General features: G+C 60.0%; 99 protein-coding genes, 8 tRNA genes, 3 rRNA genes, 1 pseudogene and 1 riboswitch (2 of these 112 cut by a window edge). Of the genes and pseudogenes, 57 read left to right on the forward strand and 54 right to left on the reverse strand.

Annotated features, from left to right (window positions below; genetic code table 11):
- From FAZ30_RS11265 to FAZ30_RS11280, 4 genes are all read left to right on the forward strand, one after another.
- Window positions 1-48, forward strand: partial view of a 6-phosphofructokinase gene (locus FAZ30_RS11265; RefSeq protein ID WP_124641165.1) — the 3' end only. The gene continues 1170 nt to the left of window position 1, outside the view; only the last 48 of its 1218 coding nucleotides appear in the window; its start codon lies beyond the left edge, outside the window; it ends in the stop codon at window positions 46-48.
- A gap of 154 nt (window positions 49-202) precedes the next feature.
- Entirely contained in the window at window positions 203-1576 is a 1374-nt protein-coding gene (gene cysS, locus FAZ30_RS11270) for a cysteine--tRNA ligase (protein WP_124641167.1), read from the forward strand.
- 201 nt (window positions 1577-1777) lie between these two features.
- Window positions 1778-1993: a 50S ribosomal protein L31 gene (gene rpmE / locus FAZ30_RS11275; RefSeq protein WP_124641169.1), complete on the forward strand. Its 216-nt coding sequence runs from the start codon at window positions 1778-1780 to the stop codon at window positions 1991-1993.
- A 110-nt stretch (window positions 1994-2103) separates the two neighbouring features.
- Window positions 2104-3759 carry an ArnT family glycosyltransferase gene (locus FAZ30_RS11280; RefSeq protein WP_137009436.1) on the forward strand — a complete coding sequence of 552 codons (1656 nt, stop codon included), beginning with the start codon at window positions 2104-2106 and terminating at the stop codon, window positions 3757-3759.
- Between the two features lie 50 nt (window positions 3760-3809).
- On the opposite strand, the gene FAZ30_RS11285 is transcribed toward FAZ30_RS11280, so the two are convergent.
- The 9 genes from FAZ30_RS11285 to FAZ30_RS11320 all read right to left on the reverse strand — a co-directional run bounded on the left by FAZ30_RS11285 (window position 3810) and on the right by FAZ30_RS11320 (window position 13646).
- Window positions 3810-4223: a hemerythrin domain-containing protein gene (locus tag FAZ30_RS11285; protein ID WP_124641173.1), complete on the reverse strand. Its 414-nt coding sequence runs from the start codon at window positions 4221-4223 to the stop codon at window positions 3810-3812.
- A 131-nt stretch (window positions 4224-4354) separates the two neighbouring features.
- Window positions 4355-6316: an acetoacetate--CoA ligase gene (locus FAZ30_RS11290; RefSeq protein WP_137009437.1), complete on the reverse strand. Its 1962-nt coding sequence runs from the start codon at window positions 6314-6316 to the stop codon at window positions 4355-4357.
- 51 nt (window positions 6317-6367) lie between these two features.
- Window positions 6368-7261: a hydroxymethylglutaryl-CoA lyase gene (locus FAZ30_RS11295; RefSeq protein WP_124641177.1), complete on the reverse strand. Its 894-nt coding sequence runs from the start codon at window positions 7259-7261 to the stop codon at window positions 6368-6370.
- A 19-nt stretch (window positions 7262-7280) separates the two neighbouring features.
- Window positions 7281-9248: an acetyl/propionyl/methylcrotonyl-CoA carboxylase subunit alpha gene (locus tag FAZ30_RS11300; RefSeq protein WP_124641179.1), complete on the reverse strand. Its 1968-nt coding sequence runs from the start codon at window positions 9246-9248 to the stop codon at window positions 7281-7283.
- Complete coding sequence (locus FAZ30_RS20885; RefSeq protein WP_255424569.1) at window positions 9241-9369, reverse strand: hypothetical protein; 129 nt, start codon at window positions 9367-9369, stop codon at window positions 9241-9243. Before FAZ30_RS20885 ends, FAZ30_RS11300 begins: the two co-directional genes overlap by 8 nt.
- A gap of 10 nt (window positions 9370-9379) precedes the next feature.
- A complete protein-coding gene (locus tag FAZ30_RS11305) occupies window positions 9380-10174 on the reverse strand; it encodes an enoyl-CoA hydratase/isomerase family protein (RefSeq protein WP_124641181.1) in 795 nt (264 codons plus the stop codon).
- 12 nt (window positions 10175-10186) lie between these two features.
- Window positions 10187-11785, reverse strand: a complete 1599-nt coding sequence (locus FAZ30_RS11310) for a carboxyl transferase domain-containing protein (protein WP_137009438.1) — start codon at window positions 11783-11785, stop codon at window positions 10187-10189.
- A 146-nt stretch (window positions 11786-11931) separates the two neighbouring features.
- Entirely contained in the window at window positions 11932-13101 is a 1170-nt protein-coding gene (locus FAZ30_RS11315) for an isovaleryl-CoA dehydrogenase (RefSeq protein ID WP_124641185.1), read from the reverse strand.
- A 140-nt stretch (window positions 13102-13241) separates the two neighbouring features.
- On the reverse strand, window positions 13242-13646 hold the full coding sequence (locus tag FAZ30_RS11320; RefSeq protein WP_124641186.1) for a MerR family transcriptional regulator: 405 nt from the start codon (window positions 13644-13646) through the stop codon (window positions 13242-13244).
- A gap of 193 nt (window positions 13647-13839) precedes the next feature.
- Here FAZ30_RS11320 and FAZ30_RS11325 point away from each other — a divergent pair, with 193 nt between their 5' ends.
- Window positions 13840-15528 (forward strand): AMP-binding protein, encoded by a 1689-nt coding sequence (locus tag FAZ30_RS11325; RefSeq protein ID WP_124641188.1) that lies wholly within the window; start codon window positions 13840-13842, stop codon window positions 15526-15528.
- Between the two features lie 97 nt (window positions 15529-15625).
- Window positions 15626-16303 (forward strand): YecA/YgfB family protein, encoded by a 678-nt coding sequence (locus FAZ30_RS11330; RefSeq protein ID WP_124641190.1) that lies wholly within the window; start codon window positions 15626-15628, stop codon window positions 16301-16303.
- 264 nt (window positions 16304-16567) lie between these two features.
- Here the strand turns inward: FAZ30_RS11330 and FAZ30_RS11335 are convergent, their stop codons facing one another.
- Window positions 16568-18352, reverse strand: a complete 1785-nt coding sequence (locus tag FAZ30_RS11335; protein WP_124641192.1) for an acyl-CoA dehydrogenase C-terminal domain-containing protein — start codon at window positions 18350-18352, stop codon at window positions 16568-16570.
- 184 nt (window positions 18353-18536) lie between these two features.
- On the opposite strand from FAZ30_RS11335, the gene FAZ30_RS11340 reads away from it, so the two are divergent.
- The 6 genes from FAZ30_RS11340 (at window position 18537) to FAZ30_RS11365 (ending at window position 25200) form a co-directional block, all read left to right on the forward strand.
- Complete coding sequence (locus tag FAZ30_RS11340) at window positions 18537-19094, forward strand: DUF2062 domain-containing protein (protein ID WP_124641194.1); 558 nt, start codon at window positions 18537-18539, stop codon at window positions 19092-19094.
- A complete protein-coding gene (locus FAZ30_RS11345) occupies window positions 19081-19638 on the forward strand; it encodes an NUDIX domain-containing protein (protein WP_124641196.1) in 558 nt (185 codons plus the stop codon). Before FAZ30_RS11340 ends, FAZ30_RS11345 begins: the two co-directional genes overlap by 14 nt.
- Window positions 19625-19942: a PilZ domain-containing protein gene (locus FAZ30_RS11350; protein ID WP_233578255.1), complete on the forward strand. Its 318-nt coding sequence runs from the start codon at window positions 19625-19627 to the stop codon at window positions 19940-19942. The genes FAZ30_RS11345 and FAZ30_RS11350 overlap by 14 nt, the downstream gene beginning before the upstream one ends.
- Before the next feature lie 345 nt (window positions 19943-20287).
- Window positions 20288-22216, forward strand: coding sequence for a PrkA family serine protein kinase (locus FAZ30_RS11355; RefSeq protein WP_124641200.1), 1929 nt, complete (start codon window positions 20288-20290; stop codon window positions 22214-22216).
- 162 nt (window positions 22217-22378) lie between these two features.
- Window positions 22379-23653: a YeaH/YhbH family protein gene (locus FAZ30_RS11360; RefSeq protein WP_124641202.1), complete on the forward strand. Its 1275-nt coding sequence runs from the start codon at window positions 22379-22381 to the stop codon at window positions 23651-23653.
- Between the two features lie 32 nt (window positions 23654-23685).
- The gene (locus tag FAZ30_RS11365) at window positions 23686-25200 is read left to right on the forward strand and encodes a SpoVR family protein (protein WP_124641204.1); all 1515 of its coding nucleotides are present in this window, start codon (window positions 23686-23688) and stop codon (window positions 25198-25200) included.
- Window positions 25201-25204: 4 nt separating this feature from the next.
- Here FAZ30_RS11365 and FAZ30_RS11370 read toward each other — a convergent pair.
- From FAZ30_RS11370 to FAZ30_RS11385, 4 genes and pseudogenes are all read right to left on the reverse strand, one after another.
- Window positions 25205-25921: pseudogene (locus FAZ30_RS11370) on the reverse strand (ABC transporter ATP-binding protein); the annotation flags it as partial.
- A gap of 52 nt (window positions 25922-25973) precedes the next feature.
- Window positions 25974-26948 carry a FecCD family ABC transporter permease gene (locus FAZ30_RS11375; RefSeq protein ID WP_158613534.1) on the reverse strand — a complete coding sequence of 325 codons (975 nt, stop codon included), beginning with the start codon at window positions 26946-26948 and terminating at the stop codon, window positions 25974-25976.
- Window positions 26949-26992: 44 nt separating this feature from the next.
- Window positions 26993-27799, reverse strand: coding sequence for a 4-hydroxy-tetrahydrodipicolinate reductase (dapB, locus tag FAZ30_RS11380; protein WP_124641210.1), 807 nt, complete (start codon window positions 27797-27799; stop codon window positions 26993-26995).
- On the reverse strand, window positions 27796-28182 hold the full coding sequence (locus FAZ30_RS11385; protein ID WP_124641212.1) for an outer membrane protein assembly factor BamE: 387 nt from the start codon (window positions 28180-28182) through the stop codon (window positions 27796-27798). The genes dapB and FAZ30_RS11385 overlap by 4 nt, the downstream gene beginning before the upstream one ends.
- A 100-nt stretch (window positions 28183-28282) precedes the next feature.
- On the opposite strand from FAZ30_RS11385, the gene fur reads away from it, so the two are divergent.
- From fur to FAZ30_RS11400, 3 genes are read left to right on the forward strand one after another with little or no spacing between them, the layout of a single operon-like run.
- Window positions 28283-28711, forward strand: coding sequence for a ferric iron uptake transcriptional regulator (gene fur / locus FAZ30_RS11390; RefSeq protein ID WP_059286148.1), 429 nt, complete (start codon window positions 28283-28285; stop codon window positions 28709-28711).
- Complete coding sequence (gene aat, locus FAZ30_RS11395; protein ID WP_124641214.1) at window positions 28711-29412, forward strand: leucyl/phenylalanyl-tRNA--protein transferase; 702 nt, start codon at window positions 28711-28713, stop codon at window positions 29410-29412. The genes fur and aat overlap by 1 nt, the downstream gene beginning before the upstream one ends.
- A complete protein-coding gene (locus FAZ30_RS11400) occupies window positions 29399-30130 on the forward strand; it encodes an arginyltransferase (RefSeq protein ID WP_124641216.1) in 732 nt (243 codons plus the stop codon). Before aat ends, FAZ30_RS11400 begins: the two co-directional genes overlap by 14 nt.
- 69 nt (window positions 30131-30199) lie before the next feature.
- Here the strand turns inward: FAZ30_RS11400 and FAZ30_RS11405 are convergent, their stop codons facing one another.
- From FAZ30_RS11405 to FAZ30_RS11440, 8 genes are all read right to left on the reverse strand, one after another.
- A complete protein-coding gene (locus FAZ30_RS11405) occupies window positions 30200-30655 on the reverse strand; it encodes an outer membrane lipoprotein (RefSeq protein ID WP_233578258.1) in 456 nt (151 codons plus the stop codon).
- A 29-nt stretch (window positions 30656-30684) separates the two neighbouring features.
- Window positions 30685-31725 (reverse strand): quinone-dependent dihydroorotate dehydrogenase, encoded by a 1041-nt coding sequence (locus FAZ30_RS11410; RefSeq protein ID WP_137009440.1) that lies wholly within the window; start codon window positions 31723-31725, stop codon window positions 30685-30687.
- A 93-nt stretch (window positions 31726-31818) separates the two neighbouring features.
- Window positions 31819-32409, reverse strand: a complete 591-nt coding sequence (locus tag FAZ30_RS11415; protein ID WP_137009441.1) for a malonic semialdehyde reductase — start codon at window positions 32407-32409, stop codon at window positions 31819-31821.
- Window positions 32410-32444: 35 nt separating this feature from the next.
- On the reverse strand, window positions 32445-33266 hold the full coding sequence (gene motD, locus FAZ30_RS11420; protein ID WP_124641222.1) for a flagellar motor protein MotD: 822 nt from the start codon (window positions 33264-33266) through the stop codon (window positions 32445-32447).
- A gap of 25 nt (window positions 33267-33291) precedes the next feature.
- Window positions 33292-34230: a S49 family peptidase gene (locus FAZ30_RS11425; RefSeq protein WP_124641223.1), complete on the reverse strand. Its 939-nt coding sequence runs from the start codon at window positions 34228-34230 to the stop codon at window positions 33292-33294.
- Between the two features lie 41 nt (window positions 34231-34271).
- Window positions 34272-34631: a Rieske (2Fe-2S) protein gene (locus FAZ30_RS11430; protein WP_124641224.1), complete on the reverse strand. Its 360-nt coding sequence runs from the start codon at window positions 34629-34631 to the stop codon at window positions 34272-34274.
- Entirely contained in the window at window positions 34607-35266 is a 660-nt protein-coding gene (locus FAZ30_RS11435) for an HAD-IA family hydrolase (protein WP_124641225.1), read from the reverse strand. The genes FAZ30_RS11430 and FAZ30_RS11435 overlap by 25 nt, the downstream gene beginning before the upstream one ends.
- Complete coding sequence (locus tag FAZ30_RS11440) at window positions 35266-36201, reverse strand: RluA family pseudouridine synthase (RefSeq protein WP_137009442.1); 936 nt, start codon at window positions 36199-36201, stop codon at window positions 35266-35268. The genes FAZ30_RS11435 and FAZ30_RS11440 overlap by 1 nt, the downstream gene beginning before the upstream one ends.
- 519 nt (window positions 36202-36720) lie before the next feature.
- On the opposite strand from FAZ30_RS11440, the gene FAZ30_RS11445 reads away from it, so the two are divergent.
- The 6 genes from FAZ30_RS11445 to FAZ30_RS11470 all read left to right on the forward strand — a co-directional run bounded on the left by FAZ30_RS11445 (window position 36721) and on the right by FAZ30_RS11470 (window position 46646).
- The gene (locus FAZ30_RS11445) at window positions 36721-39774 is read left to right on the forward strand and encodes an Rne/Rng family ribonuclease (RefSeq protein ID WP_137009443.1); all 3054 of its coding nucleotides are present in this window, start codon (window positions 36721-36723) and stop codon (window positions 39772-39774) included.
- Window positions 39775-39859: 85 nt separating this feature from the next.
- Window positions 39860-39935: transfer RNA gene (locus tag FAZ30_RS11450), tRNA-Asn, on the forward strand.
- Window positions 39936-40334: 399 nt separating this feature from the next.
- Window positions 40335-41954 (forward strand): methyl-accepting chemotaxis protein, encoded by a 1620-nt coding sequence (locus FAZ30_RS11455; RefSeq protein WP_124641228.1) that lies wholly within the window; start codon window positions 40335-40337, stop codon window positions 41952-41954.
- A gap of 208 nt (window positions 41955-42162) precedes the next feature.
- Window positions 42163-43917, forward strand: coding sequence for a type I secretion system permease/ATPase (locus FAZ30_RS11460; RefSeq protein WP_137009444.1), 1755 nt, complete (start codon window positions 42163-42165; stop codon window positions 43915-43917).
- A complete protein-coding gene (locus FAZ30_RS11465) occupies window positions 43914-45287 on the forward strand; it encodes an HlyD family type I secretion periplasmic adaptor subunit (RefSeq protein WP_124641232.1) in 1374 nt (457 codons plus the stop codon). Before FAZ30_RS11460 ends, FAZ30_RS11465 begins: the two co-directional genes overlap by 4 nt.
- Window positions 45288-46646 carry a TolC family outer membrane protein gene (locus FAZ30_RS11470; protein ID WP_124641234.1) on the forward strand — a complete coding sequence of 453 codons (1359 nt, stop codon included), beginning with the start codon at window positions 45288-45290 and terminating at the stop codon, window positions 46644-46646.
- A gap of 183 nt (window positions 46647-46829) precedes the next feature.
- On the opposite strand, the gene FAZ30_RS11475 is transcribed toward FAZ30_RS11470, so the two are convergent.
- The 6 genes from FAZ30_RS11475 to rlmD all read right to left on the reverse strand — a co-directional run bounded on the left by FAZ30_RS11475 (window position 46830) and on the right by rlmD (window position 54999).
- On the reverse strand, window positions 46830-49577 hold the full coding sequence (locus tag FAZ30_RS11475) for a putative Ig domain-containing protein (protein ID WP_137009445.1): 2748 nt from the start codon (window positions 49575-49577) through the stop codon (window positions 46830-46832).
- Window positions 49578-49640: 63 nt separating this feature from the next.
- A riboswitch (cyclic di-GMP riboswitch) is annotated at window positions 49641-49730 on the reverse strand.
- Between the two features lie 571 nt (window positions 49731-50301).
- Window positions 50302-50727 carry a DNA-binding protein gene (locus tag FAZ30_RS11480; protein ID WP_233578261.1) on the reverse strand — a complete coding sequence of 142 codons (426 nt, stop codon included), beginning with the start codon at window positions 50725-50727 and terminating at the stop codon, window positions 50302-50304.
- Between the two features lie 4 nt (window positions 50728-50731).
- Entirely contained in the window at window positions 50732-51310 is a 579-nt protein-coding gene (locus FAZ30_RS11485) for a nucleotidyltransferase domain-containing protein (protein WP_124641240.1), read from the reverse strand.
- 116 nt (window positions 51311-51426) lie between these two features.
- The gene (locus FAZ30_RS11490) at window positions 51427-52347 is read right to left on the reverse strand and encodes a GIY-YIG nuclease family protein (protein ID WP_137009446.1); all 921 of its coding nucleotides are present in this window, start codon (window positions 52345-52347) and stop codon (window positions 51427-51429) included.
- Window positions 52344-52712: a 50S ribosome-binding protein YggL gene (locus FAZ30_RS11495; RefSeq protein ID WP_124641244.1), complete on the reverse strand. Its 369-nt coding sequence runs from the start codon at window positions 52710-52712 to the stop codon at window positions 52344-52346. The genes FAZ30_RS11490 and FAZ30_RS11495 overlap by 4 nt, the downstream gene beginning before the upstream one ends.
- 697 nt (window positions 52713-53409) lie before the next feature.
- Window positions 53410-54999 (reverse strand): 23S rRNA (uracil(1939)-C(5))-methyltransferase RlmD, encoded by a 1590-nt coding sequence (rlmD, locus tag FAZ30_RS11500; RefSeq protein WP_124641258.1) that lies wholly within the window; start codon window positions 54997-54999, stop codon window positions 53410-53412.
- Window positions 55000-55212: 213 nt separating this feature from the next.
- Here rlmD and FAZ30_RS11505 point away from each other — a divergent pair, with 213 nt between their 5' ends.
- The 7 genes from FAZ30_RS11505 (at window position 55213) to FAZ30_RS11535 (ending at window position 61393) form a co-directional block, all read left to right on the forward strand.
- Entirely contained in the window at window positions 55213-56040 is an 828-nt protein-coding gene (locus FAZ30_RS11505) for a L,D-transpeptidase (RefSeq protein WP_246043351.1), read from the forward strand.
- Window positions 56041-56171: 131 nt separating this feature from the next.
- Window positions 56172-56768 (forward strand): Ntn hydrolase family protein, encoded by a 597-nt coding sequence (locus FAZ30_RS11510; RefSeq protein ID WP_137009447.1) that lies wholly within the window; start codon window positions 56172-56174, stop codon window positions 56766-56768.
- Entirely contained in the window at window positions 56765-57646 is an 882-nt protein-coding gene (hslO, locus tag FAZ30_RS11515; protein WP_137009448.1) for an Hsp33 family molecular chaperone HslO, read from the forward strand. The genes FAZ30_RS11510 and hslO overlap by 4 nt, the downstream gene beginning before the upstream one ends.
- Window positions 57647-57842: 196 nt before the next feature.
- Window positions 57843-58934 (forward strand): polyamine ABC transporter substrate-binding protein, encoded by a 1092-nt coding sequence (locus tag FAZ30_RS11520; RefSeq protein ID WP_124641265.1) that lies wholly within the window; start codon window positions 57843-57845, stop codon window positions 58932-58934.
- A 203-nt stretch (window positions 58935-59137) separates the two neighbouring features.
- Window positions 59138-59845 (forward strand): GAF domain-containing protein, encoded by a 708-nt coding sequence (locus FAZ30_RS11525; RefSeq protein ID WP_137009449.1) that lies wholly within the window; start codon window positions 59138-59140, stop codon window positions 59843-59845.
- Window positions 59846-59930: 85 nt separating this feature from the next.
- On the forward strand, window positions 59931-60554 hold the full coding sequence (gene ribA / locus FAZ30_RS11530) for a GTP cyclohydrolase II (RefSeq protein ID WP_124641269.1): 624 nt from the start codon (window positions 59931-59933) through the stop codon (window positions 60552-60554).
- Between the two features lie 176 nt (window positions 60555-60730).
- Window positions 60731-61393 carry a hypothetical protein gene (locus FAZ30_RS11535; protein ID WP_137009450.1) on the forward strand — a complete coding sequence of 221 codons (663 nt, stop codon included), beginning with the start codon at window positions 60731-60733 and terminating at the stop codon, window positions 61391-61393.
- 53 nt (window positions 61394-61446) lie between these two features.
- Here FAZ30_RS11535 and FAZ30_RS11540 read toward each other — a convergent pair.
- From FAZ30_RS11540 to FAZ30_RS11560, 5 genes are all read right to left on the reverse strand, one after another.
- Window positions 61447-61522 (reverse strand) — tRNA-Ala (locus FAZ30_RS11540).
- Between the two features lie 56 nt (window positions 61523-61578).
- Window positions 61579-61654: transfer RNA gene (locus tag FAZ30_RS11545), tRNA-Ala, on the reverse strand.
- A 54-nt stretch (window positions 61655-61708) separates the two neighbouring features.
- Window positions 61709-61784: transfer RNA gene (locus tag FAZ30_RS11550), tRNA-Ala, on the reverse strand.
- Between the two features lie 22 nt (window positions 61785-61806).
- Window positions 61807-61882, reverse strand: a tRNA-Glu gene (locus FAZ30_RS11555).
- Window positions 61883-61911: 29 nt separating this feature from the next.
- Window positions 61912-61987 (reverse strand) — tRNA-Ala (locus FAZ30_RS11560).
- 130 nt (window positions 61988-62117) lie between these two features.
- Between FAZ30_RS11560 and hpnC the strand changes: the two genes are divergently transcribed.
- From hpnC to FAZ30_RS11600, 8 genes are all read left to right on the forward strand, one after another.
- Window positions 62118-62930, forward strand: coding sequence for a squalene synthase HpnC (gene hpnC / locus FAZ30_RS11565; RefSeq protein WP_124641272.1), 813 nt, complete (start codon window positions 62118-62120; stop codon window positions 62928-62930).
- Between the two features lie 151 nt (window positions 62931-63081).
- Entirely contained in the window at window positions 63082-63927 is an 846-nt protein-coding gene (hpnD, locus tag FAZ30_RS11570; RefSeq protein ID WP_124641274.1) for a presqualene diphosphate synthase HpnD, read from the forward strand.
- Between the two features lie 7 nt (window positions 63928-63934).
- Window positions 63935-65239, forward strand: a complete 1305-nt coding sequence (gene hpnE / locus FAZ30_RS11575; RefSeq protein WP_137009451.1) for a hydroxysqualene dehydroxylase HpnE — start codon at window positions 63935-63937, stop codon at window positions 65237-65239.
- A 19-nt stretch (window positions 65240-65258) separates the two neighbouring features.
- Window positions 65259-66017 (forward strand): SDR family oxidoreductase, encoded by a 759-nt coding sequence (locus FAZ30_RS11580; protein ID WP_124641279.1) that lies wholly within the window; start codon window positions 65259-65261, stop codon window positions 66015-66017.
- A 56-nt stretch (window positions 66018-66073) separates the two neighbouring features.
- Window positions 66074-66679 carry a hypothetical protein gene (locus FAZ30_RS11585; RefSeq protein ID WP_124641280.1) on the forward strand — a complete coding sequence of 202 codons (606 nt, stop codon included), beginning with the start codon at window positions 66074-66076 and terminating at the stop codon, window positions 66677-66679.
- A 21-nt stretch (window positions 66680-66700) separates the two neighbouring features.
- Window positions 66701-68065, forward strand: coding sequence for a DNA repair protein RadA (gene radA, locus FAZ30_RS11590; protein WP_137009452.1), 1365 nt, complete (start codon window positions 66701-66703; stop codon window positions 68063-68065).
- Window positions 68066-68068: 3 nt separating this feature from the next.
- Window positions 68069-68629, forward strand: a complete 561-nt coding sequence (locus tag FAZ30_RS11595; RefSeq protein ID WP_124641284.1) for a sigma-70 family RNA polymerase sigma factor — start codon at window positions 68069-68071, stop codon at window positions 68627-68629.
- The gene (locus FAZ30_RS11600; RefSeq protein WP_124641286.1) at window positions 68626-68805 is read left to right on the forward strand and encodes a zf-HC2 domain-containing protein; all 180 of its coding nucleotides are present in this window, start codon (window positions 68626-68628) and stop codon (window positions 68803-68805) included. Before FAZ30_RS11595 ends, FAZ30_RS11600 begins: the two co-directional genes overlap by 4 nt.
- A gap of 245 nt (window positions 68806-69050) precedes the next feature.
- On the opposite strand, the gene FAZ30_RS11605 is transcribed toward FAZ30_RS11600, so the two are convergent.
- From FAZ30_RS11605 to FAZ30_RS11615, 3 genes are all read right to left on the reverse strand, one after another.
- The gene (locus tag FAZ30_RS11605) at window positions 69051-69404 is read right to left on the reverse strand and encodes a DUF2325 domain-containing protein (protein ID WP_124641288.1); all 354 of its coding nucleotides are present in this window, start codon (window positions 69402-69404) and stop codon (window positions 69051-69053) included.
- A gap of 94 nt (window positions 69405-69498) precedes the next feature.
- Window positions 69499-70278, reverse strand: a complete 780-nt coding sequence (locus FAZ30_RS11610) for a hypothetical protein (protein WP_137009453.1) — start codon at window positions 70276-70278, stop codon at window positions 69499-69501.
- A complete protein-coding gene (locus FAZ30_RS11615; protein ID WP_124641292.1) occupies window positions 70279-71961 on the reverse strand; it encodes an ABC1 kinase family protein in 1683 nt (560 codons plus the stop codon). It abuts the gene before it with no gap.
- A gap of 60 nt (window positions 71962-72021) precedes the next feature.
- Here FAZ30_RS11615 and FAZ30_RS11620 point away from each other — a divergent pair, with 60 nt between their 5' ends.
- The 7 genes from FAZ30_RS11620 to nudB all read left to right on the forward strand — a co-directional run bounded on the left by FAZ30_RS11620 (window position 72022) and on the right by nudB (window position 77446).
- Entirely contained in the window at window positions 72022-72810 is a 789-nt protein-coding gene (locus FAZ30_RS11620; protein WP_137009454.1) for a C40 family peptidase, read from the forward strand.
- Between the two features lie 69 nt (window positions 72811-72879).
- Window positions 72880-73098, forward strand: a complete 219-nt coding sequence (locus FAZ30_RS11625; RefSeq protein ID WP_193394293.1) for a hypothetical protein — start codon at window positions 72880-72882, stop codon at window positions 73096-73098.
- A gap of 13 nt (window positions 73099-73111) precedes the next feature.
- Entirely contained in the window at window positions 73112-74359 is a 1248-nt protein-coding gene (locus tag FAZ30_RS11630; protein ID WP_137009455.1) for a lipoprotein-releasing ABC transporter permease subunit, read from the forward strand.
- The gene (lolD, locus tag FAZ30_RS11635; protein WP_137009456.1) at window positions 74352-75041 is read left to right on the forward strand and encodes a lipoprotein-releasing ABC transporter ATP-binding protein LolD; all 690 of its coding nucleotides are present in this window, start codon (window positions 74352-74354) and stop codon (window positions 75039-75041) included. The genes FAZ30_RS11630 and lolD overlap by 8 nt, the downstream gene beginning before the upstream one ends.
- A gap of 29 nt (window positions 75042-75070) precedes the next feature.
- Entirely contained in the window at window positions 75071-76378 is a 1308-nt protein-coding gene (locus FAZ30_RS11640) for a mechanosensitive ion channel family protein (RefSeq protein WP_233578267.1), read from the forward strand.
- Window positions 76375-77010 (forward strand): response regulator transcription factor, encoded by a 636-nt coding sequence (locus FAZ30_RS11645; protein ID WP_137009457.1) that lies wholly within the window; start codon window positions 76375-76377, stop codon window positions 77008-77010. Before FAZ30_RS11640 ends, FAZ30_RS11645 begins: the two co-directional genes overlap by 4 nt.
- Window positions 77000-77446 (forward strand): dihydroneopterin triphosphate diphosphatase, encoded by a 447-nt coding sequence (nudB, locus tag FAZ30_RS11650; protein ID WP_137009458.1) that lies wholly within the window; start codon window positions 77000-77002, stop codon window positions 77444-77446. The genes FAZ30_RS11645 and nudB overlap by 11 nt, the downstream gene beginning before the upstream one ends.
- 13 nt (window positions 77447-77459) lie before the next feature.
- Here nudB and chrA read toward each other — a convergent pair whose 3' ends face one another.
- Window positions 77460-78794 carry a chromate efflux transporter gene (gene chrA / locus FAZ30_RS11655; RefSeq protein ID WP_137009459.1) on the reverse strand — a complete coding sequence of 445 codons (1335 nt, stop codon included), beginning with the start codon at window positions 78792-78794 and terminating at the stop codon, window positions 77460-77462.
- A 271-nt stretch (window positions 78795-79065) separates the two neighbouring features.
- Here chrA and FAZ30_RS11660 point away from each other — a divergent pair, with 271 nt between their 5' ends.
- A complete protein-coding gene (locus FAZ30_RS11660; RefSeq protein WP_137009460.1) occupies window positions 79066-79668 on the forward strand; it encodes a phosphatase PAP2 family protein in 603 nt (200 codons plus the stop codon).
- A gap of 68 nt (window positions 79669-79736) precedes the next feature.
- Here FAZ30_RS11660 and FAZ30_RS20890 read toward each other — a convergent pair whose 3' ends face one another.
- Window positions 79737-80906, reverse strand: a complete 1170-nt coding sequence (locus tag FAZ30_RS20890) for a HoxN/HupN/NixA family nickel/cobalt transporter (protein WP_137009461.1) — start codon at window positions 80904-80906, stop codon at window positions 79737-79739.
- Window positions 80907-80980: 74 nt separating this feature from the next.
- Here FAZ30_RS20890 and FAZ30_RS11670 point away from each other — a divergent pair, with 74 nt between their 5' ends.
- The 5 genes from FAZ30_RS11670 to FAZ30_RS11690 all read left to right on the forward strand — a co-directional run bounded on the left by FAZ30_RS11670 (window position 80981) and on the right by FAZ30_RS11690 (window position 84878).
- Window positions 80981-81274, forward strand: a complete 294-nt coding sequence (locus FAZ30_RS11670) for a metal/formaldehyde-sensitive transcriptional repressor (RefSeq protein ID WP_124641310.1) — start codon at window positions 80981-80983, stop codon at window positions 81272-81274.
- 199 nt (window positions 81275-81473) lie between these two features.
- Window positions 81474-82220 (forward strand): endonuclease/exonuclease/phosphatase family protein, encoded by a 747-nt coding sequence (locus FAZ30_RS11675; RefSeq protein ID WP_124641312.1) that lies wholly within the window; start codon window positions 81474-81476, stop codon window positions 82218-82220.
- 351 nt (window positions 82221-82571) lie between these two features.
- Entirely contained in the window at window positions 82572-83309 is a 738-nt protein-coding gene (locus FAZ30_RS11680; RefSeq protein WP_124641313.1) for a methionine ABC transporter ATP-binding protein, read from the forward strand.
- Entirely contained in the window at window positions 83309-83995 is a 687-nt protein-coding gene (locus tag FAZ30_RS11685) for a methionine ABC transporter permease (RefSeq protein WP_124641315.1), read from the forward strand. Before FAZ30_RS11680 ends, FAZ30_RS11685 begins: the two co-directional genes overlap by 1 nt.
- Window positions 83996-84068: 73 nt before the next feature.
- Complete coding sequence (locus FAZ30_RS11690) at window positions 84069-84878, forward strand: MetQ/NlpA family ABC transporter substrate-binding protein (protein WP_124641317.1); 810 nt, start codon at window positions 84069-84071, stop codon at window positions 84876-84878.
- Between the two features lie 102 nt (window positions 84879-84980).
- Here the strand turns inward: FAZ30_RS11690 and FAZ30_RS11695 are convergent, their stop codons facing one another.
- The 9 genes from FAZ30_RS11695 to dnaE form a co-directional block, all read right to left on the reverse strand.
- Window positions 84981-85352, reverse strand: a complete 372-nt coding sequence (locus tag FAZ30_RS11695) for a VOC family protein (RefSeq protein WP_124641319.1) — start codon at window positions 85350-85352, stop codon at window positions 84981-84983.
- 120 nt (window positions 85353-85472) lie between these two features.
- Entirely contained in the window at window positions 85473-85916 is a 444-nt protein-coding gene (locus tag FAZ30_RS11700; protein ID WP_124641321.1) for a VOC family protein, read from the reverse strand.
- A 140-nt stretch (window positions 85917-86056) separates the two neighbouring features.
- Window positions 86057-86740 carry an HD domain-containing protein gene (locus FAZ30_RS11705; RefSeq protein ID WP_137009462.1) on the reverse strand — a complete coding sequence of 228 codons (684 nt, stop codon included), beginning with the start codon at window positions 86738-86740 and terminating at the stop codon, window positions 86057-86059.
- Between the two features lie 86 nt (window positions 86741-86826).
- Window positions 86827-87753, reverse strand: coding sequence for a pseudouridine-5'-phosphate glycosidase (locus FAZ30_RS11710; RefSeq protein WP_124641325.1), 927 nt, complete (start codon window positions 87751-87753; stop codon window positions 86827-86829).
- On the reverse strand, window positions 87750-88853 hold the full coding sequence (locus FAZ30_RS11715; RefSeq protein WP_137009463.1) for a PfkB family carbohydrate kinase: 1104 nt from the start codon (window positions 88851-88853) through the stop codon (window positions 87750-87752). The genes FAZ30_RS11710 and FAZ30_RS11715 overlap by 4 nt, the downstream gene beginning before the upstream one ends.
- A gap of 155 nt (window positions 88854-89008) precedes the next feature.
- Window positions 89009-89608 carry a DJ-1/PfpI family protein gene (locus FAZ30_RS11720; RefSeq protein WP_124641329.1) on the reverse strand — a complete coding sequence of 200 codons (600 nt, stop codon included), beginning with the start codon at window positions 89606-89608 and terminating at the stop codon, window positions 89009-89011.
- A gap of 325 nt (window positions 89609-89933) precedes the next feature.
- On the reverse strand, window positions 89934-91553 hold the full coding sequence (locus FAZ30_RS11725; RefSeq protein WP_124641331.1) for a methyl-accepting chemotaxis protein: 1620 nt from the start codon (window positions 91551-91553) through the stop codon (window positions 89934-89936).
- A 214-nt stretch (window positions 91554-91767) separates the two neighbouring features.
- A complete protein-coding gene (locus FAZ30_RS11730; protein ID WP_137009464.1) occupies window positions 91768-93555 on the reverse strand; it encodes an ABC transporter ATP-binding protein/permease in 1788 nt (595 codons plus the stop codon).
- A 228-nt stretch (window positions 93556-93783) separates the two neighbouring features.
- Window positions 93784-97218 (reverse strand): DNA polymerase III subunit alpha, encoded by a 3435-nt coding sequence (gene dnaE, locus FAZ30_RS11735; RefSeq protein WP_137009465.1) that lies wholly within the window; start codon window positions 97216-97218, stop codon window positions 93784-93786.
- A 121-nt stretch (window positions 97219-97339) separates the two neighbouring features.
- Between dnaE and FAZ30_RS11740 the strand changes: the two genes are divergently transcribed.
- On the forward strand, window positions 97340-97969 hold the full coding sequence (locus FAZ30_RS11740) for a flavin reductase family protein (protein ID WP_205676588.1): 630 nt from the start codon (window positions 97340-97342) through the stop codon (window positions 97967-97969).
- Between the two features lie 70 nt (window positions 97970-98039).
- On the opposite strand, the gene FAZ30_RS11745 is transcribed toward FAZ30_RS11740, so the two are convergent.
- The 6 genes from FAZ30_RS11745 to FAZ30_RS11770 form a co-directional block, all read right to left on the reverse strand.
- Window positions 98040-98960 carry a VirK/YbjX family protein gene (locus FAZ30_RS11745; RefSeq protein WP_168190828.1) on the reverse strand — a complete coding sequence of 307 codons (921 nt, stop codon included), beginning with the start codon at window positions 98958-98960 and terminating at the stop codon, window positions 98040-98042.
- A 114-nt stretch (window positions 98961-99074) separates the two neighbouring features.
- Window positions 99075-99326, reverse strand: coding sequence for a PhaM family polyhydroxyalkanoate granule multifunctional regulatory protein (locus tag FAZ30_RS11750; protein WP_124641341.1), 252 nt, complete (start codon window positions 99324-99326; stop codon window positions 99075-99077).
- 76 nt (window positions 99327-99402) lie between these two features.
- Window positions 99403-101688, reverse strand: coding sequence for an NADP-dependent malic enzyme (locus FAZ30_RS11755; RefSeq protein ID WP_137009467.1), 2286 nt, complete (start codon window positions 101686-101688; stop codon window positions 99403-99405).
- A gap of 147 nt (window positions 101689-101835) precedes the next feature.
- Window positions 101836-103164, reverse strand: a complete 1329-nt coding sequence (locus FAZ30_RS11760; protein ID WP_124641345.1) for a TRAP transporter large permease — start codon at window positions 103162-103164, stop codon at window positions 101836-101838.
- Window positions 103164-103757, reverse strand: coding sequence for a TRAP transporter small permease (locus FAZ30_RS11765; RefSeq protein WP_137009468.1), 594 nt, complete (start codon window positions 103755-103757; stop codon window positions 103164-103166). The genes FAZ30_RS11760 and FAZ30_RS11765 overlap by 1 nt, the downstream gene beginning before the upstream one ends.
- Before the next feature lie 65 nt (window positions 103758-103822).
- Window positions 103823-104827 (reverse strand): TRAP transporter substrate-binding protein, encoded by a 1005-nt coding sequence (locus tag FAZ30_RS11770; RefSeq protein ID WP_124641349.1) that lies wholly within the window; start codon window positions 104825-104827, stop codon window positions 103823-103825.
- A gap of 158 nt (window positions 104828-104985) precedes the next feature.
- Here FAZ30_RS11770 and FAZ30_RS11775 point away from each other — a divergent pair, with 158 nt between their 5' ends.
- On the forward strand, window positions 104986-107283 hold the full coding sequence (locus FAZ30_RS11775; protein ID WP_246043352.1) for a PAS domain-containing sensor histidine kinase: 2298 nt from the start codon (window positions 104986-104988) through the stop codon (window positions 107281-107283).
- Between the two features lie 176 nt (window positions 107284-107459).
- Here the strand turns inward: FAZ30_RS11775 and nadB are convergent, their stop codons facing one another.
- Window positions 107460-109040 carry an L-aspartate oxidase gene (gene nadB, locus FAZ30_RS11780; protein WP_103526016.1) on the reverse strand — a complete coding sequence of 527 codons (1581 nt, stop codon included), beginning with the start codon at window positions 109038-109040 and terminating at the stop codon, window positions 107460-107462.
- 562 nt (window positions 109041-109602) lie between these two features.
- On the opposite strand from nadB, the gene FAZ30_RS11785 reads away from it, so the two are divergent.
- The 6 genes from FAZ30_RS11785 to FAZ30_RS11810 form a co-directional block, all read left to right on the forward strand.
- Window positions 109603-111138: ribosomal RNA gene (locus FAZ30_RS11785) — 16S ribosomal RNA — on the forward strand.
- A gap of 64 nt (window positions 111139-111202) precedes the next feature.
- Window positions 111203-111279: transfer RNA gene (locus FAZ30_RS11790), tRNA-Ile, on the forward strand.
- A 4-nt stretch (window positions 111280-111283) separates the two neighbouring features.
- A tRNA-Ala gene (locus FAZ30_RS11795) sits at window positions 111284-111359 on the forward strand.
- A gap of 276 nt (window positions 111360-111635) precedes the next feature.
- Window positions 111636-114527: ribosomal RNA gene (locus FAZ30_RS11800) — 23S ribosomal RNA — on the forward strand.
- Between the two features lie 147 nt (window positions 114528-114674).
- Window positions 114675-114789 (forward strand): 5S ribosomal RNA (gene rrf, locus FAZ30_RS11805).
- Together the 16S, 23S and 5S rRNA genes with 2 tRNA genes alongside form the textbook arrangement of a ribosomal RNA operon.
- Before the next feature lie 306 nt (window positions 114790-115095).
- On the forward strand, window positions 115096-115343 hold the beginning of the coding sequence (locus FAZ30_RS11810) for an ATP-binding protein (protein ID WP_124645576.1). It continues 1873 nt past the right edge of the window; 248 of the gene's 2121 nt are visible here — the first part of the coding sequence; the start codon lies at window positions 115096-115098; its stop codon lies beyond the right edge, outside the window.

Here is a 115343-nt window from a genome sequence, read left to right on the forward strand (position 1 = left end):
CGTCAGGGCTTGCCGGATTACCGCCGTATTGAATGGCCGCCGGTCTGACCCCATATACACCCCTTGCATCTGCAGACCAGCCGGGCCCTGTGCCCGGTTTTGCATGATGGAGCGGGTACAGGCCCGGATCAGGCTGCCCTTCGCGGGGGCTTGACGACTCTGCTACAATTTCCCCTTTTACCCAAGCACAGGTTGCCGAATCATGCTGAACGTGTACAACACACTGACTCGCCAGAAAGAAGAGTTCCACCCCATCGAACCGGGCAAGGTGCGTATGTATGTGTGTGGCATGACGGTGTACGACCTCTGTCATATCGGCCATGCCCGAATGCTGGCCGCCTTTGACGTGATCTACCGCTGGCTCAAGGCCTCCGGCTACGATGTCAATTACGTGCGCAATATCACCGACATCGAAGACAAGATCATCAAGCGTGCGCTGGAACGCGGCATCACGCCGGACCAGCTGGTGGCGCAAACCATTGCCGACATGCATGAAGATGCTGCGGCGCTGAACCTGCTGCCGCCCACCCACGAGCCGCGTGCCACCCATCACGTGGGCGGCATGATCGCGCTGATCGAACAGCTGATTGCCAATGGCAAGGCCTATCCCGCCCCCAATGGCGACGTGTACTACGCGGTGCGTGAGTTCGAGAGCTACGGCAAGCTGTCCGGCCGTACCCTGGACAAGCTGCGCGCCGGCGAGCGAGTGGAAATCGACCCCAACAAGCGCGACCCGCTGGACTTCGTGCTGTGGAAAGCGGCCAAGCCGGGTGAGCCGTCGTGGGAAAGCCCGTGGGGCGCTGGCCGTCCGGGCTGGCACATTGAATGCTCGGTGATGAGCTGCCACCACCTGGGCGAGCATTTCGACATTCACGGTGGCGGCGAAGACCTGCAGTTCCCGCACCATGAAAACGAAATCGCCCAGTCCGAGGGTGCGCATGGCCACAAGTATGTCAATTACTGGCTGCACAATGGCTTTATCAATGTCGATGGCGAAAAGATGTCCAAATCGCTGGGCAACTTCTTCACCATCCGCGATGTGCTGCAGCACTTCGACGGCGAGGTGGTGCGCTTCTTCATCGTGCGCAGCCACTACCGCAGCCCGGTCAACTACACCGACAGCATCCTCAACGATGCCAAACAGGGCCTGACCCGGCTGTACACCGCCTTGCGCGGTCTGGATTTGCCAGAGAGCACAGGCATCGACTGGAGCAACCCTTACGCGGCGCGCTTCAAGGCCGCCATGGATGATGATTTCAGCTCCTCTGAAGCCGTTGCCGTGCTGTTTGACCTGGCCGGTGAAGTCAACAAGAGCCGCGATGTACAACTGGCGCGCCTGATGAAAGACCTGGGTGGCGTATTGGGCCTGCTGCAGCGCGAGCCGGAAGACTTCCTCAAGGCCGGTGCCGGCGAGGGTGAACTGAGTGCGGAAGAAATCGAAGCCCTGATCCAGGCGCGTCGCGATGCCCGTGCCAACAAGAACTGGGCCGAATCCGACCGCATCCGCGACGAGCTGATCGCCAAGGGTGTGGTGCTGGAAGACAATGCCCAGGGCACCAGCTGGCGTCGTGCCTGAATCAGGCGAGTCGACAAGGCCAGGCCAGCGTGATGGTTTGACCTTGTCGGCTGATTGGCCACAGCAGCGGCCTCATGCCGGAGTATTGCCACTGTTTTAATCTTGAGCGACTTGTCAAGCGCAAATAAAGCGCGGATAATGCGTCCTCTTGACCCTGTAGTACAGGCAAAACCCCTGTACCCGTAAACTAAGGAAGCTCTCATGCGCGCTGATATCCACCCGAATTACACCGACGTTGCGGTTACCTGCTCTTGCGGTAACACCTTCACTACCAAGTCGACCATGGCCAAGGACGCCTTCCACATTGAAGTGTGCTCCAGCTGCCATCCGTTCTACACCGGTAAGCAGAAGATTGTTGATACCGCAGGTCGTATCGACAAGTTCAACCAGAAGTTCGGCGGCTTCTTCAAGCGCTAAGCTTGTAAGCTTTGGAAAAAAGGCAGCCTCGGCTGCCTTTTTTCATTTCCGCAGCCCGCGCTTGCACATTAAAATAGCGCATTACTCCTACCTGACTGGCGCGCGCCTCGATGCTGACGTACTCCCCGCAAAACGCCACCGTTCCCGTTCCCACCGAAAAGCCCTGGGTATTGCTGCTGCTGTGTTTTATCTGGCTGTGGCCCGGCATTATCGGCCACGACCCATGGAAGCCGGACGAACCCTATGTGATGGCGGTGGTGGAGGGCATGCTGCGCAACGGCAACTGGCTGCTGCCCACCCTGCAAGGGGTGCCCTATCTGGAGTCACCCCCCTTGTACTACTGGGTGGCGGCAGGTTTTGCCAAGCTGTTTTCGCCCTGGCTGCTGCCGGCGCATGACGCCGCACGGCTGGCCACGCCGCTGTTCATGGCGCTGGGCCTGACGCTGGCGGGCATGACCGGGCGCGACCTGATCGGCCGTCGTTACGGCCGCAGTGTGGTGATGATACTGATAGGTTGCCTGGGCCTGATTGTCACCGGTCACCAGATGACGCCCATGGTGGCCAGCTTTACCGGTTTTGCCGCTGCCTTTTATGCGCTGTCGCTGACCTTGCGTTCGCCTGGTCTGGCCGGGGCGATACTCGGTGCGGCCAGTGTCACGCTGTTTCTCAGCGCCAGCCTGCTGGAAGTGATGCTGGTGTGGGCGGTGGTGATTTTCCTGCCAGCCTTTTCCGCCTGGCGCAACAAGCGCTACGCCATCACCGTCTTCATGGCGCTGCTGGTTGCCTTGCCGGTGGCACTGATCTGGCCGCTGGAGCTGGCACGCAGCTACCCGGCCCTGTTCCGTCTATGGTGGGAGCGCCATGCGCTGGGCCCGCTGGATGGCTTTGGCAAGGTCAGCCTGTTTCATGGTTTTGGCTACTACACCTTCAATACCATCTGGTTTGCCTGGCCGGCCTGGCCGCTGGCGGCCTGGACGCTGTTCCGCAACCGCAAGTACGAACTACCGATGTTGCAGCTGCCACTGATGTTCTTTGGCGTGGTGCTGATCATGCTGACGCTGTCCGAACGCAAGAGCATGGATTACGCCATGCCCTTGCTGCTGCCGCTGGCGTTGCTGGCGGCGGTGGAACTGGACAATCTGCGCCGCGGCGCGGCGGCTTTTCTCAACTGGTTTGGCCTGATGACTTTCGGCGTGTTCGGGCTGTTGATCTGGGCCGGCTGGGCGGCAATGAACTATGGCTGGCCGGAGCGGCTGGCCGGGCGCGCCCAGTATTTCAGCCCCTACTATGTGCCGCATGTGTCGGTGCTGGCCGCGGTATTCGCCGTGCTGGCCACCATCACCTGGATCTGGGCGGTAACGCGCAGCCATTTGCGCGGCCGGCAAGCCATTACCAACTGGGCGGCCGGGCTGACCCTGTGCTGGGGATTGGCGCTCAGCCTGTGGCTGCCGTGGCTGGATGCGGCCAAGAGCTACCGGCCGGTGGTGGAGAGCATGGTACGGTCCATGCCGGCAGCCGGCTTGGACAAGGCGCAGTGCATCGCGACGGAAAGCCAGAACATGGTGGCGCGCATCAGCTGGCATTACTACGCGGGTATCGATCTGCTGGCTTATCCGGCGGGGGAAAGCAGTCCTTGCGATTACCAGCTGCTGGTGCGTTCGCGCAACGATGGGCTGGCCGAGCCAGGCTGGACCTTGTTGTGGCAAGGATCGCGTCCGCGCGAGAAATTTGAGCTGTTTGGCCTGTTCCGGCGCTCAACCCACTAGCGTCTGACTTCATCATCCATGCAAGAAGGGCCGGATAATCCGGCCCTTTTTCATGTGGTATGCGCTTGCAGTGCGGCCATGACCGCCGGCAGGCTTTCGGCCACGGCAAACAGCTCGCGCTCTTCAAAGCGCACATGCGCAGTCATGGCATCGGCAAACGCCTGCAATATGGCCGGACTGGCCAGTTCGGCATGCTGCAGCAACTGGCGCAAGTGTACATGCTCATCCAGTGTGCGCTGAGCCAGCAGAGCCTGGCCGGCTTGAGTGAGTGCAGGGAGCAAGGTGCGCTCTTCCTCGGCAAAGTGGGCTTGCAAGGTTTGTTCTGCCTGCTGGCTTATCTTGGCGGCGGCCTGTTGCCATTGGGCGGGGTCGCTGGTGCGGGCGGCCTTGCCAGCCTGGATGGCGAGGGACAGGGCGTGGTGGTGCTCGCGTGAGAGCGGGGTAAGGGCTGCGCTGCGTTTCATGCTGTGCTCTATTGCTGGGGGTGATTAGCCTGCATCAAGCGCGGAGGGGCAGCCTTGAGCGCGCTCAAGCATTCGCGGCTTGCCCCGTGTAGCAGTGGGGGGCGGCTGCCCGCTCCGTACCGCCTGTCGCTTCAGTGTTGCAACTGCGGCAGATTGGCAAACAGCTTGAGTGCTTCCGGATTGGCCAGCGCACTCAGATTGTTGACCGGCTCGCCATGAATCACGTTCTTCACCGCCAGCTCGACAATCTTGCCGCTGATGGTGCGCGGGATGTCGGCCACGGCAATGATGCGCGCCGGCACATGGCGCGGGCTGGCTCCGCGCTTGATCTGCTCGCGGATGCGCACGGTGAGTGCTTCGTCCAGCTGGCAACCCTCGCGCAGCCTGACGAACAGCACCACGCGTTCGTCGTCCTGCCAGCGCTGGCCCACGGCCAGGCTTTCCAGGACTTCGGCAATGCTTTCCACCTGGCGGTAGATCTCGGCGGTGCCGATGCGCACGCCACCGGGGTTGAGCACGGCGTCGGAACGGCCATAGATCACCATGCCATCGTGCTCGGTCAACTCGGCATAGTCGCCATGACACCAGATGTTTTCAAAGCGCCCGAAGTAGGCCTGGCGGTATTTGCTGCCTTGTTCGTCCTGCCAGAAACCGACGGGCATGGAGGGGAAGGGGCGGGTGCACACCAGCTCGCCCTTTTCCTGGCGCACCGGGCGGCCATGGCTGTTGTAGATGTCCACCGCCATGCCCAGCCCGCGGCATTGCAGCTCGCCACGGTACACCGGCAGCGTGGCGCAACCCAGGGCAAAACAGGACACGATGTCGGTGCCGCCGGAAATCGAGGCCAGATTGATGTCCTGTTTGATATTGGCGTACACCCAATCATAGCTTTCCGCCATCAGCGGCGAACCGGTGGAGAACACGGCACGCAGTGCATCCAGCCGGTATTCCTGTGCCGGAATCAGATCAATCTTGCGCAGGCCGTCGATGTACTTGGCCGAAGTACCGAAATGGCTGAAGCGGCAGGCCTGGGCGTAGTCCCACAGCACCCGCCCCTGTGCGGCAAAGGGCGAGCCGTCGTACAGCATCAGGGCCGCGCCGGAGGCGAGGCCGGACACCAGCCAGTTCCACATCATCCAGCCGCAGGTGGTGAAGAAGAACAGGTGGTCACCGTGGTGCACATCCCCGTGGAGCTGGTGTTCTTTCAGATGCTGCAGCAGGGTACCGCCCGTGCCGTGCACGATGCACTTGGGCTTGCCGGTGGTGCCACTGGAATACAGGATGAACAAGGGGTGGTTGAAGCCCACCCGGGTGTATTGCAAGGGGCGTGTGGCAAACGGTGCGGTGAAATCGTCCAGCGTGGTGGTGCGTGGCAGCCTGGCGGCAAACTCCGTGGCATCGCCCAGATAAGGGATGGCGATGAATTGTTCTACCGAGGGCAGGCCGGCTGCCAGGGCCTGCATCTTGTCGTGGATATCGATTTGTTTGCCGTTGTACCAGTAGCCATCCGGGCAGAACAGCAGTTTGGGTTCGGTCTGGCCAAAGCGGTCGATGGCACCGTCGGTGCCGAAATCCGGCGAGCAACTGGTCCACACCGCGCCCAGGCTGGTGGTGGCCAGCATGGCGGCCACAGTTTCCGGCATATTGGGCAGCAGGCCGGCCACGCGATCGCCCGGCTTGATGCCGGCGGCCAGCAGTGCCTGTTGCAGCCGGGACACCAGTTGGCGCAGTTGCTGCCAGCTTAGCTGGCGCTTGAGCTTGTCCTCGCCCCAGAACACCATGGCCAGTTCGTCACCATCGTGGCGCAGCAGGTTTTCCGCATAGTTGAGCCGGGCTTCGGGAAAGAAGCGTGCGGCCAGCATGTTGTCGCCGTGTTCCAGCGCCGTATCGCCCTTGTCGCCGATGACGCCGCAGTAGTCCCATACCAGCGCCCAGAAGCGGCCGGGGTCGTCCACGCTGGCCTGCCACAGGCTGTGGTAGTCGGGCAGGGGGCGGTCATAGGCGGCTTCGGCCAGCCGCTGAAAGGCATGCAGGTGGGAGCCCGCCACGCGGGCAGGCGAGGGATGCCAGATCGGGGTGCTGGAGTGCTGCATATTGCTCCTCTTTATTTTTGTCTCGGGCGTGGCGGGCCGTGCGTGCCAGTGTCAGTGATGGCGGCCCATGGCCAGTGCCACGCGGGACGCCGGTGCGCGGCCCAGCAGGCCGGAAACAAACCAAGCAGTTTCCACCAGTTGTGGCAGCTTGATGCCGCAGTCCACACCCAGCCCGTTCATCAGGTAGACCACATCTTCCGTGGCGACATTGCCGGAAGCTCCACGAGCATACGGGCAGCCGCCCAGCCCGGCAACGGAGGAATCGAATGTCCTGATGCCCGCCTGATAAGACGCATGAATATTGCTGATGGCCATGCCGTAAGTATCGTGAAAGTGGCCGGCCAGCTTGTCCATTGGCACAAGCTGGCTGACGGCTGCCAGCATGTCCAGCACCCGGTTCGGCGTGCCAGTGCCTATGGTGTCGCCCAGTGAGATTTCGTAGCAACCCATGTCCAGCAGGCGGGCGGCAACTTCTGCCACTTTGGCCGGGGCAATGGCACCCTCGTACGGGCAATCCACCACGCAGGACACATAGCCGCGCACGCGGATATTCTCACGGCGGGCGCTGGCCAGCACGCTGTCGAAGCGCGCCAGGCTTTCGGCAATGCTGGCATTGATGTTTTTCTGGCTGAAGCTTTCACTGGCGGCACCAAACACGGCGATTTCGCGCACGCCGGCGGCCAGCGCCTGTTCCATGCCCTTGTCGTTGGGTACCAGCACCGGGTAATTCACCGGGCCGGACAGGTCGAGTGCCTGCAGCACTTGCAGGCTGTCGGCCATTTGCGGCACCCATTTGGGCGAGACAAAGGCACCGGCTTCGATGGTGGTGAGGCCGCTGGCGGCCAGCCGGCGGATCAGTTCCAGCTTGCTGGCCGTATCCAGTTGCTGCTTTTCGTTTTGCAGCCCGTCACGCGGGCCGACTTCGACAATCTTCACGCGAGTCATCTTGTCCCCTTGCCGCCACTCAGGCAGCGTCGAAATCCACCAGCTCGTCGCCGTCGCATACCTGCTCACCAGCGGCAAAGTAAAAGCCGCGCAGTACGCCGTCGGCAGGGGCGTGAATGGTGTGTTCCATCTTCATCGCTTCCAGAATCAGCAGGGGCTCGCCCTGACGGACTGTCTGGCCTGCCTTGGCCAGCAGGGTGACTACCCGGCCCGGCATCGGGGCTTTCAGATGGGTCACACCATGGACTGTGTCTTCTGTCGCCGCATAGGGATCGACCCATTCCAGCTGCAGGCGTTCACCCTGCAGGAACAGCTGGCGCTGCTGTGCCTGTCGTACCACGCTGGCGCTGAGAACCAGACCATTCAGTGTGGCCTGCAATTGGCGGCCGTGCAGGCTGGCCTGAACCTGGAATTGCTGCTCCGCCACGGTGACGACAAAACCATGTTCAAGATAGCGCAGCCCCACCGTGTGTACATGTTCGCCCTGACGAAACTGCAAGCTGTGTTCCAGCACGCCGTTCAGCCGCCAGCCGGCACGAGCCGGGTAGGGCGCGGCAGCATGCAGGGTTTCGGCCACGGCCAGCAAGGCCAGTTGCTGTCCGCTTGGGGTGGCCGGTGGGGGCAATAGTGCATCCTGATGGCGGGCAATCAGCCCGGTATCAACCAGGCCGCTGGCGAAGCTGTCGTGCTGCACAATGCGGCGCAGAAAGGCGATATTGGTGCTGACGCCGGCAATCTGGTACTGCGCCAGGGCGGCATCCAGCTGTTGCAGCGCGGCTTCCCTGTTTTCTCCCCACACGATCAGCTTGGCAATCATCGGGTCGTAGAAGGGGGTGATGCTGTCACCTTCGGTCACGCCGGTATCAATACGCACCTGGGCGTTTTCCGGCGGCGTTTGCAGGTGGATCAGCTGGCCGGTAGCTGGCAGAAAGCCCTTGTCCGGGTCTTCGGCATAAATGCGTGCTTCGATGGCATGGCCATGAATCTTCAGCTCGTCCTGGCGCAGCGGCAGTGGCTGACCCGCGGCGACTTGCAGCTGCCAGGCCACCAGATCCTGGCGGGTGATCATTTCGGTAACCGGGTGTTCTACCTGCAGGCGGGTATTCATTTCCATGAAGTAGAAGGCACCCGGCTGGCCGTTGGCCTGCACGTCGACGATAAATTCCACCGTGCCGGCACCGATATAGCCCACGGCACGGGCAGCGGCGCAGGCAGCTTCACCCATGGCCTGGCGCATGACGGCGGGCAGGTGCGGAGCGGGGGCTTCTTCCAGCACTTTCTGGTGGCGGCGTTGCACCGAGCAGTCGCGCTCGAACAGATAGACGCACTGGCCATGGCTGTCGGCAAACACCTGGATTTCCACATGACGCGGCCGGGTCAGGTATTTTTCTACCAGCACCTTGTCATCGCCAAAACTGGCACTGGCTTCGCGCTGGCAGGAGGCCAGTGCTGCGGCAAAGTCTTCACTGCGCTCGACAATGCGCATGCCCTTGCCGCCGCCGCCGCTACTGGCCTTGATCAACACCGGATAGCCGATATGGTCGGCCTGCTGCTGCAGGAATTCTGCTTGCTGTTCCGCGCCGTGGTAGCCGGGTACCAGTGGCACACTGGCTTTTTCCATCAGGGTTTTGGCGGCCGACTTGCTGCCCATGGCGGCGATGGCACCGGCGGGCGGGCCGATGAAGGCGATGCCGGCGGCTGCGCAGGCAGCGGCGAATTCGGCATTTTCCGACAGGAAACCATAGCCGGGGTGAATGGCCTCGGCACCGCTGGCACGGGCGATGTCCAGGATTGCGTCGGCCTTGAGATAGGATTCAGCCGCGGGGGCCGGGCCCAGTCGCCAGGCTTCATCGGCCAGTTTGACAAAGCGGGCCTCGGCATCGGCATCGGAATACACCGCCACGGTGGCAATGCCCAGCTGGCGGGCGGTTTTGATTACCCGGCAGGCGATTTCGCCTCTATTTGCAATAAGGATTTTCTTAAACATGGCAGTCTCCCGCGGCGAAATCGCCACGGCGCAGGCGCGCCATCAGGCGATGTTGCTGCGCAGCTGCGCAGCCTTGCGGCTGCTGGTCACCACGGTTGGCAATGAGGATTTTCTTGAACATGGCGGCGTCCTTATTGTTCTTGTTGCCAGGCGGGCGGGCGTTTGTCGAAGAAGGCAGCCAGACCTTCGCGGGCTTCCTGGCCCACGCGGATGCTGGCAATGCGTCCGGCGGTGTCATTCAGCAGATCATCATCCCAGGGTGAGGCTTCGTGCAGTACCGACAGCAGGTCCTTGGCGGCGGACAGGGCTTGTGGCGCGCCCAGTGCCAGTTCGGCGGCAATGCTGGCGATGCGTTCATCCAGCGCTTCGGCAGCCACGACTTCATGCACCAGCCCGATGCGGGCGGCGGTGGCGGCGTCGATACGCTCGGCTGACAGGAAATAGCGCCGCGCCTGGCGCCAACCGATGGCATCGGCCACATAGGGGCCGATGGTGGCAGGAATCAGCCCCAGTCGTACTTCGGTCAGGGCGAAGCGGGCGTGTTCGGTGGCAATGGCAATGTCGCACACCGCCGTCAGCCCGGTGCCACCGGCCATGGCTGCGCCATGGATGCGGGCAATCACCGGCTTTTTGCTGCGGTAGATGGTCTTGAGCATGGCGGCCAGATGGTGGGCATCGGCCAGGTTTTCCGCTTCGCTGTAGCCGGCGGCACGGCGCATCCAGTCCAGATCGGCCCCGGCGGAGAAGCTCTTGCCGCGCCCGGCCAGCACGATGACCCTGACGCTGTCGTCCAGTTGCAGCGCTTTGAAGGCGGCGGTCAGCTCGGCGATCAGGGTTTCGTTCATGGCATTGTGCAGCTCGGGACGGTTCATCCATACCGTGGCGACCTTGCCCTGTTGCTCGATTTGCAGCGTGTCGTAGTACATGGTGGCGGCTCCTTACATGCGGAACACGCCAAAGCGTGTTTTTTCGATGGGCGCGGACAAGGCCGCTTCCAGCGCCAGAGCCAGTACATCGCGGGTCTGGGCCGGGTCGATCACGCCGTCGTCCCACAGCCGCGCGCTGGCGTAGTAGGGGTGGCCCTGGCGTTCGTACTGTTCGCGTACCGGCGCTTTCAGCGCTTCTTCCTGCTCGGCGGTGAAGGCCTCGCCCAGCTGTTCCTTCTTCACCTGGGCCAGCACCCCGGCAGCCTGTTCGCCTCCCATCACCGAAATGCGGCTGTTCGGCCACATCCACAGCATGCGTGGGCTGTAGGCACGGCCGCACATACCGTAGTTGCCGGCCCCGAAGCTGCCGCCAATCAGCACGGTGAACTTGGGCACGCTGGCGCAGGCCACGGCGGTGACCAGCTTGGCACCATCCTTGGCGATGCCGCCGTTCTCATACTTCTTGCCCACCATGAAGCCGGTGATGTTCTGCAGGAAGATCAGCGGAATCCCGCGCTGGCAGCACAGTTCGACAAAATGTGCACCCTTGAGGGCAGATTCGGAAAACAGGATGCCGTTATTGGCGATGATGCCGACGCGCCAGCCATTGAGGCGGGCAAAACCGGTCACCAGCGTAGTGCCGTAGTTCTGCTTGAATTCGTCAAAGTCGGAATCGTCCACTAGCCGTGCGATGATTTCGCGCACGTCGAACGGTTTTTTCGGATCGGCCGGAATCACGCCGTAGATTTCCTCGGCAGCATGGCGCGGCGGTTTGGCTTCGGCGCGGTCCAGCACACCCTGTTTGTGCCAGTTCAGATCGGCCATGATGCGGCGGGCAATACCCAGCGCGTGGGCGTCGTTCTGGGCCAGGTGGTCGGCCACGCCAGAGATACGGGTGTGCACATCGCCGCCGCCCAGTTCTTCTGCCGTCACCACTTCGCCGGTGGCGGCCTTTACCAGCGGCGGGCCGCCCAGAAAGATGGTGCCTTGTTCCTTGACGATGACGGTTTCATCCGACATGGCCGGCACATAGGCCCCGCCTGCGGTGCAGCTGCCCATCACCACGGCGATTTGCGGAATGCCGGCGGCAGACAGTTGGGCCTGGTTGTAAAAGATGCGGCCAAAGTGCTCCTTGTCGGGAAACACTTCGTCTTGCAGCGGCAGGAAGGCACCACCGGAATCCACCAGATAGACACAGGGCAGGCGGTTTTCCTTGGCGATTTCCTGGGCGCGCAGGTGCTTTTTCACCGTCATCGGGTAATAGGTGCCGCCCTTGACCGTGGCATCGTTGGCGATGATCAGGCAATCCACCCCGGCAATGCGGCCAATGCCGCTGATCAGGCTGGCACCGGGGGCGTCATCGTTATACATGCCGTGAGCGGCCAGCTGGGACAGCTCCAGAAAGGGCGCGCCGGGGTCCAGCAGCAGGTTGATACGCTCGCGCGGTAGCAACTTGCCGCGGGCAATATGCTTGGCACGCGGTCCCTCACCCCCACCCAGTGCGGCCTGGGCAACCTTTTGCTGGAGATCAGCCACCAGGGCACGCATCTTGTCGGCATTGGCCTGGAAGTCCGCACTACGCGGGGAGAGTTTGGATTCGATGACTGGCATGATTTTAGGGAGTGGGGAGTAGGGAGTAGCAGGTGACGGGTGGGGAACTCCCCACTCCCGATTCTCTACTCCCGGTGTTAGTGGTCAGTAGGGTGTGGGCGAGTGAACGGTTTTACTCCCGACTCCCCACTCTCTACTCCCGATGTTCAGCGTGTCTCGGCCATCAGTTCGCGGCCTATCAGCCAGCGGCGGATTTCACTGGTGCCTGCACCAATTTCGTACAGCTTGGCATCGCGCAGCAGACGGCCGGTGGCGTATTCATTGATATAGCCATTGCCGCCCAGGCACTGGATGGCGTCCAGCGCCATCTGGGTGGCGTTTTCGGCGGCATACAAAATCGCGCCAGCGGCGTCCTTGCGCGTCTGGCGGCCACTCTCACCCCGGTCCAGTGCCTGGCCGACGGCATAGACATAAGCGCGGCTGGCGGACAGCTTGACGTACATGTCGGCCAGCTTGCCCTGCATCAGCTGGAAGTCGCCAATGGCCTGGCCAAACTGTTTACGGTCGTTCAGATAGGGGACGACGATGTCCATGCAGGCCTGCATGATGCCCAGCGGGCCTGCCGCCAGTACGGCGCGTTCGTAATCCAGCCCGCTCATCAGCACCTTCACGCCATTGCCTTCGCCACCCAGCACGTTTTCGGCGGGGATTTCACAGTTGTCGAAGAACAGGGGATAGGTGTTGGAGCCGCGCATGCCCAGTTTGTCGAGCTTGCTGCCGTGGCTGAAACCGGCAAAGCCCTTTTCCACGATAAAGGCGGTCATGCCCTTGGGGCTGGCATTGATGTCGGTCTTGGCATATACCACCAGGGTGTCGGCATCGCCGCCATTGGTAATCCACATCTTGCTGCCATTCAGCACGTAGTGGTCGCCCTTTTTATCGGCCCGCAGCTTCATGCTGACCACGTCGGAACCGGCATTTGGTTCGGACATGGCCAGTGCGCCGACGTGCTCGCCGGAAATCAGCTTGGGCAGGTAGCGGGCTTTTTGTTCGGCATTGCCGTTTTTCTGGATCTGATTCACACACAGGTTGGAGTGTGCGCCGTAGGACAGGGCCACCGAGGCGGAGGCGCGGCTGAGTTCTTCCATCACCATCATGTGGGCCAGATAGCCCATATTGGCACCGCCGTATTCTTCTGCGGCGGTAATGCCCAAGAGGCCCATCTCGCCAAACTTGCGCCACAGATCGGCCGGGAACAGGTTGTCCTGATCGATTTGCGCGGCACGCGGGGCGATTTCGGCATCGGCAAAATCCTTCACGCTCTGGCGCAACATGTCGTAGGTGTCACCGTGGTCAAACCGCAGGCTGCTGTACATGGTGTTTCTCCTCGGGTGCCGGTCTTGGCGGCAAGGCCTGACAGGCTATTGTGAAGGTGGCGTTGATGATTTGAATATTGAATTACGCTTACGTAAACGTCAATACGATGCGGTAAAAAAACCTGCCACAGGGCAGGTGTTCAGGCCGGGCTATCGGACTTGGTGGTCATCTGGTCAATCACGCCACGGCAGTGCTGCTCCAGGGCGTCGATTTCCGCCAGTACCACATCGATATCGCGGCGTTGTTCTTCCAGCTGTTCGCGCCGTGCCACCAGCAGGTGCAAGAGCTTGAGCGACTGGCTGGCTTCGTCGCGCGCCAGATCGTACAGATCAATGATTTCGCGGATTTCAGACAGCGACAGGCCAATGCGCTTGCCACGCAGGATCAGGCGCAGGCGGGCGCGGTCGCGGCGGGTGAACACGCGCTGGCGGCCATCACGCTTGGGTTCGATCAGGCCTTGTTCCTCGTAGAAGCGGATGGTACGCAGGGTGACGTCAAAATCACGCGCGAGATCCGAAATGGTGAAGTGTTCTGCTTCTGTCATGGTGTCCGCTTTCAGTATTTGTACGGATTGTAGCGTTTTTCCCACGGCTTCTCATCATGAATGGCACATTACGTTTACGTAATCGTCAACTTGTGGGATTAATGCAAAAAAGACCTCTGCGCAGCGAGGCCACACTGCCGAACAGGGAAGCGGCTCCAACGGACAAAGAGACCACAACAAGGAGACAGTAGCAATGAAGCACGCCAGCTATGTGCACGGTGCCAGCCCGCAAGCGCTGATCGGGCAAACGATTGGCCAGTTGTTTGATGCTGCCAGCCAGCAATATGCCAGCCAGGACGCACTGGTCGTGCGGCACCAGGGCATACGCTGGAGCTATGCCGAATTGCGCCAGCAGGTAGACCGGCTGGCTTGCGGCCTGCTACGGCTGGGCTTGCAGCCGGGAGAACGCATCGGCATCTGGTCGCAGAATAATGCCGAATGGGTGCTGACCCAGTTTGCCACGGCCAAGGCCGGGCTGGTGCTGGTCAATATCAATCCGGCCTACCGCCGTTCCGAGCTGGAGTACGCCCTCAACAAGGTGGGCTGTCGCGCGGTGATTGCTTCGCCCAGCTTCAAGAGCAGCAACTACATTGAAATGCTGCAGGATCTGCTGCCAGAACTGGCCGACAGCCAGCCGGGCCAGCTCAAGGCTGCGCGCATGCCACAGCTGGAGTGGGTCATCCGCATGGGGCAGCAGGCCACGCCCGGCATGCTGGGTTTTGCCGATTTGCTGACCGAACCGACGCCGCACGAGCTGGCAGCCTTGCAGCAACTGGGCCAGAGCCTGCAATTCGATGATGCCATCAATATCCAGTTTACTTCCGGCACCACCGGCAGCCCCAAGGGGGCCACGCTGTCGCATCACAATATCCTGAACAATGCCTTTTTTGCCGGCCAGGCCATGCGTTTCAGCAGCACGGACCGGCTGTGCATCCCGGTGCCGCTCTACCACTGTTTCGGCATGGTGCTGGGCACGCTCACCTGCCTGACGCATGGCGCCTGCATGGTGTTTCCGGCAGAAAGTTTCGATGTGCTCAGCGTGCTGCATACCGTGCAGGAAGAGCGCTGCACCGCCCTGCATGGTGTGCCGACCATGTTCATCAGCCTGCTGGATCATCCGCAGTTTGCCGAATTCGATCTGTCCAGCCTGCGCAGCGGGGTGATGGCCGGCAGTCCCTGCCCGATTGAGGTGATGAAACGGGTCACCACGCTGATGCACATGGAGCAGGTGACCATAGGCTACGGCATGACCGAAACCAGCCCGCTCAGCTTCCAGAGCCGCGCCGATACGCCACTGGACCAGCGCGTAGCTACCGTGGGGCTGGTGCATCCGCATGTGGAGGTGAAGATTGTCGATAACGATGGCCGCATCGTGGCGCATGGAGAAACCGGCGAACTGTTGACCCGTGGCTATTCGGTGATGCTGGGTTACTGGGATGATCCGGCGAAAACCGCTGATTCCATCGACAAGGCAGGCTGGATGCACAGCGGCGATCTGGCGGTGATGGACGGGCAGGGCTATGTCAACATCGTCGGCCGGGTGAAAGACATGGTGATACGCGGTGGCGAAAACATCTATCCGCGTGAAGTGGAGGAGTTTTTCTATCGCCACCCGAAGATTCAGGAAGTGCAGGTGATTGGCGTACCGGATGACCGCTTTGGCGAAGAGCTGTGCGCCTGGATCAAGCTACGAGATGGTGAAACGGCCAGCGAAGACGATATGCGCGCCTTCTGTCAGGGCCAGATTGCCCATTACAAGATTCCGCGTTATATCGAGTTTGTTGACAGCTTTCCCATGACCATTACCGGCAAGATCCAGAAGTTTGTCATGCGCCAGCAAATGAAGGAAAAGCTGGGGCTGAGCGATACCCGCACGGCCTGATGGGAGATGGATCAAGCCTTGTGCGAAATGGCCCCGACGTGTCGGGGCTTTTTTCGATACAATGCGGCCAATTCATTCTGACCGCTAGGAGCGCACCATGACTGATATCGTATTCAATGACGCCGATCTGGCCCGGCTGGAACAGTTGCTGACGCCCTTGTCGATCAGTGGCAGTACCATGCGGCCCGACGAAGCCCAAGGCTTTTTCGCGGCATTGGCCAGCGGCCCGGATGCCCCGGAGCGCGCCATGTGGCTGGCCGAGGTGCTGGGTGATGCTCCTGCCTTTGACAAGCCGGAAGAAAAGGTCGAACTGGAAAACCTGCTGCAAAAGCTGTTCGACGTCACCGCGCATGTCCTGGCCGATGGCCGTGAGCTGGACCTTATCCTTTACGCCGACGATGACAGCGAGAGCGACGACGACGAAGCCGACTACTGGCCGTGGTGCAATGCCTATCTGTACGCGCTGGACGTGGTCGACACCGACTGGTTCGAAGCGGCCGACGATGAAGGTTTCGAAGACCTGCTGATGCCGATTCTGGTGCTGGGCGGCATGTTCGAGGAAGAAGAAGGCGAGGACCTGGTCACCTTTACCGACGAGGAAAAGGACGACTGCAAGGAACAGCTGCCGCAAGCACTGATCGCAGTCTTCAACTACTGGCGCGCCAAGGCTCAGGCACCGGAAACCGTGCGCCGTGAAGGTGACAAGGTTGGCCGCAACGACCCCTGCCCTTGTGGTAGCGGCAAGAAATACAAGGCTTGCTGCGGTAGCAACTAAGCCTGTCTGCCTCAAATGCAAAACCCGCATCAGCGACTGATGCGGGTTTTTTGTATTGATGACACGCCATGCAAAAAGCATGGCAGGCAGGAATGGTTTTGATTAGAATGAAAAACGAGAGTACGAGCTCTCTTTTTTTCATTCCTTTATTTATAAGCCCGGGTTTCCGGGCTTTTTTTTGTCTGGACTGCCCTGAGTAGCCGCTATCTGCTGCCAATAAAAAAACGGCCCCGCAGGGCCGTATCAGTGGAGTCGAACAAGCAATCAGAAGGCGAAGTGTTCCTCATCCAGCGCCATCAGCGGCGCGGCACCGCCCTTGATGCGGGCGAGCAGGGTGTGCACTTCCGGGAACAGTTTGGCCATGTAGAAGCGGCCGGTGGCAATCTTGGCCTGGTAGAAGGCGTCATCGCCCTGGCCCAGGCTGGCATGGGCCACTTCGGCCATGCGCGCCCACAGCCAGGCATAGCTCAGGTGGCCGATCAGGCGCAGGTAGTCGGTGGCAGCGGCACCGGCTTCGTCCTTGTTCTGCAGGCTGGCCATGCCGATGCCCATGGTCACTTCGCCGATATCCTTCATCAGTTTGGCAAGTGGTGCGATGTAGTCGGCCAGCTTGTCATTGCCTTCGTTGGCCTGGCAGAACTGGTGAATCTGCTTGGTAAACTTGCGCAGCTTCTGACCCTGATCCAGCAATACCTTGCGTCCCAGCAGGTCGATGGCCTGAATGCCGTTGGTGCCTTCGTAAATCTGCGAGATACGGCAATCGCGTACCAGTTGCTCCATGCCCCATTCACGAATGAAACCGTGTCCACCGAAAACCTGCATGCCCATATTGGCGGCTTCATAGCCATTGTCGGTCATGAAGGCTTTGGCCACCGGGGTGAGCAGGGCGACCAGATCGGCCGCATCCTGACGGGCTGCTGCATCCGGGTGCTTGTCCTCGATATCCAGCTGCAGGGCGAGTAAGGCAGTCAGTGCGCGGCCGGCTTCGGTATAGGCTTTCTGGGTCAGCAGCATGCGGCGCACGTCCGGATGCACGATGATGGGGTCGGCTGCCTTGTCCGGGCATTTGGCTCCGGTCAGTGCGCGCATTTGCAGGCGTTCACGGGCATAAGCCAGTGCACCCTGGAAGGACGCTTCGCCAATACCCAGGCCCTGCATGCCGCAGCCCAGACGCGCCGCGTTCATCATGGTGAACATGCAGGACAGGCCCTTGTTGGCTTCGCCAATCAGATAGCCGCGAGCACCATCCAGATTGATCACTGCCGTGGCATTGGCCTTGATGCCCATCTTGTGTTCCAGACTGCCGCAAGCCACCGGGTTACGGCTGCCATCGGCGTGGTACTTCGGCACGATGAACAGCGAAATCCCCTTCACGTCCTTGGGCGCATCCGGCAGACGGGCCAGCACCAGATGGATGATGTTGTCGGACATGTCGTGTTCGCCGGCCGAGATGAAAATCTTGGTGCCGGTAATGCTGTAGCTGCCATCGCCGTTTGGTTCGGCACGGGTTTTCAGCAGACCCAGGTCGGTGCCGCAGTGCGGTTCGGTCAGACACATGGTGCCGGTCCAACTGCCATCCACCAGGCGTGGCAGGTAGGTGGCTTTCTGTTCTTCGGTGCCATGAGCGTGGATGGCAGCATACGCACCATGCGACAGGCCGGGATACATCGACCAGGCCACATTGGACGAGCACTGCATTTCCATTACCGGGAAAGCCAGCGATTTGGGCATGCCCTGGCCACCGTAGGCCGGGTCACAGTCAAGTGCCGGAAAACCCAGCTCGCAATATTGCTTGTAGGCTTCCTTGAAACCCGGCGGGGTGGTGACGGCCTTGGTGCTGGGGTCGAACTGGCAGCCTTCTTCATCGGCCTGGCGGTTCAGCGGGGCCAGCTCGCTTTCGCAAAACTGGGCGGCGGCTTCCAGGTAGGAAGTAAAGATGTCCTGGGTGGCTTCCTCGTAGCCGGGCAGGGCGGGGATGATGTCCTGTACCTTGATCAGTTCGTTGAGCACAAAGTCAAAGTCACGCAGCGGGGCTTTGTATGCGGGCATGGGGTCTCTCCTGTTGGTTGCGCTGCCCGGGTTTTCCGGGTCGAATAGCTTGTATGAGCAGGGTAGGGCTGTGTTGCTCACTTAATTCAAACGCTTGTTTAATTTATTCCGTCGCGTTTGACAACTCCTTTTACCTGCACCCGCCTCGTGGTGTGGCATTACGACAACGGGAAGGTGGCTGGCCATGCGTTGCTTGCGAACAACAATCCGCCGTCTCAGCACTTACCGCCACCAGCTGCTGAGCCGGCCAGGCCTGGGCTGGCTGGGGCGCTGGCTGGACCAGCCGGCCTGCTGGGCCGTGCAACGACGCAAGGTGGCACAAGGCGTGGCACTTGGCCTGCTCACCGGCTTGCTTCCGGGGCCGCCGAAACGGCTGGCCACCCTGCTGCTGGCGCTGTGTCTGCGTGTCAATCTGCCAGCAGCCTTGCTGGCCACGCTATACAGCAATCCGCTTACCATCCTGCCGCTTTATTTTCTGGCTTATTCCTGTGGACTGCTGTTACTGGGTGACCCGGCTGCAGGTACAATGAGCCAGCCTCCAAGCTGGGAGGCCCTGTCGCTGCAGCAATGGGTCGTGCAACTGGTGCATTGGTTGCTGTCGCTGGGCTGGCCCTTGTTGCTTGGTCTGCTGGTCATGGGGCTGGGGCTGGCATTGTGCGGCTATGTCTTGGTGATGCTGGGCTGGCGCTGTGCCGTGGTTCGAAACTGGAAGAACAGAAAGGCAGCACGTGGATCTTGTTGAAAAGAAACTGCAGTCGGAGCTGGTGTATGAGGGTGGCTTTCTCAAGGTGCACAAGGACAAGGTACTGCTGCCGGATGAGTCGCATGCCAGCCGCGAGTACATTCTGCATCCCGGTGCCGTGGCTGTACTGGCGCTGACGCCAGACCGGCAACTGGTGCTGGAACGCCAGTACCGTTACCCGGCAGGCCGCGTGTTTGTGGAAATTCCCGCCGGCAAGATTGATCCCAACGAAGCCCCGGAGCAGACGGCCCGCCGCGAGCTGCTGGAAGAAACCGGTTACCAGGCCGCCAACTGGCGTTATCTGGGTACGGCCTATCCCTGCATCGGTTATTCCAACGAGCAGATCAGCTACTACCTGGCCGAAGGGCTGCAAGCCGGTGAACGGCAGCTGGACGAGGGGGAGTTTCTCGAAGTGCTGACCCTGCCGCTGGAGCAGGTGATGCAAATGGCGCTGTCCGGTGAAATCTGCGATAGCAAATCCATTGTCGGCCTGCACTGGCTGGCCGCCTATCTGGATGGGAGACTGCCTGGTGCCGCCGTTTGACCCCTATCATGAACGACGTGGTGCGCGCCGCTTGCAGATGGGTTGCAAGGCCCGCATCCGCTCGCTGCACACCGGCGAAACCCACTACGGCGAATGTGTCGACCTGTCGGTAGACGGCATGGCCTTTCGCTCTTCCTATGTACCGCAGCATGGCGAGCGGCTGTCGGTCATTGTGCTGGCACCTTCGCTGGGCGGGCTGCCGGGCAAGCCACTGGAAGCCGAGGTGGAAGTGCGCCGCTGCAATGAGGTCAAGCGTGGGCAGGTCTATGAAATCGGCACCCGCATTATCGAACGCAAGAGCTGAAACATCTGCTTGCAAATTGATACATTATTCCTGCTGGTCGATTTTACGGGTCGGTGTTTTGTAGGTGGTTGATTTAAAAGATTTATTTTTCAAAATGCAGAATGGAAATTTTTTCTCTTAGTTTTTTCTTTGATCATATCAAGATATTTCTCAATAAAATTCAGTGACTTAGCTGGCTAATGTGCCGAAAGTCCTGATTGCCACGCTTTTATTCTTGCTGTCCAGCGCATGTGCTATACCCAGAAAAAGAGAAGCTGAAAAACCAGTCAGTACTCTAATTTGCCAGGGGAATGCGGGTGCACCATGCACGCCGTGCGCGCCCCTGCAACCAGCCAGGAGAGAGCCATGCACCCGGACATCTTGAGCCACTACGCCTCCCGCTACGACAAGACGCGTGAAGAGGAATACACCATTCAGGAGTATCTGGAGATCTGCAAACGAGATCCAGCTGCTTATGCCACGGCTTCCGAGCGCATGCTGGCAGCCATTGGCGAACCGGAACAGGTGGATACTCGCCACGACCAGCGCCTGTCACGCATCTTTTCCAACAAGGTCATCAAGGTCTACCCCGCCTTCCGCGAGTTTTACGGCACCGAGGAAGTGATCGAGCAGGTGGTGGCCTATTTCCGCCATGCTGCCCAAGGGCTGGAAGAGAAGAAACAGATTCTCTACCTGCTGGGGCCGGTAGGCGGCGGCAAATCGTCGATTGCCGAAAAGCTGAAAGAGCTGATGGAGCAGGTGCCGTTTTATTGCCTCAAGGGCAGCCCGCTGAACGAGTCGCCGCTGGGCTTGTTCAATGTGGATGAGGACGGTGCCATTCTGGAAGAAGAATTCGGCATTCCGCGCCGCTATCTCAAGACCATTCCCAGCCCGTGGGCGGTGAAGCGGCTGCATGAATTCAATGGCGACATCGGCCAGTTCAAGGTGGTGAAGCGCTACCCGTCCGTGCTGCGGCAGATTGCCGTGGCCAAGACCGAGCCGGGTGACGAAAACAACCAGGACATTTCCTCGCTGGTGGGCAAGGTGGACATCCGCAAGCTGGAAAAATATGCCCAGGATGACCCGGATGCCTACAGCTACTCTGGCGGCCTCTGCCTGGCCAACCAGGGCCTGCTGGAATTCGTGGAAATGTTCAAGGCACCCATCAAGGTGCTGCACCCCTTGCTGACTGCCACCCAGGAAAGCAATTTCAAGGGCACGGAAGGCTTTGGTGCGATTCCATTTGATGGCATCGTACTGGCCCACTCCAACGAGTCGGAGTGGAAGCAGTTCCGCAACAACAAGAACAACGAGGCTTTCCTCGACCGTATCTACATCGTCAAGGTGCCGTACTGCCTGCGGGTGACCGAAGAGATCAAGATCTACGACAAGCTGATCCGCAACTCGTCCTTGGGCAATGCGCCCTGCGCACCGGGAACCCTGAAGATGATGGCGCAGTTTGCCATTCTGTCGCGGCTGAAAGAGACAGAAAACTCCAGCCTCTTCAGCAAGATGCAGGTGTACGACGGCGACAATCTGAAAGACACCGATCCCAAGGCCAAGTCGCTGCAGGAATACCGTGACTATGCCGGGGTGGACGAAGGCATGAACGGTCTGTCGACCCGCTTTGCCTACAAGATACTGTCCAAGGTGTTCAACTTCGACAACCAGGAAGTAGCCGCCAACCCGGTGCATCTCTTGTATGTGCTGGAACAGCAAGTGGAGCGGGAACAGTTCCCGGCCGAGCAGGAGCAGAAATACCTGACTTTCCTGAAGGAGTATCTGGCGCCCAAGTATGTCGAGTTCATCGGCAAGGAAATCCAGACTGCCTATCTGGAAAGCTACTCCGAGTACGGCCAGAACATTTTCGACCGCTATGTCACCTTCGCCGACTACTGGATTCAGGATCAGGAATACCGCGATCAGGACACCGGCGAAATCTTCGACCGCACCTCGCTCAATGGCGAGCTGGAAAAGATCGAGAAACCGGCCGGGATTTCCAATCCCAAGGACTTCCGCAACGAAATCGTCAACTTCGTGCTGCGGGCCCGAGCCAATAATGGTGGCAAGAACCCGACCTGGACCAGCTATGAAAAGCTGCGCACGGTAATCGAGAAGAAGATGTTCTCCAATACCGAAGAGCTGCTGCCGGTGATTTCCTTCAATGCCAAGGCCAGCGTGGAAGATGCCAAGAAGCACGAAGACTTCGTCAACCGCATGGTGGAAAAAGGCTATACCGCCAAGCAGGTTCGCCTGCTGTGCGAATGGTATCTGCGGGTACGCAAGTCCTCCTGAGCACGCGCCGGCCAGCGGGTTTCTGCCCGCCGGACCGGCACCGATTCTGGCCCGGACTGTCCAAACAGGATGGTCCGGCTTGGCCGGGTCGCATGCCGCGACCGTAGCAAAGGCTGGCGCCCGCAGACCAGCCGGGCCGCAGGAGACAACAGCGAGGTTGCCATGTCCCACATCATAGACAGACGCCTGAACGGCAAGAACAAGTCCGCGGTCAACCGCGAGCGTTTCTTGCGCCGTTTCAAGGCGCAGATCAAGGAAGCCGTTTCGCGTGCGGTGAAGGGGCGCAGTATCACCGATATCGAGAGCGGCGAGAAAGTCTCCATTCCGGTCAAGGATATTTCCGAGCCGGTATTTCATCATGGCCAGGGCGGGGTGCGCGAGCAGGTGCATCCGGGCAATGAAGAATTCATTCGGGGGGATCGTATTCAACGTCCGCAAGGCGGCGGTGGAGGTGGCGGTGGTGGCAAGGCCAGCCAGGATGGCGAGGGTGAGGACGACTTTGTGTTCGAGTTGTCGCGCGAAGAATTCCTCAATGTGTTTTTTGATGACCTGGCGCTGCCCAATCTGATCAAGACCCAGCTGATGGGCGTGGAAGAGCTCAAGCAGGTGCGGGCCGGCTACACCAATGACGGCACCCCGGCCAATATCAGCATCGTCCGTTCCTTGCGTGGTGCACTGGCGCGGCGTGTCGCCATGGCCGCGCCAACCCTGGCCAGCCTGGGCGAGGCCGAGGAAGACCTGGACCAGTTGCTGGAGTCGGATGACGAAAGCGCGCTGGAAGTGCGCGACCAGCGCAAGCGCATCCATATGCTGCGCGAGAAGCTGGCCAGCATCCCTTTTATCGACCCTTTCGATCTGCGCTACAACAACCGCATCAAGCAGCCCAAGCCCACCAGCCAGGCGGTGATGTTCTGCATCATGGATGTGTCCGGTTCGATGGACGAGCAGAAAAAAGACATGGCCAAGCGCTTCTTCATCTTGCTCTACCTGTTTTTGCAGCGTAACTACGACAAGATCGAAGTGGTGTTCATCCGCCATCACACCAGTGCGGTGGAGGTGAACGAGGAAGACTTCTTCCACTCGCGTGAAAGCGGGGGGACGGTGGTGTCCTCGGCGCTCAATCTGATGGCGGACATCGTCAAGAAGCGTTACAGCGGCAGCGAGTGGAATATTTATGCCGCCCAGGCTTCCGATGGCGACAACTGGGACAGCGACTCGGCCAATTGCGGCCGCATCATGGAAGAACAGCTGCTGCCCTATTGCCAGTATTTCGCCTACATCGAAATCACCGAGGGCGAGCCGCAAAACCTCTGGTACGAGTACCTCAAGGTCAAGGAACGCCAGCGGCATTTCGCCATGCAGAAAATCCGCTCGGCCTCCGATATTTATCCGGTATTCCGGGAGCTGTTCAAACGCCAGCCAGCCACGCGCGCCTGAGTGCCAGGGCCGGCCGCCAAGGGGAATGCAGCATGACACCCATTTCCACCGGGTCCGAATGGACCTTCGACCTGATCGAAGAATACGACCGCGCAATCCGCAAGATCGCAGTGGATGAATTCCAGCTGGACGTCTATCCCAATCAGCTGGAAGTGATTACCGCCGAACAGATGATGGATGCCTACTCCTCGGTCGGCATGCCGGTGAACTACCATCACTGGAGCTTCGGCAAGCACTTCGTTTCCACCGAAAAAAGCTACAAGCGTGGCCAGATGGGCTTGGCCTACGAAATCGTCATCAACTCCAGCCCCTGCATTGCCTATTTGATGGAAGAAAACTCCATGACCATGCAGGCGCTGGTGATTGCCCACGCCGCCTATGGTCACAACAGCTTCTTCAAGGGCAATTACCTGTTTCGTGCCTGGACCGACGCCTCGGCCATTGTCGACTATCTGGTATTTGCCAAGTCCTACATCAGCAAATGCGAGGAGCGCTATGGCATCGACGAGGTGGAGATGCTGCTGGATTCCTGCCATGCGCTGATGAACTATGGTGTGGATCGCTACAAGCGGCCGCAGAAGCTGTCACTGGCCGAGGAGCAGGCGCGGCAGGTGGAGCGCGAACAGTATCTGCAGATGCAGGTCAACGACCTGTGGCGCACCATTCCCAAGCGCGACAAGGACGATGCCAATCGCGAACCGCAACGTTTTCCGGCCGAGCCGCAGGAAAACCTGCTGTATTTCATCGAAAAATCCGCGCCCTTGCTGGAACCGTGGCAGCGCGAGCTGGTGCGCATCGTGCGCAAGGTGGCGCAGTATTTCTACCCGCAACGCCAGACTCAGGTGATGAACGAGGGCTGGGCCACGTTCTGGCACTACACCATTCTCAACCGCCTGTACGACAAGGGGCTGGTGACCGATGGCTTCATGATGGAGTTTTTGCAGAGCCACACCAATGTGGTGTATCAGCCGCCGGTGACGGCGCGCTGGTATAACGGCATCAACCCCTATGCCCTGGGTTTTTCCATGTACCAGGACATCAAGCGCATCTGCGAAGCGCCCACGGACGAGGACAAGGCCTGGTTTCCCGATCTGGCCGGTACCGACTGGCGCAGCTCGCTGGAATTCGCCATGAAGAACTTCAAGGACGAAAGCTTTATTTCACAATACCTTTCGCCCAAGCTGATTCGCGATTTCCGCATGTTCTCCATTCGTGACGACGACCATGAAGACAAGCTGGAAGTGTCGGCCATCCATGACGAAAGGGGCTATCGTGACATCCGCAGCAAGCTGGCCGAGCAATACAACCTGGGCTCGCGTGAGCCGAACATTCAGGTGTGGTCGGTCAATGTGCGGGGTGATCGCAGCCTGACCTTGCGCCATACCATGCACAATCGCCGTCCGCTGGACGAGGGCAGTGCGCAGGAAGTGCTCAAGCATGTGGGACGGCTGTGGGGCTTTGATGTCCGGCTGGAAAGCGCAGACAACGACGGTGCGGTCACGCAGAGCTTCGAGGTGAAATCCAGTCTGGAATTACAGCGGCTGTAGCGGATCAGCGCGTACCGTGCGGGACAAAGGCCCGGATGCTGGCATCCGGGCTGATCAATTCAGCCAGCCGGATGCCGTAAATGGCCTCCAGCCGCGCCTGCTGCATGATGTCGGCGGTGCGGCCAAAGGCGATGCTGCAGCCATCCTGCAGCAGCAAGACCCGGTCGGCATGGCGCAGCGCCAGGTTCAGGTCGTGTACCACCGCCACCACGCCGATGTGCAAGTCCTGCGCCAGCCGCCGCCATTGCGCCATCTGGCTGTCGGCAATGGCGAAGTCCAGCGCGGCCGTGGCCTCATCCAGCAATAAATAGCGTTCCGGCTGTGTGGATGCCAGTAGCTGGCACAGTGCGCGTGCCAGGTGGGCGCGCTGCGCCTCGCCCCCGGACAGGCTGTCGAGCCGGCGTTGCGCCAGTGCGCTGGTGTCGGTCAAGGCCAGCGCCTGTTCTATAGCTGCCGCCTGCTGGCCGGGAGCAGCAAAATAACTGCCGGCCGCGACCAGCTCGTTCACCCGCCAGCCGGATGGAGCAGCTGCCTGCTGCTCCACCACGGCGCGCAGGCTGGCCAGACGGGCCGGGCTCATGCCAGCCGTATCCTGCCCGCCCAGCCAGACGCTGCCGCTGTCGGGACGCAGATAGCCCGACATCAATTGCAGCAGGGTGCTCTTGCCCGCGCCGTTGGGGCCAAGGATGACGCACAACTCGCCGGGCACGGCCTGTAGCGAAACCTGCCATAACAGTCGCTTGCTGGCACGCTGCAAACATACCTGCTCCAGCTCAAGCACGGTTTGACTCCTGTTCTCGTCGTAACAGCCACAGAAAAAACGGGGCACCCAGCAGACTGGTGATGACGCCAACCGGCAATTCCGCAGGGGCCAGCAGGCTGCGTGCCAGCCAGTCGGCGCTGACCGTCAGCCAGGCACCCAGTAGTGGAGACGCCAGCAGCAGGCGGCGGGCGTCGCTGCCGGTCAACAGCCGGGTCAGATGCGGTGCCAGCAGGCCGACAAAGCCGATCATGCCGCAGCTGGATACCACCACGCCGGCGGCGATGGAGGCAAGGCAGACGACCAGCCATGCGCCACGGCGAATGTCAAAACCCAGATGAAACGCGGTGGCTTCACCCAGTTGCAGGGCATTGAGCAAGCGCCAGTGGCGGAACAAGCCCAGCCAGACCAGCGGCGTGGCCAGCAGCAACAGCCAGGCCTGCGGCCATTCAGCATTGGCGAAACTGCCCATCAGCCAGAAGGTGATGCTGCGCAGGGCACCATCCGGCAGGGTGGTGATCAACAGCGTCAGCAGACTGCCCAGCAAGGCTGCGATGGCCACGCCGGACAGGATCAGCCGGCTGCCATTGCCATTGGGCGAGGCCAGCAGGCGAATCAGCCACAGCGTCAGCAGACTGCCGGTAAAGCCGGCCAGCGAAACCGGCAAGATGCCGGCGCCCAGGCTGAGTGCCAGTGCGGCGGCCAGTGCCGCTCCGCTATAGATGCCCAGCAGGCCCGGTTCGGCCAAGGGATTGCGGAAGCGTGCCTGGATGGCGGCTCCGGCGCTGCTCAGCAGCATGCCGCTGCAGATGGCGACCAGCAGACGTGGCAGGCGTAGCTGCAGCAGTAGCTGCAGTTGCAGCGCCGGCAGTGTTTGATTGCCATGCAGCATGGCCCAGACAATGCCGCTGCCGTGCAATAGCGAAGCGAGGCAAGTCAGTAGCAGGGCAGCCAGCAGGCACTGGCAGAGCAGGGAGAGGCGGATCATCAGCAGGGGAAGGGAGCCAGCCGGGCGGCCGGCTCCCGCAGGCCTTAACGCAGGCCCAGTACGTCTTGCATGTCGAACAGGCCGGAGGGCTTGGCCGACAGCCATTTGGCGGCGCGCACGGCACCGTTGGCAAAGGTGGCACGGCTGGACGCCTTGTGGGTGATTTCCACCCGTTCGCCCAGGGTGGCGAACAATACGGTATGGTCGCCCACCACATCGCCGGCCCGCACGGTGGCAAAGCCAATGGTGTTCGGGTCGCGCTCGCCGGTCACACCTTCGCGGCCATACACCGCACATTCCTTGAGGTCGCGGCCCAGGGCATCGGCAATCACTTCGCCCATGCGCAGTGCGGTGCCGGACGGGGCATCCACCTTGAAGCGGTGGTGTGCCTCGGTGATTTCGATATCGTAGCCTTCGTTCAGCACCCGCGCGGCCATGTCCAGCAGTTTGAAGGTGAGGTTCACCCCGACGCTGAAGTTGGAGGCAAACACGATGCCGATTTTCTCGGCCGCCGCCTTGATGGCAGCCTTGCCAGCATCGTCAAAACCAGTCGTGCCGATGATCATCTGCACCTTGTGCTGCTGGCACTGTTGCAGATAATCAAGCGTGGCTTCCGGGCGGGTAAAGTCGATGACCACATCCGCACCAGACAGGGCCGCAGCGAAATCGCTGGAAATCTTGACCCCGGTCTGCTGACCAATGAACAGGCCGGCATCCTGACCGATAAAGTCGGAAGCGGCACGATCAATGGCAGCATGCAAACGAGCGCCGGGGGTAGCCAGTACGGATTCGATCAGCGTGCGGCCCATGCGGCCGGCAGCACCGACGATGACGATATTCAGTTCACTCATTGCTTGGGGGCTTCCTGGGCGGGGGCAGAGGCATCAAGCGGCAGAATGGCGCGCTCGGCCGGCTGTGCGGTGCCTTCTACCCGCACCATGGTGTCGCCTTCAAAGAAAACGGTCAGCAGCTTCTTGTCGACCAGCTTGCCCTGCTTGCTATCCTGATACGGATAGTCCCAGCGGTTGTTGTGGAAGGAATCGGTCAGCAAGGGAGTGCCCAGCAGGAAACGTACCTGGGAGCGGGTCATGCCGGGCTTCAGTTTGGCCACGGCATCTTCGGTGACATAATTGCCTTGCTGGATTTCCATCTTGTGGGGGGTAATCCAGTTGATGGGATTCATGGAGGTGCAGCCGGAGAGGGCGATGACGGCAGCGATGATCAGGGCGCGCATGAGACTCCGATGGGCTGAGGATTATATTTAACTGGCGGTGTTAGGCAAAGCCGGAAAAAGGCTTTATCATGCTTCAAAAATCGACCTAATTTATATCACGATGAGCAAAGCCAGTCACCTTAAAGATATCGGCCTCAAAGCCACCGGCCCGCGTCTGAAAATTCTCGACCTGTTCGAGATGACCGACGATCGCCACCTGTCGGCCGAAGATGTCTATCGCAAACTGCTGGCCGAGAATATCGACATCGGTCTGGCCACCATTTACCGCGTGCTCACCCAGTTCGAGCAGGCCGGTATTCTGGTACGCCACCATTTCGAATCCGGCAAGGCCGTGTACGAGCTCAACCAGGGTGGTCACCACGACCACATGGTGTGCGTGAAGTGCGGCAGCGTGATGGAATTCTTCGATCCTGAAATCGAGGCCTTGCAGGATCGCATCGCCGAGCAGCACGGCTTTCGCATTGCCGAGCATGCGCTGTATCTGTACGGCGAATGCCTGAGCTGCCAGGGCAAAACCGGCAGCAAGTAATGATTCCCTGGCTCGGACACGAGCTGGTTTTTCCTCCGGTTCGCAGCGCACTGGCCGAACCGGACGGTTTGTTGGCTGCTGGTGGCGACCTGTCGCCGGCGCGCCTGCTGCTGGGGTACTCCCAGGGCATCTTCCCGTGGTTTTCCGCAGGCGAACCCATTTTGTGGTGGTCGCCTTCTCAGCGCATGGTGCTGTTCCCGCCGCAGCTACGCGTCAGCCGTTCGCTGGACAAGACGCTGCGCAATCGCCACTACCGGGTGACGCTGGACACCGCTTTCCGACAAGTGATGGAGGCCTGTGCCGCACCGCGCGCCGGGGCTGCCGGTACCTGGATCATCCAGCCCATGGTGGAAGCCTACTGTCGTCTGCATCAGCTCGGGGCGGCACATTCTTTCGAGGTATGGATGGATGGCGAACTGGTGGGCGGGCTGTATGGCGTGGCGCTGGGGCGGATGTTCTATGGCGAATCGATGTTTTCCCACCGTACTGACGCCTCCAAAATCGCCTTTGTCCACATGGCTCGCCACTTGCAGGCGCAGGGCGTGGACATGATTGACTGCCAGATGCATACCCCGCATCTGGCCAGCCTGGGCGCAACGCTGATTCCAAGGGCCGAATTTATTGCTACTCTGAAGAACAAGACGCTTGAACCCCAGGCGGACAGCATGTGGAACTATTGTTTCGACCATGAGCCATCGTGATGCCGGACCGGCGGTTGCCATTCATTTTTATGCCACCGCCCCCTATGCCTGCAGTTATCTGGACGGTCGCCAGGCGCGCTCGCAGGTAGCCATTCCTGCCGAAGCCATTGATGCCGCGGTTTACAGCCAGCTGGTCCGGCTGGGTTTTCGCCGCAGTGGTCTGTATACCTACCGGCCTTATTGCGATAGTTGCCAGGCCTGCGTGCCGGTGCGGCTTCCGGTAGCGGCCTTCACGCCCAACCGCAGTCAGCGGCGCAGCTGGAAGCGCTTGCAGGACATGGAGGTGCGGCTGTTGCCGCTGGAGTTCCGCCAGGATCATTACCAGCTGTACCACGACTATCAGCAGTCACGCCATGCCGGGGGCGGCATGGCCGAGGATAATGTGCAGCAGTATTCCGAGTTCATTCTCAAAAGCGGCGTGGATAGCCTACTGGCCGAGTTCCGGCTGGATGGCGAGCTGAAAATGGTCAGCCTGATCGACCGGCTGGCCGACGGCCTGTCGGCGGTGTACACCTTTTATGATCCGCAGGATGCCCAGGCAGGCTATGGCGTATTCAATGTGCTATGGCAGGTGGAGCTGGCGCGGGCCTGGCAGCTGCCCTATCTATATCTGGGCTACTGGATTGCCGATTGCCGCAAGATGGCTTACAAGTCGCAGTATCGGCCACTGGAGCATTTGCAGGACGGGCGCTGGGTGCCGGCAGCATCGGGAGAGTGAGGGGGCAGGCATGCAAAACAGGCTGACATGGTCAGCCTGTTTTGCATGCCGGCTACTGACCAGGTGTGATCAGTAAGGTACCACCCGGTCGTCACCGCCACCGCTCAGCAGGCGTACACGCTGGCCTGCGCTCAGCGGGATGTCGGCATCCTGCACGATGGAAACCATGCGGCCACTGCCGTCCAGTTTGACAGTCACTTCTAGTGCATTCTTGCTACCCATGCTGCGCTGGGCTGCCTGGGTGCCGAAACCACCGGCCAGTGCGCCGATGATACCACCGGCGATGGCACCCTTGCCGCCGCCGACATTGCTGCCGGCCAAGCCGCCAAGAGCCGCGCCGCCCAGTGTCAGCAGCTCATTGTTCTGGCCTTCCATCTTGACGTTGTTGACCGACACCACGGTGCCCAGTTGTACGCTCTGCGCCTGGCGCATTTGCCCCTTGGAGTAGACGGCGGCGGAATCGGAGGTGGCGCAGCCGGAAAGCAGGCCCAGCGACAGGCTGCCAAGCATTACAAGGCGAGTCATCTTGTTGAACATATATCCTCCCTGGGATGTCAATTGCGGGTTTGTTGTTGCAGGTGGCGGGCGATGGCCTGGCTGCACTGCGCGATCAGCGGTGGTCCCTGATAGATCAGGCCGCTGTACAGCTGTACCAGTGTGGCACCGGCTTGCAGCTTTTCTACTGCATCTTCGCCACTGAGAATGCCGCCTACCCCTATGATGGGCAGGCTGCCGTCTAGTTCACGCGCCAGCTTGCGGATCAGCGCGGTGGAGCGTTCCCGTACCGGTGCGCCGGACAGGCCGCCTGCTTCGTCCTGCAGCGGGTGGCCGGCAATCTCTACCCGCGACAGCGTGGTATTGGTGGCGATGACGCCATCAATCTTGTTGACGGTCAGCAGACGGGCGATGTCGGCAATCTGTTCGTCGTCCAGGTCCGGAGCGATCTTCACCGCCAGCGGCACATAGCGACCATGTTGGTCGGCCAACTGCTGCTGGCGGGTCTTGAGAGCAGCCAGCAGGCGCGACAGCTCGTCGCCTTGCTGCAACTGGCGCAGGTTCTTGGTATTGGGCGAGGAGATATTGACCGTGATGTAGCTGGCGTAGGCATAGACCTTGTCCAGGCAGATCAGGTAGTCATCCACCGCGTTTTCAATCGGAGTAACTGCGTTTTTGCCGATATTGATGCCCAGCACGCCGTTGAAACGGCAGTTGCGCACATTGTCGAGCAATACATTGACGCCACGGTTGTTGAAACCCATGCGATTGATGATGCCCTGATGTTCCGGCACGCGGAACAGGCGTGGCTTGGGGTTGCCATCCTGTGGGCGTGGGGTGATGGTGCCGATTTCCAGAAAGCCGAAGCCCAGCGCCGCCAGCGCGTCGATATGGTCGCCATTCTTGTCCAGGCCGGCAGCCAGACCAACCGCATTGGGAAAAGTCAGACCCATGGCCTTGACCGGCGCCCGGCTGACCGCCGGAACAGCCAGGCCAAGCAGGCGCAGTTTGTGCGCCTTGTCCAGCAGCTGCAGGGTTTGTTCGTGGGCGGTTTCTGCGTCAAATCTGAACAGCAGAGGGCGCAGAAGCGGGTAGAGCATGAGCGTCTCCGGAATGAATTTGCCCGCTAGTATAACCGGGCAATGGCCCTGAGCCGAAGCACCATGGTCAAATCCACGCCCGCTTACGCTGCTTCAGAGTATCTGGCAGGCTTCGTCAAAACCAAAGCGCGGTGCGCGCGCATGCAGCTTGCCGGCCTCGCCATAGCCCAGGTTGATCAGGAAATTGGACTGGCAGCGGCCATCAGCAAAAAACTCGCCATTCACCCCGGCATTGTCAAAACCCGACATCGGGCCGCAGTCCAATCCCAGCGAACGTGCCGCCATGATCAGGTAGGCACCTTGCAAGGTGCTGTTGCGGGCGGCGGTGGCGGCAATGGCGGCATCGTTGCCTTCAAACCAGCTCTTGGCGTCGGCATGTGGAAACAGCCGTGGCAAGTGCTCATAAAATTGCATGTCTTGCGCCACGATCACGCACACCGGAGCGGCCATGGTCTTCTCTACATTGCCTTCCATCAGGAAGGGGCGCAGCCTTTCCTTGGCCGCCGGGGTCTTGAGGAAAACGAAGCGGGCTGGCGAGCAGTTGGCGCTGGTGGGGCAGAGCTTGAGCAGGTCAAACAGCTGATGCAGGGTGTCATCGCTCACCGGGCGTTGCTGCCAGTGGCTGTGACTGCGGGCATTGTGAAACAGCTGTTCCAGCGCAGTGGCGGATAGCGGGGTGGTCATGGGCTCCTCCTGATTGTTATGGTACGGGCGTCTGACTATTTGCCGGCCGGAACGGCTGCCGGGGCAGGGGTGGTGGACGGTTGCGATGGCAGCACTTCGGCCTCGTTCTGGTCTTCAGCCAAAACGGTAATGGACACGCGGCGGTTGGTGGCGCGGCCATCTGGCGTGGTGTTGTCGGCCACCGGCAGGTTTTCTCCCCGTCCTACGGCGACCAGTCTTGCCGGGCTGATGCCGCTTTCCTGGAATAGTCGCACTACGCTGCCAGCGCGGGCGGCAGACAGTTCCCAGTTGGACGGATAAGTGGAGGTCTTGATGGGGACGTTGTCGGTAAAGCCTTCCACCCGGATCTGGTTATCCACCTTGGACAGCAGGGCGGCCATGCCGGACATGATCTGGCGCGACTGGTCGTTGGGTGCAGCCTGACCCACCGGAAACAGCGCCGTATCGCGGATGTCGACGGTGATGCCCTTGGGGCTCTGGGTGATGTTGACCTGCCCGCCCTTGACCAGCGGGTCCATCACCTTGGCCAGATCCGCTGCCAGCGAGCCGAGTTTGGGATTCGGTTCGACATGGTGGTCCCCCGTGATGGCCTTGGCAATCGGCTTGGTCTGGGGGATTTCTATCATGGTATTGGCCCCACCGCTGGGCGGGGTGGTATTGATATTGATGGTGGAGCCACTGCGAAAGGCATCGACGATGGCCGAGGACAGTACCCGGTACTTGCCCTCGTTGACCGAGGAAATGGCGTACATCACCACGAAAAAGGCGAACAGCAGGGTGATGAAGTCGGCATAGGACACCAGCCAGCGTTCATGGTTTTCGTGCTCTTCTTCCTGACGGCGGCGTCTGCTTGCCATGTGTGCTCCGCGATGAGGGCTGTTGTCAGAACAGGCGGGTGTTGAACAGGCTGCGTACGCCCCCGGCGAATTCGACGCCTATCTTGCGCGCCACGCGGCTGGAAAGATCGTCCTGCTGGGTGTAGTCCACCGTCTTTTCGGCCTTGATGATGTCACGCGCGACCGAGCGGGTATTGCCCAGGCCATCCGCCAGTCCCAGCGGGATGCTCTTTTCGCCGATCCATACCATGCCGGAAAATAGCTGCGGGTCGTTTTTCAGCCGGCTGCCACGGCCATCCTTGACTGCCTTGATGAACTGCTGGTGGATGTCATCCAGCAATTGCTGGCGGATGGCGTCCTGCTTGGGATTGACCGGGGAGAAGGGGTCGCCCATCGCCTTGTTTTCACCGGCAGTCTTCAGGCGGCGTTCCACGCCCAGCTTGTCCATCAGGCCGGTAAAGCCAAAGCCGTCAGACAGTACACCGATAGAGCCGACAATGCTGGCCTTGTCGACGAAGATCTTGTCTGCAGCGGCGGCAATGTAATAACAGCCGGACGCGCATACTTCCTGCACGGTGACATACACCGGAATGGCCGGGTGCAGCTTTTTCTGACGGCGGATTTCATCATAGGCCATGCCGGACAGTACCGGGCTGCCGCCGGGGCTGTTGGCCTCGATGACGATACCGCGCGTGCCGTGGTCGGCATAGGCGTCTTGCAGCGCAGCGCTGAGTTTCTCGGCGGTATTGTTTTCGCTATCGATGACGCCATCCAGGCTGATGACGGCAGTGTGGCCGCTGCCGGTCAGGGCCTCGGCCGATTTGTCTTCATTGCGTGCAAAGGCAAAGGCCAGCAGGCTGCCGATGATGCCCAGCCACACCAGGCGGAAAAAGATTTTCCAGCGCCGTGCGCGGCGTTGTTCCACCACGGCGGCCATGGCCAGTTTTTCGACTAGCTGGCGTTCCCAGTTTGGAGTGTCGTTCATTGTGCTTGCCCTGAGTGCGAATGTCGGCAGTCTAGCAAAATTCAGTCAGGCATGACATTCAGCCACACTTGGCCATCTGCTTCATGCAGCGGGAGCGCTTGCAGGCTCTGGCCGCGGCAGGGGCCGCCCACGCAGCGGCCATTATTGGGCAGGTAGAGTGCACCGTGCATGCTGCACACCAGATACTGTCCGGATAAATCGAACACATTGCCATCTTGCAAGTCCAGTTCGATGGGAATGTGGCGGCAGGCATTCACATAACCATAGACCCGGCCCTGATAGCGCAGTGCCAGGGCAGACTGCTGCTTGCCATCTGCACCGTCCAGCTCGAAGCGGACGGCGCGGCCACTATCCTGCAAATCGGCGCTGGCGCAGATCAGCCTAGTCGTGCCAGCAGCCATTGCTGCAACTCCGCAAAGCTATGGACGATAGTCTGCGGCTGGCAATCCTGCAGCAGTCCCACATCGTGTGCGCCGTAGCTGACGCCAACGCCATGCGCGCGGGCATTCAGTGCCATGTTCAGGTCGTGGCTGGTGTCGCCAATCATCACCGTGCGCGCCAGTTCCACCCCTAGCTCATCGCTCAGTTCCTGCAGCATGGCCGGATGCGGCTTGGAATGGCATTCGTCCACGGTGCGGGTGGCGTCAAACAAGGGTCCCAGGCCGGTTTCAGCCAGCAGGCGATCAAGGCCCACCCGGCTGTTGCCGGTGGCCACCGCCATGAATACCCCGCGTTCGCGCAACGCATGCAGGCCTTCGCGTACACCGTCGAACAGGGTCACACCCTCGTCGCTGCTGCGATAGTGGCGGATAAAGCTCTCGGTCAGCGCCTTATGCTGCGCATCGTCCAGGCCGGGGCAGGCCAGGTGCAGCGCCTGGTCCAGCCGCAGGCCGATGACATGACTGGCCGCCTGGCGGTCTGGCACGGTCAGGCCCAGTTCGCGACAGGCATTCTGGATGGAATGGGTGATGTGCGCCGTGGAATCCATCAGCGTGCCATCCCAGTCGAATACCAGCAGGTCGTAGTGGCGTGCCATCAGTTTCTCAGTTTCTTCAGAAAGCCTTCCAGCTCGGCCGGTAGTGGGGCTTCCAGTTTCAATGGCTCGCCGGTAAGCGGGTGGGGCAGGCTCAGGCTGCGCGCGTGCAGGAACATGCGTTTCAGGCCGCGTTTGGCCAATTCTTTATTAAAGGCAAAGTCGCCGTATTTTTCGTCACCGGCAATCGGGCAGCCGCTGGCCTGCATGTGCACGCGGATCTGATGCGTACGGCCGGTACGCAAATGGGCTTCCACCAGGGTGAAGTCGGCAAAGCGTTCCACCACGCTGAAATTGGTGTGGGCAAACTGGCCATCGTCGCCCTCGGCCACCTTGACGCGGCGCTCGCCATCTGCGGTGTGGAATTTGAACAAGGGCAACTTGACGCTCTTGTTGCTCGGGTCCCAGGAGCCCAGTCCCAGCGCCAGATAGCGCTTGTCCGGTACGTTGGCGCGCATCATGTCATGCAGCTTCACCAGTGCCGAGCGCTTCTTGGCCAGCATCAACAGGCCGGAGGTTTCCCGGTCCAGCCGGTGTACCAGTTCCAGATATTTCCAGTCCGGGTGCGCCTTGCGCAGTTGTTCGATCACGCCAAAGGACACGCCGCTGCCACCATGCACGGCCACACCGGCCGGCTTGTCGATCACCAACAGCGCAGTATCTTCATACACCACCGGGAAGCTGCCGGGCGGCACATCGTTGACCGGGCGCTCGGCCACGCGAATGGGGGGGATGCGGATCTGGTCGCCAGCCTGGATGCGATAGGATGCATCAATCCGGCGCTTGTTCACCCGTACTTCGCCCGAGCGCAAGATGCGATAAATATGGCTTTTTGGTACGCCTTTTAGAATGCGTACCAGGAAGTTGTCCAGCCTTTGGCCGGAATCTCCATCGTCCACGTCAAGAAACGTGACGGAGTCTTTGCGAATGTCAGTCATATTGCTTATACTTCGTGCGCTCGATCGCACATTTCAGTGCGATGACAGCGTTCCGGAAAGCCATGGTCACAGGCAGTATTGCCGCGTGATGCTGCTGCGGGAAAGTGAACCGGCCGGCAGGGTGTTGACCCTGACCTGATGCCGCGTCAACCGGCCGCAGCCAAGGTTAACTCGCTCACCAAAAAGCAGCGATGGTAATGCATTTAGTCGCATAACGCACTCACGAGTATTCCATTTCCTGATGCAAAGCCAGTCAGGAGATCTTGCAGCAAAGTTTGACCCGGCACGCAGCCCTCCAGTTTGTCCAGCTCGCCCGCGATGGCGGGCTGGGAGAAAATTTCCGATGCGCTAATGCGCTCAAACCCCCGGGCACGTGTGAATTTAGTCAGGAAGTAGGCTTGATATCTCGGTTGTAATGATCTTTATACCAACACTTCTTTCGGAAAGCGCCCATCAATAGCCTCTGGGCCGTCAAATACTGGCTGCATCCCTTGCGTGAGTGCCGCGCAGGGAACGTTTATGAAACGCATGTTGTTTAATGCAACGCAGGCTGAAGAGCTGCGCGTTGCCATCGTCGACGGGCAAAAGCTGGTCGACCTCGATATCGAAACCGTTGGCAAAGAACAACGCAAAGGGAACATCTACAAGGGCATCATCACCCGTATCGAGCCCTCCCTCGAAGCGTGCTTTGTCGATTACGGCACCGAACGCCACGGCTTTCTGCCGTTCAAGGAAGTCTCCCGCTCCTATTTCCAGGGCTATGACGGCGGCCGTCCGCGCATTCAGGATGTGCTGCGTGAAGGCATGGAAGTCGTTGTCCAGGTAGAAAAGGACGAGCGCGGCAACAAGGGCGCTGCCCTGACCACCTATATCAGCCTGGCTGGCCGCTATCTGGTGCTGATGCCCAATAACCCGCGTGGTGGTGGCGTATCGCGCCGCATCGAGGGCGAAGAGCGTCAGGAACTGAAAGACCTGCTGGCCCAGCTGGAAGTCCCCAATGGCATGAGCCTGATTGCCCGTACCGCTGGTATCGGCCGCAATCTGGAAGAGCTGCAGTGGGACATGGGCTATCTGATGCAGCTGTGGCGCGCCATCGAAGGTGCTGCCGGCTCGCAGAATGCACCTTTCCTGATTCTGCAGGAAGGCAGCCTGGTGATCCGCGCCATCCGTGACTACTACCACCCGGATATCGGCGAAATCCTGATCGACACCGACGAGATCTATGAACAGGCCCGCCAGTTCATGAGCCACGTGATGCCGAACATGGTGCATCGCGTAAAGCTGTACAAGGATCACGTTCCGCTGTTCTCGCGCTTCCAGATCGAACACCAGATCGAAACCGCCTTCTCGCGCAGCGTGCAGCTGCCGTCCGGTGGTGCCATCGTGATCGACCACACCGAAGCGCTGGTGTCCATCGACGTCAACTCCGCCCGCTCCACCAAGGGTGCTGACATCGAAGAAACCGCCCTGCGCACTAACGTTGAAGCCGCCGAAGAAATTGCCCGCCAGCTGCGTCTGCGCGACCTGGGCGGTCTGATCGTGATCGACTTCATCGACATGGAAAACCCGAAAAACCAGCGTGAAGTGGAAAACAAGCTGCGCGATGTACTGAAGCACGACCGTGCTCGCGTACAGATGGGCAAGCTGTCCCGCTTCGGCCTGCTGGAACTGTCGCGTCAGCGTCTGCAGCCGTCGCTGGGTGAAACCAGCCACGAGCCTTGCCCGCGCTGCCATGGCATCGGCTTCATCCGTGGTGCCGAATCCTCCGCCCTGCACATCCTGCGCATCATCCAGGAAGAGGCAATGAAGGAGAACACCGGTGCGGTGCATGCCCAGGTGCCGGTAGATGTGGCCACCTTCCTGCTGAACGAGAAGCGTGCCGAAATCCACTCCATCGAAGAGCGTCTGGACGTGGACGTAGTGCTGATTCCGAACATTCATCTGGAAACGCCGCATTACAAGATTGCCCGCATTCGCCACGATGATCTGGCCGAGCTGGGTGACAGCCCGAGCTATCTGCGCGTGGAAGTGCAGGAAGAAGACATCATCACCAACTTTGGTCAGGAAAAGCCCAAGGTTGAACGTCAGGAAGCCGCCGTCAAGGGCATCACCCCGCAACAGCCGGCTCCGGTGTCCAGCCAGCCCGAAGTGGCTGCTGCAGCCGCTCCGGTAGTGGCCGAGCAGGGCGTGGTCGGTCGTTTCTTCGGCTGGGTGAAGAGCCTGTTTGCCGAACCGGAACAGCAAGCGCAAGAAACCGAAAAGAAAAAGCCGGCAGCCGCGACTAGTTCGCGTGACGGTCAGCGCAATGGCAACCGCCAGCGTGGCAATGAGCGTCGTCCGGGTAGCCAGGCGCGTCGTGATCACAATGACCGTCGTCATGGCGAAGACGCTGGCAAGCGTCCGGCCGAAGCCCGCCAGGATGGCGAGCGTCAGGATGGCCGTCGTCAACCGCAGCGCAATGAACGTGCTGATCGTCAGGAACGTCCGGAGCGCGTAGAGCGTGCCGAACGCCCGGAGCGTGCAGAACGCAGTGAGCGTGCCGAGCGTGGCGAACAGCCGCAGCGCGAGCCGCGTCAGCGTCGTGAACGCGAACCGCGTGAAAACCGCGAGCCGCGCGAGCAGAATGCCCGCCCGCAAGCAGAAGAGCGTGGTGAGCAACAAGCTGCACCGCAGGCTGCAGAAAAGCCGTCGCGTCGTCGTCAGCCGCAGTCCGAGCGTAATGAAGCAGACAAGCCGCAGGCTAATGCTGCTGAAGAGCTCAAGCTGAACAGCGCCGAAGGTGTGGAAGCTGCTGCCGAGTCGGCCGAACAGCAAGAGCGTGGTGAGCGTGGTCGTCGTCGTCGTGGTCGTCGTGACCGTCGTCGCGAACCGCTGGATGGCGAAAACACCGCAGCGCTGGGCGAAGCTGGTGAAGTAGTTGCCGCTGCAGCTGCCGGCTTTGTTGCTGTAGAAGCCGTTTCTGCGCTGGAAGCCGCTCCGCAGCCGGAAGTCGTCAAGCCGGTAGAACAGGTGGCCGAAGCCGTAGCCAGCGAGCCGGTGGTGCAGCCTGCTGCTGCCGAAGTGGTCGTAGTGGCCGAGCCAGTTGCTCATGTCGAGCCGCAGCAGGTGGCCGAGGAGGCCGCTACCGTTGTCGTTGAGCAAGCTGCGCTTGAGCCGGCCCCGGTCAGCGAAGTGGCAGTGCCTGCGGAAGCCCCGGTAGCCGTGGCGGCTGCTGAGGTGGTGCTGGAGCAGATCAGTACCGTCATCGAAGCGCAGCCGCTCAGCATTGAGACGGCTGTGGCCGAAGTGGCCGTAGTTGTCGAGCCGGTTGTAGCAGAGCCGGTGGTGGCTGTGGTTGAGCAAGTGACGGAAGTTGTCGCTGCGCCGGTCGTGGCTGCGGTGGAAACCAAGCCGGAAGCGCCGGCCGACCTGGGTGGTCTGGTCATGGTCGCTACCAAGGCTGTGGTACAGCAGGAACAGCCGCAAGTCGAAGTGCCGGCCGGTCCGCGTCGCCGCGATGTGGTACGTCAGGTGGCCGAGCAGGCCGCTCCGGCAGAGCTGATGCTGCAGCAGGTGGAAACCCGCAATAACTGATGTATTCCGTCGGGCCTCTGAATTTCAGTTCAGGGGCTTGACGGTTTGATCAGGTTTTTATAGAATTGCGTTCTCTCAAGGCAATTCCCTGATAGCTCAGTTGGTAGAGCGACGGACTGTTAATCCGCAGGTCGCAGGTTCGAGCCCTGCTCGGGGAGCCAAGCATTTGAAGCCCAGTCAGCAATGACTGGGCTTTTTGCATTGTGTGGTCATGGTCGGTCAGACCATGACATGCTGCTTGCGCGGCGATGGCCAACCCCTGTTCCGCCTATGTGTTGGCGCCGGGCCGCGACACGGTTCGTGTGATGTTGAAATATTATTTTTTGTTTGCCGGCTTGCTGTCGGCATGCAGTTTGCAGCCCGGCCGACAGTCGCCCTGTCGCGCCGGGCTGTATTGTTTTCATTTGCGGCTAGCGAGTTTGGCCGTGGTGGCCGCTATGATGTATAAAACAGCAAGTTCCGCGCAGATGCGGCCTGTCAGCGGGCCGCATCTTACAGACGGGACAGGACCAGTCCAGAAGCTCATCCAATAAAAACAAACTCAACAGGGAAGTCAGAGGATGACAATCAAGCTCAAAATTACACTGCTGCTCTCCATTGCCTTGCTGGCCTTGCTGGTGGTCAGCGGTGTCGGTCTGTTGCAGCTCAGTGCAGCGCAGAGCCGTTTCGAATACATCAGCAGTAATACCTTTCCCAGTCTGAAAGCCCTGCAAACCGCCCAGACGGCCATGTACGGCATGCGTAGCTCCTTGCGCAACCATGTTTCGCACGTGCAGCAGGAGAAAAAGCAGGCAGACGAAAAGGCCATCGAAAGCAGCCGGCAACAGTTTGACAAGGCAGTCAGCCAGTATGAAACCGAGCTGGCCGTGGATGACAGCGACCGCCAGATGGTGAAGCAGGCCAAGGCAGACATGGTGCAATACCGCGCCGCGATGGACGAGTTTTTCAATAACTCGCGCTCCAACTACATGTCGGTGGCGACTGCCATGCTGGAAAGCGGCAGCCTGTTTCAGCTGTCCGGCAAGCTGGAGGCGGATCTGAACAAGCTGATCGGCTACAACTATCAGCTGGGCAACCAGCAAAACGAGGCAAACCGGGCAGCCTACAATGCCGCCAAATGGCTGCAGACGGCCCTGGCCCTGGCTGTGTTGTTGGTCACGGCCATTGGCGGCTGGCTGCTGATCCGCGCCATTACCCGTTCGCTGTCCGACATGCAGCACACCATGGAGCTGGTCAGCCAGCAGCGTGATTTCAAGCTGCGGGTACACAGCGACAGCAAGGATGAACTGGGGCGCACTGCCACGGCCTTTAACAGTCTGCTGGACAGCTTGCAGCAAAACCTGCTGCAACTGCGACATGGTGCGCAGGATGTCATGGCCTCATCGCACAAGATGAACGAGGCGGCAGATGATATTTATCAGGCCGCGTCGGCCCAGAGTGAATCCTCTGCCGCGGTGGCTGCCACCATCGAACAGATGACGGTGAGCGTCAATCATGTGGCCGAGCGTGCCGACGAGGCGCAGCTGCTGTCACAAACCTCCAGCCGCCAGGCTGAAGCCGGCTCGGTGACCATCAGCCAGACCATTAGCGATATCCGCGATATTTCCGGTGCCATTGCCAGCGCCAGTAATGCCTTGCGCGGGCTGAATGCGCAGAGCAGCCAGATCGTGTCGGTGGTGCAGGTGATTCGCGATGTGGCAGACCAGACCAATCTGCTGGCGCTCAATGCCGCTATCGAAGCGGCACGTGCCGGTGAAATGGGCCGTGGCTTTGCCGTGGTGGCCGATGAAGTGCGCAAGCTGGCCGAGCGCACCGCCAGTTCCACCCAGGAGATCTCCGCCAGCCTGTATGCCATGCAGCAGGCTTCGGCAGCGGTGGTGGACCAGATGAAGAATGCGGAAATGCTGGTGGAGGGCGGTGTCAGCCGGGCTGATGAAGCCGACCGCGCCATCCAGAGCATAGGTGAAGCCGCCGCCGGCACCACCGGCATGGTGGCTGACATCTCGGTGGCCATCAAGGAGCAGGGCATGGCCAGCAACAGCATTGCCCAGCAGGTGGAGCGCATCGCCCAGATGTCGGAGCAGGCCAATTCGGCCGCTTCGCAAACCGCAGGCAGTGCCAAGGACTTGCGCGGGCAGGCCGAGCGCCAGATGCAGATCATCGCGCAGTACCAGCTATAAGCACCGCCAGGGAGGCTACTGAGCGACCGGCTGTTGCTGCAGGCTGGCCTGGCAGGATCGACCGGTCTGAAACCATGCCCCGCCTTGATTCAGGACGTCATCATCAAGCTGGGGCTGTGTTAACATCCCTTTCACTTTTTAGCGGCCGAGGCTGGCTGCGTCGTCCGGTGTGCTTGCTTCCAGATTGGCCCCCCTGAGTCCCTTGCCGATGAAACATCATTTAGCGTCCCGCTCCGAGTTGTCCCAGGTCCTGCAAACCTTCAAGCAGACGTTTTACCAGCTGGGGGCCTTCAGTGCCGTGATCAATCTGCTGATGCTGCTGCCTTCCATCTACATGCTGCAGATCTACGACCGGGTTTTGCACAGCCGCAACGAAACCACGCTGCTGATGCTGACGCTGCTGATGCTGGGGCTGTACGGGCTGATGTCGGTGCTGGAACTGGTGCGCTTTTCGGTACTGATCCGGGTAGGCAACCGGCTGGACATGCAGCTGAATTTCCGGGTGTTCACCGCGGCCTTCGAGCGCAATCTGCGCAAGAACAATGGCAATGCCTCGCAGGCGCTGCATGACCTGACCAGCGTGCGGCAGTTTCTCACCGGCAACGGGCTGTTTGCTTTTTTCGATGCCCCGTGGGCGCCGATCTACCTCGCCGTCACCTTCATGTTTCACTGGATTCTCGGCCTGTTCGTGCTGGGAGGCATGATTATCCTGTGTGCGCTGGCCTGGCTGACCGAGCGTTCCACCCGCAAGCCGCTGGCCGAGGCCAATCAGGCCTCCATCGCGGCCGGCAACTACGCCAATAACAATTTGCGCAACGCCGAAGTGATCGAGGCCATGGGCATGCTGCCGGCCTTGCGCGAGCGCTGGTTCCTGTTTCAGAGCCGGGTGCTGGAAAAGCAGACCGAGGCTTCCGACAAGGCTGCCCGCATCGGTGCGCTGTCCAAGCTGGTGCGCCTGTCCCTGCAATCACTGGTACTGGCTGTCGGTGCCGTGCTGGCCATCCAGAATGAAATCTCCCCCGGCATGATGATTGCCGGTTCCATCCTGATGGGGCGGGCTTTGCAGCCGGTGGAAATGGCCATTGGTACCTGGAAGCAGCTCAACAGTGCGCGCGCGGCCTATCAGCGGCTGGAAGAGCTGCTGGCCGAATTCCCCGCCCGCATCAGCGGCATGAGTTTGCCGCGTCCGCAGGGAAGGGTGCAGGTGGAAGGCGTGGTGGCGGCCGCGCCCGGCAGTGGTGTACCGATTCTCAAGGGCATCAGTTTTGCCATCGAACATGGTGATATCGTTGGCGTGGTCGGCCCCAGCGCGGCTGGCAAATCTACCCTGGCGCGGCTGCTGGTGGGTATCTGGCCGGCGCAGTCGGGCAAGGTCAGGCTGGATGGTGCCGACATTTTCCAGTGGAACAAGGACGAGCTGGGGCCGCATATCGGCTATCTGCCGCAGGATGTCGAGTTGTTTGATGGCAGCATCGCCGAAAATATCGCCCGCTTTGGTGAGATAGATTCGGAGCGCGTCATCGAGGCAGCCAGCCGGGCCGGGGTGCACGAGATGATTCTGCACTTTGCCCAGGGCTACGATACCCGGCTGGGCGATGGTGGTCACCGGCTCTCCGGCGGCCAGAAACAGCGCATCGGCCTGGCCCGTGCCATCTATGCCAGCCCCGCTTTCGTGGTGCTGGATGAACCCAATTCCAATCTTGACGATGTCGGCGAACAGGCACTCATCCATACCGTGATGGACCTGAAGGCGCATGGCACTACCGTGGTGCTGATCACCCATCGCACCAGCATCCTCAATGCGGTGGACAAACTGCTGGTGATGCGCGAAGGCCAGCTGCATTTGTTCGGCCCGCGCGACCAGGTGTTGTATGCCCTGAGCCAGGCCGCGCAGCAGGCCTTGCAGCAGCAGGCGGCCATGCAGGGCCAGGCCGACCAGACTTCCGACGAGAACCATGCATGAACCTGTTCAAAAAACTGACACGCCAGGCCTCTGATCGCGCACAGACCCCGCCGGCCCAAGGTGCGGTCGAGCGCTTTGGCCGGGTGGATACCGACGACCAGCGCATTGGCCGCTGGGGCATGAAAATCGTTCTGGTCGGCTTTGGCGGCTTCCTGCTGTGGGCCGCACTGGCTCCGCTGGATGAAGGCGTTACCGCCAACGGCACGGTCATCGTCGCCAGCAATCGCCAGACCGTGCAGCACCTGACTGGCGGCAGCATCGAAAAGCTGCTGGTGGGTGAGGGGGACGTGGTGAAGAAGGGTCAGCCGCTGATCCAGCTCAACGACACCGAAGCCCGCGCACAAATGGGCAGCACGCTGGCGCAGTTCATCAGTGCCCGTGCCATCGAAGACCGGCTGCTGGCGGAGCGTGCCGGCCTGCCCACGCTGGTTTTCTCGGACGAGCTGAACGCGCTGGCCAGCGATGCCCGTGTGGCAGAGGCCAAACAGCTGCAAACCCAGCTGTTCAATACCCGCCGCGACGGCTTGCGTAACGAACTGAAGGCGCAGGATGAAAACATCAACGGTCTGCAACAACAGCTGCACGGATTCCAGGGGGTAAAGGCAGCGCGAGCCGAACAGAGCAAGTGGCAGGACAAGGAGCTGGAAGGCATCCGCGAACTGGCGGCCGGTGGCTATGTGCCGAAGAACCGCCTGTATCAACTGGAGCGCGGGGCGGCCGAGCTGCGTGGCGAACTGGCTGACACCATCGCCAATATCGGCCGTGTCCAGGACAGCATTGCCGAAACCAAGCTGCGCCGCATCGCGCGCCAGCAGGACTACCAGAAGGAAGTCGAGTCACAGCTTACCGACATCCAGAAAGAAACCGGTGCCTTGCGCGACCGGCTCACCGCCCAGCGCTATGTGGTGGCCAACAGCACTATTCGTGCGCCGATTGACGGCCTAGTGGCGGGGTTGAAAGTTCATACCATCGGCGGTGTGGTGCAGGCCGGCCAGGCGCTGATGGATGTGGTGCCTACCAGTCAGCCCTTGCTGATCGAAGCTGCCGTCGATCCGGCCATGAGCGCCAAGGTACGTAGCGGGCTGCCGGTGGATGTCACCTTCCCCGCGCTGAATCAGCAGACCACCCCGGTGATTCCCGGCGTGGTGGCTACCTTCTCGGCCGACCGGCTGCTGGATCCTAAATCCGGAATGCCCTACTACCTGGCGCAAGTCAAGGTCACCCCCGCCGGCATGAAGCTGCTGGGAGAGCAGCCAGTCAAGCCCGGCATGCCTGCCACCATCGTCATTCGCAGTGGTGAACGCACCATGCTGCGCTATCTGCTCAAGCCCGTCATGGATCGCATGAATCTGGCATTCAAGGAGAGCTGAATGGCCGCTCGCCGCACTCTGCGCCTTTCTGTCCTGCTGGCTTGCTATGCCATGCTGAGCCTGCCTGTAGCCAGCGGCTATGGCTTGCTGGAAGGGTTTCAGCTGGCGCGCCTCAATGATGCGCAATACCAGGCGGCTGCTGCCGAGCGCGAGGCGGGCGAGGCCAACAGGCCCATGAGCCGGGCGCAACTGCTGCCCACGCTGAACGCCAGCTTCAACCGCAGCAAGGTAACCGGTTCGGATACCGCGCCGGATTTCTTCGGTACGCTGAATACCTCGCCGCTCAAGTATATGAGCCAGGATGCGGCGATCCAGCTGCGTCAGCCCATTTTCAATTTGCAGCGCTGGGCCATGTATCAGCAGGGCAATGCCCGGGCTGATTACAGCCAGGCGATTTTCTCGCGCAAGGAGTACGAGCTGGCGGTGCGCTATCTGACCAGCTATCTGGGCCTGCTGCTATCGCAAAAGAACATCGCCTTGAGCGAGGCCAAGCTGCAGGCGCTCAGCGGTACACGCTTGCAGGCGCAAAAGCTGTTTGATCAGGGCGATGGCACCATCACCGATATCCACGATGCCGAGTCGCGCATGGCGCTGGCCGAAGCGGAGCTGATTGAAGCGCGCACGATGCAGGCCATTGCCGAGCGCAGTCTGTCGGCCATTACCGGCGAAATGCCCCAGCAACTGGCCGAGCCAGAGCCGGGGATCGTGCAGTACCTGGGTGTGACCGGGCAGTTGGCCGATTGGCGTGAACAGGCCTTGCAGCACAGCCCGGACATCCAGGCCGCGCAGATGAATGTGCGCATTGCCGAACAGGAGCACAAGAAAGCCCGTGCGGCCAATTATCCCAGTCTGGATCTAGTCGCCAGCAAGGACCGCTCCAGTGCCAGTTCCGTGTCCACCATCAATCAGCGCATTACCCAGAATGTGATCGGAGTCGAGCTGAGCGTGCCGCTGTTCAATGGCGGCTTCAATTCCGCCCAGATCACCCAGACCAGTGCGCTGTATCGCCAGGCACTGGCCGAACTGGACAATGCACGTACTCAGGTGGAGCTGGAAGTGACCAAGCAGTTTTATGGCATCAGCAACGGTGTGCGCAAAGTGGCAGCCTTGCAAACGGCGGTGAGCGCCAGCGCGGAAACCGTCAAGGCCAGCAAGCTGGGGCTGGCTGCCGGCGTGAAAACCCTGACCGACATCCTCAATAGTGAAGAGCAGCTATATCAGGCAAAGCGCGATTTGCTGCTGGCGCAATACAACCAGCTGGTTAGCTGGATCTCGTTACGCGCTGATTGCGGCATCCTGAGTCCGCAAGATCTGCTGCTGCTGGATCAGCACTTCAGCCACCAGGCTGCTGTGCGCTAGTGTCTCTTGTCCTGCGCGTGCTGCTGGCCAAGGCAGCAGCGGCGGGCGACTTCTCTCATTCCTGTCCACTGAAGCTGCAGGCAGCCACAAATGAAACAGACCCGGCCTGGCCGGGTCTGGTGTAGTTCTCAAGCAACAGCGCACTGGCAGCAATGCCGTGCGCTGTTGGCATCTGGCGCGGGCTTATACCAGATGATGCTCTGCCAGCGCGGCGGCGTTCATGTTGACACCCACCAGTGAAATGGCCGGTGCTTCGGCGCTGAGCAAAGGATGCGGCGAGGCAGCCACACCACCAATCGACAGTGAGAAGGTTTCACTGGCCGACAGGCCGGAAGTATCGGTGGCCTTGACGGTGATGTCGGCCGACTCAATCAGGCTGCCCATGGTTGCGACAAAGCTGTCGGTTTTGGGGTTGAAGGTAATCCAGCTGGGCAGCGCCTGGCCATTGGCCTGGCTTGCGCTATAGCTGAGGGTCTGTCCTTGCGGATCGATAAATGTGCCCTGCGGTACGCTGATATTGAGTGTGCCGTTGGCGTTGAACGTGATGCTTAGCGGCAGCGGGTTGACCACCGGCGCTTTCAGCGCGGTAGCCACATCATTGATGGTAAAGGTTTCCGAAGTCGACAGGCCGGCGCTGTCGGTGGCGGTCAATTTGACTAACAAGCTGCCTGCCGTGGTAGGTGCCGTGCCGGAGAAGGTTTCGGTCTGGGCGTTGAATGCCAGCCAGGACGGCAAGGCCTGGCCACTGCTCAGCGCCGCTTTGTAAGTCAGTGCCAGCCCTTGCGGATCGACAAAGGTATTGGACGGCAGGCTAATGCTGAACGCCTTGCCGGCATTGATGGTTTGCGTTGCCGTCTGCAGGTTGAGCGTGGGCGCGGCATAGCTGTCGTTCAGGGTGAAGGTTTCCGAGGTCGACAGGCCGGCCTGATTGCTGGCACTGACCAGCAGCGACAGCGTGGTATTGGCCGTCGGCGCGGTGCCGGAGAAGGTCTGGGTTTGTGCATTGAAGCTCAGCCAGGACGGTAGTGCCGCGCCACTGGCCAGCTTGGCGGTATAGGCCAGGGTCTCGCCTTGCGGGTCGGTAAAGGTGCCGGCCGGCAGGGCGAAACTGAAGCTGTGGCCGGGGGTGACCAGTTGACCTGCAGTGGCTTTGGCCAGAATCGGTGCAAGGGCAGTGTCGGTGATGGAGAAGGTTTCCGACGCAGACAAACCTGCAGTATCGGTAACCGTCACCAGCACTTGTGTGCTGCTGGAGGATACCGGCGTGGTACCGGACAGGGAGTTGGTCTGGGCGTTGAAAGTCAGCCAGGAGGGCAGTGCTTGCCCATTGCTCTGGGTTACCTTGTAGGTCAAGGCTTGGTTTTGCGGGTCGGTAAAGGCATTGGCCAGCGACAGCGAGAAGGCATGATTGGCCGCCAGGGTCTGATTGGCCGTCTGGTTGCTCAGGATGGGTGCAGCTGGTGTGACTGGCACCGTGCCGCCAACATTGTCGACGGTGATGGTGTCACCAGCGGCCAGCAAGGTGGCCAGGCTGACTTCGAAGGTGGTGTTCCAGTACTGGCCGGTTTGCGAACCCCAGGGGTTGCGGATCTGCAAGTAGCCATTGGCGGTGTCGATACCGTAGATCGACATGGCATGGCCCGCCACCAGTTGCACCTTGCCGCCAGCATCGTAGCTCCAGGTGTAAGACGACAACACCAGATCGTCGCCGGCGGCCAGATCGGCTTTCAGTGTGCCCAGCACACTGGCCGTGGTAATGCCGCTTTGCGAACCGGTGCCGGAGAGCGAAGCATTATAGGTACGGCACAGCCAGCTGGTGCCATTGGCGCAAAAATCGGTAATCTGCGAAGCGCCGGTGATGGCCTCCAGCGCATACTCGGGCAAGCCACCATTGCCGATGGCAGTAAAGCTGTTGCCGGTGTAGCTGTTGCCGGTGGTCACATTGATGGACTGCAACTGGGCATAGGCTTTTTCCAGCAGCGTGGCCCACATATTGCTGCCACTGTTACAGCCGGTTTGCAGCGTGTTGTTGACGGTAACGTACTCGGTGGAGCCCCGGTAGTGGAAGGCCACGCCATAGCTGTCGTTACCATTGGCCGTGATCATGTTCTTGATGATGTTGGGGTTGCGGCTGGCGACCTCGGCAATTGAGGACAAGAAGTAGCAGTCCCCCAGCTTGCCCTGATTGATATCATTGGCCGAGGGGCCGCTGGCCCCGAACAGCGCCGCAGTGCTGGTGCTGTAGGTGATCTTGGAGGTAGAGCCACTCACGGTGACGGTCGACGATGGCAGGTCAGTGCCTTGCAGCCATTTGCCGTTCAGATAATTCAGTTGCGCCGCGCTGGAACCGGCAGCCAGATTACCCAGGCTGCTGCTGGCAGCACCACCACCAGTCCAGGATGCATTGGCGGCATTGCCGTTGACCAGTGCGTTCAGGGTGTACAAGTGATAGCCGGATGCGCTCTCGCCAACATTCAGGTTGGTGACAATCGTTTTCAGATCGTTGAACTGATTGGCCGACAGCGTGGTTTTGTTGCTGGTCAGTTCAGCAGACAAATCAGTGACCAGTTTGGCCAGCCCGGCTTCGGTAACCGTTCCAGCCATGGCATTCATATCGGCCTTCAGCACCGAGTCCGACAGCGTGGCAATCCAGGATGGTGCGGTGGTACTGCCCGTTTTCACCATGCTGCCGGTGCTGCTTACCGTGCTGCTGCTGGCCAGCGCAGTGCTACTGGCGGCGCTTGCGCTCACCGTTGCTGCAGTCGGGCTGGTGTTGGGGGAGGGGCTAAACAGCGAAGCCAATGCCGACACGGACAGATCGCCCAGCCCGAGAAAACCGGGGTCAGACAACAACCCTTCGGCGGCCTTGGTCATGGCCGCATTGGCGAGGAGCTGGTCTTGCTGGCGGGTCGAAGTATTCGAGGCGCTCATGGCTTTCCTTCTGAAGAGTAAGGCAAAGCTAAAGGAGCGCTTGCAGCGGACACAGGGCGTGTTGCTGGCAACTGGCTGACATAAGCGGCCAAGCCGCCCGTAGTCCCTTTAGTTTTGCGTCGCCGGCTTTCACCGGTTTTGCCTATAACGGTCTAATTTTATGTGTGAAATTTCGTAAATGGAAAAGGAAATTTACACTTTGTATCTGATCCGCGACAGATACCCAGCAAACGATGAAGAGTGCTTCAAGCCAGTGCAGCAGACCGTATGCCAGCGTGCCTATTCCTGCCTGCCACCATGCAGGCTAGCTGCCGCGAGGGGCAAAAGCCAAACCCCGGACGCCGCGTGTTCTCGACTGAAACACGGGAGCCCGGGGTCTTGAGTCAGGTAGGTGTTGCTGCTTTGCTAGCGGCTGAGGTTGCTGCGGTTTTGGCCCTTTTCCCTCAGAACCTGTTCATAGTCTGCTGGATTTAGTCGAAATGGGGTGATACCGCGTTAAAAACGCCTGCGGAATGCTCATTTACTCCATGTAAACTCTGCTTCTCCGCTTGTTTTCCGTCGTTTTCGTCTTGTCTCACTCTAGCTTGCGAGACTTTGAACAGGCTCGCCTAATTTCATACAGCTGCTCAGGTCCGCGCAGGAACTCCAGAATACAGCCAGCTATTGACTGTCAGGTGCTGGCAAATCTCGGTTTCGAAATAGTGTTTTTGGTGCAGGCTCATGGTTATTCCGACCATTCAGGATGGTTTTCGGCCAGCCATGCCCGGGTGTGGGCCAGCAGGGCTGCAGCTTGCTGCAGGCAGGCGTCTAGGGCGCTATCTGCAATCGGGTCGCCCTGGTAGTCGTTCACATTGCGCTGCTTGCGCAAGGCATCCAGTACGATCACTGCCTTTGGCGGCAGATCCATGGTTTTCGGTAAACACTGGATCGCTGTCTGGTGATGGCCGGGCTTGCTGGTCGAGGTGCGGTAACCGCGCGCCAACAGGCCGACCATGGCGCATTGCATGATGGTCTTGTAGGCCGCATCAAAGCGGTTGTCAGCACTCAGGCCCGGCAAGGCTGCATCGGCCAGATTCCGCGCTGCCGCTGCCAGCAGTTTCTGGATGGCCGCTTTGTCTGCCGGCTGTCGCAGCAATTGGCCCGTTGCCATTAAATTATCCAGCGTCATGTATTGTTCCCAATAGCATCAAGTTTGGCCGCGTCAGCACATCACGGACAAAGTAGTCATCAGCGGCACGCATTTGCTGCCATTTCTCAGTGCTATACACCACGGGGTTGATCTCGCGCCCCAGCATGGCCTGGCAGGGGTACAGTGCCTCCACCACCTCGGCAAAGCCGACACGGCCCACCACCAGCACATCAATATCCGACTCGGCATGTGCCTCGCCCCGTGCCATGGAGCCAAATACCAGCGCCAGCTCGATCTGCCCGGCCAGCGGCTGCAAGGCATCACGCAAGGGGGTGGACAGGCCAACTGTCTTGCGGAATAGCCCAGCCAGCTCGGGATACACCGGGTTGGCCACATTGGCCTGGTACAGCACCTGATTGCCCCGTGTACTGCGCAACAGCAAGCCACAGGCAGCAAGTTTCGCCAGTTCCCGGTGCAGTGAACCGGGCGAGCTGCCTGTCAGGCGGGCCAGCTCGCGCACATGCAGTGATTGTTCCGGGTGTAACAGCAGGCGGGCCAGCACACCCTGGCGCTGCGCACCAAACAGGGTTTCAAGCAAATCCATATGTAACTCTTTTGGCTTCAATTGTAGCAATATTGGCTACATTAAAGCCGGCAATGACCCGACTCAAGCAAAATCAATGGTTGCAGCTAAAAAGGCTGCAATTGAAGCAAAAAAGGCTACATATCGACTAGCTGGGCATCCTGCCAATCGGTATAGCTTTGCCCGCTGTCCTTCAGCTTCCACTCGATACGGCCATTGGCATTGCGTGCCAGCACGATGGCGGCGGCAGCACTGGGGCTGTTGAAGGGACAATCCTCGCTGAAAACCAGCATGCCATTGTCAGTGGGCACCAGCTTCTTGGCCTCTTGCAGCGACTGATGCAGCTTTTTGTAATTGACCCATTTCTCGTTTTCCCATTGGCCGCGAGCTAATGAGCCTTTACGCACAATGAACTCGCCATCGATTTCCTGTGCGGTGGCGCTGATACCTTGCCTGGTCGTGATGGAGAACACCGGGGACTGCACGCTGGAGTCCTGTTCGCTTGGCTGCGTTGTGGCCGCTTGCGCCGGCACGGCACGCAGCAAATCCAGCCCCAGCGCTGGCAGCACGATTTGCAATTGTTCAATCAGGTAGTGCATGTCGGCCATGTCGGCTTCCGGCAAGACGCCATATTCGTTTTGCTTGCCTTTGACATTGGCCACAGACAAACGCCCGGCATGGCTGGCAATCGAAATCAGCTTGCTTTCCACATAGCGCAAATGGCCTTTGGTGAGGTTGGCATCCTTGCTGGTAAAGATGAACATGCGATCCCAGAAGTCCTTACCACCGGTGGACTCCGGCTTGTTGTGCTGGGCCAGCCGTTCTCCTACCACTTCCGATTCGCCGATATACGCCTGGCGGCTGTCAGAGTCGGCAGGATTGTCGCCAACCAGCACATACAAGCCAGGCCGGCTGGCTTCTGCCAGCTTGAGCACATCCGCCAGCCGGGAGCGCGGGGCGCTGATCACATGGCCGGTCCAGTTGATGATTTCAGCCGTGATGATGCCACCTGGCGTACCGTCCACCAGAAACATGCGGATGGATTTGCCGTGGTTCACACCAGATCCATCCAGCTATCGTCATGCCAGGCGTCGAGCAATTCGCTGACCTCGGCCTTCGCCACGGCAGGGTAGCGACTCACCCAGGCCTGCAGGGCGTCGCGTTGGGTCAGGGTCACGCTGCCGCTGGCATAGGTGGTGATGAAGCCGCTGCTCTCATCACCGCCGTAAGTCAGGCCCAAGGCTTCCACCTTTTCAATCAGCGCCTCGACATAGCTGTCTCGTGCAGCTCCTTTCAGTGGGGTGACAAATTGCACCGACAAGCTAAAGCCAAGCTCCTGAAATTCGCCTGCATGGTGCTTTTTGCGCTGGCGACGGTTCCAGTTGGCCAGACGACGAGCGGAAGGGATGATGATGTTGTTCATGGTTTACCTTGTTCTCATTGTGTCAGCGTGGATTTGTTGGATGGATAGAGCACGGCGATACCACTCATCATGTGGTTACGGCTAGTCCCGTACTTGGCTAACCAGACAAGAGCTGAGCGGGTTGTTGTGCTCACTAGTCTACATGACAGGCATGGGCTGCATCGTCGCGGATGTGCTGTTCACCGTGGTGCCATTGCCGCGTTCTCTGTTGTTTTGGCGGCTGGGGCGCCTCATCTTCGAAGTAGGCTTGCTTATCTTAGTCAATGGCATGTTTTCGCTATCCTGCAGCGCAGTTGTCTGGCTGCTGTTTGTCCTTGAGGCCGAGCACGTTCCTACTGCCCGCGTCACGCGGTGGGTGTTCCACGCTAATGGTGGTGTAGTCATGTATCGACGACAGTCCAGCCTGTCATGGCCCGCTCCATTGTAATAAACCCCGGATGCACCCCCTGCTAACAGGTGGATGAGTCCGGGGTTTGTATGGGGCAGGGTGCTGGCATCGCTTCGGGGTGCGGAAGCACCACACCTTAGCGCGCTTTCCTACGCGCAAAGTAAACCCCGGTATCCGCGTGTCCTTGAGTTCTACACGTGAATCCGGGGTCTTGATTCTGGATATATAGCTGTCGGTCAGGTGCGCCTGCATCGTTCGCTCCGGGGTGGCAACTGGGGTCGAGCGCTACAGGCAAACACCCAAAACAGCTTATTCCTTGGCTGTGCTGTCCTCTGCTCCGGCAGCGGCATCGCGTGCCTGCTGCTGGGCGGCACTTCTGGCGTCGTAATACTCTTTGTTATCCAGATAGTGCTGACGGCGGGCTTCCTTGGCTGCGGCTTTTTCCGCCAGTTCCGCTTGCTTCTTGGCTTCTGCCTCGGCTTCCTGCGCCTTGCGGGCCTGACGCTTGGCTTCGCGGATGGCTTCTTCCGCCGCTTCCATGTCAGCCACTTCCTTCAGGCTCTTGGCCGGGCCGGTTTTTTCGAACCAGGCGACGGACTCGACGTGGGCGGTGTGCGGGAACATGTTAATGATGCCGGCGGCCTTGAGGGTGTAGCCCTTGGTGTTCACCAGCACATTGGCGTCGCGCGCCAGGGTGGCCGGATTGCAGGAAACATACACGATGCGCTGCGGCGCGGTATCGTCGGTCATGGCCTTGAGCAGCTGGATGGCACCGTCGCGCGGTGGGTCGACCAGCATCTTGTCGAATTTGCCCAGCGCGGCAAAGCTTTCCGGGGTGACATCGAACAGGTTGGCCATTTCATACGTCACCTTGTCTTGCAGGCCGTTATGGGTGGCATTTTCCACGGCGCGCTTGACCAGTGCCAGGCTGCCTTCCATGCCGTGTACATTAGCGCCGGAGCGGGCAATGGGCAGGGTGAAGTTGCCGATGCCACAGAACATGTCGGCAATGCGTTCGCCCGCTTGCGGGTCGAGGAAGCTGAGGGCGCGTGCCACCATGACCGCATTGATCTGCGGGTTGACCTGGGTGAATTCGGTGGGGTAGTAGGGCATTTCCACGCCGTATTGCGGCATGCTGTAAGTCAGCTTTGGCGCATCCAGCGGGTAGATGGGATAACAGGTATCCGGGCCGGCTGGCTGCAGCCAGATCTGCAGGGGGCGCTGTGGCTGGCAATGCTGATCGGCGAACTGTTGCAGCAGCTTTTCGTCAGCCTGGCTGATGGCATCCATATTGCGGAATACCAGCACGTCCACCTTGTCACCTACTGCCACTTCCACTTGTGGCATGCGGCTGTTGATCGACAGTTTGGCGATCATTTCGCGCAGCGGCATGATCAGGTCGGAAATGTGCTTGGGCAGGATATGACACTCGCGCATTTCAGCGATATAGCTGGAGTTCTTCTCATGGAAGCCCACCAGTACGCCGCCCTTTTTTGCCACCAGGCGTGCCGACAGACGGGCGCGGTGGCGGTAATGCCAGGTGGGGCCGGCAATCGGGGTGAGAATGCGCTCGGCCTTCACCTTGCCGATGAACTTGAGGTTGTCTTCCAACACGCGCTGCTTGATGGCGACCTGTGCGGTAAACTCGACGTGTTGCATGGAACAGCCGCCACAGGTGCCGTAGTGCGGGCAGGCTGGTGTGGCGCGCATGAAGCTTTCCTTCAGCACGGCAGTGGTATCGGCGTTTTCGTACGTGGGCTTTTTGCGGTAGGCGCTGTATATTACCTTTTCATACGGCAGGGCACCGTCGATGAAAATGGTTTTGCCGTCGACGTGGGCGACCCCGCGGCCTTCGTGGTCAAGTGATTCGACCAGAGCAATGGTCTGTTGCTGAGTCATTGTATTCGTGTGATAAATCAGGCGGAAAAGCGTGATTTTCTCAAAATATGCGCCGCTGCGCAGGGGTTTTTGCCAGAGCGGTCGATATCGGGTTTCTGTTATGATGCCTTCAATCAAAAACTATTGGTCTGGTGCGCGATGAAGCAGTCGGTTTTTACTCTTGTACCTGGTGTGGTTCTGCTGCTGGGCAGCATGGCTGGCTGGGCTGCCAACATGCCTGAGCCGGATATTCTGATCAGTCAGACCGGCCAGCATCTGGTAGTGAATCTGCCGCAGGCGCGGCTGTTTTTGTATCAGGATGGCCGTCTTCAAAAAATCTACCCGGTGGCGGTCGGCAAGATGCTGACCCAGACGCCGACTGGCAGCTATGCCATTACCGGCGTGTATCGTGATCCTAGCTGGCATGTGCCCAAGTCGATCCAGGACGAGCAGAAAAACCAGGGCAAGCCGGTGCTGACCGTGGTGCCGCCCGGCCCTGACAATCCGCTGGGGCCGGTGTTCATCCGCTTTGGCGAGGCCAAGCTGGGGTTGGGTTTTCATGGCACCAATGCGCCCGGTTCGGTGCCAGGGTTTCGTAGCCATGGCTGTATCCGGCTGAAAAACCCCGATGCCTTGAATCTGGCGGGTACGGTACAAAAAGGTGCGGCGGTTACCGTGGCCTACCAGACCGTCCTGCTCAACGAGGATGGCGCTGGCGAGCTGTGGCTGACGGCCTACAAGAACCACTACAAGCAGGATGACCCGTCCTTCCCCCATCTGGCTGACAGCCTGCTGGAGTGGCAGCGTACCCATTCGGTGGCGGTGGTGGGCAAGCGGGTGGACCACGCGCTCAAGGAGCGCAGTGGCAAGCCGGTTTGTCTGACCTGCAAGAGCGACAGCGGTAATCCGGGCGAGCTGGCGGCAGTGCGCTGGCTGTCCCTGCCGCCCAAGGGCGGTGTTCCTGTCGAGCAGCAGGCTGTGCCGCAAGATCCGGCGGCCCAGTCCTACAACTCTGCAGGCAGCAAGCTTAAGCTGGTGAAGAAGCCCGCCGTGGTTTTGTAGGTTCTTGGTGCTTGGTGGATGATGACAAGGCCGACGCAAGTCGGCTTTGTGCTTGTCCGGGGGCCGCATACTTGCTTTTTTGTGTTGCGACCCTATATTAGCCCCTTCCCTTGCAAGCAGGCAGCGTAGTAATGACAACCATTGTGGCAGTGAGAAAAGGCAATCAGATTGCTATTGCCGCCGATAGCCAGACCACCTTTGGCGACGACCAGAAACTGCTGGCCGGTTATGACTGTTTTCATAACAAGATTTTCCAGCATGGCGACAGCTATCTGGCCATTTCCGGTTCCGCAGCCCACGACCTGGTATTGCAAGGTGCATTGAAAGAGTTGAAGAAAAAGGATCTCACCAGTCGTAAGGGTATTTTCGATACCTTTCGCAAACTGCATCCCAAATTGAAAGACGGGTTTTACCTGCGTCCGGAAGAGGACGAGGAAGATCCCTATGAATCCAGTCAGATGATGGTGGTGATCGTCAATGCCCACGGTATTTTTGGTGTCTATCCCATGCGCGAGATCTACCAGTTCTCGCGTTTCTGGGCGATAGGTTCAGGGCGCAAATTCGCCATGGGGGCGATGTTTGCCGCTTATGAGCAGGATTTGAGTGCGCAGGAAATCGCAGAAATCGGCGTGCGTGCCGGTTGCGAGTTTGATGTCAATTCCTGTCTGCCAATGACCGTCTATACCGTAGAAGTGGCCGAGGACGCCGCCAAGGAAAAAACAGCATGAGCCAACACGATACTTTGCAACGCTTCCTGTTTGATGGTGCACCGGTACGCGGTGCGCTGGTGCGCCTGGATGGCGCATGGCAGCAGGTGCTGGCACGCCGGGCCTATCCGGCCGCCCTGAAAACCATTCTGGGTGAAATGATGGCGGCGGCCGAATTGATGGCTGCCAATCTCAAATTCGAGGGCGCGATGATTTTGCAGCTGCATGGCAGCGGCCCCTTGCGCCTGGCTGTGGTGGAGTGCAATCACGACCGCACGGTACGCGCCACGGCCAAGTGGGATGGCGACCTGGCGGACGAAGCTCCCATTCTGGAATTGCTGGGTGGTAGCGGCCAGTTTGTCATCACGCTGGAGCCCCGGCATGACAAATCGCAAACCTGGCAAGGCATTGTGGCGCTAGAGGGCGACACCATCGGCCAGATGCTGGAAAACTACATGCTGCGTTCCGAACAGCTGGAAACCCGCTTGGTGCTGGCTTGTAACGACAGCACGGCCGCCGGCATGCTGTTGCAGCGTTTGCCGGACGGGCATGGCGAGCCGGAAGGTTGGGAGCGCATCAGCATTCTGGGCGGCACCTTGCAGGCAGAAGAGCTGCTCGGTCTGTCGGCTGAAGATATTCTGCACCGGCTGTTTCATGAGGAAACGGTACGGGTGTTCGAGCCGGAGGGCGTCAGCTTTGCCTGTAACTGCAGCCAGGAGCGGGTGGGCAATATGCTGAAAATGCTGGGTGGCCAGGAAGTGGGCGAAGTCTTGCTGGAGCAGGGCAGCGTGGAAATCGTCTGCGATTATTGCAACCAGCATTATGTATTTGACGAGGAAGATGCCAATACCCTGTTCAATTACGACCTGCTGGCGGCCGTGCGCGAGGCGCGGCACTAGCTGCTGTGCTGTCTTGCTAGCCTGTGTCAAAACCGCCATATTCTGGCGGTTTTTGTCTTTGTGCTGGACCAAACCGCTGCTTGCGAGCAGCCTGTCCGCAGTGGCTGTTTAAGGAAATAGTAGATTTGATCACAAATGTGCTGATATTCTAAACAGGCACGCAGCATCAAACCTGTATCGAAGGAGTAGGGAAACAATGAAAAAAATGCTTGTAGGCGGCCTGCTGGCTGCATCTGCACTGGCTGCTCAGGCTGGCGCACCGGTTGTCAATATTTACAACTGGTCGGATTACATTGCGCCCACCACGGTGCCCGATTTCAGCAAGAAAACCGGCATCAAGGTACGCTACGACGTGTATGACAGCATGGAGACGCTGAATGCCAAGCTGGTGACCGGCCGCTCCGGCTATGACATCACCGTGCCTTCCAATAATGTGCTGGAAGTCGGCATCAAGGCCGGCCTGTTCCAGCCGCTGGACAAGAGCAAGATCCCCAATTACAAGAACCTGGACCCGGCCCTGCTGAAGCTGATGGAAGCATCCGATCCGGGTAACAAATACGCCGTGCCGTATTTCTGGGGCGTCATCACCCTGGGCATCAATGAAGACAAGGTGAAAAAGGCGCTGGGCGGCAAGCTGCCGGCCAATGAATGGGATCTGCTGTTCAAGCCGGAATACGCTTCCAAGCTGAAGTCCTGCGGCGTCAGCATTCTGGACTCCGCTGCCGACGTACTGCCCAAGGTGCTGCACTACTACGGCAAGCAGCCGGGTAGCAATAACGAAGCCGACTACAAGGCCGTTACCCCGCAGCTGGCTGCCATCCGCAGCAGCATCACCCAGTTCTCGTCCTCCGGCTATATCAACGATATCGCCAATGGCGACGTCTGCCTGGCCATGGGTTATGGCGGTGACCTGAACATCGCCAAGCGTCGTGCCGAAGAAGCCAAGCGCGGCGTGAACATCAAGGTGCTGATGCCGTCGTCCGGCGTGGCTTTCTGGGTGGACAGCATGACCATTCCGAAGGATTCGGCCAATGTGGCCAATGCGCTGGCCTTCATCAACTACACGCTGGACCCGCATGTGGCAGCGGCCAACGCCAACAAGGTGACTTACGCACCGGGCAGCCTGGCTGCACGTCCCTTTGTTGACAAGAAGTATCTGGCTGACCGCAGCATCTTCCCGACGGCAGATGATGTGAAAAAAGGCTTCATCATGAAGTCGGTTGACCCGAAAACCCTGCGCGTGTACTCGCGTCTGTGGCAAAACTTCAAGCTGGGCCGTGCCGGCTGATTGCGCGCACCTGGCATGACACCAAAAGCTCCCGCAAGGGAGCTTTTTTCATGTCCAGAGCGGCTAGCCGGCCACTGAATCGCGGGAAACCACGCTGGTGAACGGGGCGACTTTTGCCGGTGGTCTTGGTATCCTTGCAGGTTCGATATTGTCGACGGCCGGATGGCTGCCGACAAATGTTTATGCTAATGCCAGGAGTGTTGATGATACCCAACCGCCAGCTCAATGATTATGTGCGCGAACAGGGTTTGAAGCTTGACCGTACCGAACTGCAAATCGCCGTGATGACCCTGCAGGCGGTGCTGGACGTGGACAAGGCGCCGGTGCAGCGCGATCTGTTCCGCTATCCGGTGCCCAAGCTGAGCGAGGATGGTGCTTGCTCGCTGATCGAGGAACTGGCCGACGAGCCGTATGACCTGGCCCCCTGGTTTGGCGGCGAGAGCGAGCCGGCCCGCACTCTGCTGACTAATCTGAATGCGCTGGTGGACTCGGTCAATCACAAGATCGGTGCCGACTGGCTGGGCATCTATCGCCGCGCTGGCGAAGGCAAGCAGGCGCGTCTGCTCAAGCTGGCTTATCTGGGCCTGCCCAGCCGGGCCGAATTTCCGCTGACTGAAGCCTTTGCCGAAACCAGCAATAACAGCCGGGTGGGTCTGACCGGCTGGGGCGTGCTGATTGAAGACGTGGCCGCCTGGCGGGCAGAAGGCGGCGGCTATTACGAATGCGATCCCAAGGTAAAAAGCGAAGTGTGCCTGCCCATCGTTGACGAGCACGACCGCGTGCTGGGCATTCTGGATGCCGAATCCAGCCAGGTGGGTTTCTTCGATGAAAGCCGTCTGGTTTGGCTGGCGGCATTGGCCATTGTTCTGGCCGCTCCATTCGCTGCCATGCCGCCGCTTGAAAAGATGTAACTTGCCCTCAGTTAAATAGTACTGACTATTACTAATTGCTTTGCGTGGCAAGCGCTAAGCTTTCTGAACAGATTCCGGAGCAAGCATGGCCGTGCAATTTCCTAATCCCCTGGTAGAACCCGCTGTCGATTATGTGGCCAGCTGCCGCCTGCCCACGCCGTGGGGTGAGTTCACCATGCATGGTTTCGAGGAAACCGAGACCCGGCGCGAACACGTGGTGCTGACCCTGGGCAATGTTGCCGATGGTCTGCCAGTGCTGGCCCGTCTGCATTCGGAGTGTCTGACTGGCGATGCGCTGTTTTCGCTGCGCTGCGATTGCGGCTTCCAGCTGGAGGCGGCACTGGACGCCATCGCCAAGGAAGGTCGTGGTGCCTTGCTCTACCTGCGGCAGGAGGGTCGCGGTATTGGCCTCATCAACAAGATCCGCGCCTACAAGCTGCAGGATGGCGGTGCGGATACAGTAGAGGCCAACGAACAGCTGGGCTTCCCGGCGGACATGCGCGATTTCCGCGTGGCGCGCCATATGCTGGATGCGCTGTCCATCAAGAGCGTGCGGGTGATGACCAATAACCCGCGCAAGCTGGAAACCCTGAAGAACGCCGGTATTGATGTCGTGGAGCGGGTGCCGTTGATGGTGGGGCGTAATCCGCACAACGACCGTTACCTCGATACCAAGGCCGCCAAGCTCGGGCACATGCTGTTTTCCTGAGTTGTCAGTCTTTGCTGCCCCAAAATGCCAGAGCGTTGCTCTGGCATTTTTCATGGTTGCTGCGCGCACTATGGCGGAGACTGAAGTTACGGCATAATTTGCCGATATATTTAAAATAAAATAAGCGTACAGTTTTAATTGCATGGGGCTGGCAAGCAAGGCGATGAGGAGTCACTGTGAAAGTCACACCCAAGCAGAATGTGTTGTTGAATGCGTCGGCCTGGAATCCACTGCCGGCTTACCGCGCTGCGCCAGCCGTGGCGCAGTTGGCCGATTTTCAGCCCGGCAGCGAGGTATTGGCCGAATACCTGGACTGGGTGGCCTATCTGGATGATCTGGCCAGGCAGGCCAGGGAAGGGCAGGACGACGACGGGCGGCGGCTGGCGCTGGCCAAGTTGCGTTTTTTGCATCGCCGGGTGCTGTTGCTGCACGAGCAGATGATGCAGGGCGGACGCAGTCAGGTGAAGGCCGGGCTGGATGCGCTGTTACGGCTGGCTGGCGAACTGGAGCAGGTGGTACAGGAGCTGACCGGACGCCAGCCGCCGGTGGTGGATGAGTGGCCCTTGCCCTACCGCTTGTATAGCCGGCAGTCACCGCCGGCGGAGGGCTTGCGGCTGATGGCGGCTGGGCGCGAGCGGCGCTTGCGGCCACGGTTGGCCGGCAATGTGCTGCATCCGGATGAGCAGCATGCTGCACGGCTGGTGTTGCATGGCATGCGTTTTGTCATGGCGCTGGTGCGCGATGGTTTCGGCATGGCGCAGCATCCGCTGCTGCTGCAGGCGGCAGATCAGGTATTGCGCATCAATCAGCTGATTGGCCCGGAGCAGGGCAATATATAGAGTAGGGTGCCGCAATGAAAAAAGCCGGAATCGTGAGATTCCGGCTTTTGAGTTGGTGGAGATAAGCGGGATCGAACCGCTGACCTCTTGCATGCCATGCAAGCGCTCTCCCAGCTGAGCTATACCCCCGGTGTTGCTTGACTTGCCATGCGGTCTGGAGCCGACATCACAAGCTGACTGTAGTGTGGTGGAGATAAGCGGGATCGAACCGCTGACCTCTTGCATGCCATGCAAGCGCTCTCCCAGCTGAGCTATACCCCCGGTAATGCTGGACTCCTGATAACCGTCAGTGTGTCATCAAAAGCTTACTGTCTGTGGTGGAGATAAGCGGGATCGAACCGCTGACCTCTTGCATGCCATGCAAGCGCTCTCCCAGCTGAGCTATACCCCCACGGGTACTACGTCTGGTACTCTGGCGTCCCCACGGGGAGTCGAACCCCGGTTACCGCCGTGAAAGGGCGATGTCCTAGGCCACTAGACGATGGGGACCCTAAGAACTTTATCCGACTGGAACGGTTTGGTGGAGCTAAGCGGGATCGAACCGCTGACCTCTTGCATGCCATGCAAGCGCTCTCCCAGCTGAGCTATAGCCCCGTGTGTGTCGTTCACAGTGGGGCGCAGTATAGACAGGCTGCCGTTGGCTGTAAAGGGATCTGCGAAAAAAATTTTGCTGCGCGGCCTGCGCTATAATCGGCGGCTTAGCAATGACTGTGCGGGAATGCCGATGTCGGTTGGCCATTATGAAAACTTCCCGGTAGGTTCCATTTTGCTGCCCCGCCGCATGCGCCGGGCGGTGCATGCCATCTACCATTTTGCCCGCTATGCCGACGATGTTGCCGACGAGGGTGACAAGCAGCCGGAAGAACGGCTGCGCGAGCTGGCGCATCTGCAGGACGAGCTGGATGTCATCCGTGACGGTGGCATCCCGGCCATGCCGCTGATGCGTAATCTGGCTGCCGCCATCAGCAGCCATGCGCTGCCCATGCAGCCGTTTTACGATCTGCTGTCGGCCTTCAGCCAGGATGTGGTGAAAAAGCGTTACCAGAACTTTGCCGAAGTGGTGGACTATTGTCGCCGTTCGGCCAATCCGGTAGGGCGGCTGATGCTGGCCCTGTATGGTGAAAACGACCCGCGCAGCCAGGCCATGTCTGATGGCATCTGCACCGCGCTGCAACTGATCAATTTCCTGCAGGACGTGGCCATCGACTGGGACAAGGACCGCATCTATATCCCGCTGGATGATCTGCAGAAATTCCGTATCCGCGAATCGCAGATCGCCGGGCGCGATGCCACCGGCCTGTGGCGGCCGATGATGCTGGCGCAAATCGAGCGCACCCGTAAAATGCTGCAGGCCGGTGCGCCGCTGGGCAAGGTGCTCAAGGGGCGGCTGGGTCTGGAATTGCGGCTGGTCATCATGGGCGGCGAGCGTATTCTGAAAAAGCTGCACGACAGTGGCGGCGATGTGTTTCGCCAGCGCCCGGTGCTGACCTGGCGCGACTGGATTTATATGTTCTGGCGTGCGCTGCGTGCCCGCTAAGCACGGCTAACAAAAAAACTGGTGCAGCGTTGCGCCGCCTGGCCCCTGGAGTGCCGCGCTATTTTGTTGGCTGCTCCAGCGACCGCTACAGACAATAACAACCATTCTTCGGGATGCTCCGGCAGGCCCGATGGCAGATGAGGAGAGGCGAGTGACGCCGCAGCAGTATTGTCAGGACAAGGCCGCCAGCAGCGGCTCCAGCTTTTACACCAGTTTCCGCTTTTTGCCGGCAGATCGTCGCGATGCCATTACCGCGCTGTATGCCTTTTGCCGCGAAGTGGACGATGTGGTGGACGAGTGCCACGACGAGGGCGTGGCCCGTGCCAAGCTGGCCTGGTGGCGTGGCGAGGTGACCAAGCTCTACCACGGCCAGCCTGAGCATCCGGTGATGCAGGCGCTCAAGCCGCATGTGACCGCGCTCGACCTGCCGCAGAACCTGCTGGAAGAAATTGTCGACGGCATGCAGATGGACCTGGACTTCGCCCGTTACGAGCGCTTTCAGGATTTGCTGCTGTACTGCCACCGGGTGGCCGGCGTGGTGGGCCAGCTGGCCGCGCAGATTTTCGGCTATCAGGACCGGCAGACACTGAAATACGCCCACGAACTGGGCATCGCCTTTCAGCTGACCAATATCATCCGCGATGTGGGTGAGGACGTGCGCCGTGGTCGCATCTACCTGCCGGTAGAAGAACTGCAGCGCTTCAATGTGCCGGCCAGTGATCTGAGCAGTTATCAGGAAACCCCGGAATTCGCCGCGCTGATGAGCTTCCAGATCGAGCGTGCCCGTGAATACTACCGCCGCGCCTGGGATTTGCTGCCGGCAGTGGACCGCAAAAGCCAGCGTCCCGGCTTGCTGATGGCCGCCATTTACCGCGCCACGCTGGAGGAAATCCAGCTGGACGGTCCGGCCAAGGTGCTCAACCAGCGCCTGTCGCTGACGCCGCTGCGCAAGCTGTGGCTGGCCTGGCGCACCTGGGTGCTGGGTTACCAGGCCTGATCCTGACATGGCTGCCATTCCACGTATTGCCATCATCGGGGCCGGCTGGGCCGGCCTGGCGGCGGCCGTTGAGTTGGCTGGCCACGCCGAGCTGACGCTGTTTGAAGCCGGGCGCGAGCCGGGCGGGCGGGCACGCCGCATCAGTGCCAGCGACAGCCAGCTGGATAACGGCCAGCATATTCTGATCGGTGGCTATCACCAGTGTCTGCGGCTGATGCGCAAAGTGGGTGTCGACCCCGAACAGGCCATGCAGCGCCTGCCCTTGAGCTGGCATCGCCAGGATGGCATACGCATGCAATGCCCACGCTGGCCGGCCCCGCTGCATGTGCTGGCTGGCCTGCTGTCGGTCAAGGGCTTGGGCTGGCAGGACAAGTGGCGCTTGGCCCGCGCCTTGCAAAGCCTGCAGCGTCAGGGCTGGCGGCTGGCCGAAGACTGTACGGTCAAGCGCTGGTTGCAGCAGCAAACCCAGTCGGACTGGCTGGTGGAGCAATTCTGGCGGCCCATGGTGCTGTCGGCGCTCAATACGCCGCTGGAGCAGGCCTCGATGCAGATTCTGGCGACCACGCTGCGCGACAGCCTGGGTGGCCGTCGTGCCGACAGCGACCTGTTGCTGCCCAGGCAGGACCTGTCGGCACTGTTTCCCACCCCGGCCTTGCGCTGGCTCAGCGAGCAGGGCGTGCAGTGGCGCGGCGGCGTGCGGGTGGAGCAGCTGCAAGCCGCCTCACATGGCGTGCTGGTGGATGGTCAGCCTTTCGACGCGGCCATCGTGGCGCTGGCGCCTTATCACGCCGCCGCCCTGTTGCAGGAGCCGGTTTTGCAGGCGCAGGTCAAGGCTTTCCAGTACTGGCCGATATATACCGCATACCTGCGCTACGATGCCGACATCGCCATGCCCTTGCCGATGATGGGCTTGCAGGGCGGCACACTGGACTGGCTGTTCGACCGCCAGGCGCTGTCTGGTGAGCGTGGCTTGCTGGCTGCTGTCATCAGCGCACCGCTGCTGGCGGTACAGGCGCTGAGTCGCGAAGCGCTGCTGCGCAAGGTGGAAACCGATATCGGTGAGCTGCTGCCGGCCTTGAACGGCCTGCAGCCGACCGCCGCGCAGCTGATCGTGGAAAAGCGCGCCACCTTTGCCTCAACCGTGGGACTGACAAGACCACACTGCCGTAGCAGGGTACAATCGGTTTTTCTGGCGGGGGACTGGCTGTGCCCGGACTACCCCGCCACGCTGGAAGGGGCGGTGCAAAGCGGTGTGACTGCCGCCCGCCAGCTATTACAGGATTTGCCATCATCACGGGTCGCCGCCGGGTGACTCACAGCAGAAAATCAATATGAACCAAACATTTGCCAAAGATTGTCTGGCTGGCCGCGTCATTCTGGTGACGGGTGCTACGCAAGGGGTAGGTCGGGAAGCTGCGCTGACGTTTGCCGCGCACGGTGCGTCGGTGGTATTGCTGGCGCGCAGCGTCAAGGGGCTGGAAAAGGTCTACGATGAAATCGTGGCCGCCGGTGGCAAAGAGCCTGCTGCCATTCCGCTGGATCTGCTGACGGCGACCGACGAGCAATTGAGCAACGCCGCTTTCCAGATCAAGCGCGAACTGGGCCAGCTGGATGGCATCGTGCATTGCGCCTCGCATTTTTATGCCTTGTCGCCGCTGTCCAACCAGGGCATAGACGAGTGGATGAACCAGTACCGCATCAATACCGTGGCACCGTTTGCGCTGACCCGCGCCTGCCTGCCACTGTTGAAGGAGTCGGCCGACGCCTCGGTATTGTTCATGGGTGAAACCCATTCGCTGCACCCGGCGGCTTACTGGGGCGGCTTCGGCGCGTCCAAGGCTGGCCTCAACTACCTGACCCGCGTGGCGGCTGACGAGTGGGAGGTGTATCCGAACCTGCGCGTCAACCAGCTGATTCCGGGTCCGGTGAATTCGCCGCAACGCAATCGCACCCATCCGGGCGAAGCCAAGAGCGAGCGGGCTGATCTGGCCACGCTGATGCCCTATCTGCTGCACTGGATGAGTGATGCCAGTAAGGGGCAGAGCGGCGAAATCGTCGAACTGGACCTGCGCAGTCAAAAAGGCGAATAAGCGGCACGGGGCCGGTCATCACGCGGTGGCCGGCAGATGGTCTATGGGGGGAGAGCATGAAGAGTCTGTGGATCTGGCCCTTGCTGGTGCTGCTGGCCGGCTGCAACTGGGTCAATAATGTGTCCGGCCTGTCCAAGGAGGCACACAAGGCGCTGGGCGCTGCCTGCCGCCAGACCGGCCGCTCGCTGGAAGAGTGCTTCAAGCGCAACCCGGAGGCTGATACTGCGGCCATTTATGCCGGCTGGCGCGAGATGAACGAGTACATGTCCAAGAACAAGCTGGACACCATGGAGCCGCCAGCCAGTGACAGCCCCAAGCCACACGGTGACACGGCGTCCGCCGCCAAGGATGGTGCTGCCGCACCAGCCGCCACCCCGGCAGAGGGCAAGTCCTCCAGTGCGGCACCCAGCCCGGCAGCCCCGCCGCCACTGAGCAGCGAGGAGGCCGACAAGGCCGCCAAGAGCGATCCGCAGGTGGCGGCCGTACTGGCCGCCATTCGTCATAATGGTGGGGCTGAGAAAGCCAAGGCCAAGGCGGGCAGTAGTAGCGGTGAACCAGACCAGAAGCGCCTGCTCAACATCATCCAGCAACTCAATGGCAACAAACCTGCCGACAACGGCCAGCCCCCGGCCGACAATGCCAATAACGCCAATCCCGGTTGAATCCTTCCTGCGCTTTTCCTGATGGCAAAAACCAAAACTGTTTTCAGCTGCACCGAGTGCGGCGGCCAAGTGCCGAAATGGCAGGGCCAGTGTCTCCATTGTTCTGCCTGGAACACCCTGGTAGAAGCCGTTTCCACCCCGGCAGCCAGTAACCCGCGCTTCCAGTCCTGGTCCACCACCAATGCCCGGGTACAGGTGCTGTCCGAGGTCAAGACCGAAGAAGTCCCGCGCGACCCCTCCGGCATCGACGAGCTGGACCGGGTGCTGGGTGGCGGCATCGTGCGCGGTGCGGTCATCCTGATTGGCGGTGACCCCGGCATCGGCAAATCCACCCTGCTGTTGCAAGCGCTGGCCGTCATCGGCAAGCGGCGCAAGGTACTGTATGTGTCGGGCGAGGAATCGCCACAGCAGATCGCCCTGCGTGCCTCGCGGCTGGCGGTTGACCCCAGCCAGGTCAACTTGCTGGCGGAAATCCGCCTGGAAGCCATTCAGGAAGTACTGAAGCAGGAACAGCCGGAAGTCGCGGTCATCGACTCTATCCAGACCCTGTATACCGAGCAGGTGACCTCCGCCCCCGGTTCGGTATCGCAGGTGCGTGAATGTGCCGCCCAGCTCACCCGCATGGCTAAGCAGACCGGCACCACCATCCTGCTGGTGGGCCATGTCACCAAGGAAGGCTCGCTGGCCGGCCCGCGCGTACTCGAACACATGGTGGACACCGTGCTGTATTTCGAGGGCGATGCGCACTCCAACTACCGCATGATCCGCGCCATCAAGAACCGCTTTGGCGCAGTCAATGAGCTGGGTGTGTTCGTGATGACCGAAACCGGCCTCAAGGGCGTGTCCAACCCCTCGGCCATCTTCCTGTCTTCCTATCGTGATGATGTGGCCGGCTCTTGCGTGCTGGTCACGCAAGAGGGCAGCCGCCCGCTGCTGGTGGAAATCCAGGCACTGGTGGACGATTGCCATGGCATGCAGCCCAAGCGCCTGGCGGTGGGGCTGGAGCAAAACCGCCTGGCCATGCTGCTGGCGGTACTGCATCGCCACGGTGGCGTGGCCTGCTTTGATCAGGATGTATTCCTGAATGCGGTGGGCGGGGTCAAGATCAGCGAACCGGCAGCCGACCTGGCAGTGATCCTGGCCATGGTGTCGTCCTTGCGTAACAAGCCCTTGCCGAAAAAGTTGGTAGTGTTTGGCGAGGTGGGGCTGGCCGGCGAAGTGCGGCCGGTATCACGCGGGCAGGAGCGGCTGAAAGAAGCCGCCAAACTGGGCTTCAGCCGCGCCATCGTGCCCACGGCCAACAAGCCGCGCCAACCCATCGAAGGGCTGGAAGTGATTACCGTGGACCGGCTGGAACATGCCGTCGATTACTGTCGTGGAGACTGAGCCATGATTGCCCATGCCGACCTGGAAGCCGAACTGGCCTATCTGCAGCGCTATGCCTTGGCGCAGCTGCGCGACCGCGACGCTGCCAATGAAATCGTGCAGGAAACCGTGCTGGCGGCGCTGGAGTCGGGTGACAGTTTCAATGGCAAGTCCAGTCTGCGCACTTGGCTCACTTCCATTCTGCGCTTCAAGCTGATCGACCGGTTGCGGCGCAAGGGCAAGGAGGTGTTGTTCGAATCGCTGGAGGATGAAACCGACGACAGCGACTTTGACGGCCTATTCAGCAAGAATGGCCACTGGCAGGACAAAATCAAGGCCTGGAGCGGGCCAGAAGAGTCGCTGATGTCGCGCCAGTTCTGGGAAGTATTCGAGCGCTGTTCCGAGGTGATGCCCCGGCGCACGGCCATGGCTTTTGTCATGCGCGAGGTGATGGGGCTGGAAATTGCCGAAATCTGTAACAATCTGGACGTGACGGCGACTAACTGTTCAGTGCTGCTGTATCGCGCCCGCATGAGCTTGCGCGAGTGTTTTGAAATTCGCTGGACCGGGGAGGCCCACGCATGAAAATCAGTTGCCGGCAGGCCAGCCGTCTGATATCGCAGGGAATGGATCAGCCTTTGAATCAATGGCAATACGTGCGCTTGCGGGTGCATTTGTGGATGTGCGGCAACTGCCGCCAGTTTTCCCATCAGCTGCAGTTGTTGCAGCAAGCCGCTCGCAAGGCCGGTCGCGGAGAGTAAGGCTGTAAGGTGGAAAGAGCAAAGCCGGGTCAATGCCCGGCTTTCAGATTATTGACAAACCCCTCTCGCTTTTCGAAAGGAAAGCGAGGCTCCCTTGCAGGGCAAGGGCGGGGGGGTTGGGAGTAAATTGGAAGGCTGCGGAATCAATCACTTAGTCGAGAGGCCCGGCTTTGCCGGGTCCAGTGAAATCGCACCAGTTTACTTTGTCAGCAGCCTGAAAGCCGGGTCCATGCCCGGCTTTTTGCTTAATGGCGCTTCTTGTTGCTACTGGCAGGCTGACAGCGCTGCGGACAGCTGCCGCACTGCTTGCTGGAGAGGCCGGCGCAGTCCAGCGACTGTTTCAGGGCACAGACCGAGCGGCGGCAGGCGATGAAACGGACTTGTTCTTCCGCCGCCAGTGCGCGGAAATGGCGCATCACATTGTGGCCGAGAAAATCGGTAAACAGGATGAGCAGATCGGTGCCGGCCGGCAGGCGGTCGCTCTTGCGCTGGTGTGAACTGTTGCGGCCGTTCAGGTGGCGGTGAATGGTGATGCCGAACTCTTGCAGCACCTCGGGAATATTGCCCAGCGTATCCGCGCCTACCAGCATTGCATTCATGACAGCTCCTGAGTGATATGTTTTGCAAATGATAATCATTATTATTTACAAAGACAAGTGCCATCTGGAGTGATTGTTATCTGGCGGCAAAACGCTAAGGCAAGGCCTGCACGCGGATGCGCACGGATTGCTGGCCGCTTAGCAACTGCCGGCCCGTGCCAATCAGCAAGCTGCTGCGGCCTTGCTCGTCGCGGCCTATGCTGCCCACTTCTATCCACTCACCCAGCCGCCCGGCTACCGTGGTGGAAAGCTGGCTGCCCTTGAGTTGGTTGCCGGCAAAGGCCTGCTGGCTGACCGCCAGTTCGATGAGCACCCGCTCACCCTGCAGGTGAGGGAGGGCGTAAAAGCCGCTGACGGCCTCCTGCCAGCTGCTGCCGCGCACGATATTGCCTTGCGGCGTCAGCAACAGCCAGGGCAGCGGGCGGCTGTTGGCGGTCTGGATGAAACCGCTGCGCCCATCCAGCAAGGTGAGGCTTTGCAGGCTTTGGCTGGATCGGCTGTGGCTGTCCTGCTGTGCGGACAAGGCGACGCCATTACCCGCACTGCCGGGGAGAGTGCGACCAATGCTGATATTGCCTTGCAGCTGTACGCCGGACTGGCTCTGTACACTGCTGCCGGATTGGCTTACCTCCAGCCGCAGGCTGACCGGGCGCACATCCAGCTGGCGTGCCAGCTCTGCCAGGCGGGCTTCCCGTTCAGGGCTGGCGTCAATGATCAGCTTGTTGTCCATCGCACTCAGCCGTTCATCCGGCCGCAGTTGCGGCTGCAGCGCTGCTTGCAGTTCGCTGGGGGCGCGCCAGTTCAGTTCGACCAGTTGCAGGGCCTGGGCGGCGCTGTTGGCCAGCAATAGCGAAACAAGCAACACGAAACGCATTTACAGCTCCTTGCCTGAGCGCCAGATCGACCAGATCAGCCATACGCTGTTGAACAGGGCAATCATGAAGCCGATAAAGCCGAAGAAGGGCAGGCCGAACAGCTTGGGCCCGGCGTTGACCGTCATCACGATGGAAGAGCCGATGATCAGGCAGCCGGTGACGATGGCCATAGTCAGACGATTGGTACTGCGGTCCAGCTGCTTGCCGAAACTGTCCAGCCGTTGCAGGTCCAGATTGATGCGGAATTTACCCTGACGGATGTCCTTGGACAGGCGCAGGATGTCACGGGGCAGGCCGGTGAGCATGCCCAGCGTTTCCTGCAGCGTCAGCTTGCCGCGCTTGAGCAGGGTTTTCGGGTGGTAGCGCGCCAGCATCAGTTCGCGCACAAAGGGGGTGATGTGCTCCACCAGCTGGAAATCCGGATCGAGTTGGCGGCCCAGCCCTTCCAGCGTGATCAGCGCCTTGAACAGCATGGCCATGTCTGGCGGCAGCAAAATGCCGTGGTCGCGGATCAGCGCCATGATGTCGGTGATCAGCTGGCTGATGTTGAGGTCTTTCAGCGGCACGTGTTCGTACTGGAACATGAATTCGCTGATGTCGTAGGCAAATTTCTGCTCGTCCACCGGGGTGTTGCCGGTCCACTCCACCAGTACGTCCATCATGGCGTGCTCGTTGCGCTCGGCCAGTGCCGCCAGCAGGTCGACGATTTCGTCGCGCCGGCCATGGCTGATGCGACCCACCATGCCGAAATCGATAAAGGCAATGCGGTGTTCCGGCAGGAAAAATACATTGCCGGGGTGCGGGTCGGCATGGAAAAAGCCGTTGAGCAGAATCATCTTCAGCACGGCATCTGCGCCACGGCTGGCCAGCTCCACCGGGTTCAGTCCGCTGTCGGCCAGCTGGTCCAGCCGGCTGGCCGGTACGCCATCAATGTGCTGCTGCACATTCACCGCCGGATTGGTGTAGTCCCAGTACACGTGCGGCACCACCACCTGGGCGTCATCGGCAAAGTCACGGGCGAAGCGTTCCATATTGCGCGCTTCTACCGCCAGATCCATCTCGCGCTTGAGCGAGCGGGAAAACTGGGCGACGATTTCCACCGGCTGGAAGCGCCGCGCATCGGGGAATTCCATTTCGATCAGCGTGGCCAGATGCGCCAGGATGCGCAGGTCGGCATCCACCTTTTCAACGATGCCGGGGCGGCGCAGCTTGACGGCCACATGGCTGCCATCATGCAGGGTGGCGAAATGCACCTGGGCGATGGAGGCCGAGCCGATGGGCTTTTCATCAAAGCTGGCAAACAGCTCTTCCGGCGGTTTGCCCAAGGCCTTGATCACCAGCAGCCGTACCGAGGCCGGGTCGACCGGTGGCACCGTGGACTGCAGTTTTTCGAATTCGGCAATCCACTCGGCGGGGAATACATCCACCCGCGTCGACAGGATTTGCCCCAGCTTGATGAAGGTGGGGCCCAGCTCTTCGAAGGCCAGCCGCACCCTGACCGGAGTGGGCAGGCCCGCGTCGGCATCGGGCAGGTGCAGGTTCAGCCATTCGCCGGCTTTTTCCATGGCGCGTGGCAGACGCAGGCGCTGGGCGAACTCTCCCAGGCCGTGGCGGATGAGGATGCCGCTGATTTCCTTCAGGCGCGGAAGGTCGCGCATTGCAACAAGAGTTTCTCTGAGCATGGGCTGATTGGTGTCCAAGTTGGCTTTACACTCCCGTCCCTGTCCGATAGAGTGCGGCCTATGAAATTGCAACTCCGATTACTCGCCGTGATGCTTGCTGGCGTCATGGTTTTTGCCCAGGCCGCACCGGAAAAAAATGTGCAGGATGCACGGCCCAAGGTCGAGGCCTCGGAAGACCCCATTGCCAAGTATGCCTCGCCTGGCGAGGATGCAGTAGGGGATTTGCTGCTGCAGGCCATGAGCCTGCTGGGCGTGGCCTACCGTTTTGGTGGCAATTCGCCGGTCAGTGGTCTGGATTGCAGCGGTTTTGTCCGTTATGTATTCCAGAAATCCCTCAAGGTCAATTTGCCTCGTACCTCGGCCGAGATGGCGCATATCGGCAAGGCCGTCGATAAAAGTGAACTGGTCGCCGGTGATCTGGTCTTCTTCAATACCCGCGGTTTTGCCTATTCCCATGTTGGCATGTATATGGGCAACGGCAAGTTCATCCATGCGCCGCGTACCGGGCGCAATGTCGAAGTGGTGAACATGAACCAGAGCTACTGGCAAAGCCGCTGGAATGGCGCGCGCCGCATCAACCGCAATAATGCCAATGTGCAGGCTGCGGATGAATTGCCGGGTGCCGCCGACAGTGTCGCCGCCAAGTCGCGTGACAACAGTGCAGCGGCAGCGCCCAAGGTAAAATGTCGCAAAGGCAAGAAGTGCAAGGCGGTAGCCGAAGCGCCCGCCAGCAAGAAAAAGGGCAGCAAGGCCGAGAAAGCCAGCAAGGGTGGCAAGTCGGCGCGCAGTGACAAGCCCGCCCGTGCCGGCAAGTCTGGCCACGGCAAGAAGAAAAAGGTCGCCGGCTGAACCGCTGGCGGCTGACCATCATCACGATGCCCGCTTTGGCGGGCATTGCGTTTTCAGGATTAGCCAGGCATGGCCATGAATATTGACATTCCGGTATGGAAAGATCCGCAAGGTGGCATTGTCGCCTGCGTGGAAAAAATCAAGGTAATGAACGAAAACCTGGAGGAATTGCAGCAGATGGCGCAGGACGCGCTGGAAGATGCCATTCTGATGGGCTGTGACGAACAGCAGGTCAAGGATTTCCTGGTGCGGCTGATGCAAAGCCTGCACAACCCCTACCAGCCCTGAAAGGCAGACCGGCATGCAATGGCCTTTTGAAGTCCTGATCGGGCTGCGTTATCTGCGCGCCAAACGGCGCAATGGTTTTATCTCCTTTATTTCCCTGATTTCCATTGTCGGCATCGCCTTGGGCGTGGCGGCGCTGATTATCGTGCTGTCGGTGATGAACGGTTTCCAGAAGGAAATCCGTGGCCGCATCCTCAGTGTGGCCTCGCATGTGGAAATCTCCGCCTTTGACGGGCGTCTGCCACAGTGGCAAAACGTGGCCAAGGTGGCCGAGCGCGATGCCCATGTTGTGGCCGCCGCTCCCTTCGTGAATGGTCAGGGCCTGTTTTCTGCCTATGGCAATGTGCGCGGCGGTCTGGTGCGCGGCATCGAGCCGGTACTGGAAGACAAGGTGGTGGACGTGGGCCAGCACATGCTGCAAGGCAAGCTGGAGGCGCTGAAGCCCGGCCAGTTCGGCATCGTGCTGGGGGTGGAGCTGGCGCGCCAGCTCAGCGTTGGCATGGGCGACAAGGTTACGCTGTTCACGCCGCAGGGCACGGTGACGCCGGCGGGGATGATCCCGCGCTACAAGCAGTTCACCGTGATCGGCATCTTCAAGGTGGACATGTTCGAATACGATGCCTCGCTGGCGATGATCCATCTGCAGGATGCCCAGGTGTTGTCGCGCCTTGGCGATACCGTCAGTGGCGTGCGGCTGAAGCTGGACGACCCGATGCTGGCACCGCTGGTGAAGGCCAATCTGCAGCAGGCGCTGGGCCAGCAGTCGCAAGTGATCGACTGGACCGATACCAATGCCAATTACTTCCGTGCGGTGCAGATTGAAAAACGCATGATGACCATCATCCTCACGCTGATTGTGGCGGTGGCGGCCTTCAATCTGGTGTCCACACTGGTGATGGTGGTGACCGACAAGCAGGCCGACATCGCCATCCTGCGTACGCTGGGTGCGGCACCGTCCAGCATCATGAAGATTTTCATGATTCAGGGTTCGGTGGCTGGCATCAGCGGCACGCTGGCCGGGGTGGCAGGCGGGGTGCTGGTAGCGCTGAATCTGGACGTGATCGTGCCGCTGATCGAAAAAGTGCTGGGGACCAAGCTGCTGTCCAGCGAGGTGTACATGATCGACTACCTGCCATCCGACGTGCAGCTGGGCGACGTGAGCACCATTACCGTGATTGCCCTGCTGCTGGCCTTGCTGGCCACCATTTATCCCAGCTGGCGCGCTGCGCGCACCCAGCCGGCGGAGGCGCTGCGCTATGAGTAATGTGCTGAACTGCCGCAATCTGGGCAAAACCTATAGCGAAGGCCGGCTCAACCTGACCGTGCTGTCCGATGTGACACTGCGGGTGGACAAGGGCGAGCGGCTGGCGATTGTGGGTGCTTCCGGCTCGGGCAAAAGTACGCTGTTGCACCTGCTGGGCGGGCTGGATACGCCCAGCCAGGGCGTAGTGGAAGTGCTGGGACGCGATCTGGCCAGCCTGTCCGAGGCTGAGCGTGGCGTGCTGCGCAACCAGTCGCTGGGCTTTGTTTACCAGTTCCATCATCTGCTGCCGGAATTCACCGCACTGGAAAACGTGATGATGCCCTTGCTGATTCGCCGCCTGCCGCGCAAGGAAGCCGCCGAACAGGCGGCTGCCATGCTGGAGCGGGTGGGGCTGTCGCAACGCCTGCAGCACAAGCCGGGTGAATTGTCCGGTGGCGAGCGGCAGCGTGCCGCCATTGCCCGCGCGCTGGTGACGCAGCCGGCCTGCCTGCTGGCCGACGAGCCGACCGGCAATCTGGATTACCAGACCGCGCGCCAGGTGTTCGACCTGATGCTGGAACTGAACGAGGGCCTGGGCACCAGCCTGATCATCGTCACGCATGATCTGGAGCTGGCCGGACGGGCGCAACGCATATTGCGGCTGGTGGAAGGTCGTGTGCAGGATGCGGCGGCCGGCCAGTAAGGCCATGGCGTGCTGCCAAGGAGAATCAGGTGCTGCTAGTTCGTGAAGAAATGAATTTTGACACGGTGGTGACCGCTGCCCAGACCGGCACTGGCCTGAGCCAGTTGCTGCTGGCTGTGCTGTGCCTGCTGCTGGGAACCTTTGCCGCACGGCAGGTGTTCCGCCGCTGGTTTCAGCACCACCCGGAGCGCTACGAGCGTTTCGTCAGCTACACCGCCTTCCGGCTGGTGTTGCCCAGTGTGGCATTGGTCAGCATGCTGCTGTGCATTGTCGGCTGGAATCTGCTGACGCATAGCCGGCCGCACTTGCTGCCGCTGTTTACCGCCATGCTGTTCTGGCTGGGGGTGATCCGGCTGTTTTCCTCGGTGATGCGCCAGGCCCTGCCCAAGGGCAAGTTCGAACGCCATTCCGAACACTTCATCGCCACCGTGCTGTGGCTGGGTTTTGTCAGCTGGGCCATCGGCTTTGATGATGTGATGCTGGACTGGCTGCAATCGGTGTCCTTTACCGTGGGCAAGACCCATCTGGACCTGCTGACCATCCTCAACGCCATGCTGTGGGTGTCCATCATCGTGGTGGTGGCCTTGTGGGTCAGCCGGGTGATCGAGGCGCGGGTGATGGGGCTCAAGCACATGGACCTGTCGCTGCGCATCGTGTTTTCCAAGATGGCGCGCACCCTGCTCATCGTGGTGGCGGTGCTGATTGCCCTGCCGGTGGTAGGCATCGATCTGACCGTGCTGTCGGTATTCGGTGGTGCGCTGGGTGTGGGGCTGGGTTTTGGTCTGCAAAAGATCGCCAGCAATTATGTCTCTGGCTTCATCATCCTGCTGGATCGCTCCATCCGCATCGGCGACCGGCTGATGGTGGATAACCGCGTTGGCTACGTCACGCGCATCACCTCGCGCTATGTGGTGCTGAAAAGCGCCGACGGCTCCGAGGCGCTGGTGCCGAACGACGCGCTGATTTCCAATACCGTGATCAACCAGTCCTATTCGGACAAGGCGATGTGGATCAGCCTGCCCATTCAGGTGGATTACGCTACCGATCTGGATCAGGCGCTGGCCGTGCTGCGCGAATCCGCCGTACACCCGCGGGTGCCGACCGATCCCGCGCCGGCCGCCTTTGTCACGGCATTTGCCGATAGCGGCATCAATCTGGAGCTGGGCATCTGGGTGAAAGACCCGGAAAACGGCTTCATGGGGCTGAAGTCGGAAATCTATCTGGCCATCTGGCGGCGCTTCAAGGAACTGGGCATCGAGATTCCTTACCCGCAGCGGGATGTGCGTATTGTCAGCGATGTGGCCGTGGCGCTGCCCGGCCGGGGAGAGCAGGCATGAGCGGCAAGCGACTGGCGATTGTGGATGACGATGCCGCCGTGCGGCAGGCCTTGATCTGGTTGCTGGATGGTCAGGGTTATCAGGTCAGCGGCTTTGACAGCGCCGAGGAGTTCCTGGCGAGCGGGCCGGATACCGGCTTCAACGGACTGATTGTCGATCTGCGCATGTCCGGCATGTCCGGCATCATGCTGCTGGAGCGGCTGGCCGACTGGGCCTATTGCCCGCCCGCCATCATGCTGACAGCGCATGGCGATGTGCCGCATGCGGTGGCAGCCATCAAGCTGGGCGCGCTGGATTTCATGGAAAAGCCCTTTGATGATGAAGTGCTGCTGGCGCGGGTGGAAAAGATGCTGCGCCAGGACGAAGCCAACCGTGCCGTGCATGGCCGTCGCCAGCGTGTCAGTACGCTGCTGGCCTCGCTGACCGAGCGTGAAAAGGAAGTCATGCAGCTGATCTTGCTGGGCAAGCTCAACAAGCAGATTGCCGAGGAGCTCTCCATCAGCATGAAAACCGTGGAAGTGCACCGCTCGCGGGTATTCGAGAAAATGGGCGTCAAGTCGGCAGTGGAGCTGGCCGGCCTGCTGGCGGCCAGCCAGTCCGAGCATGGCGGGAGTCGCGGCGATGGGCACTAAGCAGCCGCTATCGGTGCTGGTGGTGATTCACACTGCAGACGGCCAGGTCTTGCTGATCGAGCGTGCCGACAAGGCCGGCTACTGGCAATCGGTCACCGGCAGTCGCGAGGGCGAGGAAAGCCTGCTGCAAACCGCCTGCCGCGAACTGCTGGAAGAAACCGGCCTGGTGGCCGCCGCGCATCAGTTGACAGACTGGCAGCTGCACAACCGTTACGAAATCTACCCGCACTGGCGTCACCGTTATCCTGCCGGGGTCACGCATAACGACGAGTATGTGTTTGGCCTGCAACTGGCGCATGCACAGGAGGTGCAACTGGCTCCGGGCGAACACACCGCCCAGCAGTGGCTACCCTGGCAGCAGGCGGCCGAACTGGTGTTTTCCCCGTCCAATGCCGCAGCCATCCGCCTGCTGCCGTCCCGGCTTGGCCTCGAATAGGCTTAGACGCTGTTCATAGCCTGAGCAGCCAGCCGCTGAGTGCGGCGGCTGCCAGCACCCGGATCACCCCCACCTTGTAGCGCAACAGCGCCACACCAGCCGCCAGGGCAATCAGCACGGCCACCCAGTCCGGCCCGGCCTGCCAGCCCTGTGGCCATAGGGCATGCCAGCCAAAAAACAGCGCCAGATTGGCAATCACCCCCACCACTGCCGCCGTGATGGCGGTCAGCGGCGCGGTGAGCGACAGCGTGCCGTGAGTACGCTCGATCAGCGGCCCGCCAGCCAGAATGAACAGAAAAGACGGCAAGAAGGTAAACCAGGTCACCAGGCAGGCGGCCATGATGCCGGCCAGCCAGGGCGCGCAGTCGCTCACATGCTGATAGCCACCGACAAAGCCGACAAATGTCACCACCATGATCAGCGGCCCGGGTGTGCTTTCGCCCAGCGCCAGCCCGTCCATCATCTGGCCGGCACTCAGCCAGCCGTAGTGGCTGACCGCGCCCTGGTAGACATAGGGCAATACCGCATAGGCGCCACCAAAAGTCAGCAAGGCTGCCTTGGTGAAAAACCAGCTCATCTGGGTAAACGGGTGCTGCCAGCCATAGTGGCTGAGCAGTACGAGCAGTGGCACGGCCCATAACAGGCTGCCGGCGACCAATACCCGCAGCAGTCCGGACAGGCTGAAGCGGGCATGCGCCGGCGTGGGCGTGTCATCGTCGATCAGTGCCGGGCCGCTGGTGGTCGCAGGCTGGCCATGGCCACCCTTGCCGGTGGCAAACAGCGCCGGGTTGTGCCGTCCGGCCAGATAGCCGATGGCGGCGGCGGTCAGCACGATCAGTGGAAACGGCAGGCCAAACAGCGCCAGTGCCACGAAGGAGGCCGCTGCCAGCGACCACAGTAGCCGGTTTTTCAGCGCACGCTGGCCAATGCGTAGCGCGGCCTGCAGCACAATGGCGACAATGGCCGGCTTGATGCCGTAAAACAGCCCGGCCACCAGCGGTAGCTGGCCCAGCGCCAGATACAGCCAGGACAGGCCGATCAGGATGAATAGTGATGGCAGCACAAACAGCCCGCCAGCGATGATGCCGCCCCAGCTGCGATGCATCAGCCAGCCGATATAGGTGGCCAGCTGCTGCGCTTCCGGCCCCGGCAGCAGCATGCAGTAATTGAGCGCATGCAAGAAGCGCCGCTCCGAGATCCAGCGCCGTTTTTCCACCAGTTCCTGGTGTAGCAGGGCGATTTGCCCGGCGGGGCCGCCAAAGCTGATGAAACCCAGCTTGAGCCAGAAGACGAAAGCTTGGCGCAGGCTGACGGCGGCGGGCGCTGCAGGGGCGGGTGTGGCGCGCATGATGGTTTCTTTATAACGAAACAAAAGGAAACAACTTTACAACAGAACGGAAAGTTTGAAAATTTTCCGGTAAAGTGCAGCGGCCACTTGTTGCAGGGATGGCTGTGCCATGGTGACTTCAGGGCGGTACCGTCCCCTTGTTGTCCAGCCACTCGCTGTGATGGCGGTGCCAGATCTTGTCAGCGGTGTACGCCCGATTGTCACAAAACACGCAAGGACAGCCCATGTCGTGCTGGTTACAATGCGGTTTTATTTTTGTCTTCGAATCTTCATGTTTGCACTGGAAAGCATTAATCAGGCCCTGTTCCTGTCCATCAATGCCACGCCGGCGTCACCGCTGGCAGTCATCACCCTGGCCATTTTTCTGGCCAAATACCTGGTGTTGCTGATACCGCTGCTGCTGCTGGGCATGTGGTTGTGGGGGGAGCAGCCACAGCGGGAAAGAGCGCTGAGAGTCCTGCTCAGCGTAGGCCTGGCCCTGCTGTGCAATCAATTGATCGGCCTGCTGTGGGACCACCCGCGTCCCTTTGCCATCGGGCTGGGCTACCGCTTTATCGATCATGCGGCCGACCCGTCCTTTCCCAGCGATCACACCACCATCTTTGCCACCACCGCCTATGCCTTCTGGCTGGCAGGCAAGGCTCGTCTCGGCCGCATGCTGCTGTTGCTGACCGTGCTTGTGGGTTGGTCACGCATTTATCTGGGGGTGCACTGGCCGCTGGATATCCTGGGTGGCCTGCTGCTGCCCTTGCTGTATAGCCGGATGCTGGCACTGGCTTGGCCAGCCTGCGGGCCACGGCTGTTACAGTCCTTGAATGGGGTGTATCGCCTGCTGTTGGCCAAGCCGATTGCGCTGGGCTGGATCAAGGCCTGAGCTCCCATTGATGAGCAACAAACAAAAAACGAGGCCCAGGCCTCGTTTTTTTGTTTCTGGCAGCTGGTTTAAGCGGCCAGTTGTCGCCAGCCTTGCACCATCATCACCAGTGCGATCAGCAGCATCAGCAGGCTGGACAGATAAGGCAGCCGCCGCGCCACGCCATCCAGACTACCCAGGCGCTGCCCCAGTTTCTGGGCGCCCCAGGCGGCAATGACCCCTACGCTGACCAGCGACAGTGCCAGCCCCAGGCTGAAAGACGCCACCATGGTCACGCCCAGCGCCACCCGTTTCAGTTGCAGGCACAGCAGCAGGATGGTGACCGAGGCGGGGCAGGGCATCAGCCCGCCAGTCAGGCCAAACAGCGCGATCTGCGCCGTGCTCACCGGCTTGCCGGCAAAGCGGCGGGCAATTTCATCGGCATGGGCTTTTTCATGCGCATCCTGATAAACGGCACTGGCGGCAGCTTGCGAATGGCGTTGCTGTGGGCGGCTCAGCGCTATTTGGCCACGGCTGCTTGCTGACAGGGCGGCTTGCGTACGATAGCGCTGGGTCGGCGGTGGGCCGAAGCGGACGGCAAACTGGTGGCCGTGGCCGCCGTGCTGCATGTCCAGCGTGACATCAAACTGGTGTGGTGCGGCCACCGGGCTGGCCGATTGCAAAATCTTGCCATGTGGCAGCAACTCATGGGTTTCGCTGTGGCCATCATCGCGGCGCAGCTGCAGCTGGTAACGCACGTCGGCCTGTGGTGGCTGCGGGCGCATGTGATTGTTGTAGCAGTAGAGCTGCAGATGGGGCGGCTGCGTGGGGCTGATCAGCAGCTCCACCAGGCCATGGCCGGTGTTGATGATCTTGCCGCCGTGCGGTGCATGCTGCCAGGCGCGGGCAGCCAGATTGTCCTGCCGCGTGCGCCAGCACATCCAGCCGGCAATCAGCAGCACGATCAGGCCGGACAGCATCAGCAGCCAGGGCTCGGCCTGCTCCACCAGCAGCTGGTTGCCAAAATGCAGTGCCGCAGCTGCCAGCATCCACACTACCAGCGAATGCGACAGCGCCGCACACAGGCCAAGCAATACTGCCTGGGGAATGCTGCCGCGGATGGCGATGATGAAAGACGCCATCAGCGTCTTGGAGTGGCCCGGCTCCAGACCATGCAGTGCACCCAGCAGGATGGCTGACGGGATGAACAACCATAGATTGGTCGAGCCTTGCTGTATCAGTTCGGAAAGAGGTGGCATGATGACGGGCTTCGTATTGGCAATTGCACGCAATATACTACCCCCTAGTATGTTTTGAGAAGGAAAATAGCAGTATGGGACATACCATCAAGGGTCAAAAACCTTTACTGGCAAGGGTCAGGCGCATCAAGGGCCAGGCCGCCGCCATTGAGCGCGCACTGGAAGAAGGGCAGGAGTGCATGGCGGTGTTGCAGCAGATCGCGGCCATTCGCGGGGCGGTGAACGGACTGATGGCCGAGGTGCTGGAAGGCCATCTGCGTGAGCACCTGCTGTCACCAGAGCCCGCCACCGAGCAGCCGGAACCGCAGCCGGCCCGGCAGGAAGAGGTGGACCAGGTGATGCGGATTGTGCGTTCTTACCTGAAGTAAGCACTCAATTGTCTGTGTCCATGGCTGCGCTGACCCGGAAGTGCCAGGCCAATTGCCAGGCCAGCATCCTGATGCCGCCTGCCGCTTTGCATGGTGACTACCACTCTGCCGGCCTGATGTGCACAGTTTCGGTTCTTTTTTCACTTCATCTGCGCAGGGGACTGGCGCTGCCCTGCCTGAGTGGGCTATGGATAGAGTCATGAAACCGCTCAATGTCACGACCTACAATATTCACAAGGGTATGTCGCCGCTCAACCGTCACCTGCGCGTGGAAGAAATCGCCCAGGCGCTGGAAACGCTGTCGCCCGACCTGCTGTTTTTGCAGGAAGTGCAAGGCAAGAACCTGCTGCGCGCCTTGCGCCATGAGGGCTGGCCCTTGCAGCCACAGCACCACTATCTGGCGCGCCGGCTGGACCACAAGGTGGCCTACGGGCTGAATGCGGCTTATGAGCATGGCCACCATGGCAATGCGCTGCTGTCGCGCTATCCCATCATCGAGTGGTGCAATCGTGATATATCGGTCAACCGTTTCGAAAGTCGTGGTGTGCTGCATTGCGTGATGCTGCCCAAGGGCTGGCAGCAGCCGGTGGTGGCGCTGTGTGCCCATCTCAACCTGCTGGCGCGCGACCGGCGCAAGCAATATGCCAATCTGGTGCATTACATCGGAGCCGCCATTGCGCCGGATGTGCCCATCATCCTGGCTGGCGACTTCAATGACTGGCAGGGCGAGGCCAGCCACTGCCTACAGGAAGCCGGCTTGCAAGAGGTGTTTCTGCAAAAGAGCGGGCGCTATGCGCTGAGTTTCCCGGCGCGCATGCCAGTGCTGCCGCTGGATCGCATTTATGTGCGCGGCCTGCGGGTGGTGAGTGCCGAAGTGCAGCATGGCCGGCCCTGGTCACGGCTGTCCGACCACCTGCCGATCTGCGCCTCCCTGTTGCCGGCCTGAGCAGGGTGCTGAGGTGGCTTTTTCGCAATGGAATATCGGTGATTGCCGATTGATAAAACACTGCTTGATTCCTGAGTATTCTGGTGTAATAACGCTGTTTTTCTGCAAAAAACGTGCTTTCATAGCAGGAATGCTGCATTGCGCTTGACGCAATGTGAAAATCCATGTTCAAATGCATCCAAACTTGATCGCCGATTTGACACAGCTTGCGGGCGTAAAACAGCTAAAGCGTGGGTAAGCAGACCCCGAGACAACTCCTTCTGCTTATATAATCTTTACCAAGCATTCAAAGATTCCATGCCCTAGCCCGCCGCAGTCATTGGCGGGCTTTCTGCATTCTGGAGTGTTTGAATGATTCATCTGCAAAATATCTGCAAGCGCTTTCGCCGCCCCGACGGCGGCTGGTTTGATGCTGTCTGCGATACCTCGCTGTCGATTGGTGCCGGCGAAGTGTTTGGCCTGATCGGTTTTTCCGGTGCCGGCAAATCCACCCTGCTGCGACTGATCAATCTGCTGGAACGGCCTGATAGCGGTGCCGTGATCGTGGCCGGGCAGGACCTGACCGCGCTGGATGCCAAGGCGCTGCGCCGGGCGCGCCAGCAACTGGGCATGGTGTTCCAGCAATTCAATCTGATGGCCAACCGCACGGTGGCCGGCAATATCGCTTTCCCGCTGGAAATTGCCGGCTGGAGCGCGGCAGATATCGCCAGCCGGGTCGCCGAGTGCCTGGAGATTGTCGGCCTGGCCGACCGGGCGCAGCACTATCCGGCGCAGCTCTCCGGCGGGCAGAAGCAGCGGGTGGGCATCGCCCGGGCACTGGCGCCGCGCCCCAAGGTGATTCTGGCGGACGAACCCACCTCGGCTCTCGACCCCAAGACCACCCAATCGATTCTGGACTGTCTGAAAGATATCAATCAGCGCTTTGGCGTGACGGTGGTGATCGTCACCCACGAAATGCACGTAGTGCGCTCCATCTGCCATCGCGCTGCCGTGCTGGATGCGGGCAGCGTGGTGGAGGTCGTGGAAGTTAACGGGGGGGAAGTGGATGCCCGTTCGGCGCTGGCGCGCTCGCTGCTGGAGGCCGCGTAATGGAAGAACTGACTTTTGCCGCAGCGCTGGCTGATCTGGCCAGCATGGCTCCGGAAATCTGGCAGGCCTGCCGCGAGACGGCCCTGATGCTGGCCGTGGGGCTGGCGGCCGCCATTGCCCTGGGTGGCCCGCTGGGCATCGTGCTGTATTTGTCGCAGCCGGGCCAGCTGTTTGCCAACCGCTGGGTCAATGGCCTGCTGGGCTGGACGGTGAACCTGGTGCGCTCCTTCCCCTTCATCATCCTGATGGTGTCGCTGGTACCGCTGACGCGCATGATCGTTGGCAGCACCATCGGCCCGGTGGCCGCCGCTGTGCCGCTATCGTTTGCCGCCATTCCCTATTTTGCCCGCCTGGTCGAGCAAACCCTGCGCGAAATTCCGCGCGGGGTGGTGGAGGCGGCCGAAGCCATGGGCGCCAGCCCCATGCAGATTATCGTCAAGGTGCTGCTGAACGAGGCGCGCTCCGGGCTGATTTCCAGTCTGACCATTCTCACCATCAGCTTTCTGAGCTATTCCGCCGTGGCTGGTGTGGTGGGTGGCGGCGGCATTGGCGATCTGGCCATCCGTTATGGTTATTACCGCTTCCAGACCGACGTGATGGTGGCCATGGTGCTGCTGCTGGTACTGATCGTGCAGATCATCCAGTTTGCCGGCAACCGGCTGGCCTCGCGGCTGGACAAGCGTTGAACTGATTGATTCCAGACCGGGCGGCATGGCCAGCCCGGCATTTTCCCCTACCTGTATATTGCAAGGAGTTCGTATGCGTAGATTTGTCATCAAGGCGCTGGCCGCCTCGCTGCTGGGCCTGGCCGTAGCCGGCTCTGCCCTGGCTGCCGACCCGGCCAAGAAGGAAATCGTGATTGGCACCACCGTGGGTGACTTCGGCGACATGGTCAAGCAGTCGATCAAACCCATCCTGGAAAAGCAGGGCTATAGCGTGAAGCTGGTGGAATTCACCGACTACGTGCGCCCCAATCTGGCCTTGCAGGAAGGCGCGCTGGACGTGAACGTGTTCCAGCACAAGCCTTACCTGGACAGCTTCGTCAAGGAACACAAGCTGAGCCTGAAAGAAGTATTCCAGGTGCCGACCGCACCGCTGGGCATCTATCCGGGCAAGCTGAAGTCGCTCAAGGATGTGAAAGACGGCAGCACGATTTCCGCACCGAACGATCCGTCCAACTTCGCCCGCGCGCTGGTGATGCTGAACGATCTGGGCTGGGTCAAGCTCAAGCCGGGCATCAATCCGCTGACCGCATCCGAGCGTGACATCGCCGTCAATGTGAAAAAGCTGAAGATCGTACAACTGGAAGCCGCCCAGCTGCCCCGTTCGCGCAATGACGTGGATTTCTCCGTCATCAATGGCAACTACGCCACCAGCTCCGGCATCAAGCTGACCGAGGCCATCTATCAGGAAAAGAGCTACGCCTATGTCAACTGGGGTGTGGTGCGGGCGGCCGATGCCGGCAAGCCGTGGGCGCGTGATGTGATTGCCGCTTACAACTCCCGCGCCTTCAGCGACTGGGCCAAGAAAAAGTATGTGGGCTACAAATTCCCGCAGGGCTGGAAATAAGCCGGCCATGCAAAGGGCCGCTCTTGCTGGCGGCCCGGATACGGTTTTCTTGTAACACTCCTGGCTACAAGACTTGCGCGGAGGGCATGGCCCTCCGTTTTTTTATTTTGCCATGGTGAAACAGCACAGCTTGTTGCCATCCGGATCGCGGAAATAGGCACCGTAGAAATCATCTCCGCGCAGGCCCGGAGCGCCCTCGTCCTGGCTGCCCAGCTGCAGTGCGTGGGCGTGCAGTTGGTCCACGCCGGTACGGCTATCCAGATAAAAGCCCACCATCACGCCGTTGCCGACCGTGGCCGGCTCGCCATTGAATGGTTGCATGATGGCCAGTTGCGGCCGCTCGGGATGGGTACCCCAACAGATGCCACGGTCCATTTCCCACAGGCGGCTGGCACCGATGCCGGCCAGCAAGGTGTCGTAGAAGGCAGCGGCGCGCTGCAGGTCGTTGCTGCCGAGTGTGACGTAGCCAATCATGATGTTCTCCTGGGTAATGAGTCGGGGGCGTTGCCGAGCGCATGGCCGCAGGCTCGCTGCCCGGCTTGCGCTCACTGATGGTCATCCACAGTACGTCAACTGTCTGATTCTGTCTGGCGCTTATTCACACACGGTAAACGGTGCGGCTACGTCCTGGCAGCGTGGTTGCACCTGGATGGAGGCGGCACTGCGCCAGTGCGGGCCGTGGAATACCGCTTCAATATTGTTGCCGTCGGGGTCGGTGAGGTAGGCGGCGTAATAGCCATCGTGGTAGGGGCGTTCGCCCGGCTGGCCATTGTCGCCACCGCCGGCGGCCAGCCCGGCCTGGTAAAAGCGTTGCACCCGGGCCGGATCGGCAGTCTGGAAGGCCAGATGCACATGGCTGCGACTGGCCGGGCTGCCGCAGGAGACAAACAATTCGTCGGCCCAGAAATAATCCGGACCTTCACCGGTCAGTTCACGCCCCAGTGCCTGCAGCACCGCCGTGTAAAAGCGCTTGCTGGCGGGCAGGTCGGCAACGACGAGGTGAACGTGGTCGAGCAGTCTTCCGTAATGGTATTCCATGGGACATCTCCTCTATGGAAGCGCCATTGACTGCCGTGGATTTGCGGAAAAACCGGTGGTCAGGGCGCTTCTTTTCTTGACGACTTTTGTCCCATCATACGCTGCGGCCTGTTGGCTGCACATCCGGTGAAGTACGGCATTCAGCGCGCCAGCCATTCCTCGACAAACTGCTGGCGGAAGGCCTGCAGGCGCTGTAGCCGTTCCTCTGCCATGGCACGGCCGGCCGCGGTCTGCATCATGCCCGGCAGCTTTTCCAGCTTGACCTCGATGTGATCCAGCGCGTACTCGCGGTCGTCCAGCGGGCGCGTGCTGGCCAGCGGGTCGTCCGGGTGTGCCAGTTGCCGGCCCATGCGGCCGGAGGTGTAAAACATGCGCGCCAGGCCTATGGCCCCCAGGGCGTCCATGCGGTCGGCGTCCTGCACGATCTGTGCTTCCAGCGTGCGTGGCGTGATATTGGCGGAAAAGCTGTGTGCTTCGATGGCATGGGCTACGCCATCCAGCTTGTCAGCCGGGAAACCGGCCGCGTGCAGCAGCGGGCCGGCCTTGGCGGCAGCCATGCGCGAAGCCTGTTCGCGCTGCGGGTGGTTCTTCGGCAGGTTGACCAGATCGTGCAGATAGCAGGCAGCCAGCACCACCAGGGCATCGGCGCTGCTGTGCTGTTGCAGGATTTGCCGTGCGGCAGCCCAGACACGATGGAAATGGCTGAGGTCATGTGCGCCATCATCGTCGGCGGGTTGTTGTTGCAGCAGGTCGATCAGCTGTTGTTGCCAGTATTGCAGCAGCGGGGTGTCTGACGGGAGAAGAGCGGCAGCGGGAGCGTTCATGGCAGGGTATCAGGTGGCGGGCCGTTGATTACACCCCTGCCACCGGCCGGCGTCAACCATGCCGGCAGCAGGGGTGCGGCGGTGGCTCAGGCGTGCAGACGGCAGTAGTCGCCGGCAATGGCGGCGGCCAGTCGGGCATTGTTCAGCACCAGCTGGATGTTGGCGGCCAGGCTGTTGCCGCCGGTCAGTTCGCATACCCGTGCCAGCAGGAAGGGGGTGGATTCCTTGCCGGCAATGCCTTGGGCGCTGGCTTCAGCCAGTGCCTGCTCGATGGCGGCATCGATGCTGGCGCTGGACATGGCGTATTGCTCGGGAATCGGGTTGGCCACCACCATGCCGCCTTGCAGTTGCAGGTCCCACTTGGCTTTCATCACTGCAGCGATGGCAGCCGCGCTGTCCAGGCGGTAGTCCACCTTGAAGGCGCTGTCGCGGGTAAAGAAGGCTGGCAGGGTGGCGGTTTGATAGCCGATGACCGGTACGCCGTGGGTTTCCAGATATTCCAGGGTCAGGCCCAGATCAAGAATGGATTTGGCACCGGCACACACCACGGTGACCGGCGTTTGCGCCAGCTCCTGCAGGTCGGCAGAAATGTCGAAGCTCTGCTGCGCACCACGATGCACACCGCCAATGCCGCCGGTGGCGAAGACGCGGATGCCGGCCATGGCGGCCACGATCATGGTGGAGGCGACGGTGGTGGCACCAGTCTGGCCGGCAGCCACGATAAAGGGAATGTCACGGCGGCTGACCTTGACCACTTCGCGGCCGTTCTTGCCCAGCACTTCGATGTCGTCGCGGCTGAGGCCGGCTTTCAGGCGGCCATTGATGATGGCAATGGTGGCTGGTACTGCGCCGTGGGCGCGCACTTCGGCTTCCACTTGCAGGGCCGTTTCCACGTTTTGCGGGTAGGGCATGCCGTGCGAGATGATGGTGGATTCCAGTGCCACGACTGGCTGGCCGGCGGCCAGTGCGGCGGCGACTTCGGGGTGGATGTCCAGGTAAGCGTGTTGGGTCATGATGGCTCCGGGTAAGACAGGGTTGGGCACAGGTGCTGGATGGCAGCCAGCGACAGGGTAGGGTTGTTGGTGGCGGCGCAGCTCAGGGTCAGGGCGGCGCAGGCCTGGGCCAGACACACGGCATCGGGCAGCGGCAATTGCTGCAGCCAGCCCCAGATCAGGCCGGCCATCAGGGCATCGCCAGCGCCGGTGGCATTGACGATGTCCACCTGTGGTGCCGGGCTCCAGCCCTGACCCTCGGCACTGCTGTAGAACACGCCGTCGCCAGCCAGGCTGAGGATGACTTGCTGCACGCCCTGCTGGTGAAACCAGTCGGCAACGGCAGCGGCATCGGCGGGACTTTCCAGCGGCAGGCCGGACAGGGTGGCGGCTTCGATACGATTGGGCTTGATGGTGTGGATGCGGCCCAGCCAGGGGCGGATGCGTTCGGCCTTGAAGGCCGACACGGTGTCGACAAACACCGGCTGCTGTTCGGCCTCGGCAAACAGCCAAGCCAGGGCATCGGGTGACAGGTTGGCATCGGCCACGATCAGGCCAGCATGGCGGACCAGCTCGCGCTGCGGGGCCAGCCTGGCGGCATCCAGCCGGTTCAGCACCTGCATGTCGTTGATGGCGATGGACATGTCGCCATCCGGGCCGTGGATGGACAGATAGGTGGAGGTGGCGGCATCCGGCAGCACCAGCACCGGGCGGACATCCACCCCGGCGCGCTGGGTCGAATCCAGCAGCGAGCGGCCATACAGATCGTCGCCCACCGCACTGAGCAGCCGGCAGTCGGCCCCCAGTCGCGCCAGATTCTCGGCAATATTACGCGCCACACCACCGGGCGAACAGCTGACCTGGCCGGGATTGGAGTCGCCAAAACGTAGCTTGGCCGGCGTGCTGCCACGGATGTCCATATTGGCGCCACCCAGCAGTACCACATAGCGGGTTTCGGCCAGGATGTAGCCCTTGCCCAGAATATGGCCTTTTTGCATCAGCTTCATTATGTGGCCGGCCGCGGCCGAACGGCTGATGCCCAACTGGTCTGCCAGCTGTTGCTGCGGTATCAGTGGGTTCTGGCGCAGCAGTTGCAGGATTTCCTGCTCACGTTGTGTCATCAAACAAATGTCCGTAGTGCTAACTTTTGTTTGATTGTGGCGTAGCCGCTGGCCGGGGTCAAGCCCGCAGCCTGCCTTGTGCTATTGGCCGGCTGCTGGCCGGTGGTCCGGCATGCTTGGCAGCCGCCCACCTTGCCAGCCACCCCCGCCCGGTATCAATCGATGAAGGGGCGTACAGTGTCCAGCAGCTTGTTGGTGTAGCTTTCCTTTTCCCCTACCGGCACCACGTAATCGAGTGCTTCGCGGGTGGCGGTTTCGCTGCTGCGTTTGAGCATGACCCAGCTGGCCAGGTATTGCGCCGACAGGCAGCCACCCGCCGTGGCCAGATTGCCGATGGCATGGAAGGGGGTATCCAGCACTTCGATGCCAGCCTGTTCCACCCAGGGTTTGGTGCGCTTGTCGGTACAGGCGGGCAGCTTGTCGATCAGCCCCAGCTTGGCCATCAGCAGGGTGCCGGAGCATTGTGCGCCAATCAGCTGGCGGGCCGGATTGAGCTGCAAACGGGCTAGCAGCTCCTGATCGTTGGCGATGTCGCGGGTCATGACGCCGCTGCCAAACAGCACCACGTCGGCCTGATTGGCGAACTCCAGCGGCTGCTGGGCGCGCACGGTGACACCGTTCATCGAGGTGACCTGTTCACTCGGGCTGGTGATGCAGGCTTCCCAGCCATGTGGCTGCATGCGGTTAAGCATGCCGGCGGCAATGAACGAGTCCAGCTCGTTGAAACCCTGAAAAGTGATGATGGCGATTTTCATGCTGTCTCCTTAGGCGTGTCGGCCAAGAGCGGCTAACAAAATAGCGCAGCGTCCCCGGGGCAGGGCGCACCGATGCAGGCAGGACCAGGGTAGGACCAGCAGGCGCAAGGCTGCTGCAGCGGTTTTGTTAGCAGCGCTAAAGGGCTGCGGCGTGCGGTTTGTCTGGTTGGCAGGAGACAGGATTATGCTGCTGTTATCGATTGCTGGCGATAAAGATCTTGCTTGGCGGGAAATCGGGCTATAAACCTGCGCTGCGGCGAGGGGTGCTGCAACGGGAGAGAAAGCATGGCCGCCAGCACAGGCAGGGCGGCCATGGTTGAGAGGCTTACAGCCGGTACTGGCTGAGGGTGCTGATTTGCTGGCGGGCCAGTTCGTCCAGATGGCGGGCGCTGCTGGCGGCTTCCTGCGCGGCGCTGGAGGATTCTTCGGTCATCTGGGCAATCTGCTCCACCTGCACCGCGATATTGTTGGTGGCCTTGCCCTGTTCGGTGATGGCATCGGAAATTTCGCTAACCATGTGCACGGTATTGCCGGTGGCATCGCCAATCTGCTTGATGGCGCCATCGGCGTGATCAGCGCGGCTGACCCCGTTGCGTACCAGTTCTTCGGCCGAGTGCATTTGCTCGGTGGCCTGGCGCGAGCGGTCACGCATAGCCGTGATGGTAGAGGAAATTTCCTGGGTGGAGCTGCTGGTGCGTTCGGCCAGCTTGCGTACCTCGTCGGCCACCACGGCAAAACCACGGCCCATTTCGCCGGCACGGGCGGCCTCGATGGCTGCATTCAGTGCCAGCAGATTGGTCTGGTCGGCAATGTCCTTGATGACGCCAACCACGGTATCCACCTGCGCACTATAGTTATCCAGCTCGCGAATGCTGCCGGCGGCACTGTCCACCGCATGGGAAATCTCGCGGATATCGCTGATAGTTTGCGAGATGGTGTTGGACCCTTGCTGGGCCAGCGTGCCGGCATTGTGGGCCAGATCACGCGACTCACTGGCACGGTTGGCTACATGGTTGATGCTGACGGTCATCTGTTCGATGGTGGCGGCCATGCTGGCAGAAGAGGCCGACTGCGAATCAGCGGCAGCAGCGACCTGGGTGGCTGTCTGCGACAAGCCTTGCGAGGCGTCCGCCACCGAGCGCGCACCATCCAGTATCGATTTCAGATTGCGCTGCAGGCCTTCCAGCAGGCTGTTGAAGGCGCTGGCGGTGAGGCTGATTTCGTCCTTGCCCGCCACCGGTGCGCGCTGGGTGAAGTCCAGCGACTGGCTGACCTGCTGCATGGTGGACTGAATGGAAGACAGCCCGCGGTTGATGCTACGGAACAACACCACGCCCATATACAGCACGATGGCGAAGATGACGGCTATCAGCGTCGTCGTTTGTAGCAGCGCGGCATTGTAGGCGGTCTTGTTGGTTTCGATGGTATCGAAGGCCAGCTTGAGGTTGTACTCGGTATGGGTGTTGAGCGCCTTGCGGAAGTCTGCGCTGGTGGTGTTCAGCGCCCCATCGCGCAGCATGGCATCGGCCAGGTCATCCTTGCCGCTGCGCGACATTTCAAAGTACTTGCTGCGCTCGGCACGATAGGCCGCCAGCTTGGCCTTGTCATCCTGCAATAGCTGGCGGTCGTGATCGTCGGCAATCAGGTTTTTCTCGTAATCGTTAAACAGGTCTTCCAGCTTTTTGTCGGCCTCACCAGACATGGCTTCGGCTGCGGCTTTTTCGCCGGCGGTATGGGAGACCGAATGCTTGGTTACCGCTCCACGGATATCCATGAAGGCATAAACCATGCCGTTGAGGTCACGAATACTGGGAGCCAGGTTGCTGACGGTGTCCTCAAAACGGTTGCTGGCCTGTTTTTGTTGGTAGGCACCAAAGCCGCCGACGACAATCAGGGCGAGCAGGGCGATGGCCAGGGTCAGCATGAGTCGTCTGATGATGGTCATGGGGATGTCCTTGCTAGGTTGAGGGCCAGGCTGCGATGGCAGCTGGCCGGTATTTTTTCTACGTAGCTATACGTATAGCATCAAATCATGACGTTTGTAGGGCTATTTCAAGCACCCGGAATGTGCTGGCTTGAGCAAGCCCGGAGCGGCCGCAAAAAAAGACCGCACGGCCAAGGCGATGCGGTCTTTAGATTCCTGCAGGATTACGCTGAATTTACCGTGTGCTGCTTAATTGCCAGCGGCTGTTTCCCAGTATTTCCAGTTGCAGCCCGTGGTGCTGTAACAGGCTGCTGCGATGCCCCACGCTGATGACGGTGGTGGTGGGCAATTGCTGACGCAGCAGGCGGTACATGGCGTCTTCCAGCCCTTCATCCAGTGCCGAGCTGGCTTCGTCGAGGAAGGCGATGGCCGGTTTGTTCAGCAATAAGCGGCCAAAAGCCAGCCGTTGCTGCTCACCCAGCGACAGGGTTTGGCTCCAGTCGCGTTCTTCATCCAGCCGTGCCTGCAGGTGGCCCAGCTGCACGGCTTGCAGCACGCTGGCGGCATCCTGCGCATCGGCGGCTGGCGGGCTGGCCGGGTAGTACAGCGCATCGCGCAGTGTGCCACCGGGCAGATAGGGTTTTTGCGACAGGAACATCAGCCCCTGCTGCGGGCGGATGATCTGCCCGCTGCTATAGGGCCACAGCCCGGCCAGGCTGCGCAGCAGGGTGGTCTTGCCGCAGCCGGAAGCGCCACGGATCAGCAGGGCGCTGCCGCTGTCGATGTCCAGATTGACCTGCTCCAGCAGTTTGCGGCCATCCGGCGCTTGCAGGCTGAAGTTTTCCAGTGCCAGTCGTGGGCCGTCGCTGCGGATGTCCGGGCGCGGCAGTGCGGCGGCTTCCTGCATCGAGTCGCAATAACCGGACAGACGGTTCAGTACCGCGCGGTAGCCGGCAAAGTCGTCGTAGGCGTTACGGAAGAAGGACAGATTGTCGTGCAGCGTGCCGAAGGCCTGGGAGGTCTGCATCAGGTCGCCCAGGGTAATCTGCTTGGAGAAAAAGCGGTGCGCCTGCACGATCAAGGGAAACACCACGGCAGTCTGGCTGACGATCAGGTTGAAGCCCTGGAATTTCAGCGACCGGAACACGATGCGCCAGTTGTTGTGGATGATCTGGCCGAAGCGGCTGCGCAGCAGCATGCCTTCCACTTTTTCACCGGCGTAGAAGGCAATGCTCTCCGCGTACTCCAGCAGCCGTACCAGCAGGTAACGGTAATTGGCGTTGTACTGTTCGTTCAGGAAGTTCAGGCGCACCAGCGGGCGGCCGATCTTTACCGCCAGCACGGTGGCAATCAGCACGTACAGAAAGACGGCAAACACCATGGCGCGCGGGATATCCACCCCCAGCAGGTGCAAGGGGCCGGACAGGTTCCACAGGATCAGCGTGTAGGCCAGGGTGGAAACCAGCGAGCCGACCACGCCCATCGACAGGCCCAGCGAGCTGCCGACAAAGCTGGAAACGTCCTGCTGGATACGCTGGTCGGGGTTGTCGCTGCGTTGCGGCAGGTATTGCAGGCGATAGAAGGAATCGTTCTGCAGCAGCTTTTGCAGCAATTGCTCGTTCAGCCAGGCGCGCCAGTGAATGGAGAAGCTTTGATTGACGTAAAAGCTGAACAGGCTGCGCAGCACATGGATGCTGGCCAGTACGCAGAAAATGCGCACAAAACTCCAGAACAAGCTTTCATTCAACTGCTGCAGTGAGTTGTACAGCCCATTGCTCCAGTTGGACAGCACCACGTCCAGCCGGACGCCGGCCAGGGTCAGCAGCAGGATCAAGGCCAGCCCCAGCAGTGGTTTGGCGCTGCGGCGCAGGCTGAAATAGCTGCCACTGAGCTGCCAGAATTGCCGCCCCCAACTGGTGAGACGCACCAGCGCCCACACGGCCAGCACAAACAGCAGGCAGGTAATGCCGTAAGCCTTGGCCACCCACAGCAGGCTACGGCTCAGTTCCTCGTTCCAGTTCATAGGTTTCCAGTGTTGTACCAGACAGGGCTGACCTGATCCGCCGCCGCAAGGCAGGCGCGAAAGTATCAGCCGAGAAAATATCAGCGCAGGCGCAAGGCCCTGCCGGGCAAGCATACGTGGCGGCCGGCAGCAAGCCAATCGCTGTTGCAGCAAAAGTGCTGAAATCCTGTTGCCGCGCATGGCGGCCCACCCGCACTGGGGCCGGTGGGCTGTGGCAGGATCAGCGGCTTACCACAGCAGCTTGACCGACTTTTCCCCCAGCCAGTCCTGCAAAGCCAATAGCAGGCCATCATCCAGCCGCACGCCCCAGGCTTGCGGCAGGGCAACATCGCCACGGGCCTGGGCATTGCTGTAGCTGATGCGCACCAGACAGCCGTTTTCCTCGTCACGGTAAGGGCCAAGCAGGTTTTTCAGCTTGCCGACATCGGCATTGCCATTCATCTGCAAGGACAGGCCACGGGCAAAGCGGCTGCGCGCCTCGCCCAGATCGTACAGGCGGTCGGCCATGATGCGCAGGCCACCGGAGAAGGCGTCTTCGGTCACCTTGCCCTGCACGACCAGCACGATGTCTTCCTTCAGCCGGTTGCGGTTGGTTTCATAGCTGTCGCCAAACAGGCTGATTTCGCGCTTGCTGCTGCCATCGTCCAGCTCGACAAAGGCCATCTTGCCGCGATTACCCATCTTGACGCGGATGCCGGTGACAAAGCCGGCCAGCAGTTGTGGTTCCTTGCGTGGGCTAAGGCGGGACAGCGTGGTCTTGATGAAGGCGCGCACTTCCTGGGCGTAAGCGGCAAAGGGGTGGCCGGACAGGTAATAGCCGATGGCGACTTTTTCCTCGGCCAGCTTGACGGCGTCGCTCCAGGGGCGGGTTTCCACCATTTCCACTGCCGGCGCGACATCGTCGCCGAACATGTCGAACAAGCCACCCTGGTTGATATTGGCGTGGGCCTGGTCGGCCGCTTCCATGGCCAGGCCGACATTGGCAAACAGCTTGGCCCGGTTGGCTTCGATGCTGTCAAAGGCACCGGCGCGGATCAGCGCCTCGATCACCCGCTTGTTGACCAGTTTCTTGTCGGTACGCTGGCAGAAATCAAACAGGCTGGTGTAAGGGCCGCTGGCTTCGCGCACCGCCACGATATGGTCGACGGCAGATTCACCGCTGCCCTTGACCGCACCCAGCGCATAGCGGATTTCCTGGCGGCTGACCGGCACGAAGCGGTAAAAGCTGTGATTGACATCCGGCGGCAGCAAACGCAGGCCGTTCTTGGCGTCGGTGGCATCGTCGTAGAACACCTTGAGCTGGTCGGTATTGTCCAGTTCGGTGGACATGGTGGCCGCCATATAGGCGGCGCAGTGGTGGGCCTTGAGCCAGGCGGTGTGATAGGCCACCAGCGCATAGGCTGCCGCGTGCGATTTGTTGAAGCCGTAGCCGGCGAACTTCTCCATGTAGTCGAAGATTTCGTTGGCCTTGGATTCCGCGATGTCCTGCTTGGCGGCACCCTCGACGAACATGGCGCGCTGCGCCACCATTTCTTCGACTTTCTTTTTACCCATGGCGCGGCGCAGCAAGTCGGCACCACCCAGTGAGTAGCCGCCAATCACCTGGGCGGACTGCATCACCTGTTCCTGATACACCATGATGCCGTAAGTCGGTGCCAGTACCGGCTCCAGCAGCGGATGCAGGTATTCGAACTTGGCCCCGTGCATACGCTGGATGAAGTCGGGAATCAGGTCCATCGGGCCCGGACGGTACAGCGCCACGAAGGCGATAATTTCTTCGAACTTGCTGGGCTTGGCTTCCACCAGCATTTTCTTCATGCCGGAGGATTCAAACTGGAACACGCCGGTGGTGTTGGCGCTGGCAAAAATCTTGTAGGCGTCGGCGTCGTCCAGCGGCAGGTGGGCAACGTCCACGTCCTCGTTGCTGACCTGCTTGATATAGCGCTGGGCCAGTTCGATGATGGTGAGGTTGCGCAGGCCCAGAAAGTCGAACTTCACCAGACCGATCTGTTCCACGTCGTCCTTGTCGAACTGCGACACCGGTGACGCGCCATCGGCACTGGCAATGTATAGCGGGCAGAAGTCGGTCAGCCGGCCGGGCGCAATCAGCACGCCACCAGCGTGCATGCCGATGCCACGGGTGAGGTCTTCCAGCTTCATCGCCAGTTCGATCAGCTCATTCGCCCCTTCCGATTCGATCACTTCACCGATCTGCGGCTCCACCTCCATGGCCTTTTCCAGCCCCAGCGGCTTGTTGGCCTCCAGCGGAATCAGCTTGGACAGGCGGTCGCACAGGCCGAAGGGCAGGTCCAGCACCCGGCCTACGTCGCGGATCACCGATTTGGACGACATGGTGCCGAAGGTGGCAATCTGGCTGACGGCCTCTTCGCCGTATTTCTGCCGGGTGTACTCGATCACCCGCCAGCGGTTTTCCTGACAGAAGTCCACGTCGAAGTCGGGCATGGATACCCGTTCCGGGTTCAGGAAACGCTCGAACAGCAAGGCGTAACGCAAGGGGTCGAGATCGGTAATGCTCAGGCTGTAGGCCACCAGCGAACCGGCACCGGAACCCCGTCCTGGCCCCACCGGGCAGCCATTGCCCTTACCCCACTGGATAAAGTCGGCCACGATGAGGAAGTAGCCGGGAAAGCCCATCTGGATGATGGTGTCACACTCGAACTTGAGCCGGGCATCGTATTCCGGGCGGCGTGCCAGCCGTTCGTCCGGATCGGGATAAAGCTGCTCCAGCCGCATTTCCAGCCCGCGCTTGGCCTCGTACACCAGAAAATCGTCCAGTGTCATGCCTTCAGGCGTGGGGAATAGCGGCAGGTAGTTCTTGCCCAGCACCACCGAAATATTGCAGCGTTTGGCGATTTCCACCGTGTTTTCCAGCGCTTCCGGGATGTCGGCAAAGCGTTCCAGCATCTGCTCGGTGGTCAGGAAGTGCTGGCATTCGGAAAAATTGCGCGGGCGGCGTTTGTCGCCCAGGGTATAGCCTTCGGCAATGCACACCCGCGCCTCGTGCGCCTTGAAGTCGTCCGGATCGAGGAACTGGATGGGATGGGTGGCCACCACCGGCAGCCCGGTTTCACCCGCCAGCCACAGCGTGGCCTGCAGCACGCTTTCCACCTGCGGATTGTCCACGCGCTGGATTTCCAGATAGAAGCTGCCGGGGAACAGGCTTTCCCAGTACTGCGCGCGGCGCATGGCTTCTTCGCGCTGCCCCATGGCCAGGGCCATGCCCACATCGCCATGCTGGGCACCGGACAGGCACAACAGATTGCTGTTGTCGCCATTCTCCAGCCAGGCGCGCTTGATTTCGGCGCGGCCACGGTACTGGTTATCGGTAAAGGCCAGGGTCAGCAGCTCGCACAGGCGGCGGTAGCCTTCGCGGTTTTTCACCGTCAGCAGCAGGCGGGTGGGCTTGTCGCGGTCTTCTTCGTTTTCCAGCCAGATATCGGCCGAGATAATGGGCTTGATGCCCTTGCTGCGGCAGGCCTTGTAAAACTTGACCATGCCGAACAAATTCATCAGGTCCGACATGCCCATGGCGGGCATATTGTCTTTCTGGGCGCGTTTTACCGCGTCGTCCAGCCGGACAATACCGTCGGTGATGGAAAACTCCGAGTGGAGGCGAAGATGGATAAAGCGGGGTGCGTTCATCCCGGCATTTTACCGGCAGCGGCGCATCTGCACCATGCGCGCGACAAGAATATCGTTGTTGCCGCCACCGCTTACCATTCGGCCTTTTCTTGTGTTGCGATGCAGCATTAGAATGGTGGCATTGCAGATCAGCCAAACGGTGACAGAGATGGATTGTGATGTCAGGGAGCTGGACGGCACCAGCCTGTACAAATTGCTGACTGGCAGCGTGCTGCCGCGCCCCATTGCCTGGCTCAGTACCCAGGATTTGCTGGGCGTGGCCAATCTGGCACCGTTTTCCTTTTTCACCGTAGCCGGGCTGAATCCACCCATGCTGGCGATCACCATCCTGAAAAAACCGGATGGCAGCGACAAGGACAGCCTGGCCAATATCCGCGCCACCGGCGAGTTCGTGGTGAATATCGTCAATCAGCAACTGGTCGAGGAAATGAACCAGTCCTGCGCGGCCTATCCGGCGGAAGTGGACGAGTTTGATCTGGCCGGGCTGGAAAAAGTGCGCAGCAAGCAGGTGAAAGTGCCGGGTGTGGCACGCTCGCCGGTACGTTACGAGTGCGTACTGCATAGCTGCCTTGACTTGGGCCATGGGGCAGGCGGCAGCACGCTGGTGCTGGGTGAGATACGGCACGTGCATGTGGACGATGCGGTGTATCACGCAGGCCGGATCGATCTGCAGGTGCTGCACCCCATCGGCAAGCTGGCTGGCGATGGCTATACCCTGGTGCATGAGGACTTCGCGCTGGCCCGCCCCTGATCATGGGCCTGGCACCAGCAAGCAAAAAAGCAGCGCGAGGCTGCTTTTTTTGCGGCTGTTCCGGCAGGTGTCAGTGCAGCGACTGCACGATCTGGCTGGCCATCTCGTCCAGCAAGGCGTAGCGGCGGTTGTATTCGCTGCGTTTCTTGCTGGCAATGTCCTCCATCGGCTTGCGCGGGATGGGGAAGGGGATGCGGAAGTATTCGGTGTTGATTTTCTCGGCACCGATATCCAGCCAGAAGCTGTCGTAATCAGCCTGAAAATCGCGCCGATAGCGCCAGGAGCTATAGATATGGCTGTCCTTGCACACGGCCAGTACCTGCTGGCAACCCATTTTACGGGCGATGATGGTGAGGGCCTCCAGCGCCAGCCGTTTGGGGAACAGGCCATGGCAGGCCTTGGTGGCGGTGCGGATGCATTCGTGGCCGAATTCCTTGCGCGGTCCTTGCAGGCCGCCAACCAGCGCCACGCTCTGGCCCTGGTACTGACACAAGGTAAAGGTGAGTGTGGCCAGGGCCACCTGTTGGCCATCGATAAACTGCAGCGACAATTCGCCTTCCTTGTCGAAGGTGTGGTTGTGCCCCAGCACCCAGCCAAACTGGCTGTCATCCTTGCCGCTGACGCTGGCTAGCTTGAGGTTTTCCAACGACAGCAGCTTGCCGCGCAAGCTGGCAGGCAGTTGCAGCAGCTGGCTGTAGTGCTGCTGTAGCATGTCGGCCTTGGCGGCATTGCCCAGTCCCCGGTGCAGATAAGGACGGTGCAGCTTTTGGGCCAGGCGCGGAGCCAGCCGCAGGTAATCAAGCATTACTGGCTGACTGGCGAGAAAACCCAGCCAGCGGTAGCTGGCTGGCAGGGTAAGCAGGGTGCGCAGCGCCAGCTTGATGCGGTTTTTGCCTTCGTCCAGATAGTCGCGGCGGGAAAATGTTCCGCTGACCAGTTGACCAAGCAAGCGTACAGGGTGCGGCCCCGAAGCTGATTCGATTGTTTTCACGCAGAGTTCTTCTAAAAGCTGTTCATGCACGGAGGAGCATTATTGTTTATCCGGGAGCCGGCGTCTTTGGCCGGCTTGTCCCGTGGTGATGACCGTTTGTGACGGATGCGATGGTTATTTTTTTTCGTCGCGCGGTTTCATGGCCACCATGGCCGCGCGCTGCATTTCCAGGGTTTTCATCTGCATGGACAGCATGCCCAGATTCATGGTGAGCCAGCCTTCCACCACACGCAGCTCGGCCAGCTTGCGGTCGATTTCCTCCTCGCTCATTGGCGGCAGGAAAGGCTGGGCGCTGGCCGGGGTGGCAGTTTGCCAGAACTGGCGGAACATGGCGAATGGATCGGTGGGATTGAAATCGGCGCTCATGGCTGGCTCTCCTTGTCATATAAAAAAACGGGCAAGCTCTTGCTTGCCCGTTCAGTATAAGACCAAAGCCGATCGCTTAGCTGTTGCTGGCGGCTACCTGCGCATCCACGGCGGCCAGGGCTACCATGTTGACGATGCGGCGTACCGAAGAGATCGGGGTCAGGATGTGTACCGGCTTGGTCATGCCCATCAGGATGGGGCCGATGGTCACGCCGTCCGAAGCCGATACGCGCAGCAGGTTGTAGCTGATGTTGGCGGCTTCCACATTGGGCATGATCAACAGGTTGGCCGAGCCCTTCAGCGTGGTTTCCGGCATGGCCTGGGTGCGGATGGCTTCCACCAGGGCGGCGTCGCCCTGCATTTCACCATCGATTTCCAGGTCAGGCTGGGCTGCACGAATCAGCTCCAGTGCATTGCGCATCTTGTCGGCGGATTCGCCGTTGATGGTGCCAAAGCTGGAGTTGGACAGCAGGGCTGCCTTCGGCGCGATACCAAAGCGTTTCATGGCTTCGGCGGCCATCTTGGTGATGCCGGCCAGCTGGACTGCATCCGGCTTGGCATTGACATAGGTATCGGTGATGAAGATGTTGCCGGTCGGCAGGATCAGCGCATTCATGGCACCGGCCACCTTGTCGGCATTGTTGTAGCCGAGTACGGTTTCCACGATTTCGAAGTGCTGGCGGTAGGTACCGTAGGTGCCACAGATCATGGCATCGGCATCACCGCGACGGACCATCAGCGCGCCGATCAGCGTGGTGTTGCCAATCACGCGGCGGCGGGCCTGTTCCTGCGAAACGCCCTTGCGCTTCATCAGGTTGTAGTAGTCCTTCCAGTATTCGGCAAAGCGCGGGTCGGATTCATTGTTGACCAGCTCGAAATCCTTGCCGATCTCCATTTTCAGGCCCAGCTTTTCGATACGCTTTTCAATCACGCTCGGACGGCCGATCAGGATGGGCTTGGCCAGACCCGCCAGCACGATTTCCTGGGTGGCGTGCAGCACGCGCTCGTCTTCGCCTTCGGTCAGCACGACACGCTTGCTTTCCTTCTTGGCCTGCGAGAACACCGGCTTCATGAACAGATTGGTCTTGTACACGAACTGGGTGAGCTGATCGACGTAGGCGTCGAAGTCTTCAATCGGGCGGGTGGCCACGCCGGAATCCATGGCAGCCTTGGCCACGGCCGGAGCGATCTTGACGATCAGGCGCGGGTCGAAGGGCTTGGGAATGACGTATTCCGGGCCGAAGGACAGTTCTTCGTCGCCGTAGGCGGTGGCAACCACGTCGGACTGTTCGGCCATGGCCAGATCGGCAATGGCGCGCACGGTGGCCAGCTTCATTTCTTCATTGATGGTGGTGGCGCCAACGTCCAGCGCACCACGGAAGATGAAGGGGAAGCACAGCACGTTGTTGACCTGGTTGGGGAAGTCGGAACGGCCGGTGCCGATGATGGCATCCGGGCGTACTTCTTTCACCAGCGGCGGCAGGATTTCCGGTTCCGGGTTGGCCATGGCCAGAATCACCGGATGGGCTGCCATGGTTTTCACCATGTCCTGGGTCACCAGACGCGGGCCGGACAGACCCATGAAGATGTCGACACCCACCATGGCATCGGCCAGCTTGCGTTTGCCGTTGTCGGCAATGGCGTAACGCTGCTTGGATTCGTCCAGCTTTTCGTCACGACCATGGTAGATCACGCCCTTGGAGTCGCAGACGGTGATGTTCTCGCGCTTCACACCGAGTGCCACCAAGAGGTCGAGGCAGGCGATGGCGGCAGCGCCGGCACCGGATGCGGCCACGCGGACATTGGCAATGTCCTTGTTGACCAGGCGCAGCGAGTTCAGTACGGCGGCGGCGGCCACGATGGCGGTACCGTGCTGGTCGTCATGGAAGACCGGAATGCCCATGCGTTCGCGGCACTTCTTTTCGATATAGAAGCACTCGGGCGCCTTGATGTCTTCCAGATTGATGCCACCGAAGGTCGGCTCCATGGCACAGATCATGTCAACCAGCTTGTCGGGGTCGTTTTCGTTCAGTTCGATGTCGAAAACGTCGATGCCGGCAAACTTCTTGAACAGCACGCCCTTGCCTTCCATCACCGGCTTGCCGGCCAGCGGGCCGATGTTGCCCAGACCCAGCACGGCGGTGCCGTTGGTGATGACGGCTACCAGATTGCCGCGAGCGGTGTATTTGTAGGCATTGAGCGGGTCTTCCACGATGGCGTCACACGGGGCGGCCACACCGGGGGAGTAGGCAAGGGCCAGATCACGCTGGGTAGCCAGCGGCTTGGTCGGGGATACTTGAATCTTGCCGGGCTGAGGGAACTGGTGGAAATCGAGTGCGGCTTGGCGCAGTTGCTCGTCCATTCGTGAACTCCTGGGTGGTTTCTTATGGTCGTTTTGAATTTAGCTCAATATTATAAGGGCTAACCCTCTACCGGGGCTATGGTCCTGTCAGACAAGATACGCGGCGAGGGCGTTCATCCCTGCCGCGTACCTTGTCCTGTCCTGCTTTTAATGCATCATACCTAACATTCGCGGCAGCCACAGCGAGATGCCGGGAATATATGTTACTGCGACCAGGAAGCCGAGCATGGTGAGCAGCCATGGCCACACTGCCACGGTCAGCTCGGTAATGCCCATCTTGGTAATGCCCGACGCCACATACAGATTCAACCCTACCGGCGGGTGACACATGCCGACTTCCATGTTCACCGCGATCAGGATGCCGAAGTGGATGGGGTTGACTCCCAGCTTGACGGCCACCGGGTACAGGATGGGCGCCATGATCAGCACGATGGCGGACGGGTCCATGAAGTTGCCGGCAGCCAGCAGCAGGATGTTGGTGACCAGCAGGAAGGCGACAATGCCCAGACCCTGTGCCGTCATCCAGGCGGCCATCGCTTGCGGGATCTGCTCCGATGCCATCAGGAAGGAGAACAGCACGGCATTGGTGATGATGTACAGCAGCATCGAGCTCATCGACGCAGCGTTGATCAGCACGCGCGGTACATCTTTCAGCCCCATGTCCTTGTAGACGAACACCGCAATGATGAAGGCGTATACCGCGGCCATGGCAGCCGCTTCGGTCGGGGTGAAGATGCCGCTGTAAATACCACCGATGACCAGCACGATCAGCAGCAGGCCCCACATGCATTCACGGAAGGCTTGCAGACGCTCGCCCCAGCTGGCGCGCGGCAGGCGTGGGTAATCGAACTTCTTCGCACGATACCAGGTGGTCAGGCCCAGCAGCACCGACAGGCATAGGCCGGGCAATACGCCGGCCATGAACAGCTGGCCTACCGAGGCCGTGCTCACCGGGGAGCCATCAGGGCCGGTGACATCCATGCCGGCAGTGGCAATGGAGTACATCACCAGGTTGATGGACGGCGGGAACAGAATGCCCAGTGCACCGGAAGTGGTGATGACGCCGGCACCAAAGCGTTGCGGATAACCCTGCTTGACCATGGCCGGCAGGATGATGGAGCCCACGGCCACCACGGTGGCGACGGACGAACCGGTAATGGCGGCAAACAAGGCGCAGGACACCACGCCGGCCAGACCCAGGCCGCCGTACCAGTGGCCAACCAGGGTGGTGGCAAAGCGGATCATCCGTTTGGCCACCCCGCCGTGCATCAGAAAATTACCCGCCAGGATGAAGAAGGGAATCGCCATGATTTCGAACTTCTCGATGCCGGTAAACAGCTTGAGCGCTACCGACTGGATAGGTACTTCCGTCATGGTGAATAGAAAGGTCAGTACCGTCAGACCCAGCGAGATGGAGATCGGCATGCCGGTCAGCATCAGCGTCAGCAGCAGACCGAAAATGATAAGCGTGGTCATTAGTGCTTGCCTCCGTGGTTCAGGTCGTGCGGGTGCAGATTGTCCAGTTCTTCTGCGCCTTCTTCCAGGCCATCAACATGGCCGTGATCATGCTTGGGCAGGCTGCCGGTCTTGATGAAGTTCCAGGTCACTTGCAGGAAGCGGAAGCACATCAGCGAAGAGCCGCAGGGAATGGCCAGATAAACCAGCCACATCGGCGCTTCCAGATCAGGCGAAGTCTGATCGGTATGGGCGATGGCCCAGACAAAATCACTACCCAGTGCAGCAATGACGCCGGTAAACAGGGCACCGGACAGCAGGCCGAAAATGATGAACTTGGCGCGGTTCTTGTCCGACAGGCGGTTGATCAGTACATCCACGCCCACGTGGATGCCGGTACGCACACCATAGGCGGCACCGAACTTGGCCATCCACACAAACAGATAGATGGTCAGTTCCTGTGCCCAGGCCATATTGATGTGGGCGAGGTAGGGTTGCAGAGTTTCGATGCCCGAGCCGTAGCGGTGCAATACCGCGGCAAAGGTGATGAGAGTGGCGCTTCCCATCAGCAGGGCAATCATCCACTCCTCAAGGTGATCGAGGAATTTCAGCATGATTGTTCTCTTTCAGCAAAAAAGAGCGTGGGTGCTAGCGCACGCACGCTCCATTCATGGGCCGATCAGTTGTTGGGATTAAAGCCGGTTTCTTTGTAGATCGCCTTCAGCAGGTCCGGGCCGATGCGTTCGGCCATCTTGGCGTGAACCGGCAGCATGGCTTTCTTGAAGGCAGCACGTTCCGCTGCGCTCGGGGTGTAGACCTGGGTCTTGCCGGAAGCCTTGATGGCGGCCAGCGAGCGGTCGTTTTCCTTCTTGGCGATGTCGTTGGCGTACTTGGAGGCATCGACGATGGCGCCATCCAGCTGGGTACGTACGTCAGCCGGCAGGCCATCCCAGAATTTCTTGTTGACGATGACGGCATAGCCCAGGAAACCGTGCTGGGTCAGCGTCAGGTTTTTCTGTACTTCGTAAGCCTTGCTGGTGTACAGGTTGGAGGCTTCCAGTTCGGTGCCGTCCACCACGCCGCTTTGCAGCGCCTGATACACTTCGGAGAAGGCCATGACTTGCGGCAGTGCGCCTACCGAGCGCATTTCTTCTTCCAGCACCTTGGACGACTGGATACGGATCTTCAGGCCCTTGAGGTCGGCCGGCGACTTGATCGGCTTGTTGGAAGAGAAGTTCTTGAAGCCGTTGTCCCAGTAAGCCAGGCCCTTGATGCCCTTGCTTTCTAGCTTGCCCAGCAATTGCTTGCCGATGGCACCGTGCATCACCTTGTTTACTTCGTCATAGTTGTCGAACACATACGGCAGGTCGAAAACTTCGAATTCCTTCACGCCCAACGGACCAAACTTGGCCAGCGACGGGGCCAGCATCTGAACCGCGCCCAGTTGCAGGGCTTCCAGTTCTTCCTTGTCCTTGTATAGCTGGCTGTTGGGATAAACCTGAACCTTGACCTTGCCGTGGGTACGCTCTTCCGCCAGTTTCTTGAAGTATTCGGCGGCCTTGCCCTTGGGGGTGTCCGGCGATACCACGTGGCTGAACTTGATGACGATTTCGCCAGCGGCCTGGGCCATGCCGGCTACACCAAAGGAAGCGCCGATCAGCAATGCAGCAATTTTCAGTTTCATGCGTGTCTCTCCGTTTCTGTTTCCGTTTGCGTTGAATGTTTTTGCTTTGTATTACAGCCCTTGTCTGTGGGCTGTTAATAGCGTGTAAAGTAGAAGGCGCGCCAACAACATGCCATTGGGGACTTCATCATTGGGGTTTTCCCGTACCGCTTATGCACGTGATCGATCTGCTTGCCCGCCGCCGTTCTCCCCGCCTGTTATGGCTGGGTACCTCGCTGACTCTCATTGCCCTGGTCATGGCGCTGGGGGGGCTGTTTTATCTGGTTTACCGCGACTGGGTGGATGAGCAGCACGACAATCTCATCCAGGAAGTGCTATGGCTGGAGCAGTCGATGCGCCTGCACATGGAGGCGCAGCAGGAGTGGGCCGAGGGCGTGGCGGCGGACATCGCCGGCGGCAAGGTGCCGCCCGAGCGCTTTGTGCCGACAGCGGCATTTTTCATGCGCGAAAGCCCGGAGGTCCTGCAGGTGCAGCAGTTCGACCAGAACGGCATGCTGCTGCGCGACCAGCACGGGCAGGTTGCTCCCGGCAAGGTATTGCATGGTGACGAGTTCGACGCAGTGTGGCGGGCCTCGCGCTTGCGCCGTGCTTCCTATGGCCAGCCCTATCGCCGCGCCGATGGCAAGTACCGTTTCGACCTGGCCGTGCCCATCATTGCCAATGAGAAATATCTGGGCAGCATCCGGCTGGTGTATCAGTTCGATCAGTTGCTGCACCGGCAGGTGCCATGGTGGATCGCCTCGAAAAACTACATCAGCTTTGTCGATGTGGGTGGCCGTACCCTGGCCAGCAAGTTCGACCCTTCCGAGCACCCCGGCACCATTTCCCACCAGACCAGTTTCGACCCGCCAGGCTTTGGCGTGTATCTGCGTGCCGTCAGCTACCGTTCCGGACTGGGGCTGACCCTGCCGGTGCTGACCGGGCTGATCATGCTGCTGGCAGCGGCCCTGTTGTACTCCATCTGGCGCATCCGCCGTCATATGCGCGAGCGTTCGCGCGCCGAGCATGCACTGGCCACCGAAGTGTCGCTAAGGCAGGCCATCGAGGACTGCATGAAAAGTGGTCTGGTGGCCATCAGCCTGGAAGGCGAAATATTGCGGGTTAACCGGGCGTTTTGCGAAATGCTGGGTTATGCGCCCGAGCAATTGGTAGGCCAGCGCCCACCCCATACCTTTTGGCCCAGTGCCGATCACCAGCAAATGCGTGCGGCCATGGAGGCGGTACGCCATGGCATGCAGCCCGAGCAGGGTTTCGAGCTGCGCTTTCAGTGCCAGAATGGCGAATTTGTCGAAGTGCGGTTGTATGCCACACCGCTGATCGAGCGCGATGGCAGCCATCGCGGCTGGATTGCCGCCTTGTTCGACATTACCGAGCGCAAACGGCAGCGGCTGGCGCTGAATGCCTCGCACCAGCGTTTCCTGACCGTGCTTAACGGCATGCAGGCCGGTGTCTGCGTGGTGAGCCAGCACAGCGGACAGCTGCTGTATGGCAATCCCACTTTTTCCTATTTATGGCTGGCTGATGAACCGGATGCGCCGTGCTGCCTGTTGTTGCCCGGCTTGCGGGAAGAGCCGGAACAGGATGATCTGGCCAGCGAGTTCACCCTGCAAAACGGTGTGCAGTGGTTCCAGATGCACCGTCGCCGGCTGGAGTGGGTCAGTGGCGAGCCGGCCTGGCTGGTGATTCTGAGTGATGTCACCGAAGAGCGGGAGCGGGAAGGGCGGGCGCAGGCGCAGCAGGAGCGCTTCCAGACCACCTCGCGCCTGATCGCCATGGGCGAGATGGCTTCCAGTCTGGCGCACGAGCTGAATCAGCCGCTTACCGCCATCAGCACCTACTCGGCTGGTCTGGCGCGACGCCTGCCGGAGCGGCTGGAGCTGCCCTCCGGTGTGCGCGAAGCGGTGGCGGCCATCAGCCAGCAGGCACAACGCGCCGGGCAGATCATCAAGAGCATCCGCGCCTTTGTCAAAAAGCACGAACCACAGCTGGAGAATGTCGATCCCTCACGCGTGGTGGCGCGGGCGGCAGGGCTGGCCGAGATGATGGCCTTCAAGGCGGGGGTGCAGCTGGTGATCGAGCAGGACGGGACAGCCTGCCGGCTGGACATGGACCCGGTGCTGATCGAGCAGGTTTTGCTCAATCTGATGAAGAACGCCATCGAAGCCATGGTGGAGGCGCAAACCCGGCGGCCGCATATCGTGGTGCGCACCACGGTGGGGCCAGCGTTCTGGCGGGTAGAGGTGGCGGATAACGGGCCTGGCCTCAGCGACAATATCAAGAAAGAGCTGTTTACCCCGTTTTATTCCACCAAGCCGGATGGCATGGGCATAGGCCTGAACATCTGTCGTTCGATTGTGGAATTCCACCGCGGCGAATTCAGTGTCAATTCCACCGTGGCTGGCGGCTGCGTATTCTGGTTCACCCTGCCGCTACGTCGCGGCAATGAGAACACATGAGTCGTGAGCTTGCGCTTTTTTAAAAAGGTAGAGGCAAGGGCGCAGCATGGTGATAGTGGCTGCTGCTGAACGGCTAGTCGATGTGCCACGGCCGGTCTGCGCCTGTCACGTCGCGGCGATTCCGCCATGACATCATGAAAAACGGCGCCCGAAGGCGCCGTTGTGAGACAGGCAGTCTAGTGTTGACTGGGCTGCAAGATGGTTTCCTGCGTTTCTTCCAGCATGTCCGGATAGTCGCGGCTGTAATGCAGGCCACGGCTCTCCTTGCGTAGCAGTGCCGAACGCACGATCAGCTCGGCAGTCTGTACCAGATTGCGCAGCTCGATCAGATCGTTGGTGACATGGAAGTTGCTGTAGTAGTCGTTGATCTCTTCCGACAGCAGACGAATCCGGCTCAGTGCCCGCATCAGCCGCTTGTTGGTACGCACGATGCCGACATAGTCCCACATGGCGCGGCGCAGCTCGTCCCAGTTATGCGAGATCACCACCTCCTCGTCGTTGTCCGTCACCTGGCTGTCATCCCAGTCCGGGATTGGCGGCAGGGTGATGTCCGGTGCGGCCAGAATGTCCTCGGCGGCTGCCTTGCCGATGACCAGACACTCCAGCAGCGAGTTGCTGGCCAGCCGGTTGGCTCCGTGCAGGCCAGTACACGCTACCTCACCTACGGCATACAGCGCGTCTACATCGGTATGGCCGGTCAGGTCAGTCACCAGGCCGCCGCAGGTAAAGTGCACGGCCGGCACCACCGGAATCGGCTCCTGGGTAATATCAATGCCCAGCTCAAGGCAGTGGGCGTAGATATTGGGGAAGTGCTCCTTGATGAAATTGGCCGGCTTGTAGGAAATGTCCAGATACACACAATCCAGGCCATGCTTCTTCATCTCGAAGTCGATGGCGCGCGCTACTACGTCACGCGGTGCCAGCTCGGCACGCGGATCGTGATCCGGCATGAAGCGGGTGCCATCCGGCAATTTCAGAATGCCCCCCTCGCCACGTACCGCTTCCGAAATCAGGAAAGACTTAGTGTGCGGGTGGTACAGGCAAGTGGGGTGGAACTGGATGAACTCCATATTGCCCACCCGGCAGCCCGCGCGCCAGCCCATGGCAATACCATCGCCAGTCGCCGTATCCGGGTTGGTGGTATATAGATAGACCTTGCCGGCCCCGCCGGAAGCCAGCATGGTGTGCTTGGCGGCAATGGTGACAATCTGGTCCAGCGTCTTGTCCAGCGCATACACCCCATAGCAGCGCTTGCCTTCCAGCCCCAGTTTGCGCGAAGTGATCAGATCGATGGCAATGAAGTCTTCCAGAACCGTGATATTCGGATGTGCCTTGATCTTCTGCCCCAGGGTAGAGGTCACGGCAGCACCAGTGGCATCGGCAGCGTGGATGATGCGGCGATGGCTGTGGCCACCCTCGCGCGTCAGGTGATAGCCGGTCTTGTGGGTATCATCACGGGTAAACGGCACGCCCAGGGCAATCAGCCAGTCAATTGCCTCCTTGGAATGCTCCACGATAAAACGCGTCGCCTCTTCATTACATAGCCCGGCACCGGCAATCAGCGTATCGCGGATATGCTCTTCAACCGAATCCTCGGTATCCAGCACGGCGGCGATACCACCCTGGGCATAAGTCGAGCTGCCTTCCAGCAGATCGCGCTTGGTAATCAGGCCAACTTTGCGAGTAGCAGCCAGATGCAGGGCCAGCGTCATGCCGGCCAGACCACTACCGATAATCAGAACATCAAACTTGAGCATGGCAGATGCCGCCGTCAGGGCGGTGTAGGGCAGTTTGCAGAAGGCTCAAGATTAGCAGAACAGCCGTCGGGCGGCATCAGCGTTGTCTATCTATATAGGCAAGCCTCTCAATCCGGCATTGGGTTCTGCTCAATCACCCGGTCATCAGATAGCCAATCCGGCGGGTTGGACACTTATTTGGATATCAACAAGGCGCTGTGGGTGCTTGATTCGGGTCGATATGAGGCAGCGGGGATGGAGGTGTCACTGCACCGCAATAAAACCCCTTTGGCATAGTTGTTTGTCCATCAGTGACTTAGCCCGATGAGAGTCGATGTTTGGCCAGAATCTGCACTTTTCTTCGCACAAAGTGTTGACGAGGACAGGGTGCGGCGGTATAGTTCGCCTCCTCAGCAGACAACGCAGCGACGGAAACGAAACGCAGCGACCTGCACCGCTCTTTAAAAAACAGAATAACCGATAGGTGTGAGTACTTGGCGAAAGCCAAATACTTGCACTGCAAGAAGAAGAAGTACTTGTTTATTTCTTTGATCTTGCGTGCCAGAAAATTTGCTATGAGATTGAACTGAAGAGTTTGATCCTGGCTCAGATTGAACGCTGGCGGCATGCTTTACACATGCAAGTCGAACGGTAACAGGGAGCTTGCTCCGCTGACGAGTGGCGAACGGGTGAGTAATGCGTCGGAACGTGCCGAGTAGTGGGGGATAACTATCCGAAAGGATAGCTAATACCGCATACGCTTTGAGAAGGAAAGCAGGGGATCGTAAGACCTTGCGCTATTCGAGCGGCCGACGTCTGATTAGCTAGTTGGTGAGGTAAGAGCTCACCAAGGCGACGATCAGTAGCGGGTCTGAGAGGATGATCCGCCACACTGGGACTGAGACACGGCCCAGACTCCTACGGGAGGCAGCAGTGGGGAATTTTGGACAATGGGCGCAAGCCTGATCCAGCCATGCCGCGTGTCTGAAGAAGGCCTTCGGGTTGTAAAGGACTTTTGTCAGGGAGGAAATCCCTAAGGTTAATACCCTTGGGGGATGACAGTACCTGAAGAATAAGCACCGGCTAACTACGTGCCAGCAGCCGCGGTAATACGTAGGGTGCAAGCGTTAATCGGAATTACTGGGCGTAAAGCGTGCGCAGGCGGTTGTGTAAGTCTGATGTGAAAGCCCCGGGCTCAACCTGGGAACTGCATTGGAGACTGCACGGCTAGAGTGCGTCAGAGGGGGGTAGAATTCCGCGTGTAGCAGTGAAATGCGTAGAGATGCGGAGGAATACCGATGGCGAAGGCAGCCCCCTGGGATGACACTGACGCTCATGCACGAAAGCGTGGGGAGCAAACAGGATTAGATACCCTGGTAGTCCACGCCCTAAACGATGTCAACTAGCTGTTGGGGGTTTGAATCCTTGGTAGCGTAGCTAACGCGAGAAGTTGACCGCCTGGGGAGTACGGCCGCAAGGTTAAAACTCAAAGGAATTGACGGGGACCCGCACAAGCGGTGGATGATGTGGATTAATTCGATGCAACGCGAAAAACCTTACCTGGTCTTGACATGTACAGAACTTTCCAGAGATGGATAGGTGCCCGAAAGGGAGCTGTAACACAGGTGCTGCATGGCTGTCGTCAGCTCGTGTCGTGAGATGTTGGGTTAAGTCCCGCAACGAGCGCAACCCTTGCCATTAGTTGCTACCATTTAGTTGAGCACTCTAATGGGACTGCCGGTGACAAACCGGAGGAAGGTGGGGATGACGTCAAGTCCTCATGGCCCTTATGACCAGGGCTTCACACGTCATACAATGGTCGGTACAGAGGGTCGCGAAGCCGCGAGGTGGAGCCAATCTCATAAAACCGATCGTAGTCCGGATCGCACTCTGCAACTCGAGTGCGTGAAGTCGGAATCGCTAGTAATCGCGGATCAGCATGCCGCGGTGAATACGTTCCCGGGTCTTGTACACACCGCCCGTCACACCATGGGAGTGAGTTTCACCAGAAGTGGGTAGGCTAACCGTAAGGAGGCCGCTTACCACGGTGGGATTCATGACTGGGGTGAAGTCGTAACAAGGTAGCCGTAGGGGAACCTGCGGCTGGATCACCTCCTTTCTAGAGAAGGCGATCGTCAAGTATTCACAACCTATCGGTTATTCGTGATTTAAGGGTAGTAACTGGGTTTGTAGCTCAGCTGGTTAGAGCACTGTGTTGATAACGCAGGGGTCGTAGGTTCGAGTCCTACCAGACCCACCAGTTTGGGGGATTAGCTCAGTTGGGAGAGCACCTGCTTTGCAAGCAGGGGGTCGTCGGTTCGATCCCGTCATCCTCCACCATTCTTACAGTGCAAACAAAAGCGCACACAACCTGTCAGGGTTGCGTGAATTTCTGTTTGCGTTGTTTTTACAATGCCCGATCTTTAACAAACTGAAGAAGCCGAATTAATTAGACGGCGAGATGAAATACATGGAGTTAATTCTGCATGTAGGACAAATCGTCATCTTGGGAATTTGATTGTATCTAGTGTCATGTCGCCATATCAAAAGGGGCGGTGTGGCACGTCGCACAAACACATTCTGTCGGATTGGTAATTTAGGTTACTGAAATGATAGGGTCAAGCGACTAAGTGCATCTGGTGGATGCCTTGGCGATCACAGGCGATGAAGGACGTGTAAGCCTGCGAAAAGCGCGGGGGAGCTGGCAATAGAGCTTTGATCCCGCGATGTCCGAATGGGGAAACCCACCTAGCAATAGGTATCCCAGACTGAATACATAGGTCTGTGGAGGCGAACCGAGTGAACTGAAACATCTAAGTAACTCGAGGAAAAGAAATCAACCGAGATTCCGTCAGTAGTGGCGAGCGAACGCGGAATAGCCTGTATGTGATAGAGATTGAGATAGTGGAAGGACCTGGAAATGTCCGCCATAGTGGGTGATAGCCCCGTACACGAAATTTCATTCTTGGTACTAAGCATACGAAAAGTAGGGCGGGACACGCGAAATCCTGTTTGAAGATGGGGGGACCATCCTCCAAGGCTAAATACTCGTGATCGACCGATAGTGAACCAGTACCGTGAGGGAAAGGCGAAAAGAACCCCGGGAGGGGAGTGAAATAGAACCTGAAACCGGATGCATACAAACAGTGGGAGCCTCGTAAGGGGTGACTGCGTACCTTTTGTATAATGGGTCAGCGACTTACGTTCAGTAGCAAGCTTAACCGCATAGGGGAGGCGTAGGGAAACCGAGTCCGAATAGGGCGATTTAGTTGCTGGGCGTAGACCCGAAACCGAGTGATCTATCCATGGCCAGGATGAAGGTGCGGTAACACGCACTGGAGGTCCGAACCCACTAGTGTTGCAAAACTAGGGGATGAGCTGTGGATAGGGGTGAAAGGCTAAACAAACTCGGAGATAGCTGGTTCTCCCCGAAAACTATTTAGGTAGTGCCTCATGTATCACTTCCGGGGGTAAAGCACTGTTATGGCTAGGGGGTCATTGCGATTTACCAAACCATGGCAAACTCTGAATACCGGAAAGTGCGAGCATGGGAGACAGACGGTGGGTGCTAACGTCCATCGTCAAGAGGGAAACAACCCAGACCGCCAGCTAAGGTCCCAAATGATCAGTTAAGTGGTAAACGAAGTGGGAAGGCCCAGACAGCCAGGATGTTGGCTTAGAAGCAGCCATCATTTAAAGAAAGCGTAATAGCTCACTGGTCGAGTCGTCCTGCGCGGAAGATGTAACGGGGCTCAAACTGATAACCGAAGCTGCGGATTTGCACGTAAGTGCAGATGGTAGGGGAGCGTTCTGTAGGTCTGTGAAGGTGTCTCGTAAGGGATGCTGGAGATATCAGAAGTGCGAATGCTGACATGAGTAGCGATAAAGCGGGTGAAAAGCCCGCTCGCCGAAAGCCCAAGGTTTCCTACGCAACGTTCATCGGCGTAGGGTGAGTCGGCCCCTAAGGCGAGGCTGAAAAGCGTAGTCGATGGGAAACGGGTTAAAATTCCCGTACTTTTGTGTAGTGCGATGTGGGGACGGAGAAGGTTAGGTCAGCGGCCTGTTGGAATAGGTCGTTCAAGCTGGTAGGTGGTTAGGGTAGGCAAATCCGCCCTTTCATTCAACACCGAGAAGTGATAACGAGGGTCTACGGACCTGAAGTGACTGATACCACGCTTCCAGGAAAAGCCACTAAGCTTCAGCTACACAAGAACCGTACCGCAAACCGACACAGGTGGGCAGGATGAGAATTCTAAGGCGCTTGAGAGAACTCAGGAGAAGGAACTCGGCAAATTGATACCGTAACTTCGGGAGAAGGTATGCCTCTTTAGGTGAGATCCCTTGCGGATGGAGCTTGGAGAGGTCGCAGAGAATCGGTGGCTGCGACTGTTTATCAAAAACACAGCACTCTGCCAACACGAAAGTGGACGTATAGGGTGTGACGCCTGCCCGGTGCTGGAAGGTTAAGTGATGGGGTGCAAGCTCTTGATCGAAGCCCCAGTAAACGGCGGCCGTAACTATAACGGTCCTAAGGTAGCGAAATTCCTTGTCGGGTAAGTTCCGACCCGCACGAATGGCGTAACGATGGCCACACTGTCTCCTCCTGAGACTCAGCGAAGTTGAAGTGTTTGTGAAGATGCAATCTCCCCGCTGCTAGACGGAAAGACCCCGTGAACCTTTACTGTAGCTTTGCATTGGACTTTGAAGTGGTTTGTGTAGGATAGGTGGGAGGCTTTGAAGCCAGGACGCTAGTTCTGGTGGAGCCAACCTTGAAATACCACCCTGACCCCTTTGAGGTTCTAACCTTGGTCCGTTATCCGGATCGGGGACAGTGCATGGTAGGCAGTTTGACTGGGGCGGTCTCCTCCCAAAGTGTAACGGAGGAGTTCGAAGGTTACCTAGGTACGGTCGGAAATCGTGCTGATAGTGCAATGGCAAAAGGTAGCTTAACTGCGAGACCGACAAGTCGAGCAGGTGCGAAAGCAGGACATAGTGATCCGGTGGTTCTGTATGGAAGGGCCATCGCTCAACGGATAAAAGGTACTCCGGGGATAACAGGCTGATACCGCCCAAGAGTTCACATCGACGGCGGTGTTTGGCACCTCGATGTCGGCTCATCACATCCTGGGGCTGTAGCCGGTCCCAAGGGTATGGCTGTTCGCCATTTAAAGTGGTACGTGAGCTGGGTTCAAAACGTCGTGAGACAGTTTGGTCCCTATCTGCAGTGGGCGTTGGAAGTTTGACGGGGGCTGCTCCTAGTACGAGAGGACCGGAGTGGACGAACCTCTGGTGTACCGGTTGTCACGCCAGTGGCATTGCCGGGTAGCTAAGTTCGGAAGAGATAACCGCTGAAAGCATCTAAGCGGGAAACTCGCCTGAAGATGAGACTTCCCTGAGGGCTTGACCCTCCTGAAGAGTCGTTCGAGACCAGGACGTTGATAGGTCGGGTGTGGAAGCGCTGTGAGGCGTTAAGCTAACCGATACTAATTGCTCGTGAGGCTTGATCCTATCATTTGAGTGGCTTGGGAGACCAAGACCGAATGGATAGTGAGTGTGCGACGCGATCAAAGATCCAAGAGTAAGATATCTAATTAATTCAGTGTTCCAGACGGAGTCTGGGGTACAAAGCTTCTTCGAGTTTGTTGACAGTTTATGTCTGGTGGCCATAGCGAGGTGGTCCCACGCCTTCCCATCCCGAACAGGACCGTGAAACGCCTTAGCGCCGATGATAGTGTGGCATTCGCCATGTGAAAGTAGGACACCGCCAGACTCCCCATACACAAGCCCAGCTCAACAGAGCTGGGCTTTGTGCGTTTGGGCCTGGCCTGAGTGCCCACAAGCCGCCCAAGGGCGGCTTTGTTGTGTCGGGGGGGGGGCAGGCTAAGCAGTACTACTTCTGTAACAGATGGCGTGGTGACGTTACAATACGCAATCTTTGCTATCTTGGCCGCCAGCTGGCGGCGTTTCCTGCTGCTAGCCCAGAAAGACTCCCTTGGCCGAATTCCTGCGTAAACGATTGCACCTGTTTGTTCTATTGTGGCTGGGTGTGGCGCTCATGGTCGGGATTCAGTGGGCCATGTCCGAATATCAGCGCATACAGGAAGATTTTGATCGCAGCGCCAGGCTGGCACATGGGGTGGTTGCACGCAAGCTGGATCAGAATGAATCAGTTCTTGCCGCTCTGGATGCCCTGCTGATGACGCGGCAGAAATTTGACATGCCTGTTCTCAAGGCCTTTTCACATCAGATTCTTTCGCATTACTCCCAGCTGTATACCGTGGAATTTTTCCAGAATGTGACCCGGGATAACCGGCAAGCATTTCT

This window comes from Aquitalea aquatilis (assembly GCF_005155025.1).
GTDB classification, from domain to species: domain Bacteria; phylum Pseudomonadota; class Gammaproteobacteria; order Burkholderiales; family Chromobacteriaceae; genus Aquitalea; species Aquitalea aquatilis.

Coding starts and splice junctions, on each gene's coding strand:
- FAZ30_RS11295 (WP_124641177.1), bottom strand. CDS start 7,261: ATGACTCGCGTGAAGATTGTCGAAGTCGGCCCGCGTGACGGGCTGCAA.
- FAZ30_RS11720 (WP_124641329.1), bottom strand. CDS start 89,608: ATGAAAATCGCCATCATCACTTTTCAGGGTTTCAACGAGCTGGACTCG.
- FAZ30_RS11425 (WP_124641223.1), bottom strand. CDS start 34,230: ATGAACGACACTCCAAACTGGGAACGCCAGCTAGTCGAAAAACTGGCC.
- FAZ30_RS11770 (WP_124641349.1), bottom strand. CDS start 104,827: ATGAAACTGAAAATTGCTGCATTGCTGATCGGCGCTTCCTTTGGTGTA.
- FAZ30_RS11725 (WP_124641331.1), bottom strand. CDS start 91,553: ATGACCATCATCAGACGACTCATGCTGACCCTGGCCATCGCCCTGCTC.
- FAZ30_RS11440 (WP_137009442.1), bottom strand. CDS start 36,201: ATGACTGACATTCGCAAAGACTCCGTCACGTTTCTTGACGTGGACGAT.
- FAZ30_RS11480 (WP_233578261.1), bottom strand. CDS start 50,727: ATGGCAACGGGCCAATTGCTGCGACAGCCGGCAGACAAAGCGGCCATC.
- FAZ30_RS11360 (WP_124641202.1), top strand. CDS start 22,379: ATGTCCCACATCATAGACAGACGCCTGAACGGCAAGAACAAGTCCGCG.
- FAZ30_RS11520 (WP_124641265.1), top strand. CDS start 57,843: ATGAAAAAAATGCTTGTAGGCGGCCTGCTGGCTGCATCTGCACTGGCT.
- FAZ30_RS11335 (WP_124641192.1), bottom strand. CDS start 18,352: ATGCCCGCATACAAAGCCCCGCTGCGTGACTTTGACTTTGTGCTCAAC.
- FAZ30_RS11595 (WP_124641284.1), top strand. CDS start 68,069: ATGATTGCCCATGCCGACCTGGAAGCCGAACTGGCCTATCTGCAGCGC.
- hpnE (WP_137009451.1), top strand. CDS start 63,935: ATGGCTGCCATTCCACGTATTGCCATCATCGGGGCCGGCTGGGCCGGC.
- FAZ30_RS11315 (WP_124641185.1), bottom strand. CDS start 13,101: ATGTACAGCAGCCTGCGGTTTGACCACGGTGACACCTACGACATGTTG.
- FAZ30_RS11625 (WP_193394293.1), top strand. CDS start 72,880: ATGGCCATGAATATTGACATTCCGGTATGGAAAGATCCGCAAGGTGGC.
- FAZ30_RS11695 (WP_124641319.1), bottom strand. CDS start 85,352: ATGATTGGCTACGTCACACTCGGCAGCAACGACCTGCAGCGCGCCGCT.
- FAZ30_RS11660 (WP_137009460.1), top strand. CDS start 79,066: ATGTTTGCACTGGAAAGCATTAATCAGGCCCTGTTCCTGTCCATCAAT.
- FAZ30_RS11585 (WP_124641280.1), top strand. CDS start 66,074: ATGAAGAGTCTGTGGATCTGGCCCTTGCTGGTGCTGCTGGCCGGCTGC.
- FAZ30_RS11405 (WP_233578258.1), bottom strand. CDS start 30,655: ATGACTCGCCTTGTAATGCTTGGCAGCCTGTCGCTGGGCCTGCTTTCC.
- FAZ30_RS11285 (WP_124641173.1), bottom strand. CDS start 4,223: ATGAAACGCAGCGCAGCCCTTACCCCGCTCTCACGCGAGCACCACCAC.
- FAZ30_RS11365 (WP_124641204.1), top strand. CDS start 23,686: ATGACACCCATTTCCACCGGGTCCGAATGGACCTTCGACCTGATCGAA.
- FAZ30_RS11580 (WP_124641279.1), top strand. CDS start 65,259: ATGAACCAAACATTTGCCAAAGATTGTCTGGCTGGCCGCGTCATTCTG.
- FAZ30_RS11280 (WP_137009436.1), top strand. CDS start 2,104: ATGCTGACGTACTCCCCGCAAAACGCCACCGTTCCCGTTCCCACCGAA.
- FAZ30_RS11610 (WP_137009453.1), bottom strand. CDS start 70,278: ATGCGTTTCGTGTTGCTTGTTTCGCTATTGCTGGCCAACAGCGCCGCC.
- FAZ30_RS11290 (WP_137009437.1), bottom strand. CDS start 6,316: ATGCAGCACTCCAGCACCCCGATCTGGCATCCCTCGCCTGCCCGCGTG.
- FAZ30_RS11710 (WP_124641325.1), bottom strand. CDS start 87,753: ATGACCCAACACGCTTACCTGGACATCCACCCCGAAGTCGCCGCCGCA.
- FAZ30_RS11715 (WP_137009463.1), bottom strand. CDS start 88,853: ATGACACAACGTGAGCAGGAAATCCTGCAACTGCTGCGCCAGAACCCA.
- FAZ30_RS11455 (WP_124641228.1), top strand. CDS start 40,335: ATGACAATCAAGCTCAAAATTACACTGCTGCTCTCCATTGCCTTGCTG.
- hpnC (WP_124641272.1), top strand. CDS start 62,118: ATGTCGGTTGGCCATTATGAAAACTTCCCGGTAGGTTCCATTTTGCTG.
- dapB (WP_124641210.1), bottom strand. CDS start 27,799: ATGAGTGAACTGAATATCGTCATCGTCGGTGCTGCCGGCCGCATGGGC.
- FAZ30_RS20890 (WP_137009461.1), bottom strand. CDS start 80,906: ATGCCACCTCTTTCCGAACTGATACAGCAAGGCTCGACCAATCTATGG.
- FAZ30_RS11615 (WP_124641292.1), bottom strand. CDS start 71,961: ATGCTCAGAGAAACTCTTGTTGCAATGCGCGACCTTCCGCGCCTGAAG.
- radA (WP_137009452.1), top strand. CDS start 66,701: ATGGCAAAAACCAAAACTGTTTTCAGCTGCACCGAGTGCGGCGGCCAA.
- FAZ30_RS11685 (WP_124641315.1), top strand. CDS start 83,309: ATGGAAGAACTGACTTTTGCCGCAGCGCTGGCTGATCTGGCCAGCATG.
- FAZ30_RS11755 (WP_137009467.1), bottom strand. CDS start 101,688: ATGGACGAGCAACTGCGCCAAGCCGCACTCGATTTCCACCAGTTCCCT.
- FAZ30_RS11435 (WP_124641225.1), bottom strand. CDS start 35,266: ATGGCACGCCACTACGACCTGCTGGTATTCGACTGGGATGGCACGCTG.
- fur (WP_059286148.1), top strand. CDS start 28,283: ATGAGCAAAGCCAGTCACCTTAAAGATATCGGCCTCAAAGCCACCGGC.
- FAZ30_RS11460 (WP_137009444.1), top strand. CDS start 42,163: ATGAAACATCATTTAGCGTCCCGCTCCGAGTTGTCCCAGGTCCTGCAA.
- FAZ30_RS11705 (WP_137009462.1), bottom strand. CDS start 86,740: ATGAACGCTCCCGCTGCCGCTCTTCTCCCGTCAGACACCCCGCTGCTG.
- FAZ30_RS11400 (WP_124641216.1), top strand. CDS start 29,399: ATGAGCCATCGTGATGCCGGACCGGCGGTTGCCATTCATTTTTATGCC.
- FAZ30_RS11605 (WP_124641288.1), bottom strand. CDS start 69,404: ATGAATGCAATGCTGGTAGGCGCGGATACGCTGGGCAATATTCCCGAG.
- ribA (WP_124641269.1), top strand. CDS start 59,931: ATGGCCGTGCAATTTCCTAATCCCCTGGTAGAACCCGCTGTCGATTAT.
- FAZ30_RS11320 (WP_124641186.1), bottom strand. CDS start 13,646: ATGACAGAAGCAGAACACTTCACCATTTCGGATCTCGCGCGTGATTTT.
- rlmD (WP_124641258.1), bottom strand. CDS start 54,999: ATGACTCAGCAACAGACCATTGCTCTGGTCGAATCACTTGACCACGAA.
- aat (WP_124641214.1), top strand. CDS start 28,711: ATGATTCCCTGGCTCGGACACGAGCTGGTTTTTCCTCCGGTTCGCAGC.
- nudB (WP_137009458.1), top strand. CDS start 77,000: ATGGGCACTAAGCAGCCGCTATCGGTGCTGGTGGTGATTCACACTGCA.
- FAZ30_RS11680 (WP_124641313.1), top strand. CDS start 82,572: ATGATTCATCTGCAAAATATCTGCAAGCGCTTTCGCCGCCCCGACGGC.
- FAZ30_RS11485 (WP_124641240.1), bottom strand. CDS start 51,310: ATGGATTTGCTTGAAACCCTGTTTGGTGCGCAGCGCCAGGGTGTGCTG.
- FAZ30_RS11495 (WP_124641244.1), bottom strand. CDS start 52,712: ATGAACAACATCATCATCCCTTCCGCTCGTCGTCTGGCCAACTGGAAC.
- FAZ30_RS11760 (WP_124641345.1), bottom strand. CDS start 103,164: ATGACCACGCTTATCATTTTCGGTCTGCTGCTGACGCTGATGCTGACC.
- FAZ30_RS11340 (WP_124641194.1), top strand. CDS start 18,537: ATGCGTTGCTTGCGAACAACAATCCGCCGTCTCAGCACTTACCGCCAC.
- cysS (WP_124641167.1), top strand. CDS start 203: ATGCTGAACGTGTACAACACACTGACTCGCCAGAAAGAAGAGTTCCAC.
- FAZ30_RS11645 (WP_137009457.1), top strand. CDS start 76,375: ATGAGCGGCAAGCGACTGGCGATTGTGGATGACGATGCCGCCGTGCGG.
- FAZ30_RS11445 (WP_137009443.1), top strand. CDS start 36,721: ATGAAACGCATGTTGTTTAATGCAACGCAGGCTGAAGAGCTGCGCGTT.
- FAZ30_RS11690 (WP_124641317.1), top strand. CDS start 84,069: ATGCGTAGATTTGTCATCAAGGCGCTGGCCGCCTCGCTGCTGGGCCTG.
- FAZ30_RS11465 (WP_124641232.1), top strand. CDS start 43,914: ATGAACCTGTTCAAAAAACTGACACGCCAGGCCTCTGATCGCGCACAG.
- FAZ30_RS11700 (WP_124641321.1), bottom strand. CDS start 85,916: ATGGAATACCATTACGGAAGACTGCTCGACCACGTTCACCTCGTCGTT.
- FAZ30_RS11375 (WP_158613534.1), bottom strand. CDS start 26,948: ATGATCCGCCTCTCCCTGCTCTGCCAGTGCCTGCTGGCTGCCCTGCTA.
- FAZ30_RS11600 (WP_124641286.1), top strand. CDS start 68,626: ATGAAAATCAGTTGCCGGCAGGCCAGCCGTCTGATATCGCAGGGAATG.
- FAZ30_RS11675 (WP_124641312.1), top strand. CDS start 81,474: ATGAAACCGCTCAATGTCACGACCTACAATATTCACAAGGGTATGTCG.
- FAZ30_RS11630 (WP_137009455.1), top strand. CDS start 73,112: ATGCAATGGCCTTTTGAAGTCCTGATCGGGCTGCGTTATCTGCGCGCC.
- FAZ30_RS11310 (WP_137009438.1), bottom strand. CDS start 11,785: ATGCCAGTCATCGAATCCAAACTCTCCCCGCGTAGTGCGGACTTCCAG.
- FAZ30_RS11305 (WP_124641181.1), bottom strand. CDS start 10,174: ATGTACTACGACACGCTGCAAATCGAGCAACAGGGCAAGGTCGCCACG.
- FAZ30_RS11765 (WP_137009468.1), bottom strand. CDS start 103,757: ATGCTGAAATTCCTCGATCACCTTGAGGAGTGGATGATTGCCCTGCTG.
- chrA (WP_137009459.1), bottom strand. CDS start 78,794: ATGCGCGCCACACCCGCCCCTGCAGCGCCCGCCGCCGTCAGCCTGCGC.
- FAZ30_RS11325 (WP_124641188.1), top strand. CDS start 13,840: ATGAAGCACGCCAGCTATGTGCACGGTGCCAGCCCGCAAGCGCTGATC.
- lolD (WP_137009456.1), top strand. CDS start 74,352: ATGAGTAATGTGCTGAACTGCCGCAATCTGGGCAAAACCTATAGCGAA.
- FAZ30_RS11355 (WP_124641200.1), top strand. CDS start 20,288: ATGCACCCGGACATCTTGAGCCACTACGCCTCCCGCTACGACAAGACG.
- rpmE (WP_124641169.1), top strand. CDS start 1,778: ATGCGCGCTGATATCCACCCGAATTACACCGACGTTGCGGTTACCTGC.
- hslO (WP_137009448.1), top strand. CDS start 56,765: ATGAGCCAACACGATACTTTGCAACGCTTCCTGTTTGATGGTGCACCG.
- motD (WP_124641222.1), bottom strand. CDS start 33,266: ATGGCAAGCAGACGCCGCCGTCAGGAAGAAGAGCACGAAAACCATGAA.
- FAZ30_RS11470 (WP_124641234.1), top strand. CDS start 45,288: ATGGCCGCTCGCCGCACTCTGCGCCTTTCTGTCCTGCTGGCTTGCTAT.
- FAZ30_RS11505 (WP_246043351.1), top strand. CDS start 55,213: ATGCCTGAGCCGGATATTCTGATCAGTCAGACCGGCCAGCATCTGGTA.
- FAZ30_RS11475 (WP_137009445.1), bottom strand. CDS start 49,577: ATGAGCGCCTCGAATACTTCGACCCGCCAGCAAGACCAGCTCCTCGCC.
- FAZ30_RS11330 (WP_124641190.1), top strand. CDS start 15,626: ATGACTGATATCGTATTCAATGACGCCGATCTGGCCCGGCTGGAACAG.
- FAZ30_RS11670 (WP_124641310.1), top strand. CDS start 80,981: ATGGGACATACCATCAAGGGTCAAAAACCTTTACTGGCAAGGGTCAGG.
- FAZ30_RS11525 (WP_137009449.1), top strand. CDS start 59,138: ATGATACCCAACCGCCAGCTCAATGATTATGTGCGCGAACAGGGTTTG.
- FAZ30_RS11620 (WP_137009454.1), top strand. CDS start 72,022: ATGAAATTGCAACTCCGATTACTCGCCGTGATGCTTGCTGGCGTCATG.
- FAZ30_RS11430 (WP_124641224.1), bottom strand. CDS start 34,631: ATGGCTGCTGGCACGACTAGGCTGATCTGCGCCAGCGCCGATTTGCAG.
- FAZ30_RS20885 (WP_255424569.1), bottom strand. CDS start 9,369: ATGTTCAAGAAAATCCTCATTGCCAACCGTGGTGACCAGCAGCCGCAA.
- FAZ30_RS11410 (WP_137009440.1), bottom strand. CDS start 31,725: ATGCTCTACCCGCTTCTGCGCCCTCTGCTGTTCAGATTTGACGCAGAA.
- FAZ30_RS11510 (WP_137009447.1), top strand. CDS start 56,172: ATGACAACCATTGTGGCAGTGAGAAAAGGCAATCAGATTGCTATTGCC.
- FAZ30_RS11730 (WP_137009464.1), bottom strand. CDS start 93,555: ATGAACTGGAACGAGGAACTGAGCCGTAGCCTGCTGTGGGTGGCCAAG.
- FAZ30_RS11415 (WP_137009441.1), bottom strand. CDS start 32,409: ATGACCACCCCGCTATCCGCCACTGCGCTGGAACAGCTGTTTCACAAT.
- FAZ30_RS11750 (WP_124641341.1), bottom strand. CDS start 99,326: ATGAGCGCCGATTTCAATCCCACCGATCCATTCGCCATGTTCCGCCAG.
- nadB (WP_103526016.1), bottom strand. CDS start 109,040: ATGCTCAAGTTTGATGTTCTGATTATCGGTAGTGGTCTGGCCGGCATG.
- dnaE (WP_137009465.1), bottom strand. CDS start 97,218: ATGAACGCACCCCGCTTTATCCATCTTCGCCTCCACTCGGAGTTTTCC.
- FAZ30_RS11300 (WP_124641179.1), bottom strand. CDS start 9,248: ATGTTTAAGAAAATCCTTATTGCAAATAGAGGCGAAATCGCCTGCCGG.
- FAZ30_RS11385 (WP_124641212.1), bottom strand. CDS start 28,182: ATGCGCGCCCTGATCATCGCTGCCGTCATCGCCCTCTCCGGCTGCACC.